Genomic DNA, 107,171 nt, shown 5'->3' with positions numbered 1-107,171 from the left:
ACCACAAATAACCATATTTTGCCAAAACCCTCCACGCCAATGGAGGTTATTTGGTGTGCACTGAAATTATAACAACTATTCTTCTGCAGACCAAGCCTCTAAAGCTTGACAAACATTAGCTGGTTTTTTTATTTGCGGACGTTACGCTAATCGCGGACATCAAAAGGAGAGTGGCACGCTACGTGAAGAGCTTCTCCATCATATTACCCCACTCGGATGGGAACACATCAATTTCTTGGGCGAAAACAAGTTTAACCTAAATCAGCCAGGAACCCTTCAGTCATTACGGCCACTTCGTAAGTAAAACAGAAAGCCGGTATTCCTTAGCGTAGGAAAAACCGGCTTTTTCACGGTAAAAAATGTCTTGGCGTGGGTTTTACGTCATTTCGTTGGCGGGACCCCAGCAATAAAAAAGAACGCGGAAGTCCGCGTTCGGAAACGAGAGGGAACCCGTCTTCGCAGTGGGTTCCTTTTTGTTAATTGGGAGAAATACTAGCTGCCTTGCGTATTTTGCGAGGAGAAGTACTGGAGGATCCCTTTGTACAAGCCCTCTGCAGCCAGGTCCTGCTGCTTCTCGGAGCGCACACGAATTTCCTCGTTGTAGTTGGAGAGGAAGCCGATTTCCGCCAGGATCGCTGTCACTGGATTCTCCCGTAGGACGAAATAGTCGCCAAAACGGGACTGCAGGTCTTTGTAGCTGGTTGCCTTGACAAGCTCATTTTGCACGAGGGAAGCCAGCTTGCTGGAGTTGCCCTGGTTGTAGAAGAAGACGATCGAGCCGTTTGTAGCTGTATTCGGATGTGTATTGTGATGGATGCTGACGAAAATATCAGCGTGATTTGTGATCGCCACATCGACTCGCTGCTGCAAGGTCAGCTTGCGATCATCGGGGCGAGTCATGATGACTGTGGCACCGGCTGCCTCGAGCTTGTTGCGCAGCAAAAGGGCCACCTGCAGATTCACTGTTTTCTCCAAAGTCGAAAAGCTAGCACCTGTAGCACCGTTGTCATTGCCGCCGTGTCCGGCATCTACGACGATCACTTTTCCAACCAGTTCGTTGGATTTGATCACGGCAGGTGCACCGCTAGCGGATACGAGCCATCCGGCGATGTAGCCAGTCGAGCCGTTGCTGAGCGTGACCTGGAACCAGTCCCCCGCTTTGTTGATGATCGCGTATTTCTCCCCCGTTTGTACATGGGAAATGACCTCGTGCTCGGTGCCGGGACCGGAGCGTACATTGGTATCCGGGTTAATAATAGTGACATAGGGACCACTCGGCGTCGGAGCTGCTGGCTGGGAAACAGTCACCAGCCAGCCTGCGACCCATCCTGTCTTTCCGTCTGGTGCTTGGACGCGATACCATTCACCTTGCTTTTCCAAAACGGTCAAAGTGCTGCCTATTGCGAGCGTGCCCTGAATAGCGCTTGTCGTGTTTGCCTGGCTGCGCAGGTTTAGCCCGTCTGTATTGACTTTGACAGTCTGCTTGGCAGGTGATGTAGGCTGGGTTACGGGTGGAGTGGCCCCTTCTGTGTTTCCTGCTCCTGCTCCACTGCCTGTGCCCGTATTTGGCAGAGAGGGCAGTGAGTTTTCGTCAGTGGAGATCCAGGCATTCACACCGTCATACGGGAATTGAATCCAGCCGTTCTGCTGCGCAAGCACGGTGATGCTTTCACCGGCATGCAGCTGGCCGATCGCAGGTGTGCTGGCATCAGGAGTCGCGTAGACGTACGGAGCGAATTCGAGAGTCAGGCTTGCTCCCTGCACCGCGCCAGGCTTTGCTGGCGGTGTAGTTCCCGTATTGGCCGCAGGCAAAGATTCAGGAGAAGGCTTCGTGGTGGTTTGTCCGCCACCGTTGATTTCCTTGACCAGCCAGGAAGCGACCCAGCCTTTGGTTTGACCGGAGAGTTGAATCTGAATCCAGTCGCCATTTTTTTGAACGATGCTATAACGTGTCCCCGGATTGATCGTCTGAATGACAGAATAGGTCTGTCCAGGGCCAGAGCGGACATTTAGCTTGTCTGTCGTACTTTCAATTTGTGCGACGGAGGCAGGGGTCTGCTGCTGGGTAACGAGGTAATTTGCGACCCATCCGCTTTGGCCGTTCGGCAGCTTTACTTGAATCCAGTCATTTTTGGTAGAGAGAACGGGTAACACGGTTTTCACAGGCAAAGTAGTGATGATAGAATCCTGGAGGCTTGGACCTGAACGGACATTGAGCTTGTCCACAGAGACCTGAACAGAACCGGCGGCCCAAGCTGTTGTGACGGGGAGGGAAACGGCACATAGAAAAGTCAGGAGCGACCTCAGGAATTTTTGACGAAACACTTTTTTGACATCCTTTCTAGCTGAATTACGATTGTCAACCCCATATTTCTGGTATCTTTTTGGCAAAGGTATCTATTTCGCCTTATATCGCCTTTTTTCCTGCAACTTCCGACAAACTTCCTCATGTCAATCCCGGGTTGATTTTCCTAAAGATCGGCAATACTTAGGGGGAGTGACGACTGCATCGTGTATCAGGAGGAATGGAAGACAGTGAGACAGTCAGAAAAGGAAACCTTTACACAAGATTTGAACCGCAAGCTTTTTTCAGCTGATTTTCACGATTTTTTGGAAAAAGAATCGACGATAAACGATGTGGAAATGTCCAGAGAGTTTCAAGCGAGTGTGAGAGACCTGCAGCATTTGCGCAGAAAAAGGAAATAAAGGCCGAGATTGCTTGCAGGTGGTGCCACTTGGATGGTTGACCGTCTTCCTTTCGGTCAGCTAAGATGAGGAGTGGCATACTGAAAAGCAGGTGAACCTATGATTCAGATTACATGCGTAGGTCACGCGTTCGAGCGTGAGCTCTCGCTGATTCTCGCTTTGTTTTACGAAGATCCGCAGCTCTCTTTTGTCAGTGAATGGACAGATGAGTCTGCCCTAAAGCTAAAGCTTGCGTTGACTGTGAAAGAAGACGGCGTGGTGGCTTGTGGCGAGCTGTTTGATGGTGCTCGGCGAATCGAGCATCAGGTCAATCGAAGCTATGTGTCTCTTGAAGAAAAGGCGATGCGCAAGACAGCGAAGCAGGCACTTTGCTACGCGTTGCTGTTGATGCTGGAAGAATACACAGGAATGGAACAAGGCTGGGGCATTTTGACAGGCATCCGTCCGACCAAGCTGCTGCATCAGATGAACGTGGCAGGGATAGGTCGGGAGGAAGCGCATAAGCGTCTGCAGGAGGATGTGATCCTGCGCCCGTACAAGCTGTCGCTGCTACAGGACATCGTGGACAGACAACTGCAGGTGGTCCCTGACCTCTATCAGATCGATCAGGAGCTGTCCGTCTACATTGGCATTCCTTTTTGTCCGACGAAATGTGCGTACTGTACGTTTCCTGCCTACGCCATTCGCAGCCATACCGCATCGGTGAATCCGTTTCTCGAAGGGCTTCACTATGAGATGGAACAGCTCGGAAAATGGCTCACGCAAAACGATCAACGGATTACCTCGATCTACTTCGGCGGCGGGACTCCAACGAGCCTTACGGCAGATGACATGGATCAGCTCTTTGACACGATGTATCGCTCGTTCCCGCATATGGATGGTGTCAGAGAACTGACGGTAGAAGCGGGGAGACCAGATACGATTACGAGGGAGAAGCTGGACGTGATGAAGCGGTGGGAGGTAGACCGCATCAGTATCAATCCGCAGTCCTTCACTCAGGAAACGCTGAACGCCATCGGGCGGCATCATACGGTGGAAGAGACCATCGAAAAGTATCACCTCGCTATGGAGATGGGGCTTACGAACATCAACATGGACCTGATTATCGGGCTGCCGAACGAAGGGGTAGCAGAGCTGGCACACAGCCTGCAAGAGGTTGAAAAGCTGATGCCTGCATCGCTTACGGTCCATACCTTGTCTTTTAAACGAGCTTCCGAAATGACGCAAAATAAGGAACGCTATAAAGTTGCCAACCGGGACGAGATTAGCAAAATGATGGAAATGGCGTCAGAATGGACTGCGGCGAACGGCTATGATCCATACTACCTGTATCGCCAGAAAAACATTTTGGGCAATCTGGAGAATGTCGGGTATTCCAAACCAGGTCAGGAAAGCATATATAACATCATGATCATGGAAGAGGTGCAGACCATTCTCGGACTCGGATGTGGAGCGGTGTCCAAACTGATGGCTCCAGGGAGCGGCAAGCTCACGCGTTGGCCGAACCCGAAGGATCCGAAAACGTACAATGACACGTACCGCACGCTCGTAGAAAACAAGCTGCGAGATCTGGACGACATTTATTCCGGCAATCCAGTATCTGTAAAACGGTGAATCGTTAATAAAAAAAGTTTTACAAAGCGCCTGTTGACGCGTGTTGGCAGGTTTGCTATGATTCACAATAAGCTTTTGAAACAAGACAACGATCTAATGACGGGAACAAGTATCCAAGAGACGGATATCCAGAGAGAAAGCACCGTGGCTGAGAGTGCTTTTGTATAACGACTTGGAAAATGACATCCCTGAAGACCGCAGTGAACGGTTGAAGCAGCAGCTTCCTCAGTAACTGGCAGGCGTATGCCGACGTTACCGGCTCATGAAGTGGAGTGACTTTTCGTTTGAAGAGAGTCGCTCAAACAGGGTGGCACCACGGGAGTAAAACCAGTCTCTCGTCCCTGACTTGTAGTTTGCGCTACAGGTCGAGGACGAGGGGCTTTTTTATTTTCTTAATTCTTATTGGGGGTTCATTCGAATGACGCGTATTCAAATTCCTCGCGGTACGCAGGACATCATGCCCGGTACCGTAGAGCTGTGGCACTACGTGGAGGCAAAAGCCCGCGACTTGTGCCGTCGTTCCAACTATCAGGAGATCCGCACACCGCTGTTTGAAAGCACAGAGCTTTTCCAGCGCGGAGTGGGTGAGACGACTGACATCGTGGAAAAAGAAATGTACAGCGTGGCAAATCCACGCAGTACGGATGCGCTGACGCTCCGTCCAGAAGGAACAGCTGGCGTCGTCCGCTCCTATGTCGAAAACAAACTGTACGGTGTGCCGAATCAGCCTACCAAGCTGTACTACCTCGGGCCGATGTTCCGTCACGAGCGTCCGCAAGCAGGTCGCTACCGTCAGTTCGTACAGTTTGGGGCAGAGGCGATCGGCTCCAGCGATCCGGCGATTGACGCTGAGGTGATTGGACTTGCGATCCGCTTGTATCAGGAGCTGGGCCTGACTGGGCTTAGCGTAGAGCTGAACAGCGTAGGAACGCTGGAAGACCGCGCTCGTCACCGCGAGCATCTGCTGGCACATCTGAATGGCGTGCGCACAGAGCTTTGCGAAGACTGCCAATCCCGGATCGACCGCAATCCACTGCGCGTTCTCGATTGCAAAAACGAGAAGTGCAAATCGCTGACGAAAGATGCTCCGTCGATTCTCGATTACCTGAGCGAGGAGTCTGCCGCGCATTTTGAAGCCGTGAAAGGCTACCTGACAGCGCTGGATATTCCGTATCACGTGAACCCACGTCTGGTGCGCGGATTGGACTACTACACGCTGACCGCTTTTGAAATCAAAATGGCGGAAATCGGTGCGGTAGAAACCCTCTGCGGTGGGGGACGCTACAACGGACTGGTGGCAGAGCTGGGTGGAGATGACATGCCGGGAATCGGCTTTGCACTCAGTATCGAGCGCTTGCTCCTGGCACTGGAAAAGCAAGGCGTGCAGCTGCCGATCACAGGGGGCATCGATTGCTTCGTCGTCGTCCAGTCTCCTGAGGCAAAAACGCAGGGCTTTGTCCTCGTCGACCAGCTGCGACAAGCAGGAATCGCAGCAGAGCTCGATTACCTGGATCGCAAAATGAAAGCACAGCTGAAGCAAGCCGATCGCTTAGCCGCACGTTTTACGGCGATCATCGGCGAGTCAGAGCTGGCAAACGGCACAGTAGTGCTCAAAGAGATGGCAACGGGTGAACAGCAGGAAGTCAAGCGGGAAGAGCTCGTTTCCGTGCTGAACGCTACATTACACCATACAAACTAGAAATTGAGTGGGGGATTACCAACATGTCATGGCAATATCGCACCGTACATTGCGGAGAAGTAACGAAAGAACACGTAGGACAGGAAATTGTCCTGAATGGCTGGGTACAAAAACGCCGCGACCTCGGCGGAGTTATTTTCATCGACTTCCGTGACCGTACAGGGATCGTGCAAATCGTATTCAACCCTGAGCATCACAAAGGCGCGTGGGAGCTGGCCGACAAGGTCCGCAGCGAATACGTGCTGGTCGTAAAAGGAACCGTCGTGAACCGTGCACCGGAAGCGATCAACCCGAAACTGCAAACAGGTGAAATCGAAGTCCACATCTCTGACATCCAAATCTTGAACGAAGCGAAAACGCCTCCGTTCCAAATCGAGGATGAGATCGATGTAGATGAGCAGGTTCGCTTGAAATACCGTTATCTGGACCTTCGTCGTCCTGAAATGCAGCGCTCCCTGATCCTGCGCAGCAAAGCGGCGAAAGCATTCCGCGACTACCTCGACAACAACGGCTTCGTAGAGGTAGAGACACCGATGCTGACCAAGAGCACGCCAGAAGGTGCTCGCGACTACCTGGTGCCATCCCGTGTTCATCCAGGCGAGTTCTACGCACTGCCACAATCTCCACAGCTGTTCAAGCAGCTGTTAATGGTATCCGGTCTGGAGCGTTACTATCAGATCGTTCGTTGCTTCCGTGACGAAGACCTGCGCGCTGACCGTCAGCCTGAATTTACCCAAGTGGACATCGAGACCTCTTTCCTTTCTATGGAAGAGATTCTGCCAATGATGGAAAAGATGGTTGCTCACGTATTCAAGGCTACACTTGGCGTAGACGTCCCGACTCCGTTCCCGCGTCTGACTTATGCAGAAGCGATGGGACGCTATGGCTCCGACAAACCAGACGTTCGTTTTGGCATGGAGCTGACGGATGTATCTGACCTCGTAGCATCCAGCGACTTTAAAGTATTTGCTAGTGTCGTAGCAGGCGGCGGTCAAGTAAAAGCGATCAACGCAAAAGGCTGCGGTCACTATTCCCGCAAAGAAGCAGACGACCTGCAAAAATTCGCGAACCGCTACGGTGCAAAAGGCTTGGCTTACATCGGCTTCCAAGGCGGCGAAGTAAAAGGCCCAATCGCGAAGTTCTTTAAAGAAGAAGAGATCGCGGAGCTGAAAAAACGCCTGTCTGCAGAAGATGGCGACTTGCTCCTGTTCGTAGCAGACAAACCAAAAGTGGTTGCAGATGCGCTGGGCGCCCTGCGCTCCAAGCTGGGTGCAGAACTTGGCCTCATCGACCACAGCAAATTTGCTTTCCTGTGGGTCGTAGACTTCCCGCTGGTTGAATGGGATGAAGAAGCAAAACGCTACGTGGCGCTGCACCATCCGTTCACACGTCCGAAAGACGAAGACCTGCACTTGTTCGACACAGATCCAGGCCAAATCCGTGCACAGGCATACGACATGGTACTCAACGGCTATGAGCTTGGCGGCGGTTCCATGCGGATCTTCAAGCGCGATGTCCAAGAGAAAATGTTCAAAGCGCTCGGCTTTACGCAAGAAGAAGCTCGTGAGCAATTTGGCTTCCTGCTCGATGCTTTCGATTACGGCACACCACCACATGGCGGTATCGCCCTCGGTCTGGACCGCTTGATCATGCTGCTGGCTGGACGTACGAACCTGCGTGAAGTGATCGCGTTCCCGAAAACAGCGAGTGCAACCGACCTGATGGTAAACGCACCAGATGTCGTAGCGCCAAGACAGCTGTCCGATCTGCATATTGCAACAACGGTAGAAGAAAAGGTAGAAGCGTAACCGACTTGCACAACCGCATGACGATTTGATACAGTGGTAATACTAAAAAGAAGCCCTGCGATGTACGTGAAATCCGATAGTTTTGAGCCACAAAGTTTGTTTAGGGAGTTTTTCGTCCGCAACTGTAAAGGCATGCCTCCATCGAGTGGACGTCTGTAATGGTTGGGCAAGACACCCACCTGCGATGAGCAGGTTCAAAACTAAGGAGCTACACGGCATAATGGGGCTCCTTTTTTCGCTGGAATCCTACTTTTCCGATGGATTATAATTTCGCGGATGAAATGAAAGGTGACAAGAAGATGCTCCATCAATTTTCTCGTTGTGAATTGGCCTTCGGTCCCGAAGGTTTGGAAAAAATGAAAAATAGCCGCGTTGCGGTATTAGGTATAGGCGGAGTGGGATCATTCACGGTTGAGGCATTGGCCCGCACAGGCGTAGGCAAGCTTGTGATGGTTGACAAGGATGTCGTGGATATTACGAACATCAACCGTCAGATTCATGCTACACTAAATACCGTCGGGCAAAAAAAGGCGGAGCTGATGAAGGAACGGATCGCTGCGATTAATCCGGAGTGCGAGGTCGTTACCCTGAACATGTTCTTTACAGCGGAGACCGCCGATGAATTTTTCGCGCATGAAGTGGATTATATCGTAGATGCCATGGATACCATGTCCGCGAAGCTGTATTTGATCAAGGAAGCGAAACGACGCAACATTCCTATTATCTCCAGCATGGGAGCGGCGAACAAAATGGATCCAACCCGTTTCGAGGTAGCCGATATCTCTCAAACGAGCTACGATCCGATCGCCAAGGTGATTCGTCGTGAGCTGCGCAAGGCTGGGATCTACAAAGGGGTAAAAGTGGTCTATTCCCGTGAGATTCCGGTGACCGTCCGCTCAGATGTGCGTGAACAAATCGTTTCCAATCCGGATTCACCCATTAGCAAAGTGCGGCAGCCTCCAGCAAGCAACGCCTTTGTCCCTTCCGTAGCTGGATTGATTCTGGCAAGTGTCGTTGTGCGTGATCTGTTGGACTGGCAGCCGATAAAAGGATAGTGACCTATGGATGATCTTTTCACGTTTGCCTACGACCAGCAGGGTGGAGGCAAACAAAAGCCATTGGCTGCCCGCATGCGTCCCCAATCGATACAAGAGGTCATCGGGCAGTCCCACATTCTCGCCCCAGGCAAGCTATTGCGACGTGCTATCGAAGCTGACCAAGTATCCTCGCTGATCTTTTACGGACCGCCTGGAACGGGGAAAACCACTTTAGCCAAAGTCATTGCGAGGTCGACGCGGTCCCATTTTTCAGAATTGAATGCGGTCACTGCTGGCGTCGCGGACATCCGGAAAGTGGTGGAAGCAGCCAAGGAGAGGCTTGTCATGGACAATCAGCGAACCACGTTGTTTGTCGACGAGATCCATCGCTTCAACAAATCCCAGCAGGATGCGCTTCTGCCTTATGTAGAAGAAGGGACGATTATTTTGATTGGAGCGACCACGGAGAATCCTTTTTTTGAGGTGAATCCGGCCTTGCTGTCCCGCTCGCAGATTTTTTCACTACAGTCGTTGAATCACGAAGAATTGGGTCAAGTGATGGAGAGAGCGTTAACAGATGAAGTAAATGGGCTGGGAGAGCTTCGGGTCTCTCTGACACCAGAAGCTTCTGAGCATTTGATCCATTATGCAGAAGGCGATGCCAGGAGATTGTTGAATGCCTTGGAGCTGGCTGTTACCACGACGCCTGCAGATGCGGACGGGCGTGTGACGATTACCCTGGATGTCGCGGTAGAGTCTATTCAGCGAAGAGCTGTCCGTTATGACAAGAGCGGAGACAACCACTACGATACGATCTCCGCTTTCATCAAATCCATCCGCGGCTCTGATCCGGATGCAGCCTTGTATTGGCTTGCACGAATGATCGATGCGGGAGAGGATCCGCGCTTTATTTCCCGCAGGCTTGTCATTTCTGCTTCGGAGGACATTGGCAATGCCGATCCGCAAGCCATCGCAGTCGCTACCGCCTGTTTTCAAGCCGTGGAACTGGTCGGCATGCCGGAGGGACGGATCCCACTGGCGCAAGCGACGACCTACCTGGCTACAGCTCCGAAAAGCAATGCCGCATACAATGGAATCAATGCAGCCTTGGGCCGGATCAGAAACGATGGTCACAAGGCAGTCCCGATCCATTTGCGCGACGCGGCCTACAAGGGTGCTGCCAAGCTGGGGCATGGAAAGGGCTACAAGTACCCGCATGATTACCCTTATGGGTATGTTCCGCAGCAGTATTTGCCAGATGGTGTGAACTATTCGTTTTACCAGCCCAAAGACCATGGCTACGAAAGGCATATCAAGCGATTTCAGGAAGAGCGAAAAAAACTGGATGACCGGGGATTGCCACAAAAAAACTCCCCCGAATAGAGGGAGAGCTTTTCGTCAGGTACGGACATCTCCGCCTGGCTTATTTGGCAGATCGCCATTTTCATTCGGCTGCTTGCTCTGTTCGGTGGCACCGTAGCGGGCTTTGTGAGCGATGGTTCCCGCCGGCTGATCGTACAAGGTATTGGACGGGTGGTTCTTTCCCCGTTCTGAACGCTTATTTGTCGCCATGTGACTTCACCCCCATGGATGCTAGTTTGTCCCGACACGCCCAAGTCATGTAGGGGCTGGTGGGGGGAAAAGATTTGTATAGAGGAGAGATTGTTACGTGAAGATTTCTACGAAAGGGCGTTATGGGCTCACGATTATGATGGAGCTGGCCAACCGTAACGGTGAAGGGCCGACTTCGTTGCGCAGCATCGCCCAGCGTCATGATTTGTCTGAGCATTATTTGGAGCAATTGATCGCGCCACTGCGCAATGCTGGATTGGTAAAAAGTATTCGCGGTGCCTACGGTGGATATGTTCTAGCCAAACAGCCGGAAGAAATTTCAGCTGGCGATATTATCCGTGTGCTGGAAGGTCCGATTAGCCCTGTAGAGTTCGCGGAAGAGGAAGATCCAGCAAAACGCTACCTGTGGCTGCGCATTCGCGACAGCATTTCCGCTGTACTCGATTCGACTTCCTTGCAAGACCTGATTACGTTTGAGGATGACGGTCGTTCGGACAGCTACATGTTTTACATTTGACCTATTGTCAAATGATTAATGAGCAGAAGGTGACACCCGTGTCTGACATGATGTACTTTGATCACGCCGCCACTACCCCGGTGCATCCTCGGGTATTGGAGGCGATGACCCCATACTTGACGCAAGTGTTTGGCAATCCGTCCAGCGTACATGGCTTTGGTCGAGAGGCACGCAAAGCTTTGGAGCAGGCGAGAGATCAGATTGCTGCTTTCATGGATGCCGATCCCCAGTCGCTCATCTTTACTGGCAGCGGGACAGAAGCAGATAACCTGGCGATTATCGGAGGAGCGATGGCACAGCGGGAACGCGGACGTCATATCATCACCTCCCAAATTGAGCATCACGCCGTTTTGCATGCGTGCGAATACTTGGAGCAGGAAGGCTTTGAGGTGACGTATCTCCCGGTGGATGAGACAGGTTCCGTTCGATTGGCTGATCTGAAGGAGGCTGTTCGCCCGGATACTGTGCTCGTATCCATCATGTACGGCAACAACGAGGTAGGCACGATTCAACCGATTGCGGAGATTGGTACGTTTTTGCGTGAAAAAGGCATTCTTTTTCATACCGATGCTGTACAAGCCTTTGGCGTACTGCCTATTCGCGTGCGGCAGCTCCCTGTGGATATGCTCTCTGTGTCTGCCCATAAGATCAATGGACCCAAGGGAGTAGGCGCGCTGTATCTGGCGAAAAAAGTTCCGATCGAACCGATCCTGCATGGTGGCTCCCAAGAGCGGAAACGCCGAGCGGGGACAGAAAACCTCGCAGGAATCGTCGGATTTGCAGAAGCCACAAAGGTGACCGAAGAGGAAATGGACGGCCGCGTCTCCAAATACAAGCGAATGAAAGAAGAAATGCAGACGGTTTGGAAGGAAGCGGGGATTGCTTACCAGGTCAATGGTCACCCCGAAATGGTCATGCCGCATGTTTTCAATGTCAGCTTTGTTGGTGTACACACAGAGACGATGCTGATGAACTTGGATCTGGTCCATATCGCTGCATCGAGTGGATCTGCGTGTACGTCGGGCTCGCTTGAATTGTCCCATGTTTTGAAAGCCATGCATCTGGAGGACAGCGTCTCGCACTCTGCCATTCGCTTTAGTTTTGGCATCACGAATACCGTGGACGAAGCACGCCGTGCAGCAGAGGCTGTGGCCAAAATCGTCCAGCGACTGGTCAAGCGCGCATAAAAGAATGGATTGGTATAGAGAAAGAGGATGGAAACCGTTTGGGAGGAAGCTGCCCGAGCGGTTTTTTTGCATGCATCTGGTAGGTGAAGAACCATGCCATTCTGTAAACAAAAACATACTCTAAAGAAAATGACAGAGAGCAGGGGGAGGATATGCACATACGAGATGCAGCCTCAGCGAGACGGAAGCTACTTGTGCCATCGGGCTGTCCCGATATTTTTCCAGGCAGTGTCAATCAAGGACAATTCCTGCAAACCGAAGTGTACTATTACTGCGCTTTGGCCAGTGGCAGTACCCGTTATTTTACGGACCACGACCGTCTGATTGAATACCAGTCTTCACTCATTCTCGATCCGCAGCAAGTGTCCTATATGAATCTTTTTGTCAACGGCATGCTCCAGCCTCCCATTGTGTACGAAGTGAGGAGGGGACTTTTGCTTCTCAAGACAACGGATGTACCACAGCCCGGAGTCATAATTATGCTGCAATTTGTAAAGATTCTGTTGCCTAATCCGTGAGCGATCAACACCGGTTCATTTTGTGCTGTAAAAATAGGAGCTGCATCAGAGGCACTTGTCCACACACTTTTCGCAAGACCTCATACAATACAGTATGGATGAGAGAAAGGAGGAGAGTTTCACATGGCACTTGAAATCATGAAAATTGTCGTAGGGGCTAGCACTGTCACTGATGTAGTACCAACGGCAACTCGTCTGTTTTATCAGGTCCCCGCTTTGACTACCGGTCCGACCACGTTGAGCATCGACGCAGCTGATTTTCTCCAGGACGATGGAAACGCGGCAACCACTCTGCCTACCTTGGATGCGAACAACAGCTACTACAACGTGTTCATCAATGGTGTTTTGCAAATGAGCGGGCTTTCCGTGTATACACCAGGGGCAACAGGAGTAGGGAGTCTCGCCATTACCGTACCCACAGGGGAAAGCATTTCTGAGGATACAGTCGTGGTGCTGGAAATTGTCAGCTACGCTCCGACTTCGACTACGACGATTACTGGTTAAAGAACGAGCAAAAACCGTTTGGGAAAACGATCCCGAACGGTTTTTTTTTTGTAGAAAATTCTCTTGACGATCGAAGCTACGCCTTTTTGCGCCATGCGTACAGGAATGTCAACAAAGGCGAGAGCCACAGGTACATGACGTACGGCAGGTATTCCAGAGTAGAGACGTGCAGGGTCGTGCTAAAAAAGGCACCGCTGACGCCCCAAGGGATGAGCGGATTGACGAGCGTGCCGCAGTCCTCCAGCGTACGGGACAGTCTCCTGCCTTCCATCTTCCGAGCCACGAATGCTTCTCGAAACATTTGCCCAGGCAGCAGGATAGATAGATATTGTTCCCCTGTCAGCACATTAACGAGGATGGAGGAAGAGCCAGCCAGGCCAACCAATTCCGCGTCTTTTCGTATACGCTTGATCAGGCCGCTAAATAGAGCATGGAAAACGCCGCTGCTCTGCAGGATGCCACCGAGAGACAGCGCAATCAGAATGAGGGCAACGGACCAGGTCATCGACAAAAGGCCGCCCCGGTTCACGATAGCTGTCACCGCTTCGTTAGGAATGTCGAGGGTAAAGCCGTTTTGCATGACGTTCATCCAGGTCACGGGTGAATAGACGCCTTGCATCCACGCTGCCGTAGCAATACCGCTGACAATCCCGAAAACGAGTGTAGGGAGAATCGGCTTGCGCAGGGCGGAGCAGACGAGCACGACGAGAGCCGGAAAAAAGGTTCCGAGCCCCAAAGCAAAGTGCTGCTCCAGAGCGATTCGGATCTGGGAAATGGCATTCAGATCAACTTCAACCGTTCGCCCCTGCAGGCCGAAAAACAACGCGGTCAGGACGAGAGCGGGGATCGACGTGTTCATCATGAATTTAATATGAGAGGCCAGGCTGACGTCTGCCATGGCTGCCGCGAAGTTGGTCGTATCAGAGAGCGGAGACATTTTGTCCCCGAAACAAGCCCCGCAAATGATCGCACCGGCAGTTAGCAGCGGGTCCAAGCCGAGGGCTGTTGAGACACCCATCAAAGCCACCCCGATGGTACTGAGCGTCGTAAAAGAGCTTCCCGTCACACTGGATACGATAATCGTCAAAAACAGGGTACTGATCGTAAAGTATTCGGGAGAGATCACGGAAATTCCGAGATCCAGGATGGTTGGGACGGTTCCGCTCATCATCCAGACACCGATCAGGATGCCAATCAGGCAGAGGATGAGCATGGGAGCGATGGCAGACTGGATGCCTTTGATCAGTCCATCCTCCATTTGCTTCCAAGAGACTCCAAAAAAACGCAGCAGGGTAGCAGCAACGATCGTTGCCCCCAGGAGCGGCATATGGGGCTCTACTTTGCCAAAGAACAGGGCCGGAAAGAGAATCCCAAATATAGCAAGCAGCACCCAAAGGCTTTGGGCAAAAGATACAGATTTGTTGTTCATGCTGAAAACTCCTCGTAGATGGTAGGTTCACTTTTCCGCTTCTTTGCTTTTGTGCTTTTGTGCGTTTAAGTGAACTAGAGGTACTTTATCCCGATTTGCTAGATTCGTCAACGAATTCCGCTGTATTCGTAATCGTAAAAAAATACGGAGTAATGAGCCATTTTGACTGTGGTGATCCTCTGGAAAGTGGTACACTTATGCTTGGCAGGCTATGACAATAGAACTACTGCTCCAGTAACAAAAAGGAGAGGGAATTATGTTTGTGAAAGGCATTTCGGTTCGTTTTAAGCTTGTAATCACTATCCTGGTTCTCACGATGGTTCCTTTAATGACAGTTGGTTATGTTCAATTTGAAAACGCTCGCAAAGCGGTTTATGAGCTTACGGTGACGGATTTGCAATACATAACGGAAATGAAGGCAAGGGAGCTTGCGCCATACACGCAAAGTACGGAACTTTTTGAAGGAAACAAACAGAAAATTAGTGAAATTATCGGTGAGGTGTCTGAGAAATACTACAAGCCAAATGGGATGAACGGCTATGCTTATCTGATCGATGCAGCAGGAACAGCCATTTTTCACCCGGATCCAGCTGTGCAAGGCACATCGCTTGCTCAGGAAGGTTTTACGCAAGAAATTTTGCAGAAAAAGCAAGGGTGGCTGGAATACGAATTTCAGGGCGCAACCAAATTGACGGTCTTTCAAACGTTGCCGAACGGTTGGGTTTTGGTTATTGGCAGCTTCCAGGACGATCTTTTAAAAACGATTGAAGGCAGTCGTCTTCTCATGTTTTTGCTAAGTCTGGCCAGTGCATCTCTTGCCTTGGTAGTAGGGATCTTTATCGTCAATAAACTGGTTCGCCCGCTTAAAGAGCTTGTGGCTGCCATGAAGGAAGCGGAAGCGGGAAATCTGACAGGCGTTGTCCAGGTACGTTCTCGGGACGAGATTGGGGCGTTGTCCTCCATGTACAATGAAATGATGGGGGGATTCCGTACCATGCTGCGGGAGGTACAGCTCGTCTCCCAGCAGGTTGCCTCCGCGTCCGAAGAATTGACGGCAAGCGCTTCGGAGAGTGCACGCGCCTCGGAGCAAATCTCAGCGGCTTCTTCGGAAATGGCGAACGGATCTGAACAGCAGAAGCAGACGGTTTTTGAAACGACACATTTTCTCCATCGCATCGGAAGTGACATTTCGCAGATCGCAGAGTCGACGAACCACGTGAATACGGATGCGAACCAAGCCTTTCATCTGGCCAAAGATGGAGAAAGCAAGCTGACTTCTCTGGCGCAGGAAATGGATCAGATTACGAATCGTGTTCGTCAGACGGAGCAGGTTGTGCGAGAGCTGGGTGTCCAATCAGAAAAAATCATGGGCATCATTACAATCATTCGCCAAATCTCCGATCAGACCAATCTGCTCGCGCTCAACGCAGCGATTGAAGCAGCACGCGCAGGTGAGCAGGGACGCAGCTTTGCTGTGGTTGCCCAAGAGGTGCGAAAGCTGGCAGAGCAGTCGGGGCAAGCGGCAGAGGAAATTGCTGGCCTCATCCATACGACGCACCAGGAGATTCAGGAGGCGGTAGAGGCGATGGGTTCGACCACGGAAGCTGTCCAGGAAGGCAGGGGCGGGGTTTCATCCGCGAGCGAAAGCTTCCAGCAAATCTTGATCGCCGTTCAGGATGTAAGCCATCAGGTCAATCGAATGAACGCAGCGGCTCAAGCCATCCATCGCGATACCGAAAAGCTGGTAGGAAACTCGGATCGCATCGTGAGGCTCGCTGAAACGGCTGCCCATGACACCCAAGAGGTAGCAGCTGCGTCCGAAGAGCAGACTGCGACAACGGAAGAGATGTCTGCTGCTGCGGAAAACTTGGCGCAAATGGCAGAGCGGTTGTCAGAACAGATAAAACGATTTACAATTTAACAAGCGTTTACTGGTAGAATCCACTTTGGTTGAAAGTGGATTTTTTCCTTCCCAACGGGTATTGAGACGAAAAAGAACTGGGCAAGGAGGAAGCAAGATGGACGAGCAGCAATCAATTTCCTTGTTTGCTGAAAACTACATTCGGGGATTTGTCACCCAAGAAATTTTTTACAATGAGGAAACATGGTACGGTGTTATCCGTCTAAAGATAGAAGAGACAACGGAATCCATCAAGGATTCGGAAGTCATCATCGTAGGGAATTTTCCAAAACCACATCCGGATGAGCTCTATACATTTTACGGGGACTGGAAAACACATGCGCGCTTTGGACAGCAGTACGTGGCCAGACGGTACGAGCGGGAGGCACCCAAAACAATTGCAGGGGTCGAACGCTATTTGGCGAGCGGGCTTTTTCAGGGCATCGGAAAAAAGATGGCGCAGCGCATCGTTGAGCAGCTCGGCGTGGACGCTTTGACCATCATCGCGGACTACCCGGAGAGGCTGGCAGAAGTGCAGGGGATCTCCGAAGCGCGGGCCAAGATCATCTATGAATCGGTGATTGAGCATCGTTCGCTGGAGAGTGCGATGGTGTTCCTCTACGACTTTGGTATCGGTGTCAACATGGCACTGCGTATTTACCAGACCTACAAGCTGGAAACGATGACGGTGCTGAAGGAAGAGCCGTATCGTCTGATTGAGGATGTCCAAGGCATCGGGTTTAAACGGGCGGATGATATCGCGCGCTCAACGGGGATTGCCGCTTCTTCAGAAGAGCGGGTAAAAGCAGCAGCCTTGTTTACGCTGCAGGAGGCGTCCTATTCGGAAGGACACGTGTATCTGCCTGTGGACGAGCTTTGCGAAAAAACGATGAGGCTTTTGGACGAGTGTGGCGGGCATGCATTTGCGGCGGACGACATTACACAGGCTGTCGAAGCGCTGTTTATTGCCACAAAGATTGCCTGGGAAGACGATCGGGTTTATTTGCCCTCCCTGTTTTTCGCAGAGCTTGGACTGGCAAAGAGACTGCGGCATTTTTCCGAGCGTGATCAATTTGCCTCCTTTCCTACCTCTGAGTTCTACAGAGCCATTGGAGCGGTGGAGGATGAGCTGGCCATTACGTATGCACAGACGCAGCGTGACGCGATCCAGCAGGCGATTACATCTGGTCTGATGCTGTTGACTGGGGGACCTGGTACGGGAAAAACGACCGTGATCAGAGGGATCTGTCGCGTGTTTTCTCAGCTGCATGGCTTGTCGCTGGACCTCAAAAAGTATGGGGAAGACAATCCGTTTCCGATCGTGCTCGTGGCCCCTACTGGCCGTGCAGCCAAAAGGATGACGGAGACGACTGGACTTCCTGCGATGACGATCCACCGACTGCTCGGCTATAAAGGCGAAAGCTTTGAGCATGACGCGGAGCATCCGATTCAGGGACGCCTGTTGATTATTGATGAAATGTCCATGGTGGATATCTGGCTGGCAAACCAGCTTTTCCGGGCGATTCCGGATGATATGCAAATTATCATGGTGGGTGACCCTGATCAGCTGCCGTCAGTCGGGCCAGGAAACGTGCTGCAGGACATGATCCGCTCGGGTTTGCTGCCGCTGGTTCAACTGACCGAAATCTACCGTCAGGCGGAAGAGTCCACGATTATCCGGCTTGCGCATGATGTGCGAAAAGGAAATGTACCGGCGGATTTGCTGCACACGACACCGGATCGGCGATTTTTCACAAGTTCGCCACAAGATGTGCCGGAAGCAGTGAAACAAATTTGCTCGGGGGCCGTAAAGAAAGGGTATACGGCAAAAGATGTACAAGTCTTGGCCCCTATTTATAAAGGAAGTGCCGGTGTTAACAAGTTGAATGAAGAGTTGCAGGAGCTGTTTAATCCGAAGACAGCCCAAAAGCGGCAAGTGACGTTTGGAGAAACGGCTTTCCGCACGGGTGACAAAGTCCTGCAACTGGTGAACAATGCCGAAGAACAGGTGTTCAACGGTGACATGGGTGAGATTGTTGCGATTTTTTTCCCGAACGAAAACGCAGAGAACGAAGAGATGCTGGTCGTATCCTTTGACGGCCGGGAAGTAACATACAAGCGCTCCGCGTATCATCAGCTGACGCTGGCGTACTGTTGCTCCGTTCATAAGTCACAAGGGAGCGAATTTCCGATCGTAGTCATGCCGTTCGTAAAAAGCTATTACCGAATGCTTCGGCGCAAGCTTGTCTATACAGGGATTACCCGAAGCAAATCCTTCCTCATCATGTGCGGCGAGCCGGATGCATTCCGCGCGGCAGTGGAAACAGATGAAGAGGGCGTACGGTACAGCTATCTCGAGGAACGGCTTCGGCAAGGGTAGGTTTGGAACCTTTTGCGTCGAATGACCCCCGTCCAATCGCCAGATACTAAAAGGGCGGAAGGGGGAAATCCCACATGCGCAAGGCATTGGATGTAGTCGGCTTGCCCGTCGTTTGCCTGCAAACAGGAGAGACGATCGGTACCGTCCGTGACATTCTTTGTGACTCCAGCTGGTATGTACGTGGAGTCTTGCTGAGCGAACAGGGTTGGTTCCATCCAGGTACCTACATTCCTACCGAACGTATACACGCGGTAGGGGAGTCCTGCCTTACCGTATCGGGTAAAGACGCGATTACGCCCTTGCCACATCTCGCCGGTCTGGAACCTGTCGGCTTCGTGACGGGAAAGACGAAACTAAAAGGAAAAGCGGTTATTACCGCTTCCGGTGAACTCCTGGGCAGATTGGAAGACGTTTACTTTTCTGCGAACTGGGAGAAACTAGTAGGGTACGAACTGTCTAATGGCTGGTTTGCGGACATAACCGAAGGCCGAAAACGCCTCTATGCGCCGCCAACCGTTATCGTCGGGGAGGAAAACCTGATCGTGCCGGACTAATGGTTCGTAGCCAGGCGTGAAAGGGAGGAAAGCGTAATGCGTGTCATTTGCCCGAACTGCAGTTCCAAAGATGTAGGAAAAATTGGTACCAATCAGTACTACTGCTGGAATTGCTTTATAGAGATGAGCGTGACAAACGAGCAGATCGCCTCTGTCTACCAGGTGGAGGAAGATGGGTCGTTGCACTCGCTCAATGATCTGTTTATCGAGGATCAAACGGTTAGCGCTCAACTGAATATGTAAGTTCACTGAGCGACTAAAACAACTGGAGGTGGCACGCTTGGTAGTAAGAAGCCTGTTGCGCGTCCTTGCCACAAGCGGTATCGTGGCAATCATTGGCTATTTGATGGCTCCGCGCCGACGCAGTCGATTCGCATTCAAATGGAACCGAATGCCTTTCTCCATGCGCGACATGCAGCGTATGATGAAAACAGGGCGCAAACTGATGCGTGCCGTTGCCAGGTAACCTAGATGAAACGATCCAAAAGCTGACGCCTGTCATTTCGGGTGTCAGTTTTTTTGTCTTGTTTTATCGCAGAAAAAAGACACCTCAGGCAGCCGCACCGACTATCCTGTAAGATGGCCGCTGCTCTGCGAGAGGTGTCTTTGGTTATTTATGAATTTGGTGCAGCTGGGTTTGGCCTGCTTACGATTGTTCTGCCAATCGCTTTTGCTTCTGGCTTTTCATGCGACCCGTCAGCAGTACGCCAACTACGATGGCTACGATGAATACCCATTTCACCCAAGGATAAGCGGCGAAGAAGGGGGCCAGGAATTTTTCCGAGGTAACCATGCTCGCTGCCGTATAAGCCAATACCGCAGAACCGATGTAAATGACGATCGGGTATTTCTCCATGAACTTCAGAATCATGGTACTTCCCCACACCATGATTGGAACGCTGATGACCAAACCGATGATCACCATCAGGAAGTCGCCATGGGCAGCACCTGCAACTGCGATCACGTTATCCAGACCCATCACCGTATCTGCGACGATAATCGTCCAGATCGCTGCTCCCAAACTGCCGCTTGCTTTCATGTTTTCATGACTGTCATCCTGTACGAGCAGCTTCAGCGAGATCCATACGAGGATCAATCCGCCGACGAGCATCAGACCAGGAATTTTCAGCAACCAGACGACTGCCATAGTCGCCAATGCACGAATGACAATAGCACCGACCGTTCCCCAAATAATTGCTTTTTTCTGCTGATGTGCGGGGAGATTTCGAGCAGCCATCCCGATGACAATCGCGTTGTCGCCCGCTAATACCAAGTCGATGACGACAATGGCAAGCAGCGCCGACCAAAACTCAGGGGTAAACAATAGATCCATTTCTCTTCCTCCTCGTCCTTGGAAAGTAAAAATCCTCCGGCCGTTTTCTTGATACCTCCTATAGTTTGCTGCAGAGGGGGAAAAAGAAAACGACCTTTCCCTGGACAGGCAAAGGTCGTGAAACAAACAGAAAAAGACCTTTACCTGTTAGGCAAAGGTCTTGCTTACAACATAAGGAACATGTTGCCAACATAGCCGGGGATTTCTCCCGTAATGACGACTATGTTGCGAAAAAGCTACTCCCCTTTGGAGATATCCACTTGTAATATCATACTACTTCGATGATTCCGATGTGTCAATAGGGTACATGATTTTTGTGCGGCTGAGCCATTCTATTAGATACGGAAAGGAAGGGAGGTCTGTCAGCATGGATGAACTCCGGCGCAGTCGCCTGTTCGCCGCCGCCATTTGGCTCATCGCCCTGTTGATCATCGCCAACTTGTTGTGGCTGCTGCGACCTGTCTTGTCACAGCTGTTTCATTTATTGGAGGAAGTCCTGGTCCCCGTGCTGGTCGGCCTGATTATCGCGTACTTGCTCCATCCCATTGTGCAGCTGCTGGAGAGGCGCAGAGTTCCGAGGCTCATGGCTGTATTGCTTATCTACGGTTCCTTTGTGCTCGTGATTGCCATCGCCGTCGTCAATGCCATTCCGATTTTTACGAAGCAGCTGGTGGAGCTGTCCGATGATCTGCCGAGGCTATCTGAATGGTACTACAAATGGATGAGCGAATGGGAAGCACATAAATATTTCTTACCCGACAGCATCTCGCACGGGGTGGATCGTGTCATTCTGCAGTCGCATGAGAATATGTCGCGTTCCGTCACGCAGCTGGTAAACAACGCCCGCAACTCAATCGGAAAGGTGCTTGCGTATGCCGTTGTTCCGTTTATCGCCTTTTATTTGCTGAAGGATATGAAGCAGCTGCACGAAGCGGGAATGTCAGTCGTGCCTCGGGCGTACCGCAAGCAGGTTCTCGCGGTATTGCGCGACATCAACGAATCACTGGGAAACTACATACACGGACAAATGACGGTCGCAATTATCGTTGGCGTCTTTGCTTACTTGGGATACTGGCTGGTCGGAATGCCTTATCCGTTTGTCCTCGCAGCTTTTGTCTGCTTGACGAACATCATTCCGTACATCGGGCCTTTGATCGGCGCAGCGCCTGCAGTCGTGGTTGCCTTGACCATTTCAACCAAGATGCTCTTGCTTGTGCTTTTGATCAATATTGTGATTCAGGTCGTGGAGGGGAATATCTTGTCGCCCAATATCGTAGGGCGTTCCCTACACCTGCATCCGCTGCTCATTATCATGGCGCTCCTGGCAGGGGAGGCCATTGGCGGTGTCATTGGCTTGATCGTGGCTGTACCTGTGCTGGCCGTTTGCAAAGTGATTATCAGTCGAGTGGCTTTGATGTTGCATGAAAGTTGACAGTGATCGCCAAAAAAATTTATAATACGAACAAAGCAATACTGCATTGATCAATGAGGGAACGAGTACGTTGCAGCCCTTCTACAGAGAGGACGCTCCACGGTTGAGAGAGCGCCCAGAAGAAGTGTGACAGAAGGCTACTCCTAAGACCGGGCAAAAACCGGCGGCTTGGCACCGTTAAAAGCCGGAAAGCGACAGGCATTTTGGCTCTTTTTTTTGAGCAGAGTGTATGCCTGTAAGCAGGGTGGTACCGCGAGAAAAACAGTTCTCGTCCCTGAGGGGATGGGGGCTTTTTTTATTTTTTCTTTAGAGGAGAATGTAAATGAAGAAACTGACAGGCAATCAAATTCGCCGGATGTTCCTGGACTTCTTTGTGGAAAAAGGACACCGTATTGAACCGAGCGCTCCCTTGGTTCCGATCGACGACCCTTCCTTGCTGTGGATCAACAGCGGTGTGGCGACTCTCAAAAAATATTTTGACGGCCGCATCATCCCGGACAACCCACGCATCACCAACTCGCAAAAATCCATTCGTACCAACGACATCGAAAACGTTGGACGCACGGCTCGTCACCATACGTTTTTCGAGATGCTGGGGAACTTCTCCATCGGCGACTACTTCAAAGAAGAAGCAATCGAGTGGGCATGGGAATTCTTGACCAGTCCAAAATGGATCGGCTTTGATCCAGAGCTGCTTTCCGTTACCATTCACCCAGAGGACGAGGAAGCGTTTGAATACTGGAACAAAAAAATCGGCGTACCGGAAGAGCGAATCGTTCGTCTGGAAGGCAACTTCTGGGATATCGGCGAAGGCCCAAGCGGTCCGAATACGGAAATTTTCTACGATCGTGGTGAGGCGTTCGGAAATGATCCAAGTGATCCTGAACTCTACCCAGGCGGTGAAAACGAACGCTATCTGGAAGTTTGGAACCTGGTGTTCTCCCAGTTCAACCACAATCCAGACGGCACGTATACGCCACTGCCGAAGAAAAACATCGATACCGGTATGGGTCTTGAGCGCATGGCTTCCATCATTCAAGGGGTGGACAACAACTTTGAGACAGACCTGTTGTTCCCGCTGATCGAGGAAACCAGCAAGATCTCCGGTGTGGCATACAAGACAAGCCCTGAAATGGACGTTGCCCTGAAAGTTGTCGCTGACCACGCTCGTACGGTTGTGTTTGCGATCGGTGACGGTGCACTTCCTTCCAACGAAGGTCGTGGCTATGTGATCCGCCGCCTGCTTCGCCGTGCCGTTCGCATGGGGAAAAAGCTGGGCGTGGAAAAACCGTTCCTGTACAGCTTGACCGCAACAGTAGGTACTATGATGGGCGAATTCTACCCAGAAGTGGTGCAAAAACGCGAATTCATTGAAAAAGTCATTCGTGCCGAGGAAGAGCGTTTCCACGAGACGTTGAACGATGGACTGGCGATTCTCTCCGACATGGTGAAGAACGCGAAAGCAGCAGGCAAAACGCAGCTTTCCGGCCAAGATGTGTTCAAAATGTACGATACGTATGGATTCCCTGTGGATCTGACAGAGGACTTTGCGGATGAGCAAGGGCTGACCGTTGACCGCGATGGGTTCGATCAAGCGATGGAAGAACAGCGTGAACGCGCTCGTGCGGCTCGTCAGGATGTAGACAGCATGCAGATCCAAGGCGGTCCTTTGTCCGAGCTGACGGTTACGAGCCAATTTGTTGGTTATACTGAATTGGTAGCGACAGGTAAAGTAGAAGCGATTATTTTCGAAAACCAACTGACAGAGGAAGCGGAGGAAGGCCAGACCGTTCAAGTCGTTCTGAGCCAGACACCGTTCTATGCGGAGAGCGGCGGACAGATCAACGATGAAGGCTATCTGATCTCCGATTCCGTAAAAGCACGTGTAACCGACGTACAAAAAGGTCCTAAAGGCCAAAACGTACACTCTGTTACGGTGGAAGCGGGCACACTGCGCAAAGGCGACGAAGTGCGCGCAGAGGTGAATCGCGAGGCACGTCTGGCGATCACCAAGAACCACACGGCTACACACCTGTTGCACCAGGCTTTGAAAGATGTACTGGGCACGCATGTGAACCAGGCTGGTTCTTTGGTTGCTCCTGAAAGACTGCGCTTTGACTTCACACATATCAGCGCTATCACAGCAGAAGAGCTGGAGCGCATTGAAGCGATCGTCAACGAAAAAGTGTGGGAAAATCTCGCTGTCGAGATTTCCAACAAAGCGCTTGCAGAAGCAAAAGCAATGGGTGCTATGGCTTTGTTTGGCGAAAAATACGGTGACATCGTACGCGTGGTAAAAGTGGGCGACTACAGCCTGGAGCTGTGCGGTGGCTGCCACGTAAGCAATACGGCAGAGATCGGACTGTTCAAGCTCGTGAGCGAAAGCGGCATCGGTGCAGGCACTCGTCGTATCGAAGCGGTAACCGGTCGCGGTGCTTACCAGTTCCTGAACCAGCAGTTTACTACGCTGAAGGAAGTGGCACATGCTCTGAAAGCTCCAGTTATTGCAGAAGCTCCTGCACGTGTAGAAGGGCTGCAGCAGCAGCTGAAAGAGGCACAGCGTGAGAACGAATCGCTGCGCGCGAAGCTGGGTAACATCGAGGCGGCTTCCCTGACCGATCAGCTTACGCAAGTGGATGGCATGAACGTGCTGGCTGCACGCGTCTCGGCAGTCGATATGGACAACCTGCGCGGCATGGTGGACGAGCTGAAAAACAAGCTGGGCTCCGCTGTGATCGTTCTCGGTGCAGTAGACGGTGACAAGGTGAACCTCGTAGCAGGGGTCACCAAGGATCTGATGGATCAAGGCATTCATGCCGGTAAGATCATCAAGGAAGTCGCGACTCGTTGCGGCGGTGGCGGCGGTGGCCGTCCTGACATGGCACAGGCAGGCGGGAAAGATCCATCCAAGCTTCAGGAAGCACTGGATGCAGTAGCTGAGTTCGTGAAAACGCAAGCAGTGGCGAAATAACACAGCCAAAGTGTAAAATTTGCGCGATCTACAAGGAGTAGAGTCGAGCAAGGTCGAATACAATGGGTAGCAAGAAGCCAGTAAGGTACAAGTCTCAAAGGAAATCGAGGTGTTGATTGTGAGTTCGTTGGATAATACCATGAAGTTCACGGTGCCAAAGGAAGCAAATGCGGCGGAAGTGCAAGAGACATTGACAGAGGTGTACAAAGCCCTTCAGGAAAAGGGATACAACCCGATCACCCAGATCGTCGGTTACTTGCTCTCTGGCGATCCGGCGTTTATCCCACGCCACAACAACGCGCGCAGCCTGATTGGCAAATTGGAACGGGACAAAATCATAGAAGAGTTGGTGACCGTTTACTTGTCAGAGCGCAAGTAAGCCTGCTTATATGACACGATTATTGGGTTTAGATGTTGGCGACAAAACGATTGGAGTAGCAGTCAGTGATGAGCTTGGTTGGACGGCCCAAGGGGTAGAGACGATCAAACGGCAATCCAAAGAAAAGGATTTTGCCCGCTTGCAGGCGCTGATTGCCCAGTATCAGGTTGGCGCCATCGTGGTTGGCTTGCCAAAGAATATGAACGGCACGATCGGTCCCCGTGCGGAAATGTGTCAGTCATTCGGCAAGCTGCTGCAGGAGAAGACTTCTCTTCCTGTCCACATGTGGGATGAAAGGTTGACGACCATGGCAGCGGAGCGTATGCTTATCTCTGCCGATGTCAGTCGCCAAAAGCGAAAGACGGTAATAGACAAAATGGCGGCCACATTGATCCTACAAGGATATTTGGACGCAAAATCGAGGTGACCACAATGACTGAAGAGATGAACGAAGAGTTTGAAGTGGGCGATGTGATTGCCCTGACAGAAGAAGGTACCGAGGAGCCTCGTGACTTTAGGATCATGTACATCTTTGACATCGAAGATCGCAGCTATTTGGTGCTTGTACCCGTCGATCAAGAAGAGGAAGAGGAATACGAGGTTCACTTCCTGCGCTATGACGGTACAGACATGCTGCAGCCGATCGAAGACGACGAAGAGTGGGAACAAGTCGAAGCTACCTTCGAAACGCTGATTGCGGATCTCGAGAAAGACGGTATTTAAGAAAAAACGAAGGAGGACCCAGATGAGGGTCCTCTTTTTTCTACAAAAATCGCGCTTTTTTCCTGAAATATCCTATATCGTGACAAGGTAGACACCCCTCCTGTATAATGATGAGGATCGAGAGAGAAGACCCTAAAGGGAGGATTTCGAATTTGAAACCCATGTCAGTGAAGCCTGATCGCCAGGCGGATCGACCAGTTGTCATGCGACGCAGACGAGGCGGAGGTCTCTTTCGCTGGATTGTCGCTCTCTTTTTGCTGATGGTAGTGGCTGTCGGGGGAGGCAGTCTGTACATCTATCAGCAGCTGCAGCCGGTCGAAGGTGAACAAACCGCCAAAAACGTTACAATCCCCTCAGGTTCTTCCGTCCGGGACATTGGACGGTTGTTAGAGGAAGCGGGATTGATCCGAAATGCAGATATGTTCAGCTACTATGTAAAGTATAAAGGGGTGGCTCCCGATCTAAAAGCGGGAGAATACCAGTTTACCACGGGGCAGACCATCGATGCCTTGCTCCTGGATATGACGGAAGGAAAAACCGTCGTGAGTGCCAAACGCTTTACGATTCCGGAAGGCTGGAATGTGGAGCAAATCGCTGAGCATTTGGACAAGGAAGGCATCGTCGAAAAAGCAGCCTTCTTGCAGGAGGTAGACAAGGGAGAGTTCCCGGATTATCCGTTTGTCGCGCAAATTCCTGCCAGCAAGGAACGCAAGCATCGTCTGGAAGGATACTTATTTCCGGAAACGTATGAGATAAAGAAGGATGCAACAGCCCACGAGGTCGTATCCAAAATGCTGGCGCAGTTCGAGAAAGAGTGGAGGCCGGAGTGGACGACTGAGCTGCAGCAACGTAAACTGACGGTGGATCAAGCTGTGAATCTCGCGTCTATTGTCGAGCGGGAAGTGACCGTGGATAAAGAAAGACCGCTCGTTGCCGGTGTGTATTACAACCGAATCCGCGACAAATGGCCGCTGCAGGCAGATGCCACTGTGCAGTTTGTTTTGGGCAAGCAGAGGGATCGTCTGACCTTCGAGGATTTAAAGGTAAAGAGCCCGTACAATACGTATACCAACCCGGGACTGCCGCCAGGACCGATTGCCAATCCAGGGAGAGCTTCACTAGAGGCTGTCGTGAAGCCAGCCAAGCATGAGTACTTCTTCTACGTGACGAAAAAAGACGGTACATCCGAACACTATTTCTCTCGAACGCTGGAAGAGCACAATGCGAATAACGCCAAAAGCAGGGGAAACTAAAAAAGTTTCCTCTGCTTTTTTGCTGGTTCGGGTGACGGACCTCGGTATAGATTTTCTATGGAGGTATGCTATAATAATTCGGTTGCATGATAGAGGAGTGAAAAGATGATTACCCATCCAGCGATAGATGACTATATTGCAGGCTTGGTTCCTGAGCGCTCGGAATTGCTTGCGCGCTTGGAAAAGGAAGCGGCTGCTGAAAATATTCCCATCGTCCAGCTGCCTGCGGCTCAGGTCATGAGGATGCTGCTTTTGCTGCACCGACCTCAGTCTATCCTCGAGGTAGGAACGGCGATCGGCTATTCTACCATTTGGCTGGCTGAAGCAGCACCTGAAGCTCGTATCGTTACTCTGGATATTGATGAGGAGCGGTTGACTCGAGCTCGTGCGAATGTGGCGGAAGCGGGCGTTCAGGAGCGGGTTGAAATCCTGCTGCGCGATGCTACGCTCGGATTGCCGGACTCCTACCAATTTGACTGCTTGTTTATTGATGCTGCCAAGGGTCAATATCGGGCATTTCTCGATCTGTACCTTCCTTTCCTGCGTGAGGGAGGTCTGGTGATCAGTGATAATGTTTTGTTTCGCGGGCTGGTTGCTACACCGGAAGAGGCTACGAAACGTCAGCGTCCGATGATCGATAAGCTGCAGGCATTTAACAAGCATTTAGTGGAACATCCGGAGTTGGAGACCACTTTTATACCCGTAGGCGACGGTCTTGCTGTCAGTCTAAAAAAGAAAAAGTAATCACGAGCAAACAATCCGAGGTCGATAGTGCCTGGATGCCAAATAGGAAGGGGATATGAGGCATGCGCAACCCCGTATTGATTGGGGTAGCTGGAGGCAGTGGCTCTGGAAAGACGACCGTCGCCAGAGAATTGTTTCGCCAGTTTCAAAACGACAGTGTGACGATGATCGAGCAGGATTCTTATTACAAGAACCAAGATCATTTGAAAATGGAAGAACGTCAATTGACCAACTACGATCATCCTTTTGCATTTGACAATGACCTGATGCTTTCCCATCTGCAGGATTTGCTGAAAGGCAAGGCCATCGAAAAACCAATCTACGATTTTAAAGAGCATACGAGAAAAAAAGAAACGCTCCTGATTGAACCGAAGGATGTCATTATCCTGGAAGGGATGCTGATCCTAGAGGACGAGAGAATCCGCGGTCTGATGGATATCAAAGTGTTCGTGGATACGGATGCGGATGTTCGGATTGTCAGAAGAATGCTTCGCGATATCGAGGAGCGGGGACGCTCGATGGAGTCGGTAGTCAATCAGTACCTGAATGTCGTCCGTCCGATGCACCTTCAGTTCATTGAACCGACGAAGCGTTACGCTGACGTGATTATTCCCGAAGGCGGCTATAACCGCGTCGCACTGGATCTTTTGTCTACGAAAATCAGCAACATTCTGCTGGAAAAACAGCAGTTGGCCAATACCTAAAGCGATTCCACCAAACACGCTGCCTTTGTCAGCGTGTTTTTTCGTGCTTCTCGTTTCCGGCACTCTCTTTCGGGCAATACTGGCTAAAAAAGCCAGGGAGGGAAGATTCGTGCAACTGGAGCGGCGGCTGAAACGCAGGCACTTTCTGGTCTTGATGGGTATGACGCTCGTATGGATGGGTTTGATCACGAGACTGTGGTGGATTCAGATAGGGGCTCCTCACCGCTTTACCAAGCGCAACATCGATCTGGTCAAGAACGCGGTTAAACAGCGGCAGCAAAGCATTGTCCTTCATAGCGGACGCGGTGATATACGAGATCGGAACGGCTATGCCTTTACAGGGGAAGAGCATCGGGCTTTGATCCTTTTTCCGCTCGCACGTGGCACTTTAGCTGGAACAGATGGTTTATCCCGTCTGTCCGCGATTGTTTCCCAACCGGTAGAGCGGCTTGCAGAAGTCATGGAGAAAGCGAAAGCTCCATTATTACTGCGCAAGGAAGATGGGAAACTGATCGTTCTCAGCGAGAGGCAGGCTGAGCAGATCAATGCGCTCGACATTCCGGGAGTTGTAGCGCTGGCAGTCACGGAAAGATACAGGCCTGATGAGGTAGCCAAGCATGTCATCGGCTTTATTAATCAAAATCCCAACCTGGTCGAGTCACTGTATCCAGAAGAATGGGCAAGCGGAAAAATGAATGCGGACAGCACGATCGGAGCTTCTGGCTTGGAGCGCAGCTTTGACCGGTTTTTGCAAGGGGTCGAGCCCTCCATTTTATCGTATTACGTAGACGGACAGGGGAAGCCGCTGCGCGGGCTTGACATCCGCTATTCAAAGCAGGAAAACGAATACTACCCGCTCGCACTGACGACGACTCTCGATGTGCATATCCAGCGGAGCATGGAGCAAATTGCGGATGAAGTGGGCTTGAAGCAAGGGAGCATTGTCGTGCTGGATGCCCAGACTGGAGATATCCGTTCGATGGTCAGCCGCCCTACATTCGATCAGACGAAGGTCGATGTGCGTGGGGATGACTGGAAAAACAGAGCGGTGAAGCAGCTTCCGCCAGGCTCCATTTTTAAAACAGTGGTAGCGGCGGCCGCCTTGGCAGAAGGGCTCGTGTCACCAACGGAGCGTTTCACTTGCACGGGAGAATATGGCAAGTATCATTTTTCTTGCTGGAAAAAGGAAGGGCATGGAAGCGTGACAATGGATGAGGCCTACGCCCAGTCGTGCAACATCGCATTTGCTCAGATCGCCAATCGGGTGGGGGGAGAAAAGCTGGAGGAGTATGCAAAGCGCCTAGGCTTGTCCGAGCAGGTCGGTCATGCGACAGCTCACTTGTTCAAGCTCGATGGTTTTCGCCAAATCGAAGGCGAGGACCGTGGCGCAATATTCGCCCAAGGGGTTTCCCGCCGAGACGAAGGAGTCCTGATACAGACAGCGATCGGTCAGCGGGATGTCCGGGTAACCCCCCTGCAGGCTGCAAATATGGTCGTATCGATCTTGCGCGGCGGTCAGCCAGCACAAGTACGTGTGGTCAATGAAATTGCGTACAGAAACGGACAAACCTTTCACCGTTTCCCTATGCAGGTACTTCCGGTTCAAGGCATTGACTACGTCACGGCGAGCAAGCTGCGCAAAATGATGCGAAAGGTAGTAACGGAAGGGACGGGGCAGCTGCTGGGAAGCGCGCCATGGGAGGTGGCTGGCAAGACTGGGACGGCACAGACAGGTGGAGCAAACCAGTCGCAAAATCACCTCTGGTTTATCGGCTATGCACCATATGATGAACCGCAATACGCACTCTGCGTGGTAGCGGAAAATCAGCCAAGCTGGGGAGGAAATCAGGCTACGGAACTGTTCCGCCGGGCTATTGATGCACTTTCCGGTCAAACAGCTCAATCTTCCCAACCTCGCGCAGGGAATTCCCAAGAATAAAGCCTCTTGCCTGGACTTGATTATGTCTACCCAGACCAACGATCAGCATCAGCGGAGAGGGAGACGTGTAAATGGACTGCGTGGCTTTTTCCCAGATGGTCTTTTTGTCTCCCTTGCTGGGCGATAGCCTTTTAATGGTATGACTGTGCCAATCCCCGAGATACTCCCACTTCCGGCTCTTGCTCAGGTTGCGAACGAGTTTGCGTAAATGAGCGTCGTCGAAATAGACGGAATGGGGGCTCTGTATGGCTTTTGGCCCAGGCTCACTTGCATAAGTCACGACCCAACGATCATCACCCATCGGATATCCCATCATTACCCCTCCGGTCTCGAGCGAGGGGTCTTTTCTTACGGCGGTCTCGATCTGTTTCCAAGCTTTCGGAGTGATGTACAGAATCGTCATCTGACGGATGTCCCTCCTAAGAAATCACCTGTTGCTACTCACTCATCATATGTAATGAACGGGCAGAGTGTCCCGAATGAGAATGAAGTTTAGGAATGTTTTAAAAAATAGATTGTAACCAACATCCTTGACTTCTATAATTTAGAAAAAGAGAGTGAAAGGTTGATCCTATGTCTTTTGCACCAGTAGACAATTCACTAGAGGGAAGAGTCTTAGCAGCTGATTTGTTCACGGAAAATGGAATCCTGCTGCTACCCGAAGCAACGGTTATTACCGCAGCTCATGTGCAGCTGCTTCAAAAGCAACGCATCAATGAAGTAGAAGTGCTGCAGGAGCTAGCTGAGGGAGTGGAGGCGAATATCCGGACACAGCTCATGGAGCTGGATGCAGATGAAAAGACGGTCGCCGCGTACATCGAGGCTTTGGACAAGACAAAGTCGCTGTTTGACCAAGCGAGTAAAAGCGAGACGCCAGAGCTTGCGCAGTTCGCGGAAATCTTCGGCCAGGTAGCCGAGCAATCCATGAAGCAGCTGGGATTATTTCGTTCGCTGTACGTATTGGAGGGAGCGGATAGCTATACCTACCGTCACTCTTTAAATGTCGGAATTCTCTGTTCGTTGATTGCGCGGCTGATCAAATGGGACGGGGAACGTGTCGCGTTTATGGGAACAGCAGGCTTTCTGCATGATTTGGGTAAGATGAAGGTCCCTACAGAGGTTCTGCTCAAGCCTGGAAAGCTGACCGAAGAGGAGTTTGCTGAAGTCAAGAAGCATACGCTGTACGGCTATCAAATGATCAAGGAAATGGAAGGCTCCTCTGAAATGCTGGCGCTCTGCGCACTGCTCCACCATGAGCGTTTGGATGGCACTGGGTATCCCAAGCAGCTCAAAGGCGATGAAATCCCAGTGGAGTGCCAAGTGCTGGCGATCGCCGACATGTTTGATGCGATCTGTTCGGATCGGGTATACAAGGAACGGACCTCCCCTTTTGAGGCTGCCCAGCTTCTTTGGAAGGAAGCATGCAACGGAAAGCTGAACATTGAGATTGTCTCCCAATTTGTGCGCTACATCGCCCTGCTCTATGTTGGTGCAAGAGCTCGCTTGAACAGTGGCGAGGAAGTCGAGGTCATTTTGATTCATCAGGATGAGCCGATGCGACCGCTTGTCAGGAGACAGGACGAGTTTATCGATTTGCGCCATGACAGGAAGCTGACGATTGAAAAAATGATTGGATAGTTTACATAGCGATAAGGGCCGCTCTTTTATGGGAGCGGTTTCATTTTTGCTGTTCTGTGAACGTTTCCTTGGTTGGCTCGACCCCTCAGACGGATTGTGACACAATAAAGAAGTGCACGATATGGGGTAGATGCATGGAGGGAAGGAGAACAACAAAATGATACGTCAAGCCACACCTGAGGATGCTGTTTTTGCGTCGCCGCTCATCTACGAGGCTATTGGTGATATAGCCCACTCACTTACAGGAGCGACTGATCCGCAGGAGGCCATTCGCGTAATGAGCGTTTTCTTCGCGCAACCGAATAACCGCTTAAGCTACCAAAATGCGCTCATCGCTGTGGATGAAGACAAAGGCGAACCGATTGGACTGGCTCTGTTTTACCACGGCAGCCAAACGAAGCAGCTGGATCAGCCATTTGTCGCGTATGTCGAGCAAGTGACAGGTACAGCGCCGGTCATTGTCAAAGAAGCACGAGACGATGAGTTTTATCTGGATACAGTTGTCGTCAAAGCGGAGTACAGAGGAAAGGGAATCGGGAAATCCCTGCTGAAGGCTTTCGAACAGGAGGGCAAGCATTGCGGGCATGACAAAATTTCCCTGTTGGTGGACCAGGAGAATCCGAGTGCCCGTAGGCTGTATGAAGCTATCGGCTATCACCAGGACGGAACGATTGTAGTCAGTGGACATTTATTCAGCCATATGGTCAAAAACTTGACTGTATGGGTATAGGGGAGAACCGTTTCCTTCCGTGCAAGAGCTGCTCGCGGGAAACGGTTTTTTCGTGTAGGGAGGCTATTTTCGTTACTGCCTTTTGGAACGAAGCTCTTGTTCCAGTGCTTCCACCCGTTTTTCAAGTGCCTCGATCGCATGTTGTCTTGCTTTGGATGGATTGGTGACTTTGAAGATACTTACGATTGCGAGGATGAGGGGAAGGAGAAAAAAGATGAGTTGAAAAATCAGTGTCCCCCATTCAATGGAGACGGCGCCGAAGTCTAGCACGGATATCCTCCTTTTCGATGATTTCCATTATTTTACCAAATGAACAGATACAAAAGAAGACCCCGGCTGCCGAGGCGCCTGAGGTCCTATCACTTGAAAGAGGTAGTAAGACTATTCCGCTACTTTTAAGGCAAGCTCCAAGGCTTTGTTGCTGCCCATCGCTTTTGCCTGATTGACAATCTCAGCAGTGATGACCGTACCTTCCTCAGCAAACAGCTCGCCGGAAGGATCGTACAGATTCGCGGACAAGGTTTTGCCGATCAGCTCTTCAAGGTCAAGCCCATCCGAAGAGGAGGAGGGTGCCGGTTCTGGCGAAGAGACAGGAACATCTAGAGCTTCAGCTGGTTGCTCGTCTGCTTTTCCTGAGCGGAAAGCTTCGTCGGAAACGAGAGGATTCTCTCCTTCATCAGAAATGACGGTGATTTCCTTCCCGAAAGTGATGACGGCAGTCTCCGGTAGAACAGAAATTGCGTCAGGGGTGTCCAGGACACAGCCTAAAATTTTCCCCGTTTCTGGATCGAAATAATATTCGGTAATTTGTCCGAAGTGCTGGCCTTTTCGCGAAATGATTCGAGAACCTTTAATTTGGATATTTTTACTCAGCAGCTCGTTGGCAATGGGGATATCGGCGAGATCGATCACGGCGTTCTCCGATTCGATTGTGACGGCATAATCACCCAGTCCTTCAACCAGCTTGAAGGGAATAGCCTTGATTCCAAAATCCCACTGATCATTTTGGACGACCATAAATTCGATGCTGCGCATGTCTGGATTGATGACGAAATTTTTTACTTTGCCGATTTCTTTCCCTGCCAAAATGCTAATGATCGGTTTTCCCAAAACTTCTTTGCTTTGTTTCATGACGTTGCTCCTTTAATGAAATGGGATGGCTGGGGTGTTCTCGCACTTGCTCGGAAACAACGAGCGATAGTGCATGAGCACTTTCTGGTGAATCGCAGGCGGGACGGACGACCAAGAAAGATTCCGTTTATTTTCGAGCTGCAATTGGTGGATCAGTGCTTCTAGATAGGCGATCTGTGCGGAAAATTCATCGCGCTTCTTTGCAGACAACGAAGGGTATTCCCGCAAGGTCTTTTCCATGACCGAGATGCTTTCTTGGTAAAGGCCCATCTCATTGAGCACCTGAACCAATTGCCGGCTCAGTATGTAGGCTGCCGTCGGGGGAGCGGCAAATGACAAGGCTTCCCGAAGAGACTGGTAGGCACGCAGAAAATCCCCCCGCTGCAGGGCCTTCTCTGCATTTTCGGAGAGTGTCTGAATACGTTCGCGATCGACGGGCACGACCGAAATGTTGCCAGGGGAAGGACTAGAGAGAGGAATTGCTTTCTCAGTTGGCACCCCCGTGCTTTCAAGCTTCGCGGAGTCGTTGCTTGCTTCGAAGGATTCCAGCTCTTCCGAGGAAGATTCAGGCTCGGCGATGGTCTCGCTTGGAGTCTTTGGGGAAGTCTCTACCGAATCATCGATGACAGTTGCCGTTTCGGGAACGGTCTTTACTTCTGCAGCTGCGACTGCTGCAGCATCGGAAACTATGTTCATTTCGGCTTCTGTGTGGTCACCCATGCCCCTTTCAGCAACAAGCTCAACTTCGGCCGTATCGCTGGACATCGCTTCTTGCTCCGTGATTTCGACAGGGATACCTGGAGCGTCTATTTCAGATACAACAGCTGCCTCAGTGGCCAGTTCTTGCTCAAGATTCAACTCTTCCTGAACATCCAGCTCTACCTCACCCACAAGCACTTCCGTAGCCTCCAATACCTTTTCCGCTACAGTCTCAACTGCCACGGGACTCTCCCAAGGCTTTGGCATCGGCTCTTTTTCCCCATTTTCCACTTCGATTTCTTCAATCGGTGGCAAGGCTTGATAGATTTCCAACAATTCAGGCTCCGGGTTAAATGGAAGCGGAGCTGAAACCGTGATCAGCTCAGGAGGGATGGCATCAATAGATCCCAGCGAGAGGGCCTGTTCAGACTTTAGAGCGAGCTCAAAATGCTCCTCAATTTGCCGATCCTCGCGTCTATGCAGGTAGATGACAGTGACTGCGACTCCCAAAAAAATAAACAACGCCAAACTGACGGTCCATCCAATCCCGATGCTGGAGGCACTGGAGTATCCGACCAGGCCAGCGCTGGCAAAAGCCAGGACCAGTATGAACAGGCTGCGCAGTTTGTGAAACAGCTTACGGGTATAAAAAAAGATCAGGACAAGCACAAGGGCTGTTAGGCCGATTATTTCTGTAGCAATCATAGGAATCACCCTGCACAAGTTTGATGGGGGAGTTAGTCTGACTAACAAAAGCGGCTAAGCTGTTGGATTCTATAGGCGTCCCATCCTCTCGTCATTGGTAAGATTTCGGTAAAACTCGTATAGATATTATCGGCATTCGGTGGGGGAGGCATTATGGAAAAAAGGCGCGAAAACGCGATAATACCGCGCTTTTACGATAAATGGGTAATTGGGAGGGGGAGGTTTGCGACTATTTTCCTAAAGGAGTGTGGATCGTAAAATTGCACGCATGAGTAAGGGGACGGCCAGAAAAGTGGTTTACGGATGGGGAGTTTTCCGACGTTTTTTTTCGTACTTGCACTTATGGGCAACTGCCCACATAAGCATAGGAGTAAGCTATCCCAGACGTGGAGGTGGCAGCCATGTCCAGCATTATTGCAGCACTTTCGTTGGTCTTCAAAGAGCTTTTGATGTTTGTGGCGTACGTCAAAAACAATGCTTTCCCGCAACCGCTCCCTGACACAGAGGAAGAAAAGTACTTGCGTTTGATGGCAAAAGGCGACCCCTATGCGCGCAACAAGCTGATCGAGCATAATCTGCGGCTAGTCGCCCACATCGTGAAGAAATTTGAAAACACCGGTGAAGACAGCGAAGATCTCATCTCCATCGGGACGATCGGTTTAATCAAGGCAATCGAGAGCTATCAAGTGGAAAAAGGCACCAAGCTGGCTACCTATGCAGCGCGTTGTATTGAAAATGAAATCCTCATGCATCTTCGCAGTCTGAAAAAAACCAAGAAAGACGTTTCCTTGCACGACCCGATTGGGACAGATAAAGAGGGGAACGAAATCACCCTCATCGACGTCCTCGGCACAGAAACCGACGAAGTAGTGGATGCGGTGCAGCTGAAGCTGGAGTCCAACAAGATTTATCAGCACATCCACATACTCGACGATCGGGAAAAAGAAGTGATCATCGGGCGTTTCGGATTGGATCAGGACAAAGAGAAGACCCAGAGAGAAATCGCTCGCGAATTGGGCATTTCCCGCTCCTACGTGTCCCGCATTGAGAAGCGTGCTTTGATGAAGCTGTTTAACGAATTTTACCGTACGAAGCAGACGCAGAATCGGTAAGGGAATGAAAAAATCCGGACGTATCGCAGCAGCCTGCAAGATCGGCATGAGAGAGATGCCCATCTTGCGGGTTTTTTGTTGTTTAAGGACAGATGTCCTTTTTCCTCGCTTGCATTTGTCTTTTAATAAAGAAAGACGCAAGAGGAGGGAATCCAAAAGATGAAAGGGAGCATGTTTGCGATTGTTGGCGGGGCTTTTCTGACCTTGCAGGGCGTAGCAAATACCCGGATCAGCGAGAGCATCGGTACGTGGCAGACGGCCATCTTGACGCAGTTTACCGGGTTTTTGGCAGCTTTCGTGATCCTGCTGTTTATACGCGATACCAGGCGGGGTGGTTTTCGGGCAGTAAAGCCACTGTACTTGGCAGGGGGAGCCTTCGCGGCCATAATAATATCCAGCAACATCACGGCAATTCAACAGATAGGGGTAACGCTCACGGTCGCTATCTTGATGATCGCGCAGCTGTGCTTGACCTTTTTGATCGACAGCAACGGCTGGTTCGGTGTAACTCGGCAAAAAATGAAGCTGCCTCAGTTCCTTGGAATTGCCATGATGATCGCAGGTGTGGTGATACTGAAGCTATAGGTAGGTAAGAGGGGGGAGCCGCCATTGAGAGAATGGCAGGATCATGAGCTGGTCGAGCAGTTTTTGCGGGCGCATCACATCGATACAGTCTGGAATGAGCAAATCAAGCCGCACATTTCCTTGTATGACTTTGAACTGGGGGAGTTGATCTGCTCCCAAGGAGAATCCGCAGCTATGCTGTATGTGTTGATCAGGGGGAAGGTAAAAGTCTACACCACCTCTGTAGAGGGCAAAACTTTGATCCTCTCGTTTAAAACACCGCTGGAGTTAATCGGGGATATCGAATACGTGAGGGGGACGGATATTGTCAATACAGTGGAGGCAGTATCTCCAGTGTTGATGCTAGGTGTGCCTTATCGGTATTTGAAAAAGTACGGAAAGAGCGATCCTGCTCTCCTGCAGTTTTTGTTGGAGCACATCACGATGAAGTTTTATGCAAAATCGCATTCCTTAAGCTTTAATTTGCTGTATCCAGTGGAAGTGAGAATGGCTAGCTACCTGCTTTCCGTTTCCTTTGACGAGGCGGACACGATGTTGGAGAAAAAGCTGAGCACGGCTGATTTGCTGGATGCGGCAAGCCTATTGGGAACGAGCTATCGGCATTTCAATCGAGTGCTGCAGCAGTTTTGTGCAAGTGGACTCGTTGAGCGGAAAAAGGGCTTCCTGCTTGTGAAGGATCCTGAGGGCTTGCGGGAGTTAGCCGGACAAAATATTTACGAATAGAGGGAAGGTCATGCTAGTAGGGATGGCGTTGGCACTGCTTGCGGGCTCACTTATCAGTCTGCAAAACATTTTCAACAGCAAAGTGAATGAACGTGTGGGCTCGTGGGCGACGACTACTTTCGTTTTAGGAATGGGATTTCTAGCATCTCTTTTGATGGGACTGCTCACACAGGGGAGTCATTTGCTCGAGGCAGGACAGATGCAGCCGTGGTTTTGGTTCAGCGGCTTGATTGGAGTGGGGGTCGTTACCAGTCTGGTCCAGGCGATGAAACGCCTCAGGCCGACATTTGCGATCTCCATCGTTCTGACTTCACAGCTCGGATTTGCTCTGTGGTGGGACTCGATGGGGTGGATGGGGCTGGACAAGATTCCCTTTACCGTTCACCATTTGTTCGGAGTCCTCATGATTATTGGGGGAATGCTTGTTTTCAAATGGAGCGGACAGTCGCGTAAGGGCATGAGTCAAGGTGAAAAAACCAATCGGAACACCGCATGAGTGTCTCGATTGGTTTTTTGCATGCTAGACGGTAGTGTTTTCAACGATCTCTTGCAGTCGCTCTCGAATATTGCCCGTACAGACGCCGCCGTGGTAGACGATAACGGACTCGATCTCCAAATCGATTAGCTTGGCGATCGATTGCAGCGCCAGAGCTTTGTCTTGCGTAAAAGCAGGGTTGAAGGACAGGAGCACACCGTCTTCTGCCGTCAGCGCATCTCCTGAGATCAGTGTCTTGCTGGGAATATGATAGAGCGAAATGTGATCGGGAGTATGGCCAGGCGTATGAATGACCTGAATACCGCCGCAATAAGGCAAAACGTCACCATCCTGAAGCACCTGATCGACTTTGACAGGGGGAGCTAAAACCCCACTTTTAATCAAAGGGATTTCTCCCGCGATAAAGGGAACGGCGATTTCATGGGCACATACCTGAATGGAGCCTTCGAAGGCATCGACGATTTCAGGCAGGCTGCCGATATGGTCTCGGTCCTGATGGGTGATGATGACTTTTTTAAGATTTTGAAAAGGGATTGCTTCCTGTTCGAAAACATCTTGAATCACGTCTAGCTGTCCTGGAATTCCCGTATCAACCAGAATGACCTCGTGCTCGTCCCACAATAACGCAGTATGGACGACAAACTGTCCGCCCTCCACGTTCATCGCCAATTTGATCGCTTTGATTCCTTCCCGTACATGCATGTCAGCCACCTCCACCATCTTGTAAAAATTACGTCCATGTTATTCTGCAAAGGCGGCTGGGAATCCTTTTCTACAAGTGTTTTTCCAAGCAGGGGAAAGAATACACTTACAGTAAAAATTTTCAAAGAAAAATATTGCCCAAAATTTAATTTCGTGTTAATATGAAAAATTTGCTCTCGAAGTGTGCTATAATAAAGGGGTTGGAATTAAAGGAGGTGGACGTATGTTTCAAGTTGGAGACAAGATTTTTTATCCAATGCATGGTGCTGGAATCATCGAGGCATTAGAGGAAAAAGAATTTCTCGGTGAAAAGCACCTCTATTTCGTCTTGCACATGTTGTTGAAGGAACTCGACATCATGGTTCCTGTTGAAAGAATGTCCGCCCTGGGAATTCGTAGTATCGTAGACGGACAGACGCTGGAGAAAGCATTTTGTGTCTTCCATGAGGGAGAACCAAACCTGAGTGTGAATGCTGGACAGCGCTATAAGTTGAATACCGAAAAGCTGAAAAGCGGCGACATTTTTGAATGTGCCGAAGTGATTCGGGATTTGCTTATGATCAGCAGAAACAAGGTTCTTGGCACGAGTGACAAAATGATGCTCGACAATGCCATGATGAACTGGGTCAGTGAGATTGCCCTCGTTCGTGACTTGAAGAGTGACGAAGCGACCGAGCTGTTAAAGCGAATGGTTTCAGAGGAAGCTGTAAAAGTCGCTCCTTAACGGATACCTTCCCAAAGTACTCAATCTTATTTCATACGAAGATGAGGATGTGATTGCTTGATGCGATCGCATCCTTTTTTGTGTGCGCTAGCTTTCCGACTCTTCCAGCTTCTTTATTTGATCAAGCACCTTCCACGGATATTCCTCCCGCGTCTATGGATGCATCCTTGTCAGAAGTGGCGCAAAACTGCTGCATTTCCTAGATGGTCATCCCGCTCTCCCGATAGTCTTTCATGATTTGAAACCATGCGATGTCAGACTCCGAGTAGAGACGATACCCATTCTCGTCCCTTTGAACCCCTCTGATGAATCCGATTTGCTCATCATACCGCAATGTATGGACGCTCAGGCCTGTCTGCAGTTGCTAGAAAAACCGCTCATCCTGGTATGAGATGGCTGTTTCAAGGCTTTAATCAAAGGGTTGGACGGACAACATGGCACGAGCCTTTTGCGGGTCATTTTCCAAGGCTTTTCGGTATTCCAACATGAAGGTAAGAGTAGCAAGCATTTGATCGTATTCGTCCTTCTTGCGCTCAATTTCCATGATCTTCTGAGAAATCCATTCGATTACCTGTTGATTGGTGCGCGTATTTGTATCGTGATCCTGCAGGACCTCCTTCAGTTCAACCAGCGAACAGCCTATGCTTTGAAACTTTTTGATGAGCTTCAAACGTTCGACAGCCTTATCGGAATAATTGCGGTAATTATTTTTCTCTCTCTGGACATGGCGACTATCCAATAAACCTTCCTTTTCGTAATAGCGAATGGTATGGACGGATAGCCCCATTTTGTCGGCTAGCTCTTGAATGAGCATGATCACTCCTCCTGAAAATCGCTTGCTCTAGAGTTCACTCTATAGTTTACACTAATCCTGTTCCATGAATCAAAGCCTATAAGGAGATGTTGATTATGCGAGTTTTCGTAACAGGAGCAACAGGATACATCGGTTCTGCCGTTGTCCGCGAGCTCATGCAATACGGCCATCAAGTAGTTGGCCTCACGCGTTCAGACGAGGGTGCGGCAATCTTGAAGGCAGCTGGAGCGGAGGCGCACATCGGCACCCTGGAAGATCTCGCCAGTCTTCAAAGCGGAGCCGCTTCTGCAGATGGTGTTATTCACTTGGCGTTTCGTCACGATTTCGCTGATTTCGCTGGTTCGCTCGCCACCGATCTTCGTGCGGTTGAAGCGATGGGAGCAGTGCTAAAGGGCTCGGAAAAGCCCTTCGTTATTACGGCTCACGCAAATGGGGATGCATCGGAGGATGCGGCGATGGCTTTTGCTGAACAGGGAGTGCGAACATCCATCGTGTCACTTGCTCCGTCCGTGCATGGAGAGAAGGACAAGGGATTTGTGCCAAGACTGATCCACATTGCACGCGAGAAGGGTTTCTCCGCCTTCATTGGTGATGGCTCCAACCGCTGGACCGCTGTACATCGCCTCGATGCGGCTTCCCTTTTCCGTTTGGCACTTGAATCCGCCCCGGCAGGTTCACGGCTGGATGGAGTAGACGACGAAGGAGTGCCATTTCGCGACATCGCCGGCATCATTGGCAAGCACTTGAATGTACCGGTCGTTAGCATTTCGCAGGAAGAGACTCAGGCGCACTTTGGCTTTCTCGGATTTCTGGCTGGCCTTGACATCCCTAGGACGAGCGCCGCGACGCAGGAATTGTTGGGATGGAAGCCTGTACAGCCCGCTTTGATACCGGATCTCGAGCAGGGGCACTATTTTACAACGGCGTTTTCGGGTTGATCGCAAGCTTCAGTAGACGTATATCTGTCATTGATTGTGCAAAAGGCTGGACTGAGTCAATCCGTTCAGCCTTGTTTATGGCTCTTCTATGCTGAGCAAACCTGTGACTGCAGCATCCTTTTCTCTTTATAATAAAAGGGAGCAAGAAAACGCATGGAATGAGGGAGAAGCGATGAAGCAAGGGAAAACGAACGCGATGCGTCTACTGGACAAAGAAAAAATCGAGTACGAAATGCTCACGTATACAGCAGATGACGGAAAGATTGATGGCGTGTCCGTCGCGCAAAAGATTGGGCGGGAAAAGGGCATCGTTTACAAGACGCTGATTTCGCAGGGGGCGAGTAAGGCTTACTACGTCTTCGTGATTCCTGTCGAGGACGAGCTCGATCTGAAAAAAGCGGCAAAAGCTGTAGGAGAGAAGAAGATCGAAATGATACCGGTCAAAGACATAACCGCGGTGTCCGGATACATTCGTGGTGGCTGCTCTCCTGTCGGTATGAAAAAAGCTTACCCGACAGTGATAGACGAGAGCGCACAGGCTCTAGAGGACATCATAGTCAGTGGCGGAAAAATTGGCGTGCAAATCGAGCTGACTGTTGCGGATTTGGCAAAGGCAACGAAGGCTTCCTTTGCTGACGTTGCTATTTCCTGATGATTCGTCTGGGCTCACACAGAGTAGACGCAATGGAAACGTTCCACTCCAGGGTATTTTTCACCGAGACTTTTGATCAGAAAACCGTACTTCCGGTAAAAGCCCACAGCCTCCTGATCGGTTTCTGCCGCAATCACCTTCCTTTTGTATTTTTGGAGCAGAAGGTCGATTAATTGGCTGCCGTAGCCATGCTCTCGGTTGGCTGCCCGCACTGCTATGTGTTGAAAGAACAGAAAAGGGAACGTACAATGTTACGCTCCCTTTTCGTTTAGATATATCTTCGGCCAATGACTTGAATGGCCCGTCTCCACATTTGCTGCAGCCGCCGCAGTGCGCTTAACGTCAAGTGACGATCTGGTTTTTTCAAATAGGTTCGCAGCGGCAGGACACGAAAACGAACTCTTCCCCCGGAGAAATATCGCTGCGAATACGTCGGGACAACAGATATATTGGTGATGGAGGTAACATTCTGCTCGTTTTTTTCAACGGTAAAGCGCAGGATGGCACCACATTGGGATTGGTCAAAGGAAAGCATGCGTTCCGAGGTAAAGTTCCCCAATGAGTAGGCTACCAGCGTTCGCTTTTTCCTGCCATCCGCTGTAGGGATCATGGGGGTCACCACGGGTTGAAGAACATGGGGATGTGCCCCGAGAATCACATCTGCGCCGCGTTCCAACAGGCTTTGAGCGAGCAGCCGCTGCTTTTGGGTAGGGATGAAGCGAAATTCAATTCCAAAATGCAGGCAGAGGATCAAGAGATCGACTTGGGGGCGAAGTCGGGAAATGTCCTGTTCGATTTTGTTTTGATCCAACAGATTGACAAGCCATGGCGTGTTTGGTGGAACATGCTGTTTATTCGTTCCGTACGTATAGGCGAGAATTCCGATCCGAATGCCATTCACTTCACGGATGAAATAGGTGGAGGCTTCCTTTTCGCTGCGGTACGTTCCCGTATGAGCGATCCCACGCTGGTCCAATGTGTCAAGCGTGCGCAGCAGACCTTCGGGACCCCCGTCCAAGCAATGGTTGTTGACCGTTGTTAAAACATCAAAACCTACTTGCTTCAGGTCCCTTGCCAGCTCGTCTGGGCAGTTGAAGCGGGGATATCCTGCCCGGGCAGATCCGATTTGATAAGGCTGTGTTTTGCCGGAGAAAGTCGTCTCCAGATTGCCGATCGTGAAATCAGCTCCCTGAAGGATGGGGGCGACAGGTGCGAACATATCTGCAAAGGAGTACTGGTCTGTCCCCTTTATCTGGGCAGACTCAATCTGTTCGCGCCACATCAGGATATCGCCTACTGCGGCGATCGTAGCTTTGCGATTCATAGGCATCACCTCTCCTCTATCACTACTTTATTCGGGAAGCTGGCCGCTTGTTTTGGATGATAGCGGAGCGTTTTCATAGATAAAGGTCTAAACAGGCTGTCTTCCTTGTACATACAATATCGTTGATGGCGAAGACAGAGGTGAGGGGGAGTTCCATTGAGAGGTACCGGCAAAGGGAAAGTCAAGGGCAAAGCGAAAGCACCACCTGCGAAAACACTCATTCTCCAAAAGCCTGTGATCGCGGTGACCGGTAGTGCCGGAAAGACGACGACGAAAGAAATGATTGCAGACATCTTGAGCAGAAGATGGAACATCTATAAATCCATGTACAACAGAAACTTTTTAGGCAATACACGGGCACATGTCAAACGGATCAAAAGTGAGCACAGGGCGGCTGTTCTCGAATTCGGGATGACAAATAGTGGACATATCAAAAAGCACTGCCAAATGATTCAGCCATCGATGAGCGTGATTACCAATATTGGCACGGCACATATCGGGAATTTCGGCGGTCTGATCAATGGGGTCGCTATGGCAAAGTCAGAACTGATCCGCCACATGAAGCCCACGGGAACCGTCTTTCTCAATATGGACTGTGAGTATTCTCGGAAGCTGACGGAGAAGCCGTATGTCGGAGCGTTTACGGGGACATTTGTTACCGTCGGCATAGAGAGTGAGGCCGATTATCGAGCAGAAGATATAGTTGTGGACGAGAAGGGAATCCACTTTACTTGTGTGTTTGGCGGGGAGCGGGAAGCGTTTTACTTGCCCATGCTTGGAGAGCACAATATTTACAACGCCTTGTTTGCTATTGCGGTAAGCCGTGCTCTCGGATTTCCGATCGGGGTGATTCGGGATGGCTTGCGAGCGTTTCAGGCGCAGCGAAAACGTCTGACACGCTACCGACTTGCGAATAACGTACAAGTACTGGACGACACTTACAGCTCCAACCCGGATGCGGCCAAGGCAGCGATTGATGTTCTCTGCCAAGTAGGGGGTGGAACGAAAGTAGCGGTATTGGCGAGCATGCTGGAGATGGGCAATTACGAGGTTGTCGGACATGAGGACGTCGGTCGTTATTTAAGCGAGAAGGACGTCGATTATTTATATACGATCGGAAAAAGTGCACGCCATATTGCAAGAGCCGCCATTCGTTCTGGTTTTCCTTCGAATCGGGTGATTCATTGCCAGACCAAGGCGAGACTTCACCGTTTGCTAGCGAAAAGAATCGGGCCGGATACCTCTTTTCTCGTGAAAGGCTCCCATCGACTAAAAATGGGTGAAACGGTCCTTTTTCTGTGCAAGGAAACGGTCAGACAATATCAGCAGCAGAAGTAAAGAGATTCTGGGGAAAAGCGCTTGCCACATAGGTGGACGAGGGCTTTTTTCCATCTGTCTATGAAAACAGAAATAACCACTTTCCGCCTAGTGCTTTGGACATCCGTCTATGTAATCAAATCCTGTATTGGTAATATTTACAGCCTATTAGGGGTCCTCTTTTTCCAGTAAACTGGTTCCGTACCCAATCCGTTGGGATCGACACAGCCAGGAGGAGAATGAATGACGAAACGAGATTGGTTGCAAAGATCGACTGTCGCCGTCATGCTGAGTACATCCTTGCTCATGTTCGCTGAGGGCGGACATGCTGCAGCAGCGCAGACTGTGGATTCTCAATCTTCTGCCAAAGCAGCAGAAGTAGTGAAGATCGCAAAGACACTGATAGGAAAAGATTACAAATACGGTGCAGAGGGGCCGAGTTCGTTTGGATCGGCTGGCTTGGCGACGTACATATTTAAGCAGGCAGGCATTCAAGTGGATGACACCATCGCCGAGCTGTACAAAGCGCTTGACAAGGTATCGTCTGCTAAGGAAGGCGATTTGGTGTTCTTTTCGTCGAATGGAAGTGGAGCTCCCAGCTTTATGGGGATCTACATTGGAGACGATCAGTATATTTATTCCTCCCAAGGGGAAGACGCTGTGGTGCTGAAAACCTTCAGTGATTATTCCAAAAAGCTGGTAGGGATTCGTCGGGTGCTCCCAGAGGATACGGGAACTACCAATCCGGGAGAGGGAGAGTCGTCATCTGCGATCGCGGACAAGGTCATTGCTGCGGGGAAAAAGTATTTGGGAACCCCCTATGAATACGGCTCAACACGTTCCAATAAAAAGACCATGGATTGCTCGGAATTCACGAAATGGGCGTATCTGGATGGAGCAAACATCGACATGGGCAACGGCGGGGCTCGCTCGCAAGCAAACTATGTCAAAAGTCATGGTTCCTATACAACCGACATCAGCAAGCTGAAAAAAGGAGACCTGGTCTTCTTCATGAGCTACAAAGGCTATAAACAGTCTGATTACAAAAATATTGATGTCCCCAAACAAAGCATTACTCACGTAGGAATTTACATGGGGGATGACAAGCTGCTACATACTTTCTCAAAAGAGTCCGGTGGAGTGAAAATCACGGATTTCAAAGGAACTCATTGGGAATACCGCTTTATCATGGGTGGACGCCCCTACTAAATACCATCAGTCTTCTGCCATCTACAACCATCGAACATGAAAAGGGCAACGCATCTAGCGTTGTCCTTTTTGCATGCGGCCTGCCTGCAAGGATACGTGACAATGGCATAGCAGACAGGAGCGGAAAAATAGGTGAATGCCCCGCGGCAAACGCACATGCCATCTCCGCATCTGCTGCATTTCCTATAGGGAGACTTGTAGGAGGTGAAACGCCATGTCACATCGTTATCCGCCACCACCGCCTGGTGGCTATCCACCGCCGCCACCGCCCCCAGGGGGAGGTTACCCACAACCACCGGGAGGGTTTCCACCGCCACCACCAGGACCACCGCCGGGCAGGACGCCGAGTTCGCCAGGAGCGCGTGGATACGGAGGAACACGCCGAATTGACGCAGGGAGTTTCTATCCTTGTTTGTACCGATACTCCTATGTATGGCTGAAGAATGGGAATTCGTTCTGGTTTTATCCTGTTTACATCAGTCGCTCTTCTGTTTCAGGTTATCGTTGGAGACGAGATCGCTGGGACTATTACGGTACGGAACTCGACCGGATTGCTTACTTTACGTGCTAAACGAACAAAGGCGCATTTCCCCTCTCCTGCTGGGAATGCGCCTGGTTCACGTTTTTCAACAACAGAGCTACTGCACGGTAAGCGGAAAGCTCCTGTGATCGTGTACCTCGCCCTTTTCTACATGGACGTTTACGGTGTAGCTGCCAGCTGAAGGAAGCGTGGCGGTGGCACTGTATTGGCCAGGAGCTGTTTCTTCTGCCTCTACATACATGTGCTTCTCGTCATTTCCCTGCCAAATCTCGTACTTGACCTTGGCTTCTGCAATAGCCTGATTGTCTTTCATCAAGTGAACCATGAAGGAAGCAGGCTGACCGGCCTTGATTGGCTCTTCTGGCATAAAGTGAAAGTCAACACCGCTCGAATGATGGTCGTTTTGGCTGGGGGCGGAGGGATTTCCATGTTCGTGGGCTGGCGAAGAGCCAGTGCTTGCGTCCTTCACTGTAAAGGCGACTTTCTGCATATTGTGAAAATCACGAGCAGTTACATGGTAATAAACAAAATAAGAGCCAGGTTCATCAATCGTCTGCTGTGCGGTATATACGCCATCTGCTTGAAGGGCAGCAGGAATGGTAACATGCTGTTCCTGTCCGTCCTTCCACCACTCAAATTTCACTTCCTTCGCGTCATTGACAGCTTCCCCTTTTTGGGTCACTTTGACTGAAAAAGTGATGGCTTCGCCTTTTGCGGGATCAGTGGGTTGAATGGAAAAAGCGGCCTCGATCGGGTCAGAGGAGGGAAGAGACGTCTCCTGTTGATTTTGACCACAGGCAGAGAGGCAGAATGCAAATACGCAAAGCAGGGAGAAAAAATACCGTTTCATGATTACAATCCTTCCTTGTTCTTGGATACGAGCTCTTGATAAATAAGATCGGTGTTAAAATCGTCGCCCATCCCGAAAGTACGGATGACTTCGTTGTTGGCGTTGACTAAATAGGTGCTGGTCGTATGGGAGATGAAACCATCGGCTGACTTCCTGGCGACAAACCCTAGCGAGCGGGTCACTGACTGAATCGTGCTTTCGTCTCCCCGCAGAATCGTCCAGCCTTGTGTTTGGATCTGCAATTGATCAGCGTATCTTTGCAGCACATCCGCCGTATCGTTTTGCGGGTCGATGGTAATGGTCAAAAACTCAACGTTTTTCCCCATGACTCCTGCATCCGTCAAGCGTTTTTGCAGCTGGACCATTTTAAAGGTCGTGGTCGGACAAACATCCGGGCACCGCGTATAAATCAGCTCGACCAAGCGGGTTTTTCCAGGGCTGGCTGAAAGCGGGTAAGGCTTGCCATCCAAAGTCTCTAAGGTCAAAGAGGGCAGGGCAGCTTTGGCTTGCTGCGAGTCTCCCCAAAACCAGGAGGAGACAAGGGCCACAAGTACGAGTACCGGCAAAAGCAGCAGCACCCGCTTGAGGCGAATGGCATTCACAGTTGCTTCAGGCATGTCCAGCCTCGCCTCCTTTCCAAATTTAATGAGGAAGCAGCTGATCATCTGGCTGGTCTCTTTCCTTCCGATACCAGGCCGTGAATAGGTAAGCGAGGACGGAGCCGTAGGTCAGCTCTTGCATCAGCTTCATGATGATCCCGCCCAATCGTTGATCATCGAGAGCTTCCAGGGAGACGGCAAGCATGGACTTGTCGATGGGAGCGGAAAAGAAAGGTGCGCACAGCATCGTAGGTCCGTTCACGTATGTCTCGTACAGCGGAGCAGCCGAGAAAATAATCAAAGCGCACGCCGGAGTGATCAGCACGCCGTTTGCAAAGATATACGCCAGCTTTTGCAGCTCCGATAAGCGGTGAATCTGTGGAAGCGGTGCAATGACAGGCGTCCACATCAGGAGCGAAGTGAGCAGCAAAAGCAGGTGGATCAGATTGTGCATCGCCAAGCTATTCATCGCCATGTCCAGAATAACAGGCATGTGATAAAAGGAAAACAGGGCATTAAATAGAAGAATGGCAGGAATGGGATGGCTAAACAATCGGATCAGTGCTCTCGACCATTTTCGTTCCAGCAGGGGTGAAAGCAGCCAGCCAGGTGTACCTGCGAGGAGCAGCAAAGGCATCACCAAATAGAGCAAGGACTGCTGCAGCATGTGCGCACTGAACAGGAAATGCCCAGCGACATTTAATGGACTTCCCATCCCGAAATAGAAAAGCAAGAGCCCTAGGGCAAACATCCATTTTTGACGGAGCAGCACCGGAGTGGAGTGGGCAAAGGTATGACGAAGCGGGCCGATCAAGGAAAAATAGGCAATGCCAATCAGAAGGGTCAGGAATATCAATTCAGGATTCCATGTCGCTCGAAAACCAAACGTCGATGTGAAATAGGTGAGTATCATGATCAAACCTCCGTTATCCCAGGAACTTCCCCATCCATCATTATAGGCAAAGGAAGGAGAAAGCCTTATGACTCATTCGGGCTATTTTTCCAGATATAACCGGAGTGTTCACATAAATGTCACCTTCCATACAAAGACCAGCCTCCCAAAGAAGAAGGGAGGCTGGAGATGGAATTATGATTTTTTCTGTTCTTCTAACCATTGCTTCCATTCGTTCGCTTCGTGACCACCAACGAGGCGTGCCACTTCTTGTCCGCCTTTGTAGTGAACAAGGGTAGGGGTGAATTCAATTTGGAAGTCATCCCAGCTGTTGGTGAATTCGAGCAGGTTATGCTTCTTCATGTCGATCTGCATCTCTTTGACGATTGGCACGAGAACAGGTGTAGTAGCTTGGCAGTGCTCGCACAGCGGGCTGTAGTAGTAAACGAACAAATCTTCTTTGTTGGTCAGGCGCGTCTTTAGTTCATCGGGCATGATCAGGTTGTCGTACAGCGGATCATTCAGCTGAGCGAGAGTAGCTGGATTGAGATTGGCTTTGCCATACGGGTTTCCAGCAGCCTGCTGTCGATTGGAGATGTCCGAGTAGACGATCGCTCCGATGAGCAGGGCAGCTACCAGGATCGAGAAAAAAATGATTTTTTTCATGGATTATTGCTCCTTTCCACTTTTCAGGACGATAAATTGCAGCACGCTGATCAGGGTAAACGCGATCAGGGCCAAAAACGGAATCGTGATAAAGCCAAACCAGTTGATGTAGTCGGTATTGCAGGGCACGATGCCGCATGCGTTGCCGAGCTCATGCAGAGCAGGCACCTTTTGGATCAAATAATGATAGAGCGAGATCAGCCCTCCGATGACAGAGAGGATCAGCGCATACAAAGACATGTTGTAATCCTTGCGAGCCGAAGCGACTCCTAGCAAAATAACGAGCGGGTACATGAGAATCCGTTGGTACCAGCACAGGTTGCATGGTATGTATTTCATGACTTCTGAAAAAAAGAGACTGCCTGCCGTAGCAATCAGGGAGATTCCCCAGGAAGCAAACATGGCCTGTTCCATGGCTTGTTGACGCCTCATAAAAACACCTCGTCCTCATATTAGCACAGTAAGCTAGGGTTGTAGATTGGTAAAAACGGTGAGACAAGACAGGGCTTGTCTGACATCGAATTGTCCGATTCCACTACCCATTGTAGTGTAAAAGCGGACAAGAAACAATACGGCAGTTTGGACAAACTGCTGTTTTATGCGTTGACCTGGACGATCGGATAAGGATGGACGTCTTGGATAGGAACGAAAATCGACTCCAGGGAAGGCCACTGTACCAGCAAGATTCCTCTGCGAAAGGCAGCGCCGCCGTCGATCCCGACGATGTTGTCGCGTCGCCAAGGACCTCTGCCTCGATAGCCTGGCAGCTTAGGGACGGGAGTATGACCGAATACGACGGGCATCTCGCCATCATAGCCTACAAAAAAGGGCTCGCGAATCCACAATAAGTCTTCGGGGTCTTGCTGGGAAAGAGGGATTCCCGGACGGATGCCGGCATGGACCAAAAGGACAGCCGGGGCACCGGTCTGTGCATCTGCAGGGAGCTGGATATAAAGGGGGAGGGCTTGGAGGGTAGGCAGGAGAAAGGGGTACTGCGTAAGAATGATTTGACGCGCCTGCTCCTGAGCTTCCGAAGAAGGCAGTCCGCCATTGGCAAACGCCCGACGCAAAGGATGATTCCCGAGCAAAGAGCGTACGGTCGCGTCCCCTCCATTAAATCGCAGGTAGTTCTCATCATTTCCTCTGCGGTCCAGCCAGTCTTCAAACATTTGTTCATGGTTGCCTTTGATGAGAAACACCTGCTGGGGATATTGCTGGCGCAGCTCAAACAGCGAGAGCAGGACGTCCTTTGACTGCGGGCCGCGGTCGATCATATCGCCAATGACGTACAATTTATCTCCCTTACCAGGTGAAAAGGAAGCATCCTGAAGCGCTTTTTGAAACGCCTGGTACTGTCCGTGAATATCGGAAACGAAATAGGTCGCCATGGACGAGCCAACCTCCTTTGTGTACAAATGGCTTCATACTCTACTACAATATGAGAAAGAGCGAGATTGGTGAAGGATGGGATAACATGAAGAGGGGAGATCTGCTGATCCAAAACGTGCCGATTGGCAGCGTTTTGCAGCGAACCGAAAAATATTTGAACGCGTGAGACTTCCCCCTTGTTTTTTGAAGAGGAGTTGACTAAAATATTTTTTGTAATCGTCGTGCTAGCGTAGCACAGGGGTAGTGCAGCTGATTCGTAATCAGCAGGTCGGGGGTTCAAATCCCTTCGCTAGCACCTGAGAAAGAAAAAAACCAGGGAGATTTTTCCCTGGTTTTTTTCTTGATTGACCGATTTATTTCCACGAATCGACTTCACCTGTAAGGGCATTTACGTAGCGGTCAGCTGCCGAAAAGGAAGGGACGTAAGCCAAAACAGGCGAGTCCTTTTCCGGGTCCAGATCGCTTGGATATACATAAGCCAGCTCTGCTGACAGAGCTTTCACCCAGTTCTGCTTGGCTTCCTCTAATGAAAGGACGCCTGGTGTCGCAGCAAAAGAGGGGGCGTAGGTTCGGGCGGTTGCGGAAGTCAGGACATTTCCATGCAAGTCCATTGTGATGACGGCGAGTGGTTTGGTAGACCGCACCCCATTTGTACTTGCGTAAAGCTCCATTCGAGCTTTGGTCGGATTCGTGGCGTTCTCGGACGATTGGGGATACGCGCGCAGTATGTAATCCCCCGATGCAAGTGGTATGTATCGTTTCATAAATGCCAGGGCTTGCCCTCGTGCCTCCGACAGATCGACGAGGGCGGCGCTGGCATCGTCTGCACGATTCGAGTTGAGTTGAATGGAAAGCAGTTCGCTCGTTTGTTCATTGACCCGCATCTCCAGGGTCTGCTTATCATTTTCCACGGTGTAAATGGAAATCGGCAGTTCATTTGGGTGACTCTCCCTGCTGGCAGAAGACGAAAGCTGATCCGACTTCAGACCAAAAAAGGTGGTCGCGACCTCCTTCGCTGCGGCAGGCGTCGTGATGGACTGTTTGGTCGACTGCTGTTCTATGGGGATGTGAGTGTCGGTGAAGTCCGCCGATGCTTCAAGGGCTTTTCCGGTTTTGGCATCAATGGCGCTGTAGGGTAGGGCCGTGTACGCATAGCGCCCGTGCTCGTCGTCATAAGTCAATTCCAGCTGGAGCTGGCTGGCCCATCGAGGTATGGCTTGCTCCCAGGAAAGAATGCCGGCTTTCGAGGGGAGATTGTTTTCCTTAAAGTCGGCGTCCCGAAGCTGATAAGAGGATACGTGACCGCTGGAATCCACGAAGACTTCACCGACCGATTTCTGTACAGGAATTCCATTGACGACTGGATATACGGGGAAGATCGCCAGCTTGGAGCTGCTCCACAACGTACCGCGCTCTGCCGAGGCGAATTTCTCACCGAGCACCAGCTCTACAAAGTCTGCGGCAGTACTTCGGGCAGCTTCCAAATTGGGGGGCTGATCCTTTGGAGATTTGGACCAAGCTGCAGTCAGCTGTGTCAGACTATCATCCTTGTCTGAAAAAGCGAGGGAAATAGTTGTAGGTACGGATGACAGACTGGAGTCCACCTCTTTGTTTTGCAAAGTGACATGGGTTTTCTGAGCGGAAATCGAATACGCTGTCAGTCTGAAGTATTCGATCGTTTGCTCTACCGTGCGCTTGACACGTGGCGAAGCGCTCTTCAAGGCATCTGTGTTCTCTTCCAGCGCTAGTGCTGCAGCTTTTGAAAGGGGGATTACGGGGAGGGTAGCCAAGAGGCTTGAACAGAGGGCGACCCCGAGCAAAGTGTGCAAATGCTTCACAACGATCTCTCCTTCATACAAGTAGATGGGTAATGCAGCTTAATACCGAAATATCCTAATTTTACCATAAGAATATTTAAAAACCATTTGTTTCCAATTGCTCCGCTTCACGAAATGTTTTCTCCGCCCTAGAGCTTCCTAGAAAAACATGTTACCATCGGAGAAAAGCATTCATTTGCATTTCAAGGCAAATAGAAAAGTACAGGTGACTACCATGCAAATCGTAACGGTTGAAAATCTCTCCAAAGGCTACGGAGAGAAAGTTCTTTTTGACAACATATCTTTTCATATCGGCGAACAGCAGCGAATCGGCTTGATCGGTGTAAATGGGACAGGGAAATCCACCCTCTTGAAAATTATCGCGGGTATGGATACGGCAGACAGCGGAAAGATCGTGCACGCCAACCGGTTTCATGTAGAGTATTTGCCGCAGAACCCGAGCTTTGATGAAGATTCTTCTATATTGGATCAGGTGTTTTATGGCGAATCAGCGCTGATCCAGCTGCTGCGGGAGTACGAAGGCGCTCTGGCTGACCTGCAGCTCTCGCCAAACGATGAGAAAAAGCAGTCGCGTGTCTTGGCTCTGCAGACCAAAATGGACGCCGCGGATGCCTGGGAGAGCAATACACAGGCGAAGACGATCCTGACCCAGCTGGGCTTGCACGATTTCACGCAAAAGGTGAGCGAGCTTTCTGGCGGTCAGCGGAAACGGGTTGCCATGGCACGGGCTCTGATTCAGCCAGCGGACCTGCTCATTTTGGATGAGCCGACCAACCATATTGACAATGAAACCGTAGAGTGGCTGGAAGAGTACTTGTCCCGCTATAAGGGAGCATTGCTGCTCGTCACGCATGATCGCTACTTTCTGGACCGTGTGACGAACCGGACCTTCGAGCTGGATCGCGGGAAGCTTTTCAGCTACGAGGGCAATTACGCGACCTTCTTGGAAAAAAAGGCGGAGCGAGAGGATAATGAAGCTGCAGCAGAGAGCAAGCGGCAAAATTTGCTGAGACGCGAGCTTGCTTGGCTGCGCCGGGGAGCCAAAGCGCGAACCACCAAGCAAAAAGCGCGTGTACAACGAGCGGAGGAGCTGCGTGATCGCGTCGTCGAGGGACCAGGTGCCAAGATGGATATGGCGCTGGGAGCAAGTCGTCTCGGCAAAAAGGTCATTGAGCTGGAGCAAATCAGCAAGTCTTTCGGGGATCGCCAGCTGATCAAAGACTTCAGCTACATCGTGCTTCCAGGCGACCGTGTAGGGATCATTGGCCCAAATGGAAGCGGAAAATCGACGCTGCTCAACATGCTGGCAGGAAGAATTCAGCCTGATGCAGGGACGATCGATATTGGCCAAACGGTAAAGATTGCTTACTACACGCAGGACAGCGTCGAAATGAACGAAAAACTGCGCGTGATCGAATACGTAAAGGAAGCGGCGGAAGTCATTCAGACGAGTGACGGGGAATCGATCACGGCCTCGCAAATGCTGGAGCGTTTCCTGTTTTCTCCGCATATGCAGTACACGCCGATTTCCCGCCTGTCTGGTGGAGAACGCCGGCGTCTGTATTTGCTCCGCACGTTGATGGGGGAGCCGAATGTCCTTTTCCTGGATGAGCCGACGAACGACCTGGATATTCAGACGCTGAGCATCTTGGAAGATTATCTGGAGCAGTTTCCGGGTGCAGTGATCACCGTTTCCCATGACCGTTACTTTTTGGATCGGACGGTTGACCATCTGTTCGCTTTTGAGGGGCAAGGCCGTATCCGGGATTTTACGGGGAATTACTCCGAGTACCTGGAGGAGCGGCGTGCACAGAAAGCGGTCGCAGCGCCTACGGCTGCCGTTTCCAGTGAAAAAAGCGAGAACAGCAATGCCAACCGGGGAAACAACCGGACCAAGAAGCTCTCTTATAAGGATCAAAAAGAGTGGGATGAAATCGAAGGCAAAATCGCAGCGCTGGAAGAGCGCAGCGTAGTGCTGAAGAAAGAGATTGCTGCATCCGGCAGCGACTACGGAAAAATCGAGAGGCTGTACGCCGAGGAACAACAGGTAGCATCTGACCTGGAAGCGGCGATTGAACGCTGGGCAGAGCTCTCCGCCATGGTGGAAGAGCTGGAGCAGGGAAAATAAGAATTCTTGTTGCTAGTGCCAATCTCTGTGTATGTAGCCAGTAATTGTGGCTGTGAAACGACAGTGGGCTTCTGTAGACTGTAATAGATTACTTAGTAGAGGAGTCGCTGTCGTTGCCTGCCTACAAGTTAGACCCAGAATGGGTAATGTCTTATCTAACCATGCAAGAAGAGAAGCTCGCCCTGGAGCTTCAACCAGACCAAAAAGATGTAGTGATGAACAAAATACGAGAATTGACATTGTCTATCATGTACAAGCAAGCCAGAAGATACCTGGTGTATTTTGAGTCTAGTGAACAGGATGAAGAAGACAAAAACGCAAGACTCATGTGAAAAAGACCCGCCTCAAAGCAAGCAGAGGCGGGTCTTTGCTGTTTGTAAAAAAAGAAAAAGAGCGTACTACGTGGCCCTGATTCTTACAGGAGTGCCAATGGGGACGAGGCTTGCCAGCGTATTCACATCTTTGTTGTACATCCGGATACAGCCGTGAGAGACGTATTTGCCGATGGAGGAAGGGTCATTGGTACCGTGAATGCCGTAGTGGGGCTGGCTCAAACCAAGCCAATACGTGCCGAAAACGCTCAAAGGTCCGCCGGGGTAGGAATCCGGATAAGGGACTTTATTGATGATGGTGAAATCTCCTTTTGGAGTGGAAGTCGCAATTTTCCCCAATGCAACCGGAAAGGAGCGGACCCGTGTGGAGGCATCATACAAATCCAGGCGCAGCTTGGCGATGGAGATGCGGATGCTGTAATCAGGCATGATCTCACCTCCTGGCAAAATAGATCAGCGCGCACGAAAATCCAGGGAAAAGGGGTCGGGGTAACGCAAACCATCCCGGTAAAATAAGGTGCGCACCCAAGCGTACATGCGCAGAGGGATAGACGGAAAGACGATGGCCAGCTGTCCCTTTTCCAGAATGGGCAAATCCATCGGGGACTGAATCTCGTACGGAACGCCTTCTTGATCCAATAACAGCTTGTATTTGTGAGCTTCACTCCAGCTGACCGGGTAGTAAAAGGATCTTTCCATTTCATCCAACACCTTTCCATGGTTCACTACTACCCATTGTATGCGAACCCATTGAGATAAAAAAAGAAAACACAGCCTATTGAAGGAAAAATAGGCTGTGCAAAGTGTAGCCAGGCTGGTCCAGGTAAAGAGCGAGCTATGGCAAGTCGATTAGCATGAAATAGGCATCCTGGTTCGCGCGGATGTCTAGGCTGGTCGTTTTCGTAATGCGTGCGGCATCCCGTGTTTGAAGAGAGGTATCTTCATTTAACAGCACTTCTCCCTCCATGACGAAAAGATAGATGCGTCTTCCAGGTTTTTGCTCGAAATGAATCGATTGTCCAGCCGCTAGACGCGAGAGGTAGAGTGTCAGGTCTTGATGGATCTTGGCTGTTTCCTCGCCACCGTTGGCTGATACGACTGGGAGCAGCTGATTCACCAGTTTGGCTTGATCATAGGCTTTTTGCTCGTAAGATGGAGTGAGGCCGTATTGTGCCGGCTCAAACCAGATCTGAAGAAACTTGACTTCCTCGGTCGCCGAGGGATTCATCTCGGAGTGAACGACCCCAGTGCCTGCACTCATCCGCTGTACTTCTCCCGGTCGAACGACCTCCTGACGTCCTGTGCTGTCGCGGTGACCGAGCTGTCCTTGCAAAACGATCGAGACGATCTCCATTTCACGGTGAGGGTGTGAGCCAAATCCGGTTTGCGGTGCGACGGTATCGTCATTGAAGACGCGCAATGGTCCAAATCCCATATTGTCCGGATCATAGTAATCGGCAAAGGAAAAACTGAAATTGCTTTTTAACCAGCCGTGATCTGCTGTGTAGCGTGATGCGGCTTTATGTATGTCAATCATGAGAAGCCTCCTCGTCATTCTAGGTTCTGTCCGTTATCGTAACGCTAACCCGTACTTTTGTGAATGATTTTCGCCCGATTTCATTGTAAAGTGGAAGCAGGTGGCAATTAGGAGGGACTCTCGTGTGACGCAGACTCATTTGCACTTCAACATGCATATAGGCAGAAAGAAACCGGAAAGCGTGATCAATCGGGAAACTGCTTGTCCATTTTGCGACACCAATAGCCTGACGAATATCCTTGAGCAGCGTGGGTCCATGATCTGGCTCATGAACAAGTTCCCTGTTTTACAGGATACCTATCAGACGGTTCTGATCGAGTCAGATGATTGTGAAGGGGATTGGTCGACTTATTCAAAAGCACATGTGCATGAGCTGCTCGCGTTTGGCGTAGAGAAGTGGCAGGAGCTTTCGAATAGCGGATCTTTTCAATCTGTGCTCTTCTTCAAGAACCACGGTCCGTACTCAGGGGGCAGCATTCGCCATCCACATATGCAAATTGTTGGCTTGAACCACTACGATTATCGCAGCCAAGTAAAGGAAATGGACTTTGAGGGAATCACCATTGACAGCGGGCGAGGCGTGGAGTGCAATCTGTCTACCCATCCGCGCGCAGGCTTTTTTGAATACAACGTGATCCTTACCGACTGGGATCGGCTCGACAGGATGGCTGAGTACTTACAGATTCTGGCGCACTGGATTTTGAACCACGTCAATCGCCGTTGCCTCAGCTATAACTTTTTCTTTTATCGCTGGGGAGACAAGCTGATCGCAAAAGCCGTGCCACGCTTTGTTACCTCTCCGCTCTACATCGGCTATTCCATTCCGCAGGTGGCTAATAATTTGGATGACATGGTTACCGAAATGAAGCATCTTTACTTTTAGGGGGCATGGAGAGTATGGGGTATCAAGTTCGTGGAACCACGCAAATGACAGCAGAAGAGCTGTCCGCAGTAAAGCAGCTGGTGAAAGTATGCAATGAGTATGACGGAATTGACCTTAAAATAAATCCAGACATGCTCACTCGACGTTCGGGTACTCATACGGAAGATTTTTTGTGCTACGAAGACGATCAACTGGTAGGTTTCTTGGGGATGTACGTATTTCATGGAGCAGAGGCGGAAGTAAGCGGCATGGTGCATCCGCAGAATCGCAGAAAAGGAATTTTCCGGGCGATGCAGGCTCAGGCGGCAGAAGAATGTCAACAGAGAAAGATTCCTGAGCAGCTGTTTATCGTTCAAAGAGAGTCTTTGTCGGGAAAAGCCTGCATGGAGCAATGGGGAGCGCAGTATAAATTTTCGGAGTACTGGATGGACCTGCAGGGGGAAAAGAAGAACGTCCCCGTGAGCGCTATCCAGATGCGTGCTGCAGAAAAGGCCGATCTGGAAACGTTGATCTGGCTGAATGTCCACGGCTTTCAGATGGAGGAAGAGCAGGCGAGAGAAATGAGCAAGCGCATCGAAGGCGAGCCGAACAGCAAAACGTATCTCATCCTTGTGGAGGATAAACCCGTCGGCAAGATCAGCGCGATGATCAGTGAGGGAAAAGGCTTTATTTTCGGCTTCTGTGTACACCCCGATCATCAGGGAAAAGGGTATGGACGTCAGGCGTTGGCGAAAACGATCGAGCTGATTCGTGAGCAAGGCTACGAGGAAATGTCACTGGAGGTCGCCTGCGAGAACAGCCATGCACTCGGTCTTTACGAATCGTGCGGATTTGTCGTCAAATCGGCGAACGATTACTACAAGCTGGTACTTTAATTGCACAGCTGCACCCCACGATTGGAAATGTGGTTTGGTTCCGTGCTACGATAGAGAAGATTGAGGGAAGAGTGCGGAAAAGGAGTGACGAGTGATGAAACTGTTGTCCATCGAACCGACGCCGAGTCCAAACGTAATGAAGCTGAACGTAGACGAGCGTTTGCCGGATGGTGTCCAACATGTCTATACAAAAGAGCATGTCGCCAAGTACCCGGAGTTGATGGGGAAGCTGCTGGCGATTGAAGGAGTTACCTCTATTTTTCACACCGCCGATTTTTTGGCGCTGGAAAGAAAGTCAAACGCGGATTGGCAGCGCATCTTGACCCAGTCCCGAGAGATTCTTCAGGCAGGGGAAGGAACAGCGGTTCCGGTATTGGCAGCAACGGATGGAGCCGCTTTTGGGGAGGCCCAAGTCTTTATCCAGATGTTCCGGGAAGTGCCCATGCAGGTAAAAGTCACGATGGGGACAGAACAGATCCGTGCGGCATTGCCGGAGAGGTTTGGACAAGCAGCGATGCGAGCTGGCTCGGCCTCGCCAAACCTGATCATGGAGCGCAAATGGGTGGAGCACGGTGTCCGTTATGGCGATCTGCGCGAGATCGGAGAAGAAGTCGCACAAGAGATCGTGGCTTCGTATCCGGAAGAGCGTGTGGAGGAGCTAGTGGAGCGTGCCTTGCAGCTCGGGGAAGGGGAAGCACCAGCCCCCGTCATCCGTGAAAAGAAAGTCGTTACCCTGCAAATGCTGGATGATCCCGATTGGCAAAACCGGTACGCGGCATTGGATCGCATGGAGCCAACGGAAGAGGATTTGCCAGTGCTGGAGAAAGCTCTGAAGGACACGAAGCCTTCGATCCGCAGGCTTGCGGTCGTCTATCTCGGGATGGTTGGGGGAGATGCTGTCTTCCCGTTGCTGTTCCAAGCTTTAAAGGATGATTCGGTATCCGTCAGAAGAACGGCTGGAGATACCTTGTCTGATCTGGGGGATCCACGGGCGACCGGACCGATGTGTGAAGCATTGCAGGACCGCAACAAGCTCGTCCGCTGGCGTGCAGCGCGTTTCCTGTACGAAGTGGGAGACGAGTCAGCGCTTCCAGCATTGCGAGCGGCGCAAAACGATCCGGAGTTTGAAGTCAGCCTGCAAGTGCAAATGGCTGTGGAGCGGATCGAAAGCGGGGAAGCTGCCAGCGGTACGGTCTGGCAGCAAATGACACGCAGAAACGAACAAAGCGAATAAGAGCGTGACTCTCATAAATAGAAAACAGGGGTGCACTTGCCCCTGTTTTTTCTTTGTACAGTAAAAATGAATCAGTTTTTAGCCGTTTTCTAACGTGCAGCTTCGCTTTCGGTCAATTTACCTGCAAAATGCCTCCGTAACAAGCATGGTCATGACCGCAAGCAGCCGCCCATGCCTGATTTCCATAGTCAAAATGCCACCACTCATCCGAATAGTTCGTAAATCCGGCTTGAATCATGATGTGATACAGAAGTCGGCGGTTGCGCTGGATTTGCCTCTCCCGGTCGTCACGGGGCAGATGGATTTCGAAAAAACGTGTATTGGCCCGATCCGTAAAGTCATCAAAGGCAGTACCCATGTCCAGCCAGCCGTTGGGACCTGCTATCGTCAGGTCAACAGCACCACCAGTCAGATGACGGGGAGGACGCTCAGGATTGTGGGAGGGCCGGGCTACGAACCGGTGGAGCTCCTCGTAAAAAGCTTCTCCTTCCGTCCAGCCTTGTGCGAGGAGCTGGCTTTTTAGGCGATCATACAGGGATTGCTGCACTTCTAGCGGGCGCCACCCATCCAATACCACGAGATGATGGTCGGCTGGGAGCAAACCCGCGGCTTGGACGAGACGGTCAGCAACGGAGCGCCGAACGAAGCAATCGGATCGCGCGCCAGCCAACCCCTCGTGATAGTAAGCAGGATATACCGCTATTACGGGGGCATACTGCAACAGAGGGACGACGGGTTCGTTGGTTTCCAGGATCTTTGGCAAGCTTGCTGAAGCGGCGCTTGATTCCGATTCTGGGATGGGAGTGGTAAACTTCATTGGTCGAAAACACCCTTCTGCAGGATTTTTTTCATTATAGCACGAGAAGCATAAGGAAATTATTGGTATCAATCAGTATAAAAATAGACACAGTTCAATAATGGTTGACTACTTGTGATCTATCCCTTATTCTAGGAGAGGGTTTTCGATCATTTTATCAACATTGCTAGTGCGTAGGGGAGATTGTGTATGACAACCAATCACTATGACGTAGTTATTGTAGGTGGAGGACTCGCTGGTTTATCCAGTGCCGCCTATCTTTCGTCGAAAGGCAAAAAAGTAGCAGTTTTGGAGCGCGGACAACTAGGCGGTCGTGCCGTTACGCTGAAGATCAAAGGTTTTAACTTTAACTTTGGTGCACACGCTATTTACGCTCGTGATAGCTCCGTTTTGAAAACGTTTGAAAAAGAGCTGGATCTTCACATTGACTGGCAAGACTTTAATCCAACAAAAGCGAAGTACGATATCGGGAACGATCTGACAGCTGTTCCAGCGAATGTACAGGGCTTGTTCCAAACCAAGCTGCTCAAAGGCTTGGACAAAGTATTGTTTACGTTTGAAATCTTGAAAACGATGCTGAAGATGGAAACGGGACATCCGCATATGTCTATCCAAAAATGGATGGAGAAGAAAAACGTCAATGAAGAAGTAAAGGAAATGATGCTGACACTCGCTTCCTCCAACTTCTTTACACGTGAACCGGAAAAAATCCCGTCTGACGTATTCTTTTCCTATTACAGCAGACTGTTCACGACCAATAAGCCAGTAGCGTATATTGGCGGAGGCTGGCAGGCGCTGATTAACGAATTCGTTCGTGTCATCGAGGCGAATAACGGCGTCATCCTGACGAAGACAAAAGTAGAAAGTTTCCACGTAGAAGAAGATCGCGTCGTGGGAGTGGTAACACCGGAGGGCGAGTTTACGGCAGACGAATTTATCAGCTGTATCCCGCCGAAAGAAATGGTGAAGGTATTTGCGGAAACGCGGTTGGAGCATGCCATTGCCCAGCACGCAGAATACGAGCCTACCGTTGTTATTGTGTACGACATCGGCTTGAAAGAGCGAATCGATGTTCCGTATTCCTATATTTACGACAAGCAGAACAACATCTTTATCACGGATATTTCCTACTACGATCAGACCTGTGTGCCAGAAGGCGGTCAGCTGCTTCAGGCGACAGCGTACATGCGCCAGTCTGATGTAGGGAACAAGGAATTGGCAGAGCAACGCAAGCTGGAAATCGAAGCGCTGTACGACAAGCACTTTGCCGGCTGGCGTGAGCAGCTGGTCGTTCCTCGCGTCTCCACACGTGCCATCGTACAGGAGATCAAATGGACCATGAACCAGAAGCCAATGCCAATCTTCATGCCTGACTACCGCAACCTGTTCTTTGCAGGTGACTGGTGCGAAGGCCAAGGACAACTGTCCGAGCTTTCTTTCTCCAGTGCCATGAACGTTGCGAAGTTGATTTTGGAAAAATAATTCATCTGTTAACGGGTGCTTTTCTCAGCAGTTGCTTGAGCGAAGCACCCGTTTTTCCCTTGCAAAAAAGCCCCGCAAGACACGCTTGCGGGGGAAGGATAAAACTAGGCCCTCTGGTACAGATTGTAGACGAGGCGGCCAATTTCGGCGATCGTTTGGGCGGCTGGGTTTTGCTCCAGACCTTTGTTCAGAGCGCAGATGGTCACAGCATGCGAGCCGACGAACAGCACACCGGTATCATGCGTGATGTGTGTAACGGAGCCTGTCTTGTTGGCGAGCTCCCATTTGGGAAGCATGCCGATCACGTCTCCATCTGGATCAGGGAAGTGGAACGGAATGCGGTCTCGATGCTGCTGCTGCTTTAAGATCGCCATCATTTTCAGACAGCTGTCATAGGAAATGACTTTTCCGGTAGCCAGATAGCGGAAATGAGAGCCCATGTCTGCAGCCGTCAGCTCGTTGTAGCCTTCCAGCTCGGCAGGCACGACCATCAGCTTGTTGTAGAACTGACTGTTTGTCATGCCGGTTTTTTGCATCGCTGCTCGAATGCTCTCGGTCCCGACCAAGTCGATCAAAATATTGGTCGCCGTGTTGTCGCTTTGGATGATCATAAGCGTGACGATGTCCTGCACGGTCAGCTCAGTGCCGGGGGTCATGTGCTGAAGCACCCCAGCGCCGCCTACCAAATCTTCTTGGCGGAGCTTGATTTTTTGTTCCAATGCGATGTTGCCAGCGTAGGCTTCCGCAAAGACTGCCGTCATGATTGGTACTTTGATCACGCTAGCCGCATAGAAACGTTTATGCTCATTGAACGCCAGCGTTTCACCTGTTTGCAGGTCTTCCAGGTAGATACCCCACTCGCCGCCAGCATTTTCAACCAATTGAGCGATTTGGGTGGATAAACTCGAGAGCATTTTTCTTCATCCCCTTTTTATGTAGACAAAATTTTCTCAAGATAATATTATTTATACATGCTCCTAACAATCAAGAAGAATTATTCCAGAGACGGGGGTTTTTTAATGAAACGGTTTAAGAAACTATCATTTTGTGCAGTGCTGCTCGCGAGCTTGGCGTTCGCCGGCTGTGGCACTCCACAAGGGAGCACGTCGGGAGAGAAGGCACCTTCAGCTTCAGCAGGTGAATCTTCAACCCCGCAAAGCATGCAGGTGAACCTGAGCACAGGGGAGCCAAACACGATCGACCCTGGACTGGCAGAAGATATCCCTTCGATGTCTGTTGCCCGTGCAGCATTTGATGGCCTGCTTCGGCTGAATGAAAAGGGCGAGCTGAAAGAGGCGGTCGCGGAGAAGTACGAAGTATCACCAGATGGACTGACCTATACCTTCCATCTGCGCGATGCGAAGTGGTCCAACGGCGATGCAGTTACTGCGCATGATTTCGAATATGCGTGGAAGCGCGTATTGAATCCGGAAACAGCATCTTCCTACGCGTATCAGATGTACTACCTGAAAAACGGCGAAGCTTTCAATGCGAAGAAAGCGAAAGCAGAGGATGTTGGCGTAAAAGCAACCGATGACAAAACGCTTGTCGTCAACCTGGAAAATCCGGCACCGTTTTTCCCTGAGCTGGTTGCATCTGTGACGTACTTCCCTGTAAACCAAAAAGCAGTGGAAGCAAACGAGGATTGGGCTTCCAAGCCGGAAACCTACGTAGGGAACGGACCCTTTGTGCTGAAGAAATGGGAGCACAAGTCGGGTATCGAATTCGAAAAGAACGATACTTACTGGGATAAAGACCACGTAAAGCTGTCCAAGCTCAACATCAACATGATCGAAGACGCCAATACGGAGCTTTCGATGTTTGAAAATGGTGATTTGGACTGGGCGGGCTCCCCTTTGGGTGACTTGCCGCTCGACGCACTTGAGTCCTTGAAAGATTCCGGCAAAATGCAATCGCAAGCAACAGCAGGAACCTACTGGTACATTTTCAACACCACGCAAAAGCCTTTTGACAACAAAAAGATTCGCCAGGCATTTGCTACCGCTGTAAACCGCAAAGAAATTACAGAGAGCGTCGTTCCATTCAAGAGTACAGCAGCGCTCGGAATTTTGCCTCCTACCATGACGCTCAACCCTGACGGCTACATCAAAGACGGTGATGTGGAGACAGCGAAGAAGCTGCTGGCCGAAGGGATGAAGGAAGCGGGAATCACCAAGCTGCCTGAGCTCACCATTTCCTACAATACGACGGAAGCCAATCAACGGATCGCGACTGTCATCCAGGATCAATGGAGAAAAGCATTTGGCATCGAAGTGAAGCTGGTGAATAAAGAAAATAAAGTACATCGCGAGCAAATGAAGGAAGGGAACTTCCAAATCGGCCGCGGCAGCTGGATCGGCGACTTCAACGATCCGATCAACTTCCTGGAAGTGTTCAAAGGCGGTTTGAACACCTCGAAATGGGAGAACAAAGAGTTCCTCGACCTGCTGGCTCAATCAGCCAAAGAAGGCGACGTAGAAAAACGCAAAGAAATCCTGAAAAAAGCGGATGCCATCGTGATGGATGAAATGCCAGCACTGCCGATCTACTACTACACTTACGCATGGGTGAAACAAGACTCTGTAAAAGACGTAGTTGTAGACGCACTGGGCTTCATCGACTTCAAATACGCATCCAATGAAAAGAAATAAATAGAGAACAGGGAGTGACGTGTGTGCGTCCGATAATTGGTGTGGCGTGTACGAAAATGTATTTCCCGAATAACAATCTCGACCAGTTCTTTTATGTAGGCTCCGGCTATGTGGAGGGGATTGCCCGCAGTGGCGGAACTCCGTTGATCCTGCCTCTCCTGACAAATGCAGATGCGCCATTTCGCGCGATGCTGGAGTCGCTCGACGGCCTGATCCTTACAGGCGGAGACGATCCTGCTCCTCATTTGTACGGAGAGGAGCCGCTGCAAGGACTGGGACATATTGAATACGAACGGGATTTGGCAGAGCTTGAAGTCATCAAGCTGGCTCTGGAAATGAAAAAGCCAATCCTCGGAATCTGCCGGGGAATGCAAATTCTGAATGTGGCGTGCGGCGGTACCCTCATTCAGGACATTCCAAGCCAGGTGCCGGGAGCATTCCAACACGCACAAAAAGGTTCACGCCAATACGGCGCACACAAAGTCACTCTACAGCCAGGATTTGTAGCAGATGCGATTGGCAAGACGGAAATCCTGGTCAACACCTCGCATCATCAGGCGGTAAAAGACGTCGCTCCGGGCTTTGCCATGACAGGGGCAGCAGCTGACGGTGTAATCGAGGCGATCGAGAGTCTCGACGGGCTGCATGTCGGGCTGCAATGGCATCCAGAGCGGATGTGGGGCCACGACAGCGACATGCAAAAGATAGCAGAGGCGTTTGTCGCCAAAGTCAAACAAGCGAAGCTGCAAACCAGATAAGGTCAGGCAGAATTTCGCCAGAGAAAAGGAACAGCAAGCCGCTCTACGGACGGGGGTCAGTCCCCTACAACATGTGGAGCGGTTTTTCTTTGTACAGTAAGAATTTATAAGATTCCAAGCCAGGATAAGTGCAACTAAGGCTCCACCGCAAAGCTTGGCGGAGCCAAGTTTTCTAATTTGGCTGGAAATGTATACGAGAGACAGGCCCTCATGTGAGGGGAAGCAAACTATATACGAGGTGAGGGAAATGCTGCCAATAGGAACAAAAGCACCGCTATTTCGGGCGGACAGCACCAAAGGCCTGATCGATTTGCAAGAATACATGGGGAAAAAGAATATCGTCCTGATCTTCTATCCAGGAGATGATACGCCAGTATGCACGAAGCAGCTGTGTGCGGTTCAAGACCATTATGCGGCCTTTGAGCACGCAGATACCGTTGTCTTCGGCGTCAATCCTGCCGATCGGGCAAAAAAAGAGGCGTTTGCAGGTAAATTTGGTTACCGCTTCCCACTGATTGTGGATGCTGACCAATCGATCCGCCAGTCCTATGGCGTAGGCAAGATATTGGGGCTGTTTTTCCAGCAGCGGATCGTCTATATCATCGGGAAGTCTGGCAACATCGTCTACGCTAAAAAGGGCAACCCCCCTGTTTCAGAGCTGCTGCAGGCTCTAGAAGCACAAAGCTAGCCTTGCCTAAAAAAAAGAGAAAGGAGTTCATCCTATGTCTGTTTCCGAAAAGATAACAGGAGTCCTTCTTCTAGGAATCCTTGCATGCTTATTTGTGATTGCGCAAAAGCCGTCGCCTTCGTTTTACAGTCCGCCAGCTTCGATTTCATTTCCAAAAGTGCCTGATTCCTCGAATGCTTCTGTCGTTCAGCTGGACAAGAATAAAATCGCGGTAGTCGACACACGAAATGATTCACCGACCTTTGGGAAAATCCTCGTTCTTGCCTTTGATCCGACGACCAACAAATTCACGCAGGTGGCTGATCATACTTTCAGCTTCGACATCGTATTCAGGTAGGCTTCCCTGCCGAGTAGGTGTCCGTACCTTGCGCAATGCTTGAAAAAAGGGGATAATAAAACGAAATGAGAATGTATGTTTGGTGGTTATCCCCTTATGAAAAAAATCTTGCACATGGATATAGATGCTTTCTTTGCCAGCGTCGAGCAGCTGGATCGTCCTGAGCTGCGTGGAAAGCCCGTTATCGTCGGCGGGACTGGGAATCGAGGTGTCGTGTCTACATGCAGCTATGAGGCGCGCAAATACGGTGTCCGGTCTGCCATGCCGATCGCAATGGCACGTAAAAAATGTCCCCAAGGCATCTATCTGCCTGTCCGATACTGGCGCTATGTAGAAAAATCAGCAGAGGTACGGGAGATTTTTTCAGCCTATACCGATCGCTATCAGACGGTAGGGCTGGATGAGGCTTATTTAGACGTGAGCGATTACGAGGATGCTGTTCCCGTCGCGCGGGAAATCAAGCGGCGTGTGAGAAAAGAGACGGGGCTTACCTGCAGTATCGGACTGTCGTACAATATGTCACTGGCCAAAATAGCAAGTGATTTGAAAAAGCCGGATGCATTCGTCATTATCCGTCCTGAGCAGGCGTTGGAAGTCCTGAGGCCCTTGCCGATTGGCACCCTGAACGGAGTCGGGAGAAAGTCGCAGGAGGTTCTCGCCAAAAAAGGCATCAAGACGGTAGAGGACTTTTGGGCACTTTCCTTGGAGGAGGTGGTCCAGCTCTTTGGCAAGATGGGACGCTCGCTCTATCATCGGGCGAGAGGCGAGGACAACCGGGAAATCGTCACAGAGCGTACGCCGAAATCCTCGAGCCGCGAAACCACACTGCCCTTCGATTTGTTCGACAGAGAATCCATCGCACCGATCGCCATGTCTTTGCTGCGAGAAGTCGAAGAGGACATTCGCGAGGAAGGCGTCCATCCTCAGACCATCACGCTGAAAATCAAATACGCGGACTTCACACAGCGAACCAAGCAGCATAAAGCGGTACCGGATGCCAATTGGCAGGAGCTTTTGGATGACTTGCTGGATGCCTTTGATTACACGCCGGGAGTTCGGCTGGTCGGAGTGGGCTTCTCGAATTTTACAGAGCCGCAGCAGGAGCGCTACGAGCAGCTATCGATGTTTTCCTGGAAACAGGGGAGATAGGAGGGGGAGTTGGTGGAAGGAAGCAATCCGTATCATTGCTGTGCGACCTGCCAGCATTTTCGCGTGGAAAAGACGACGGGGAACGTTTCCTATCGCTGCTCTCGGCTGACGTACGAGACAAGACCGGAGTATCAATTTCAATGCTGGTCTCCAAAAGAAAGCGTCAAGCGTCTAATGGACGCAAGACGTGAGAAAAGGGAAGAGTAGCTATGGTGAGGGCGTTACGTTATCACAATTCAAACGAAAAGCTATGCTTGCTGCTAGAATGACCGCTTTGCACAACGCGCGCACTACTACCTTAAGGAGGCGAACCAGCTTGAAAATCATCGTTACCAGTTTATTCGTACAAGATCAGGGCAGGGCTCTGGAGTTTTATTCAGAAAAGCTGGGGTTCATAAAAAAGGAGGATGTCCCTGTAGGAGAATTTAGGTGGATTACGCTTGTTTCTCCCGATGATCAAGGCGGTACCGAGCTTCTTCTCGAGCCGAACAACCATCCGGCCGCAAAGGAGTATCAGCAAAGGATATTTGCGGAGGGCATTCCAGCTACCATGTTTGGCGTTGCCGATATTCAAGACGAGTATAGACGTTTAAAGGAAAAAGGCGTCATGTTTACGATGGAGCCGACAAAAATGGGCGATATCACGATAGCTGTTTTCGACGATACTTGCGGCAACCTGATTCAGATCGTGGAGAAATAGCATCATGGCAGCTCCGTCCGATTGATGGGACCGAAAACCCCCGCTTCGCTAGGGCGACGGGGGTTTTGCTGTTGAACCATTACATTTTTATGTCGTGGCTGCCGGCGCGGACAGCTGTGCCTTGCTTGAGTCTGAGGAAGACGTACAACAGAATCCCCAAGCCCAGTATGGAACCAGCAACGACAAACAGGACAGTGGAAACGGGAAGAATGTCGGTTAAAATCCCTCCAGCCAGCGGCCCTGCGACCATTCCGACCGCATGGAACATATTGAACAGGGAGTAGGCAATACCATAGGCGCCGCTTCCCGAGCGGTCGATAATCTCTCCAAGCGTAGCGAGGGTAGGAGACAGGGTAAATCCCACTCCTGCGCCGACGAGCGCCATCGCCAGAGATGCCTGCCAAAGTGTATTCGCCAAAGCAAGAGCGGGTATGAATACAGCCAGGACGCAAATGCCAATGAACATGAGTAAAAACGGGTTGAAACGGCTGGACAATGCACCTGCCACAGGAGCTAAGAGCCCGTAGGCCAATGTCATGATGGCAAATAGCAAACCGATCATAGCGGGTGTGACGCTCAGCTTTTCTGTCAAAAAGTTTGGAAGCGTTGGCTCCAGCAGGCAAAGGGCGATTTCAGCAAGCAGAACGATACCGGCAATAAAGGCGACCTGCGGATGACGTAAAAATTTGCTGACGCGAAGCTGCTCGGACTGGCTGCGTGCAGGGGCTTCCTGCAGGAATAAGGAAACGAGCAGGATATTGAGCACCGTAAAGCCCGCCGCAGCCAAAAAGGGTGTGCGGTGACCGCTAACTTCAAACAGCCATCCGCCCAGCGGTGCACCGAGCAGCGTGCCTGATGAAATCGCAGTCAGCGCAATGCCCATGACGGCACCACGCGACTTAGGAGGAAACAGATCAGCCAACAGGGCTAGAGCAGTCGGCCAAGTAGCTGCTGCTGCCAGCCCTTGGATAAAACGAGCTGTGATGAGCAGCGGGAGCGAATCGGCAAATGCAAACAGAACCGTAGAGAAGGCAAGCCCGGCCAGCAGCATGATCCGTCGGCCAATGCGATCAGATATCGGCCCAAAAATAGGGGTAGCGACGAGCATGGCGATCGCATAACTGCTAAAGAGGATTCCCATCATTGTCGAGGAAGGCTTCAGCGTTTCCGTGAAATAAGGCACGATCGGAATGAGCAAGCTGTAGAGCAGCATGTCGATGAAAAGGATCAGCACGACAAAAAGCAGGCCGATTCCTTGAGTTTTTGTCATTTTCGGAAGGAGTGTCATCGTCATTCACCTCTGTATGATTCAAGTTAACCGAGAAAACTAAAATCGTTTAAATCGTTTTCGCGTAAAAAAGGGGAATAAAAGACTTATCTTTTATCCACCGGAACGAGGCCGAATAACAACACATCGGCAATCGCAGCGAGTGACTCCTGCGTAGTAATATTGTTTTTCGTGTAAAAGCGCTGATCGAGGGCGGAGTTGCATGCATCGATGATGATCTTCATCATGAGTGTGACATTGCGGTCGATGATCAGACCTTCCCGAATCCCCTGCTCAATGAGCTGGCGAAGCATCGCCCAGTCACTGGAAAGAGAAGCATCTACGATCGCCCACTGCTCAGGATAGTAGCGTTTCATCTGCTCGAGTATGCGCAGGTCGTAAAAGTCGTTATGGGTAGGCACGACCATGATGACCGCGCGGATTTTTTCGAGGAGCGTAAGGTTGCTGTCCTCTACGATTTGTCTCGTCTTTTCATCGAACTCCTGTGCAGTTTGTTCGATGATCGTCTCGAGGATCTCCACCTTGGAGGAAAAGTGCTCATAGAGTGTACGCTTGCTGATCCCAAGTCTGCGAGCTAAGTCATCCATCGAAAACTTCATGCCTTTTTCCCAAATTTCTTCGATGAAGCCGCGCATGATTCTGTCTCGGATAAAGCATCGCCTCCTTGTATGTATTTGCAGAGAAAACTAAATAAACGATTTTAGTTTTCTTTGATCAAGGCAATTCTACATGGTTTTCCTTTTGGATGCAAGCCGGCGCTAGCTTTTTCTTTTGCAACAGAGTGTCCGATTATGGTATAGTAGGTGCCGAAATCGCGGTTGATTGCTTCACATCATTTGGAGGTGCCCCGTGTTTTTACAAAAGCTGGTGCCCAATCAGTACGTGGATTCGATCCACCACATTGATATAGATCAATTGAAACGAAATAACGTCCGCGCAGTGATTACGGATTTGGACAATACGCTGGTGGAATGGGACAGGCCAGAGGCGACTCCTGAGGTTGTCAATTGGCTGAAGCGCTTGCATGATGCAGGCATTCAGGTGACGGTCGTCTCCAATAACGGACTCTCGCGTGTTGAGCGTTTCTGTAAGCCACTGAATATCGGATTTATTTGCGCGGCTCGCAAGCCCACGAATCGTGCTTTTTTACAGGCAGTGCGGCAGATGAACGTGACCATTGCCGAGACAGTCGTTATCGGCGATCAATTGTTTACGGATGTGTTGGGAGGAAATCGTCTCGGGTTTCATACGATCTTGGTCGTACCGGTAGCTCAGACGGATGGTTTTTGGACGCGTTTTAATCGTCAAATGGAACGTGTTGCCTTGATTTGGATGGAACGGAAAGGAATGGTTTCGTGGAGGAGAAAAGCATGATGGATCATGAAGCTGCTGCCTGTGCTGGTTGTGGTATCCTGATTCAGTCGGAAGATGCGAAACAGCCCGGTTATGCGCCACCGTCTGCCCTAGGCAGAAAAGTCGTGATTTGCCAGCGCTGCTATCGGATCAAGCATTATAATGAAGTAGCCCCTGTAAGCATGGGGGATGATGATTTCCTGCGGATTTTGGATGGCATTGGCGCTACTCAATCCCTTGTTGTCATGGTCGTGGACATCTTTGATTTCCAAGGCTCTTGGCTGAAGGGGTTGCCGCGTTTTGTGGGTAAAAATCCGATTCTGCTCGTAGGGAACAAGGTCGACTTGCTCCCGCGCAACATCAATCTGAATCGCGTGCGAAACTGGATGCAGCACGAGGCGAAAGAGCGCGGTCTGCGTCCGGAAGACGTAGTTCTGATCAGTGCCGAAAAAGGTCTGCATATCGACGAGCTGCTCGCACGGATCGGAGAGCTGCGAAAAGGCCGCGATGTTTATATCGTCGGCGTGACGAACGTGGGCAAATCCACGATGATCAACCGTATCTTGCATGACTACGGGGCAGCCGAGCTGGAGATCACCACCTCGCCGTTTCCGGGAACGACGCTGGACAAGATTGAGATTCCACTGGAGGATGGTCGCTCCATCTTTGATACGCCAGGGATCATCAACCGCGATCAGATCGGACACATGATTCCGCCAGCAGACTTGCGGAAAATTACACCGAGAAGCCGGATCAACTCCAAGGTGTACCAGCTGGATGACGGACAGTCGCTATTCTTGGGCGGACTTGCCCGCATCGACTTTGTCCACGGCCCTCGTCAGCCTTTTGTCATTTATGTGGACAACGATCTGTACATCCATCGCACCAAGCTGGAGAAGGCGGATGAAGTCCTGGAAAAGCATCATGGCAGCTTGCTTGTTCCACCGACTGGGGAAGAGGCAGCAAAAGCCTTACCGCCGTTTGTGAAGCATACATTTAAAATTAAGCCAACTGGAATCACGACAGACGTTGTCATTTCCGGATTAGGCTGGGTAAGCCTCCAGGGCAAGCATGATGCGAGTATTGTCGTTCATGCGCCGAAAGGGGTTAGTGTGGGGATCAGAAAAGGGCTAATCTAGCTCCTCCGAAGAGAATAGGGCCGCCCTTGTTTCTTGGTTGTTTGTAAAGAGAGCCTATAGGGGGTAGGAGAGCAAAATGATTACGAGTAAAACACAGCTGGTTGGTTTGTTCGGCCACCCGGTTTCCCATTCACAGTCGCCTATGATGCAGAATGCCGCCTTTTCAGAAACGGGCTTGGGCTATGCCTATGCTGCCTTTGATGTAGAGCCTGACAACCTGGAGGATGCCGTGGCAGGGATTCGCGCTCTGGGTCTGAAAGGAATCAATGTGACGATTCCGCACAAGGTCGCCATCATGCCGATGCTCGATGAGATTGACCCCTTGGCCAAGCGGATCGGTGCGGTAAATACGGTCGTGATTGAAGAGGGTCGCCTGATCGGCTACAACACAGATGGTATGGGCTATGTCCGTTCCCTCGTAGAGGAGACAGGGATTGAGCTTGAGCAGCAGATCGTGACGATGGTTGGCGCAGGCGGCGCGGCGCGTGCAGTAGCTTTTACCCTTGCCGAAAAAGGCGTGAAGGAAATTCGCATCATCAACCGTTCACGCGAAAGAGCCACCCTTCTTGCCGAATCCTTAAAGCCGATAGTGTCGACCCGCATCGTGGAGCAGGGAGAAGGGAAAGAGGCGATCGCGGATGCGTCCTTGTTGATTAATACGACTTCGATCGGCATGCTGCCGAATGTGAATGAAATGCCTGTTCCGAAAGAGTGGCTGCACGATCAGCTGACGGTCAGTGACCTGATCTACAATCCACTGGAAACCCGTTTGCTTGCAGAAGCAAAGGCGATTGGAGCACGTGTTCACTCAGGCGTTGGCATGTTCGTTAACCAAGGAGCATTGGCCTTTGAGCTGTGGACCGGGAAAAAGGCTCCGACAGAAGCCATGCGCCAGATCGTCCTTTCGCAATTGACAAAAACAGCACAATAACGATAATGATACGTTCATACGTAGAAGGAGGCATGCCGATGTTGACCGGCAAGCAAAAACGTTTTTTACGCGCAGAAGCGCACCACCTGACCCCGATTTTCCAAGTGGGAAAAGGTGGCGTAAATGAAAATATGATCACGCAGATCAAAGAGGCGCTGGAAGTGCGTGAATTGATCAAAGTAGCGATCCTGCAAAACAACAATGACGACAAGCATGAAGTCGCAGAAGATTTGGCGGCAGGTGCAGGAGCGGAATTGGTTCAGCTGATCGGGCATACCGTTGTACTGTACAAAGAGTCTCGGGAAAACAAAACGATCAAGCTGCCGTAGCGAACATCATGGATGAACGCATAAAGCATGTCGGAATTTTAGGTGGGACGTTCGATCCGATTCATTGCGGCCATTTGCTTGCTGCAGAGCAGGCGAGGGAGCAAGCGGGTCTGGATGAGGTGTGGTTCATGCCCACACATATCCCGCCGCATAAAACACGTGACGGGCTGACGGACGCTGCTACAAGGCTTGAGATGGTGGAGCTTGCGGTAGCGGATCACGAATCGTTTCGGGTGACGGATGTGGAGCTCAGACGTGAGGGACCCTCTTACACCTACGACACGATCGTTCAGCTGGTCGAGCAGTACCCAGATTGCCGTTTTTCCTTTATCATTGGGGGTGATATGGTCGAGATCCTGCCGAAATGGTACCGTTTTGAGGAGCTGAGCCGCATGATTCGATTCATCGGTTTGGCGAGACCTGGCGCGGATATCGATCGTGTGCCGAATGACACCGTAACCTTTGTTGAAATGCCGGTTTGGGATATCTCATCCACGCTGATCCGGATGAAAGCAGCGGAAGGCCAAAGCATTCGTTATTTGGTTCCTCGTTCAGTCGAGCGTTATATAAAGGAGAACGGATTCTATGCGTGAGTGGAGCAATCGGGAGGAGCTGCTCGCACAGGTGCGGGCCCAAATGCATGATAAAAGGTATGCCCACACACTGGGCGTAGCGGAGTCCGCAAGGCAGCTGGCGATCCGCTATGGGGCCGATCCTGACAAAGCACAGCTTGCCGGATACTTGCATGATTACTGCAAATGCTGGCCAGTCGACAAGATGTTTGAGATTCTGGTTCGCCATGATATGCCAACAGAGCTGTTGGAAGGCGAGAAAGAGCTGTGGCATGCTTTTGCCGGAGCGATTGTCATCCAGTCAGACCTCGGTATTACGGATCCGGAAATATTGCAGGCTGTCCGCTATCACACAACGGGGCGTGTCGGCATGACCCTGTTAGAAAAAGTGGTATGTGTGGCAGACTATATAGAACCGAACCGCAACTTCCCTGGTGTCGAAGAGATCCGCGCCTTGGCGCAGGAGGATTTGGATGCAGCGCTTGCCCTTGCTCTCGGAGGCACGATGCAGTTTTTGATAGAAAAGAAAAAGACGGTATTTCCGTTGACATTATTGGCTTATAACGATTTGATATCCTTAAAAAGGGAGAATAGGAGGGTTTAATGGTTAAAACAGTAGAAGATTTGGCCCGTTTGGTTGTGAAGGCAGCAGAGGACAAGAAAGCAGAAAATCTGATGGTGCTGGACATCCGCAATCTGTCTGTGATCTCCGATTACTTTATGATTTGCCACGGGAACAACGAGCGTCAGGTGCAAGCGATTGTAAAAGAGATCCGTGATCAGGCCCACAAAAACGGAACGAACATCCGCGGAATTGAAGGTGCTGAGGAAGGTCGCTGGGTTCTCGTCGATCTGGGGGATGTGGTGATCCACGTGTTCCACCGTGAGGATCGCGAGTTTTATAACCTGGAGCGTCTGTGGAAGGATGCAGAGGTCGTATCCTTCTCAGAACAAGGGTAATAGCTATGGCGTACGCGCATATGGCAGCTGTGTATGACAAGCTGATGGCGGATTCGCCTTATGATCAGTGGCTGGACTGGGTGGAGAGCAACTGGGAAAAAGGGGATAAGCCTAAGCAGGTGATTGATTTGGGCTGCGGGACCGGCACGATCGCCATCCCGCTCGCAAAGCGCGGCTATCGGGTGACCGGTGTCGACCTGTCTGCCGAAATGCTGGCGGTCGCCTATGATAAAATGCGCCAGGCGCAAGCTGACGTTAACTGGGTCGAGCAAGATATGCGTGAGCTGGAACTGCCTGTGGCAGATGCTGTCATCTCCTTGTGTGATTCGCTTAGCTATCTGACAGAGGAAGAAGATGTACAGGAGACGTTTCGCAGGGTGTACGCCCATCTCGTCGAGGGAGGCAGCTTCTTGTTTGACGTACACAGTCCGTACAAGATGCTGCACATTTTCGGAGACGAGACGTTCACGTACATGGACGATGAAGTTTCGTACATTTGGCAATGTTTTTGCGATCCGCTCCGCCTTGAAGTCGAGCATCAGCTGACCTTTTTCATCCGCCAGGAAAACGGCTTGTATGAGCGAATGGAAGAGGAGCATTTTCAAAGGGCATACCAGCCGATTCAACTGATTCGCTGGCTGAAGGATGCAGGCTTTGAAGACATCGTGCTGTCGGCAGATTACTCCAACCAACCGCCGCATGAAAAGAGCGATCGCCTATTTTTTGCAGCACGAAAGCCGAAACGTTGACACGGCAGGTTCACATTTACTATAATCGTGTTATAACTGCAAAATTCGACGCGTTGAAAGAGGAATAGTAGGTAATCACTCCGAGGTTAAGAGAGTTGACGGCTGGTGCAAGTCAACCCGGAGTAAGCTGAACTCACCTCCCAGCACTTGCCCCCAAGACCGGGTACAGCTCGGTTGAGTAAGGGTGGGCGAATCCTCCACGTTACGGATGGAATCAAGTGGGTGAATGCAGGACATTTGCCAATCTGGGTGGTACCGCGGGAGTAAACACAACCTCTCGTCCCTTTTCGTCAATCGATAGGGACGTGGGGTTTTTTTATTTTTTACCATTAAGGATGGGAGTGCTTTACCATGGTTTTTAGTCATCACAACGTAGAAAAAAAGTGGCAGCAATATTGGGAGCAAAACAAGACCTTCAAGACCTCTGAGGACGCTGGCAAAAAGAAATTTTATGCACTCGATATGTTCCCGTATCCGTCTGGTGCTGGCCTGCACGTAGGGCATCCAGAGGGCTACACGGCGACGGATATCTTGTCCCGCATGAAGCGCATGCAAGGCTACAACGTACTTCATCCAATGGGCTGGGATGCGTTTGGTTTGCCAGCGGAGCAGTACGCACTGGATACGGGGAATGACCCTGCAGAATTTACGGAGAAAAACATCCAGACCTTCCGCCGTCAAATCAAATCTCTGGGCTTCTCCTACGACTGGGATCGGGAAGTCAACACCACTGATCCACACTACTACAAATGGACCCAATGGATCTTCACGAAGCTGTATGAGCACGGTTTGGCTTACATCGACGAAGTAGCTGTAAACTGGTGCCCTGCACTGGGTACGGTACTGGCGAATGAAGAAGTCATCGACGGAAAAAGTGAACGCGGTGGTCACCCGGTAGAACGCCGTCCGATGAAGCAGTGGGTTCTGCGAATTACAGCGTATGCGGAGCGTCTGCTGTCTGATCTGGAAGAGCTGGATTGGCCAGAGAGCATCAAGGAAATGCAGCGCAACTGGATCGGCCGTTCCGAGGGTGCGGAAGTCACTTTTGGCATCGAAGGGCATGATGAGACCTTGACCGTCTTCACGACGCGTCCTGACACCTTGTATGGGGCGACCTATGCGGTCCTGGCGCCAGAGCACAAGCTGGTGGACCTGATTACCACAGACGAACAGAAAGAAGCGGTAGCGGCTTACCTGGAACAGGCGAAGCACAAGAGCGATCTGGAGCGTACAGATTTGGCAAAAGAAAAAACCGGGGTCTTTACCGGTGCGTATGCCATTAACCCGGTGAACGGCGAGCGTCTGCCGATCTGGATTGCCGATTACGTATTGATCAGCTATGGTACCGGTTCGATCATGGCGGTTCCTGCACATGACGAGCGTGACTACGAGTTCGCGAAAACGTTTGACCTGCCTATCAAGCAAGTCATCGCGGGCGGAGATATTTCGAAAGAAGCGTACGCAGGGGACGGAGCCCATATCAACTCCGAATTCCTGGATGGCTTGAACAAAGAGCAGGCCATTGCCAAAATGATCGAATGGCTCGTTGAAAACGGCAAAGGAAATCGCAAGGTGACCTACCGTCTGCGTGACTGGTTGTTCAGCCGCCAACGCTACTGGGGTGAACCGATCCCAATCATTCATCTGGAAGATGGCACGATGAAGGTCGTTCCAGAAGAAGAGCTGCCTGTCATTCTGCCGAAGACAAAAGAAATCAAGCCTTCGGGTACAGGCGAATCGCCACTCGCCAATATTACCGACTGGATCAACATCGTAGATCCTGTGACGGGTCAAAAAGCTCGCCGCGAGACCAACACGATGCCACAATGGGCGGGTAGCTGCTGGTACTTCCTGCGCTTTATCGATCCGCACAATGACAAAGCGCTGGCAGATCCGGAAAAACTGAAAGAGTGGCTGCCGATTGACATTTACATCGGTGGTGCCGAACACGCGGTATTGCACTTGCTGTACTCCCGTTTCTGGCACAAATTCCTGTACGACATCGGAGTCGTACCGACCAAAGAACCGTTCCAAAAGCTGTTCAACCAAGGGATGATTCTGGGCGAGAACAATGAAAAAATGAGCAAATCCAAAGGCAACGTGGTGAATCCGGACGATATCATCAACAGCCATGGTGCTGATACCCTGCGCATGTACGAAATGTTCATGGGACCTCTGGATGCGTCCATCGCCTGGTCGACAAAAGGACTGGACGGCGCTCGTCGCTTCCTGGACCGCGTCTATCGCCTGTTTGTGAACGACAACGGACAGCTGAACGAGAAGATCGTAGATACCTCCAAAGTGGCGGGTATGGAGCGCACGTACCATCAAACAGTGAAGAAAGTAACGGAAGACTACGAAGGTCTGCGTTTCAACACAGGTATTTCCCAACTGATGGTATTTGTAAACGAAGCGTACAAACAAGAGGTATTGCCGAAGAAGTACATGGAAGACTTCGTGAAAATGCTGTCCCCAATCGCTCCGCACATTGCGGAAGAGCTGTGGGAAAAGCTGGGACATACAGAAACAATCGCCTACGAAGCTTGGCCGACGTACGACGAATCCAAGCTGGTAGAAGATGAGGTAGAAATCGTTCTGCAGGTAAATGGCAAGAACAAAGAAAAACTGCTCATCGCCTCCGATGCGACAAAAGAACAAATGGAAGAGCTTGCGATGGCGAATGAAGTCATCAAGGAATTGATCGAAGGAAAAACAATCGTCAAGATGATTGCGGTTCCTGGCAAACTGGTAAACATCGTCGTTCGCTAATAAACGCAAAAGGAGTGGAGACTGTGCAAGACAGGTTTCCGCTCCTTTTTTTGTCCTTCAGTGCGAATGTATCAGATTCTTAGCCAGTATCAGTGCAACTAAGGCTCCGCCACAAAGCCTGGTGGAGCCAAGCTTTCTAATTACCGCTGGTGATTTGTTAGCCGTTGTTCTACCAGCTCTTGATCTTCTGCGAATTTCGCATGCGTGCGGCGATACACCTCTGTAAACAGACCAGGGATCCCTTCCTTCAAGGGAATCAAACCTTCGCCAGTAATGCCGCCTGGTACGCAAACTCGCTGCTGCAGAGAAGGCAGGGTGAAAATATCTTCTTTTAAAAGATCGGCCATGCCAATGAACATCTGCGTGGTCAAATAAGTGGCAGCGTCCTCTGAGATGCCTGTTTCGGTTACGGCCTCCTGGACCATTTGCTGGAGGATGTAGCTCAAGAAAGCGGGGCCACAGCTGGTGATGTCGGAGGTGACACGCAAAAAGGCTTCAGAGACCATCGTCGGGTGGCTAATGGACGAGAAGAGTTTGAGAATGTACTGCTTTTGCGCCTCGTCAATCCGCGAGCCGAACTCGCAGAGGCTGATACCACTCCGGGCAGCGTTTGTAATACTCGGGACCACTCTCGCAACGGCGCAAGGTACTCGCTCCTCAAGCAAAGACAGCTTGATCGGGCTGGTAATCGTGATCAAGAGATGCTCAGGGGTCAAGACAGGGGTAATTTGCTCCAGCAAAACCTTATACTCCAAAGGTTTAACGCACAGAAGCAATACCTTGGCGGCTTCAGCCAGCTCAGCATTACTCGGTGCGACGACCAATCCGGGGTACAGTTCGGCTAACCGCTCCGCTTTGGCGGGGGTGCGATTGCCAATCATGATCTGACCGGGGGACAGGGCTTTGGATGACAGCAAAGCCTCAATCAAGATCGTGCCCATGCTGCCTGTACCGATGAACCCGATCCTATCCATCTCCATACCTCCCTCCGTTATTCTTTCCCCATTCTATGTGCGCCAAAGAGCCATCATGACCAAGAATCCAAAAGGACTACTGGATCCGTATACGCGGCGCGATTCTCTCATACAGCTTATCACCGATCCCTTCGATGCTCTTCAGCTCCTCAAGTGCCCGAAAGCTTCCCTTTTCCTCACGGTACTGCAAAATCGCTTTGGCACGAGCTTCGCCAATCCCGGGCAAGGTCATCAGCTCCTCGGCAGTAGCCGAATTGAGAGAAACCGTTTGATCAGAGGAAGAGGCATTGGACGTATTTTTCCCATTGGCGGCGTATGCAGGTGCAGACAGATTTACAGGCGCTGCTGCAGGAGAGCTCTCCTTTACAGGTATGACGATCGCGGTACCATCTGCCAGAGGAGCCGCCAGGTTGATCTGTGCAAGATCGGCAGTGGGATTGGCTCCCCCTGCCTTGGCGATCGCATCAGCTACACGCATGCCAGCATCCAGAGGGTAGAGGCCGGGCTGCTTGACATCACCTTTCACATCGACATAAAGGGGAGCGGGTGCAGAAGGTGTTTTTTCTAAGGCTGGCTTGCCGGCTACAGCGCTCTCTTTTGCCTGTTCGTCAGCAGGTAAAACGTCATCTGAAGCGTAAGCGGGAGGGACGAGGGGCAGCGCGGCGTCCGTACCCTCATGTCCTGCCACACGAGTCTGATAAAGCCAAAAACTGCTCGTTACAAACAAAAGCGCGATAGCTGTCAAAAGAATTTTCCGATATCGGTCCCACCATTCAAGGAACACAAAAAAACCTCCCTTACTTGGTCGATTCTGGAAGTAGAGGACACTGCTTCTACTCCTGATGCTACGAAAAGTAAGGGAGGGTGTGCAAATCTATTTGCCTGCTCTATCCGATATGCTGGAGTGAGCTTTTTTTGCGTCGAATATCGACATTCGGGCTGACATAAGGATCGAAGTTGTACTTTTGCTCAATGAAGATCTGATGCCACAGCATGAAGACGAGGATCGTCCAGATTTTGCGGCTGTAGTCGGCATTGCCTTCGCGATGCTCATCCAGCATGTACAGGACGTAAGCTTTGTTGATCAAATCGTCCACTTTGGATTCGAAAATGATTTCCTTCGCCCATTTGTAGAATTCATTTTTCAGCCAGTGACGAGTCGGAACCGGGAAGCCCAGTTTCTTTCTCATCTTGATTTCCGGCGGCAGGAAGTCTTTCATCGCCTCGCGCAGGACATGCTTGGTCGTACCGTTGGCGATTTTGTACTTCGTCGGGATGGTCGCAGCGAATTCAAAGACTTTCAGGTCAATGAACGGCACGCGAAGCTCCAGAGAGTTGGCCATCGTCATTTTGTCTGCCTTCATCAAAATGTTTCCGCGAAGCCAGGTGTGAATATCGAGGTATTGCATCTTCGTCACATCGTCGTACTGAGATGCGCGCTTGTAGATTTCCTCGGTAATGGTAAAAGGAGAGACATACGAGCTGGAGCGTGCGATATCTTCCATCACGACGCGTTTTTTCATTTCTTCACTGAAGATCAGAGCGTTTCCGAAGAAGCGTTCTTCCACGGTTTTGGAGCCCCGGATCAGGAAGTTCTTTCCTTTGACTTGATCTGGCAGACGCTCAGCCATGTAACCGATCGATTGACGCATCCAGCCAGGCATTCCGGAAAACATTTTCAGCGAGTTTGGCTCGCGATAAATGTTGTAGCCACCGAAAAATTCATCGGCGCCTTCCCCTGAGAGAACGACGGTCACGTGTTCACTTGCCATTTGAGCGACAAAATAGAGGAGAATCGCAGACGGATCCGCTACCGGTTCATCCTGGTGCCAAATCAGGCGAGGCAGCTCGTTCATGTACTGCTTGGCGCCCACGACCAGTTCATGGTGCTCGGAACCTAAAAATTGCGCTGTACGTCTAGCGAAGTCCAGCTCGCTGTAGCCAGGGATGTCAGAACCGACAGAAAAGGTTTTGACAGGCTCGAACGTGCGAAGCATTCCGACAATACTGGTAGAATCGACACCGCTAGAGAGGAAAGCTCCGCGCGATACCTCGCTGATCCGGTGTTTATCGACCGATTCCAGCAGTACGCTGCGCGTGCCCTCTACATAATAAGAGAAAGGCTTGCTTTCGTCCGGATTGAACTCGACATCCCAGTAACGGGAAAGCTTGATTTGATCGTTTTCGATGAGAAAAGAGTGAGCCGGAGGGATGCGGTAAATACCTCTGTACATCGTCTCAGGATCTGGTACGTATTGGAAAGTCAGATAGTGATAAAAAGCCGTATGGTTCACTTCGCGAGTCAAGCCAGGCATCTCCAGCAAGCTCTTGATTTCGCTGGCGACTCCGATAGAATCGGCCGTTTCCACGTAGTAGAGCGGCTTGATTCCAAAGTGATCGCGGGCACCAAACATTCGTTTTTTGCGAGAGTCATAGATTGTAAAGCCAAACATGCCCCGCAAGTGCTTCGGCGCATCTGTCCCTACTTCCTCGTAAAGGTGCAGGATGGTTTCGATATCAGAATCGGTATGAAAAACGTGTCCGATGTCTTTTAGCCATTGTTGCAATTCCTTGTAATTGTATACTTCCCCATTCCCAATGATCCAGATGTCCCGTGTTTCGTTGAACAGCGGTTGATGTCCGCCTTCCACATCAATGATGCTTAAACGACGAAAGCCCAGGGCGACGTTATCCTCCAAATGAAAACCATCGTCGTCTGGACCACGGTGCAGGATGACACCGGTCATTGCGCTGATCGCTTCTTGCACGACAGGTGTTTGCCGTTTGTTGTAGAGTGATACGATTCCACACATATGAAATGACTCTTCCTCTCACTGGATTGCTCCTGCTAACTCTATCATGGATCGACAGTCAGCGCAATCACTCCGAATGCCTACGAGCTTGCTCTCAAACGTGATGTATAGCCTTTTCCTCCCTATTTTTGTCCCTTGTGAGAAGGATATACTCGCGGATACGAAAGAATGGTTCGACAAAGGAAGGGAGGAGGGGGCATGACGATATATAGAGCTAGTCTCTCGATGATTGTGGGACTGCTGCTGTCGGCTTATCTGCACCCCGCATGGATCCTTGCTGCTCTTGGGATGGCTGCCGGCTTTGCTGTCCTTGCGTTTCGCACGAGCTTGCGAAAGCACCTCGTCTTCTGCACCCTTTCGGCGGTCGTGGCAGGCAGCTATTTTCTCGTCTACGACGCTTTTCATGCTTCCGAGCTGAAAGGGTACGGGCAAGAAGAGAGCAGCATCTGGGTACGCGGCTCGATTGATTCGGCCGTTCAACGGGATGGAGATGTTGCCAGGCTCTATGTGGAGGCAAGCGATTGGTCCCATGACATGAAACAGTGGGTTTCTCTGCGCCACTCGGAACGGATTGCGGTACGCGTCCGTCTAAGTAAGGAGGAGCAAGCGGTGCAGGCAGACACCTGGAAGAGAGGGAGCACAATCACGGCAAACCTTCAGCTCTCTTTACCCGCTTCGGCTCGTAATCCGTATGCTTTTGATTATGCCCAGTACCTGCGCTGGCAGGGGATACATGTGACGGGGGAAGCCTCGTACTCCGAGATCAAAGTCGGAGGGGAGCGAGGGCTATGGGGGTATTTTCAACAATGGCAAAAGGATGCTGCGGAAAGGGTAGAGCGGCTGTTTGAAGATCCCGAGGTCGCGGGGTATATGAAATCGCTGCTGCTAGGGGTAGGCGATGAGGTAGATCTCGAAACGGCAAATATGTACGCCGATTTAGGCCTGAGCCATGTGCTGGCCATATCCGGGCTCCATGTCACGCTTGTCAGCAACATGTTCATGTGGTGTCTGGAGCGCTTCGGAATGAGACGGAGAAGTGCACTGGTCACAACGGCTTGTTTGCTTGCCGGCTACGTTCTTTTGGTCGGTGCGAGCGCCTCTGCCGTCCGTTCTGGATTAATGGGCGGAGTAGGGCTAGCCTCGCAGGTGGCAGGCAAAAAAGTGAATGGAAAGGATGTATGGGCCGGTGTACTCATCGTTATGCTGCTGACCAATCCCTATCAGCTATGGCATATTGGCTTTCAGCTTTCCTTTGCCGTTACGCTTGGGCTCATTCTTCTGGTTCCGTTTAGTCAGGATGTGCTTGTTCGGATTCCTCTTTGGATTCGCACGCTGTTCGCTGTCACCCTTGCAGCACAGGTTGTGTCGTTTCCCTTTCTCATCTATCATTTTCATCAATTTTCCATGGCGTCTTGGCTGGTGAATTTAGTCGTGACCCCGATTTTGTCCTTGGTCGTGCTCCCGCTTGGATACATCGCTCTCGCAGCCGGGATGATTCATCCCGCTCTGGCAAGCTGGCCCGTGCTTCTATCCACTGAGCTGCTGCACTGGCTTCACGAGCCTTTATTCGTCATGCAAAAGTGGAGGATTCCCTTTTCCCATTGGCCGCATCCAAGCTGGTGGTGGCTCGTCTTGTACACCGGGTTCCTGACCGTATTGCCCACTTTATGGAAATTGGGTTATCATCGGCAAAGAGATGTCATCGTCTGTATAACCCTATTTATTGGGCTATTTGTACTGGCTAGACAACCTTTTTCGGCAGGGGACGAAGTGAGGATTACGTTTTTGGACGTAGGCCAGGGGGATTCCATCGTTGTCGAAATCAGTGATCAGAAGGTATACTTAATTGATGCAGGTGGGACACTCGGTCTTCCTGTGCGTGAATCCTGGAGGGAAAAGCGCGATCCTTATGAGGTGGGAAAAGACGTACTTCTCCCCTTTTTGCGAGCGCGCGGGATAGAGAAGATTGATCGTGTAGTCATGACGCATGGGGATATGGACCATATCGGAGGAATGGCAGCGATTGTTCCCCGTTTTTCCATAGGCTCTGCGCTTGTGAATGGAATCACACCTGAAGGAAAACAGAGAGAAATCCTTCAGCAGCTACAACGAGAGGGAGTACCGATCTTGACGGGAAGCTCCGGGCAGACGTGGTCAGATCTTCCGGGAGTGGAATGGACATGGCTTTGGCCGGGACAAACATCAGAAGCTTCTGGCAATGATGCATCCGTCGTACTGCGACTTACTGCTTATGGAAAATCGGTGTTGTTCACCGGCGACATCGAGCGTGAAGGGGAGAGGGCAGTAGTCCAGTTGGGAATGCCGGAAGTGGATGTATTAAAGGTAGCTCATCACGGGAGCAACTCGTCGAGTACAGAAGAACTGCTGGCGTCATTGCGCCCAAAGGCGGTGGTCATTTCCGTCGGGGCAAACAATCGCTATGGTCATCCGTCGCCAGAAGTATTGCAACGGTTCGAAAAAATGGGATCACAGGTTTTCCGAACGGACATGAATGGGGCTGTTACGCTGATTCTGACACCGGATGGCATGTCCTGGAAGACCCAAGGATCAAATACATAATATGGTTGCAACCTTTTCTTTAAACGTACCGTCTGTAGGGGGGAGAGGAGAATATGCAGGAAGCAGAGCTGATCAGGAAGGCGCAATCCGGGGATCACGATGCGTTAGTCGATCTGCTCCGATCCATTGAGACCTCCGTTTACCGCAGCGCTTACTATATTCTTGGGAATGAGCAGGACGCACTCGATGCAGCCCAGGAAGTGCTTATTCGCATTTATCGAAAATTAGATACCTATCAGGAAAAGGCCAAATTTTCCACATGGGTGCAACGAATTGTCAGTAATGTCTGCATGGACAAATTTCGAGCGAAGAAGGAAACGGTCTCAATTGAGGAGCATGAGCTGATTATCCCTGATCGTAACAACGTAGAGGATGAAATTCTTCTCACTGGATTGTCAAATGACATTCAGGAAGCCATCGGGAAGCTGCCCAGACAGTACCGGATGGTCGTAGTACTCCGCTATCTCGAGGATCTGTCCTATCAGGAGATTGCGGAAGCATTGGATTTGCCGCTTAACACGGTAAAGTCGTATTTGTTCCGGGCTAGGCAACAATTGCAGGAACTCCTGTACGACTACCAGAAAGGGGGGATCGGTTGATGACCAACGAGGAAATTTGGGAATGGATGCAACGGGACCTGGATGGAGATCTTTCTCCGACGGAACAGGACGCGCTGTTCAATCTCATTCGCAAAGATTCTGATCTGCAACTGAAATACAACCGTCTGAAAACTGTTTCGCAGCAGCTTGAACAGCTGCCCCCTGTCGTACCTTCGTTCAGCATCGTGGATTCGATTCTGCCTCGGCTAGAGTCAGCTGCTGCCGTTCCTGCAGCTTCATCTACGCTGAATGAAGAAGTCCTGCCCACTCTGGAAGTAAAGCGCAAGCAATCTTCGCCGTCGGTATCGAAAAAGTGGAAGAAGGCAAATGTTTGGTTGGCCAGCATTGGCAGTACCGCAGTGGCTGCCTGCCTCTTGATTGGAATCATGTTTACTGGCAGTGATGGAAAGAAGATCGAGGCCGACCCGTACCAGCAAGGATCGGAAGCGGTCACGCCGGCACCGAAAAAAGCTCCGATTTTGGGGCCGCCTGTGCAGTCTCCACCTCCAAGCACTAATCCCCCTACATCCAATTCTCAGGAGGAGGATAAAAAGGCGACACAAAACTCTGGAACTACGAAAAATACGCCTGCGAAGAATACTTCTTCCAAGTCGCACCAGAACAATTCCAACAAGAAACCCGTTTCGAATCCGGCACAAACGAAACCAGTCGTTCCGCCAAAGCCTGTTGTCAGAGATCCAAAGCCACCAGCATTCCCGTATGGTGTAGGAGAAGAATCGGACAAAGACTCACGCGACAGAGACAGTGACTCCGAGGACAGGGAAAAAGTGAAGAGTAAGGACAAAGAAAAAGACAAAGACAAAGACCGAAAAAAAGACAAAGAGAACGATGATGACTGATGTGAAAAAAACGTTTGGCAAACGTGGATTTCACATCTGGACCGGCACCGAACAGGGGAGTCTTGCGTATCCTACATTATCAAGCACCCCCTGCTTACCGTTTGGGGAGGAGGAATCCCGGGGCTTTTCCCTAGACGTTTACATAGAGGTGCCAACAGATGGAAAAACCGCTACCCAACATGGAGAGCGGTTTTTTTCTTTCTATGTAAGGAAGCGGGGCAAAAGATCATCGAGGATGCTTCGCTGCCTCCATTCGATCCGTTTTATGCTATAATAGCGCAGGACAGAACATAGAAGGGAAGGGAAGATCCATGCCATTGCTATCGGCCATTCGGGAAATACGCCAAAGACAGTACGCGCCCGTCTACGTTCTCCACGGTCCGGAATCCTTTCTGGCAGAAGAGTTTCTGTCTTTAGCTCGACGGGAAATGATCGATCCTGATTTCAGTGATCTCAATATAAGCGTGTACGACTGCACGGAAACAAGCCTGAGTGATATTCTGCAGGATGCGGAGACACTGCCGTTCATGGGGGAGCATCGGCTCGTGATTGCGCGGCAAGCGTACTTTTTAACGGGGAGCAAGCCTCCCTCGAAGGTAGAAAGTGATCCTGATGCCTTGCTTGGGTACATGCAAAATCCTCCTGCCTACACGTCGTTGATCTTACAGACAGAAGCGGAAAAGCTGGACGAACGAAAGAAACTGGTCAAAACCTTGCAGCAAAAGGCAAAAGTAATTCCTTTCATGCATTTGAAGGATGGAGATCTCTACGCTTGGATTGAACGGCAGGCAGATAAATACCGGGCGACTATACAGCGTCCACAGTCGATGAAGCTTGTAGAGCGTGTCGGCAGCGATCTGCGCCTTTTGGACAAGGAGATTGAAAAGCTGGCGATTTTTGTGGGGGAAGGCGGAACCATTACTGACCAAATTATCGAGGATCTCGCTGCTCGTACGCTCGAGCAGGACGTATTTGCCCTGATTGAACAGGTAGCGTCGGGAAGGCTGGACAGGGCGTTGCGGATGCTTTATGACAGCATGAAAACCGGTGAGGAGCCAATCAAGCTGCTTTCCCTTTTGGCGAGGCAATTTCGCATGCTCCTGCAAGTAAGGCAGCTTGCCCCGCGAGGCTATTCGCAGCAGCAGATGGCCGGGATGATCAAAATGCATCCCTACGCCGTCAAAAAGGCAATGGAGCAGGCGCGTCATTTTTCTGAGGATTCCTTGAAAAAATTGCTGCTGATCTTGGCCGAGGACGATTTTCGAATGAAATCCGGTCAGGTGGACAAGCGTTTGGCCCTAGAGCTGTTTATTACGCGTGCTTATGAAGAACGGAGCAGAACGAGCAGATAAAAAGAAAAAACCCGTGAACACTAGGTTCGCGGGCTTTTTTCTGTTCCATGGTCTCTTACGCTACAGGAGCGCTCAGAACGTTAAGCTTTTTCATCAAACGAGACTTTTGACGGTTTGCTGCGTTTTTATGAATGAGACCTTTCGAAGCGGCCTTGTCCAGCTTTTTCACAGCCACCAGAAGAGTGGATTTCGCCAATGCTACATCGGAAGCGGCGACAGCTTTCTCAAAGTTCTTCAGGGAAGTGCGCAGATCAGACTTTTGAGAAGCACGGTGTGCGCGGCGCTTTTCAATGGTTTTGGTGCGCTTAATCGCGGATTTAATGTTTGGCATGTGTGTCACCTCCTTAGACGACCATAGACATACAGTCATACAACAAAGTAATTCTAGCATGCACGGAATCCATTTGCAAGAAAGGATTCGGAATAAAAATGAAGGATTCAAGCAACCTAGTAGCAGGAACAAAATGGAGAAGGGAGCGATTAACGATGGAACACAATATTGATCTGTCTGGCTACTCGATTCGCACCGATCTGGCAGTAGAAGCACACGAGCTGGCGCAGCAGCAAAATGAGAGCAATATCCCCGGGATTTGGCTGCAGGCAGACGATGAAGAACCGAATATAAAAGTCACCAGACTTCACGTAGAAAATGAAGAGGCAGGCCGAGCGATTGGGAAACTGCCGGGGCGTTACCTCACGATCGAAGTACCCAAGCTCCGTGACAATGATACTTCTATAGAAGAGCAGGTAACGAGACGATTTGCTCTGGAATTCGCCAGCTTCTTGATGAAGCTCGGCATTACGGAAGAGAAAAAGGCACTTGTCGTCGGTCTGGGCAACTGGAACGTAACGCCAGATGCGCTCGGCCCGATGGTGGTGGAAAACCTGCTGGTGACCCGGCACCTGTACCAGCTGGCTCCGGATACGGTTGGAGACGGCTATCGGGAAGTGAGTGCGCTGTCTCCGGGAGTTCTCGGCATTACGGGTATTGAAACAAGCGAGATCGTCTTTGGTGTAGTGGAAAAGAGCAAGCCGGACTTTGTCATTTGCATCGATGCTTTGGCTTCGCGCGCTTTGCATCGGGTGAATACCACCATCCAGATTTCGGATACGGGCATCCATCCAGGCTCGGGTGTCGGCAATAAGCGTAAAGCCATTGACCAGAATACGCTCGGGATCCCGGTTATCGCGATCGGTGTGCCGACCGTTGTCTTTGCCTCTACCATCGTGAACGACGCCATTACGTATCTGCTCGGTCACTTTGGTCAGTCGATGGCGGAGAGCAAGCGTGCCTTCAACAAGCTTTCCATGAGTACGCTGCCGGAGCGCAAAGAGCCGTACACCGAAGATGATTTGCCTGATCTGGAATCGCGCAAAACGTTCATGGGTCTGGTAGGGTCTCTTCCCGAGGAGGAAAAGCGTCAGCTGATTCACGAGGTGCTGCGTCCGTTGGGTCAGGATTTAGTGGTAACACCAAAAGAGGTGGACGATTTTATCGAAGGAATATCCAATGTCATCGCGACTGGCCTCAACCGTGCCTTGCACAGAGCGGTAGATGAAGAAAACAGCGCGTCCTACACGCACTAGACTAGCGATCCAGTAGAGAGTCTGCCACGATTTAAGAGAAATGCTAGGGAAAGGGTTCTATCGTCTCTATGAGGCTCATAGGCTAAAGCATAGACAAGCGGGAAGCGAAAGAGAGAAGCCCGCGACAATGCTACAGCATGAGGAGTGAGACAGATGGCATCCTTTATCCAACGCCAATTCGTTGTTCTGTCGTTTATAACAGCCTTTCTATTTGTCATGACCGGTGTGCTTTCCCTCGGAGGCAACAAGCTGATGATCGCCTCCTCTACTGTCCAGCAGGCGGCTACACACATCTCCAGTCTAGCAATCCTAGGGTGGATGGGGCAGGAGATCCCGGTGCTAAGCGAAATCGTGCAGACCGGTTCTGACCGACGAACCAACAGTGTGTCCGGCTTTTTATTCCAGCTCGCGACTAGCATTCAGCCCGGCGATTTGCGCAGCCTGCTTGGCAGAGAGCTTCCTGGCATGGTAACCACGGACGACGCCAGATTCGTTGTAGCCGGAAAAGGGGCGAGTCTCTCTGATTTTTACATTGAATATCCTCCGCACCCCAAGCAAGTGATTGACGCTTCTGACGCCATTCCTCTGTCGCCCAAGCCCGCTGAGAATGAAACAGACAAGACAGCCGAACCGCCAAAGCCCATTGCGAAGCCGAATACGGACGGCAAGAAAGTCGTTTATGTCTACAACACGCACAATCGAGAGTCTTGGTACAGTGAGACGAAGCCAGTCGGATCCTCTGTGGATCACCCGACGAGAAATATTTCGATGGTAGGCAAGCATTTGTCTGAGGCTTTAAACGAGAGAGGCATTGGGGCGGATGTAAGCACAGACGACATTTATCAGGAGCTCCTGAATCAAAAAAAGGATTACGCCCTGTCATACGCGCAGTCTCTGCAAGTCGTGAAGGCCGCTGCCGAGAACAACCGCGAGCTGCATTACTTCTTTGATCTGCATCGCGATACTGCCCCAAGGGATCGAACGACCGTCACGATAAAGGGAAAAACCTACGCGCGCGTCCTGTTTGTCATCGGAAAAAGAAACAAAAGCTTCGAGAAAAATGAAGCGTTTGCTACCGAATTGCACAAGCTGATGGAAGAGATGTATCCCGAATTATCTAGAGGTGTGATGGAAAAAGGAGCAAAGACAGATCATGGGGAGTATAATCAGTCCATTTCACCGGGAAGCCTGTTAATGGAAATAGGTGGCACGGAAAACACCCTGCAGGAGAGCTACAACACGGCGGAAGCGCTGGCAGATGTGTTTGCCGCTTACTACCTCAAGGCGGAAAAAGTGGACAAACCGGCTTCGGATGAGCCGGCAAAGAGGTGACGAGCGTGAACGTGACAGTAAAGTTGACGGGGCTGTTACTGATCCTGTTAATCGGAGTCGTATTAGGCTTGCAAACGGCAGAGCGCGGCATATCAAAAGTGAGCGGAACAGTGGAACAGGAGCAGCAAACCTTTTACATCAAAAAAATGGATCAAGGCAAGATGGAAATCGCTGTGATGGGCAAGCAGGTGCAGACGGAGAATCCGGAAAAAGTGGTCAACTACATGAGCAATATGGGAATGACTCTCGGTTCGACAATAAAGAGCGGAGCGCAAACTTTTGTCGATTGGGTGGGGGGACTCTTTGCACCGTAACGATTGTTTATGGACAAAAAAACCATAGGCAGAAAGAATGAGAGACGAAAGGCCCGAGCCATTGGGCCTTTTTTGTTTTCCCAAATGGCTATGAAAAAAGTGACAAAAGCCATGAACCATAGACGGGGCTTGGGATCAGAAGCTGTGAGGCAAATATTTTAACATTCTATTTCGATTTAAAACAATATTTTATATAGTCAGCGAAAATATAATTATTTGAATTTATTGTGTTGCCAAAAAATTGTACTAATGGCATAATATCTATTGATAGAAGTATTTCTATTGAATATATCGGTAAGAGAGGTGCGCCCCGTGTCACACCCTGTCCTTCAAATCGAAAATTTGCAGACGCACTTTTTTACAGATCGCGGCCAGATTCCTGCCGTAGACGGAGTCACCATTACCGTAAACAAAGGTGAAGTTGTCGGTATCGTAGGTGAATCCGGCTGTGGAAAAAGTGTAACCTCCCTTTCCGTAATGAAGCTGGTTCCGAACCCTCCAGGGAAAATTGTCGGCGGTTCGATCCGCTTTAAAGGAGAAGACCTGGTAGCGGCAGATGAAAAGAGGATGCGTGAAATACGCGGAAATGAAATTGCTATGATCTTTCAGGAACCGATGACATCGCTCAATCCCGTGTTTACGATTGGCGACCAGATCGGGGAAGCTGTTCGTTTACATACGAAGGCGAGTAAAAAGGAATCCAAGCAGCGTGCAATCGAAATGCTGAAAAAAGTAGGCATTCCAAGAGCGGAAGCGATCGTAGATGAGTATCCGCACCAGCTGTCTGGAGGGATGCGGCAGCGCGTCATGATTGCGATGGCGATGGCCTGTGATCCCGAGCTGTTAATTGCAGACGAGCCGACGACGGCGTTAGATGTTACGATCCAGGCGCAGATTCTGGACTTGATGCGCCAGTGCAACCGAGAGTCGGATACGGCTATTTTGCTCATTACACACGATCTGGGTGTCGTAGCGGAAATGTGTCATCGAGTCGTAGTCATGTATGCCGGAAATGTGATTGAAGAAGGAGACGTGCGGACGATCCTGAAAAATCCGCAGCATCCATACACGGTTGGTCTGCTGCAATCATTGCCCAAGCTGGACGAATCCCAAGAACGTTTATATTCCATTCCAGGGAACGTGCCTATCCCGGGATCACTCACGGTTGGGTGCCGTTTTGCCCCGCGCTGTGACAAGGTGACAGATCGCTGTCGTCAAGAGATGCCCGAGCTAAAAGCAGTAGGCGAAAATCATCGCTCACGCTGCTGGATAGCCGAATAACCCGAAAGGAGCATGCAGGTGACTGAAGAACTGCTCGTCGTTAAAAACTTGAAAAAATACTATCCGATCACAGGCGGTGTCCTCGGAGGGGAAATCGGAGTCGTAAAAGCCGTAGACGATGTCTCGTTTACTGTAAAACGTGGAGAAACATTGGGATTGGTTGGAGAAAGTGGATGCGGCAAATCGACGACAGGACGTTCGCTGCTTCGCTTGATCGAGCCGACAGCAGGAGAGGTTTATTTCGATGGTGTCAATGTATCCGCTCTCTCGATAGAAGAAATGCGCAAGATGCGCAGAGACATGCAGATCGTCTTTCAAGATCCATTTGCTTCTCTAAACCCACGTCACAATATTGAGAAGATTCTGGAAGAGCCATTGATAGTTCATGGCATGGGTTCATCTGCTGAGCGCAAAAAACGCGTGCAGGAGATGCTGGAGGTCGTGGGACTGAGCAGCTATCACGCCAGGCGCTATCCACACCAATTTAGTGGCGGTCAGCGTCAACGGATCGGGATCGCACGCGCGTTGATGCTCAATCCCAAGCTGATCGTAGCGGACGAGCCTGTATCAGCGCTGGATGTATCGATCCAATCACAAGTGCTGAATCTGATGCAGGACCTGCAGCGCGATCTCGGCTTGACCTATTTGTTTATTGCTCACGACCTGAGTGTGGTCCGCCATATCAGTGACCGGGTAGGGGTCATGTACCTCGGTCGAATCGTCGAGCTGACGAGCAGTACACAGCTGTACAGCAATCCCCTGCATCCGTATACCAAAGCCTTGCTTTCGGCAGTGCCCACGCCTGACCCAGACGCTGCACGCGAACGAGTCATACTCCAGGGCGATGTGCCAAGCCCAGCGAATCCGCCAAGCGGCTGTACGTTCCATACGCGTTGCCCTCATGTGACAGATGAATGCCGCACGACTCGACCGCACTTCCAGGATGTGGGAGACGGACATTTTGTGGCATGCCATCTATACAAGTCTTAGTTGGGGAAGGATCCTCATCAAAGGGGGGATGCGAAGCAAAGCCATGCCAATCGATTTTCTACCAACCGTAAAATCTGAAATTTTAGAAGAGGGGGATTATTCATGAAGAAGAGAGTGCTCTCGACTGCCATGACCGGCATGCTTGCATTTGCTATGCTGCTTGCGGGTTGCAGCGGAACTCAAACGGCACAAAAACCGGCAGAGCAGCCAAAGACAGAAGCGCCGGCAACAACACCTGCTGCTGAACCTGCGAAAAGCAGCGGACCGAAACAGCTGATCGTAGGCCGCGGTGGCGATACGGTAGGATTGGACCCCATCGCACAAACCGACGGGGAGTCTTTCAAAGTAACAGAAAACGTATTTGACACACTGGTAGGTTACGAGGAAGAGAGCACAGCTGTCGTTCCTTCTCTGGCGGAGAAATGGGAAATCTCTCCAGATGGTTTGACCTACACCTTCCATCTGCGCTCCGGTGTAAAATTCCACGACGGCACTGATTTCAATGCGGAAGCCGTGAAATGGAACTTCGAGCGCTGGATGGACAAGAGCCATCCACAGCACAACAAAGAAGGCTTTGAATATTACAACGACATGTTCGGTGGTTACAAAGGGGATGAGACCCATGTAATCAAGTCCGTGGAAGCCGTTGACCCACAAACGGTGAAGTTCACACTGAACCGTCCTTTGGCACCATTCATTCAAAACTTGGGCATGTCCTGCTTTGCGATCGCTTCCCCGAAAGCGGTACAAGAGATGGGACCTGAGAAGTTCAACGAAAATCCAGTAGGTACCGGCCCGTTCGTTTTCAAAGAGTGGAAGCGCAACGACACGATCACACTGGAAAAGAACCCGAATTACTGGAACGCAGGCTTCCCGAAATTGGACAAGCTCGTATTCAAAGTCATTCCTGAGAACACAGCTCGTCTGACTGCCTTGACATCCGGCGAGATCGACATGATGGACGGCCTGAACCCAGATGACGCTCAAGCTGTGAAAGACAATGCGGAGCTGCAACTGATTCTTCGCCCTTCCATGAACATCGGTTTCGTAGGGTTCAACGTGGAGAAAAAACCACTGGATAACCCAAAAGTCCGTGAAGCTATTGCCTATGCTATCAACAAACCAGCTATCATCGAAGCATTCTTTGCGGGATTGGGAGAACCAGCTACAAACCCAATGCCACCTTCCATTTGGGGACACAATGGCAACATCAAAGACCGCGAGTTCAATTTGGACAAAGCAAAACAATTGCTGACCGAAGCGGGCTTCCCGAACGGCTTCAAAATCAAGTTCTGGGCTATGCCTGTAGCTCGTCCGTACATGCCTGATGGTGTGAAAATCGCAGAAGCAATCCAGCAAGACCTGAAAAAAATCGGCGTAGAAGCAGAAATCGTAACGATGGAATGGGCAACGTACCTGGAAAAAACAAAAGTGGGCGAACAAGAAATGTTCATGCTCGGTTGGACTGGCGACAACGGAGACCCAGACAACTTCCTGGCTACCTTGCTTGACAAGAACAACATTGGCGGTAACAACCGTACACGTTGGGCAAATGAAGACGCGCACAAATTGCTGATGCAAGCGCAATCTGCTACGACGAAGGAAGAGCGCGAAAAGCTGTACATGCAAGTGCAAGAGATCATCTTCAAGGATGTGCCAATGGTACCACTGGCTCACTCCACTCCTGCCCTGGCAGCAAAAGCAAACATCATCAACTACAAGCCACATCCAAAAGGATCCGAGAGCTTGGAGAAGGTTGATTTCAAAGAGTAAGCTCATGCTGTGATTCATGAATAGGCGGAAGGGTAAGAGGAGTTATCCCTCTTCTTGCCCTTTCCTTATTTTTCTGCACTTATCCTTTTCTATTAAGGAAAGCGAGGAGATGGCATTGCTATCCTACAGCATCCGAAGAATTCTCATGCTCATCCCCGTTCTACTGGGCATGTCGATCGTCGTTTTTTCTATTATCCGTGCCATCCCAGGTGATCCGGCTCTCACTATTTTGGGGGAGAAAGCAAGTCCAAAAGCGATCGAAGATTTACGAGAAGTACTTGGCTTGAACAATCCTTGGTACATTCAGTACTTTGATTATCTCAAACAGATTTTGACGGGTGATCTCGGAGTTTCCTTGCACTCCGGCGCGAGTATTACGCAAGAAATCATGCCTTATTTAGCAGCAACAACCGAATTGACCATCGTCAGTATGCTGTTCGCTGTAATTATCGGTGTGAATGCAGGTATTTTATCTGCGTGGAAGCAAAACTCCTGGTTTGACTACTGTGCGATGTTGATCGCCTTGATTGGTGTCTCCATGCCAATTTTCTGGTTGGGTTTGATGGAGCAGTGGTTCTTTGCACAAGAGCTGAAGTGGCTGCCATCCGTTGGTCGTGACAATTCGCGTAATCCCGTGGAGGCCATTACGCAGTTCTATATACTGGATACGATTCTAGCTGGACAATGGGATCAGCTGTGGGAAGTAATCAAGCATCTTATTTTGCCGGGAGTGGCTCTCGGAACGATTCCGATGGCGATTATCGCACGCATCACACGCTCCAGTATGCTGGAGGTCATGCGTGCGGACTACGTGAGAACGGCGCGAGCAAAAGGACTGGCTCAATTTTGGGTTGTCTACAAGCACGCTCTGAAAAACGCGATGATTCCGGTGCTGACCGTAATCGGCTTGCAAACGGGCTTGCTGCTGGGGGGAGCTGTATTGACCGAGACGATTTTCGGATGGCCTGGGGTAGGGCGATACATTTTTACCGCCATTGGGAACCGCGATTATCCGGTCATCCAGTCAGGGATTTTGGTGATCGCTACAATCTTCGTGCTGATCAACTTGCTGGTCGACCTCCTGTACGCCTATATCGATCCACGTATTAAATATCGCTAAGGAGGCAGGAGATATGGCAGATACACAAGTGCAAACAGTGCCTTTGCAAGTAAAGGACGAACAAATTATCTCACCATGGCGAGAAGCATGGAGAGCCTTGCGTAAAAACAAGCTGGCGATGGCAGGTCTCGGTATCATCCTCTTCTTCGTCGTAGTGGCGGTCTTTGCGCCAATCATCGCGCCGTATCCGTACGACGAAGGTGAGCTTGTCATGAAAAACAAGCCACCATCCGAAGAGCATTGGTTTGGAACGGATTATAACGGTCGGGATGTATTCAGCCGCGTCGTTTACGGTGCTCGCATTTCGTTGTGGGTAGGTACGTTCTCCGTTATCGGTTCGGTAGTAGCGGGGACGGTGCTCGGACTTCTGGCAGGTTATTATGGGAAATGGATCGATACGCTTATTTCTCGTATTTTTGACATCATGCTGGCATTCCCTAGCATTCTGCTGGCGATTGCGATCGTAGCGATTTTGGGTCCATCCCTGCAAAACGCGTTGCTCGCCATCGCGATTATCAACATTCCGACGTTTGGGCGTCTCGTACGCTCGCGGGTTCTGAGCTTGAAAGAAGAAGAGTTTGTGATGGCGGCTCGTGCCATTGGGATGAAGGATTCGCGCATTTTGATGCAGCATATTTTGCCGAACAGCCTGGCTCCCATCATCGTAACGGGCACGATGGGCATTGCGACAGCGATTATTGAGGCGGCAGCCTTGGGTTTCCTCGGTTTGGGTGCGCAGCCGCCCGAGCCGGAGTGGGGAAAAATGCTTTCCGATTCGCGGCAATACATTCAAAAGGCACCTTGGACGGTTATCTTCCCGGGATTGTCAATCATGCTGACGGTATTGGGCTTTAACCTCATTGGAGACGGTTTGCGCGATGCGCTTGACCCTCGTATGAAAAACTAAACAGGTGTGCTCGTGTGGGAGGGAGGTTTTTACCCTCCCTTTTCTACGTGGAGAACTTTCGGCACAGACGATTCAATTCGGGTGCGGCCTTGGTAACCACTTGATGGGCGACTCCCGGGATCATGACCATTTTGGAATTCGGTATGCCTTCATTCAGCAGCTGCCCATAGGGGTGAATGCTTCGATCTTCTGCCCCATACACGAGAAGGGTGGGCAAACCAATCTGGGGAAGTCTTTGGGTACAGTGGTAGGAATGACCTGCCTTGTAGAGGTGACGCAAGGTGGTGGAGTCGGTGAGAGAGGCGTGCTTGATCCATCGCTCTTGCAGCTGTGGGTCATCGATATGAGATGACGTAATGCTTTTTGCCAAGAGGGGGACTCCGTGAATGCCTGCCATGGCTTGCGCAAGGTAAAAACGACTGTGCAAATAAAGATCATTTACTTCAGAAAAGGCGCTGACCAAGATCAGTCCACTCACCTGCTCGGGAAAGCAAAGCGCGTATTCAAGAGCGATGGAGGCTCCCTGTGAGTAGCCGAGCAAGTAAGGCTTCTCCAACCCCAGCGTTTGCATGAGCTCATGCAGGCACACGGCGAGATCATGAATAGAGAACGGTTCAGGGAGCGGGCTGCTATGTCCATGACCAGGTAAATCGGGTACGAGTAGCTGGAACGTATCGGTGAGAGGGTGCTGAGAGACAAAATTGATGGAGCCAATGCAGGGAGCGTGAATACAAAGGAGGGGACTGCCTTGTCCGACAACGGTGCATGCCAGGGTTCCGTTTGGTAGAGTGATTGTGTGTTCCATAGCAATATTCACCTCAGCTATAGCTTGGTTTTGAAAAGGTTTTTTTCTCGGATAAGCTTCTTTTTTACAGAGGGAAATGGTATTCTCGCAATAGAATAAATGGAGAAAGCTAGGTGACGAAAATGTTCCAAGAACGCATCCAAAAGCTGCACGATTTTCTTAGCAAACAAGAACTTGACGCGGTGTTGATCACCTCTCCCAAACATGTTTATTATTTGACAGGTTTTTTCACCGATCCCCATGAACGTTTTCTGGGCCTGATTATTCCGGCGGAGGGAGAACCATCTCTGATCGTGCCTGCGCTGGATCGTGAAGCCGCAGCATCCGCTTCGAGCGTACAAAATATTTTCACCCACACAGATATTCAAAATCCATATGAAGTCTTAAAGCAAACGCTTCCTGCTGGCTTGAAGCAGCTGGGGATTGAGAAAAGCCATATGACAGTCGAGCGCTATGAGGCAATTGGCGAAGTAGTTGGCGCTTCCCGTTACGTCGATGTCGAAGAGCCTCTGCGTGAAATGCGTCTGATCAAATCCGCTGACGAGGTGGAGCGTATGAAGCATGCGATCCAGCTGGTGGAGGACTCCTTGCGCGAGACCTTGAAAAAAGCAAAGCCCGGCGTAACGGAAACAGAGCTGGTGGCTGAGCTGGAGTTTCAAATGAAGCGCTTGGGTGCTGACGGCCCGTCCTTTACCTCAATGGTATTGGCTGGAGAAAAGTCTGCGCTGCCGCATGGAAAACCAGGCTCTCGTCAAGTGCAAGAAGGCGAAGTACTCTTGTTTGATATCGGTGTGGAAGCAAACGGCTATGTCTCCGATATCACGCGCACTTTTGCGGTCGGAGAAATCAGTGAGCAATTGCGCGAAATTTACGAAACCGTTCTGGCTGCGAATGAAGCAGCGATCGCACAGGTTCGTCCCGGCGTGACCTTTGCTCATCTCGACCAAACGGCACGCGATGTGATCGCAGCGAAAGGCTACGGCGAATACTTCATGCATCGTTTGGGCCATGGACTCGGCATGGACGTACATGAGTATCCATCTGTACACGGACAAAATCAGGAGACGCTGCGCCCAGGTATGGTGTTTACTATCGAACCGGGAATTTACGTTCCAGGCGTAGGCGGCGTGCGGATTGAAGACAACGTTCTCGTAACGGAGACAGGCGTAGAAGTCATGACGCAATTCCCGAAACAACTGACTGTCATTGGATAAGAGCAAGCCATAATTGAATAGGTGTTTGATGGTGCCAGCTGGACAAGAGGACAAGTCCAGCCAGCTTAATAGGGAAGTCCGGTGAAATGCCGGCGCGGTCCCGCCACTGTAAGGAGGAGTCCTCTGCGATGAACCACTGTTCCGCTGTTTGTAGGGAATGGGAAGGACGTAGAGGACGATGATTCCAAGCCAGGAGACCTGCCATGAAACCATGCACAATCGACCCACGCGGATGGGATGATGTGGAAGTACAGCAGCATGTGTAAAGGCGGAATCCCGTTTATTTGCCATACTCTGTCCACATTGGAAAGCATCTCCCGTTTGCGCGTGGGAGATGCTTTTTTTATTTCCGCGCAAGCTCCGCTGAAGGCTTCACGAAGCCAAGCTTTCAAATCTGGAGAGGAGGTGAGGCGAGACACCCTTCGCTGGCGAAATGATGAGGATGAAACCAAACCGATAACCGGGGGACGAAAAAAGGAGAGAAGAAAAAGATGAAGGCACCTGAAAAGAAATGGCATCGACTGTGGAAGGGGAGCTGGTCAGCGCTGGTTCTGGCGCTTATGCTGATCGCAACGGCATGCGGCTCGCCGGCAACTAATGGGCAGGGGGAGCAGTCCCAAGAGACTCCAACTCCTGCTACCCAGCAACAAGCACAACCGGAAGCAGACAAGCCGGTCACTCTGCAAAACAACGGCATGGAAATGACCTATCCGGAAGCACCAAAGAGAGCGATCACATTGAATCAGCATGTAACGGAGGTCATGCTAGCTTTGGGCTTGGGAGACAAAATGGTTGGGACAGCGTATCTGGATGATCAAATTTTGCCTGAATTGAAAGAGGCGTATGACAAAGTTCCTGTGCTGTCTAATAAGTATCCAAGTAAGGAAGTGTTGATGGCCGCTGAGCCTGATTTCGTGTATGCAGGCTGGAAAAGCGGTTTTGGTGACAAAGGCGTAGGATCCATGGAGGAATTGGAGAAAGCAGGGATCAAGTCGTACTTGCATGAATCGTCTAACAAGGCAGCGCCGACGGTAGAAGATGTATTTACCGATATTCAAAACATCGGACGCATTTTCCGGGTGGAGGATCGGGCGAATGAACTAGTGAGCAACATGAAAACAGAAATGGAACAAACGACGAGCAAGCTGGGCAAGGTAGATAAACCGTTACAGGTATTCGTTTATGACAGTGGGGAAGAACAGGCCTTTACAGCGGCAAACAACTATATGACTGCCTTGATTAACATGGCGGGAGGCAAAAATATTTTTGACGACATTCAAAAAGGCTGGGCTGATGTGAGCTGGGAAGAGGTCGTGAGCCGCAATCCAGACGTGATCATCATCGTTGATTACGGAGACAAGAGCCTGGAGCAAAAACGAGAGCTGCTCCTGAGCAAAAAAGAGCTGGCAAGCGTGTCAGCTATTCAAAACAATCGATTGATTGTTTTGCCGTTATCGGCTGCAAGCGAAGGGGTTCGTGGGCCGATTGCCTTGAAGATTTTGGCGGAAGGACTCTATCCGGAGAAATTCAAGCAATGAGACCGAGCATTCGCAATGTGACGAAGGGGAACAGACGAGGGCATCTTGCAGGAGGGGGAGTCAGAATTGCGTAGGACAAGCCTGACTGTACTTATCCTTTCTCTCATGATCGTGCTGCTTGTATCGATTACGCTCGCCATTACACTGGGGTCTGTAGACATTCATCCTAGGACAGTCTGGGGAATTGCACTGAACCATGTCCCCTTCCTTGGGGGATGTGTGACAGAAGATTGGACCCGCGCGCAGCACTCGATCATTTGGGACATCCGTTTTCCCCGTGTTCTATTGGCTGCGGTCGTTGGCGCAGGGCTGTCTGTGGTCGGGGTAGCCATTCAGTCGTTGGTTCGAAATTCCTTGGCTGATCCTTACATACTAGGTGTTTCTTCAGGAGCCTCGGTGGGTGCGACACTCGTCATCCTGTTTGGCGCCTTTAGCATGTACGGCCAGTACGCCTTGTCGGTAGGCGCATTTCTCGGCTCGCTGCTATCCATCGTGCTGATTTTCTCGCTTTCTCGGATAGGTGGACAAAATTCAACGGTCCGCCTGCTCATGGCAGGGATTGCGATTTCGGCGATTTTATCGGGTGTTACGAGCTTGATCATCTTTTCGGCCCCGAATGAGCACGGCATACGGTCTGTCCTTTTTTGGCTGAGTGGCAGTTTGGCTGGGGCCAAATGGGAGTACTTGACGATTCCCAGCCTTGTCGTCCTGGTGTGTCTCGCAGTCTTGCTGGCGCAATACCGCTCTCTTAATTCCATGTTGATGGGCGAAGAGTCGGCGAGCACTCTCGGTGTGAATACGGTGCAATTTCGCAAGCTGCTTTTGGTTATTACGGCGCTATTGACGGGTGTCATCGTTGCCATCAGCGGGTCTATCGGATTTGTTGGTCTGATGATGCCACACATCGTCCGAGTCATTGTCGGATCCGATCATCGACGTGTCTTGCCCGTCAGCGCACTCTTGGGAGCTATCTTTCTGATTTGGGCGGATGCCTTGGCGAGGCTTTCCTTCGCTCCAGAAGAATTGCCCATTGGCATTATTACGGCACTTTGTGGCGGGCCATTTTTTATCTGGTTGATGCTTCGCAGCTCGTATTCATTTGGAGGTGGTGGACGATGAAGCTTGTTGCAAGTGACATCACCGTCTCCCTGACCAACAAGCGAATCATTCATGAGATTGGCATGGAGGTAAAAGACGGGGAGTTCGTGGGGCTAATCGGACCAAATGGCAGCGGCAAATCCACGCTTCTCAAGAGCATCTATCGTGTCATGAAGCCGACTGCGGGCTGGATCGGGCTGGACGGGGACGATATATACAAGCTGTCTCCAAAGGAAATGGCCCGGCGTATGTCAGTTGTTCGGCAGGAATCTTCGGTTGAATTCGATTTTTCTGTGCAGGAAATCGTGATGATGGGACGTTCGCCGCACAAAAACATGTTTCAGCTGGATTCGGTAGAGGACAAAGAGATCAGTGACGAGGCGTTGGCACGCGTCGGCATGAGCGATTATGCCGCGCGCAGCTTTTTCTCGCTGTCTGGAGGGGAAAAGCAGCGTGTCTTGATTGCCAGAGCATTGGCCCAACAAGCTGATTTTCTGGTTTTGGACGAGCCCACGAATCATTTGGATGTGCGTTATCAGCTGCAGGTCATGGATATCGTCCGGCAGCTGGGGATTACCGTTCTGTCTGCTCTGCACGACTTGAACATAGCGGCTATGTATTGTGATCGGTTGTATGTCTTAAAAGAAGGCGAACTCGTTGCATCGGGTTCGCCAGATGAGATTTTGACGTCCGGTTTGATTCGAGAGGTTTTTGGTGTGGAGACGGACGTATCCGTGCATCCCATTACGGGAAAGAAGCAGATTTACTTTTTCTCGACAGCCTTTCAGGCAAAACGTGATCGACAGGAGGGGGTTCGGGCGCAATGAGTGTCTACAGCTGTACGGTGTGTAAATTTCGTTATGATGAATGGCTGGGGGATACGAAAAATGGTGTGCCTCCGGGTGTCCCGTTCTTTAAGCTTGCGGGATCGGTTTGCACGACTTGCGGAATGCAAGGGGAAGGACGGCATGTAGTCGTACCGGAAACCAAGTATGCGGGGCTGGAAGCCACTTATTACGACCAGTTTGCAGGGAAAGCAGGGATTGTCTTTTATCGGGACTGGCTGCTGCAAGAGCCAGCTCCCGTCTCGGTACTGGAGCTGGGAGTGGGGACAGGGAGAATTGCCACAGAGCTTGCTGAGCATGGGATGTCTGTATGCGGCGTGGACTGGAGCTGCGAGATGCTGGAGATTGCCGAGCGCAAGAAAAAGCGGGTGCGGAAAGAAAACAGGGAGCGGCTGGAGCTGGTGGAGCAAGATATGTGGGAGCTCGACCTGCATCGAGAATTCACGCATGTTCTCATGCCAGAAGGAATCTTCCAGCAAGCGGCCGATCGCATGGAGCAGAGAAAGCTGCTTCGCATCATCACGCAGCATTTGACGACAGCTGGAGTCGTCGCTATCGACCTTGTCTTGCCGCCAATGCGAGAGTCTTGGCGGGTCGAACAGAAAAAGTTCGTGTTTCCAGATCGCATGGTCTATCAGCGCATAGAAGGCGAAACCTCCTTCGTTAGACAAAAGTTCCGCTGCACCGTTACCTACGAGACTTTTTTGGACCAATACGAACAGCCGAGGTATCGAGTGGACCGTGAATATGCCTTGCTTTTGCCAAATGAGCTGGAGCTGCTGTTAGAGTCCGAGGGCTTCCAGGTGATCGAGGCATTTGAAAATTTCGGGAAGACCACGTATGACACAGGGGAGAAAGATTATGACCGGGACCGGTGGCAGCACGGGGGTTATCCTTTCGTCCGATCGACAGAGGCCCACGCTAGTGGGACTCGCTGGACCGCAATCGCCAAAAAAATATCCGGAATCGTGTAACAAAACGTCAGCAGCTGCATCTAACCAGTAACGAATTCATGCAGAGGAGGCGCGCACGTGGAGAAATTGCAGCCCACGGAGGATGCCGCATTTGAACAAATCATGCGGGAATACGGGACGCGCGTGCTTAGGCTGGTGACGTTTCTGGTAAAAGAGCGGAATGCCGCGGAAGATATCACGCAGGATGTGTTTGTGAAAGTATACAGAAACCTGCCGCGATTTCGTGGACAAAGCACCATGCAAACGTGGATATACCGGATCGCGGTCAATGAATGCAAAGGCTACTTGCGCTCATGGGCCTTTCGAAAAATATGGCCGCGCTCCTGGATCAAAGCGGGGAGCGATGCTTCTACCGAACATGTCGTGATGGAGCAATATGAGCGGGATGAACTGGTGGAGCAGGTGCAAAGCCTTCCTCCCATGTACCGGCAAGTGATTGTCCTTCATTACTATGCAGACTTGTCCATAGCAGAGGTGGCAAACGTCCTGTCTGTGTCGGAGGGGTCCGTACGTACGCGTTTGCACCGAGCCAGGCAGCAGCTGAAAAAGAGGATGGGAGAGGGGCGTGAGTGGGAATGGACGAGAACCAGTGGATCGAACAATTGAAAGAGAAGGCGGACGGCAAGGTGTTCCGCGATGTCCATTTCACGGCTTCCATGAAAGAAGGGGTCCGTCAGCGCATCCGCCAGCGACACTCGAAAAGGATAGTTTGGTGGTCGCGGGTTGCTTTCCCTGTCCTGACTGTATGGCTGCTGTTTCTGGCATGGCAGGTAGGGCCTTTGTCTCTCTTCTCTGGAGAGAGACATGCGTCAAAACCTACTGGGCCAGCCACGTCGGTACCAGAGCTTTTACCAGGCGGCTCCCTGGATGTTCCTCTTCTGTGGAAGGCATCCCCTCAAACAGAAACGACCGCGAATGGTCAGCCCTTCTCCTATCTCGGTGACAAGCCGGTGAGAGTGATTACGGATCCGTCCGGGTTTTATGAAGATCAGCAGCAACGGGTATTTTGGCTGCTGGATGCTGGGCAAATGAAAAAGGTAGAGCTGGTTGCCTACAACAGTGAGGGAAGACGTGTAGAGCTGGGGGCGTATTCGGTTAGTGGCCCCTTGTTTGATGCGCAGCACCATGTGCCCACTGGGGTCACGCTGCCCGATCCGGGGATATGGAAGCTGCAGGTAAATGCAGACGGGAAGTATCTCGGTCACGTGTTTGTAGAGGTGAAGGCGGGGATTTCACCTGCCAATCGGGAGTTGGTCGAGCCGATTATCCGTGAATATTTGGAGAGGGAAAGCTCCGAACTGGGCGATTTGGGGAAAGAACGAGAAGTAACGATGGAACTTTTGGGAGTAGAAGCGCCGGATGCTGCCAGCCGCAGCGTTTATGCGTGGGTAAAAGTAGTGAGCAAGGACCCGCTCAAATCGTCAGGGGTCAGTGCGCCTATGGCCTTCCAAATTGCCTACAACGGAAGTGAGTACAAAGTGACCGGCTTTCAAATGCCAGAGGACGGGAACCGCTATCAAAGCAGTCTGCAACGAATCTTTCCCCAAAAGGTACTGGACCGAATACAAACCCGCCCATAATAGGGATGAGGAAAACGGACCGATTTTGTTTTCGGTCTGTTTTTATGTCCTACAGTAAGAATTTATAAGATTCTTAGCCAGTATAAGTTATCATGAACGAGGACAGCCCCTATTCGTAACTTCGTAGGTCACTCTGGCTACACTAAATAGCATCTACACCAAGTACACAGAGCGCTACATTACGAAAGGAGCTGCTATTATGAAGGATTTCACAAAATATGTTGGTTTAGACGTTTCTAAAGATAAAATTGCGGTTGCGATTGCTGAAGAAGGTCGAGAAGCCCCTCGATATTGGGGAGTGATCGCTCATACCCCGGAAGCGATTCGAAAACTCATGAAACAGTTAGGAGATTTTCATTCTCTTTATGTGTGCTATGAAGCAGGTGCTACAGGTTATGAACTGTATCGACTTTTTCTCAGTCTCGGAATCGAGTGTATGGTTGTTGCCCCTTCTCTGATTCCGCAAAGACCGGGAGATCGTGTAAAAACGGATCGGCGTGATGCGCTCCGTTTAGCTCAGTTGCTTCGGGCTGGTGAATTAGTTTCGGTTTATGTGCCGACGGAAGAAGATGAGGCGCTTCGTGATTTAGTTCGTGCTCGTGAAGACGCAAAAGAAGATCAATTACGTGCCAGACATCGTTTAACGAAATTTCTCCTTCGTCACGATTTACGGCCTCCTGTGGGTGTCAGAAAATGGACGATTAGATACAGAGAATGGCTTAATCGTTTAACTTTTTCACAAAACAGCTTAAAAACAGTGTTTCGGGAGTATTTGCATCATCTAGATGAGATTGAACAACGTATGAAACGTATTGAAGAAGAAATTCACGTTCAAGCGACAGAAAGTGTTCATGCTCCCATGATTCAAGCCCTCCAGTCGTTACGTGGTGTTGCGGAAATAACAGCAACCAGCTTAGTAGCAGAAATCGGTTCGTTCTCCCGATTTCCCCATCCTCGCCAGCTGATGTCTTATGCGGGTTTGGTTCCTTCCGAATCTTCGAGTGGAGATATACGTCGTCAAGGAGCCATTACAAAAGCAGGAAATGCTCATCTTCGTCGTGTTCTGGTGGAGGCTGCTTGGAGTTATCGTTATCAACCTGCACTGAAAGGAGATCTTCGAAAAAGACAGGAAAACCAGTCAAAAGAAGTTCAGGCAATTGCTTGGAAAGCACAGAATCGCTTGCATAAAAAATATTGTCGTCTACTGGCAAAAGGAAAGCCTGGTGGAAAAGTAGTAACAGCTGTTGCCCGAGAATTGTTGGGGTTTATTTGGGCGATTACTCAACAAATGGAACAAGCCGTTTAAACAAACGAAGAAATCGAAAAACAAGCAGTGAAGATAGGGCTCGAAGGCAAAAGGAAAAAACCGGAGGGGAGAACCCACGAGTTGCTCATGCACACTTGTTTAAACAAACAACTACGTGCGTCATAAGTTTGTGGAAGCTCCCCCAAACGGAGAGATAAAATGTGAGAACCCACGGATATCAGAATGCTCACCGTCGAAAAGTTTTTGCCTTCGTGCCGTGTTTTCAGTGAACTTCTTGTTGCTTGACATGGAGCCTCTGCGGGCGTGATCGATGCGTAAAACGCGGTGGTTGTCTTTACGCTGACCGCAAATAACCAGCCTATCACGCCCGCTTCTCCCTATAAAGCAGCAAGAAAGAGAACAAGAAAAAGAAAAAATGGGGCCGTCTGTTGTCTATTGACAGTCCTCGTTCATATCAGTGCAACTAAGGCTCCACCGCAAAGCTTGGCGGAGCCAAGTTTTCTAATTTTTGCTACCCTTTGAAATCAATG

At 50.7% G+C, this 107,171-nt stretch carries 110 protein-coding genes, 1 tRNA gene, 1 other RNA gene, 1 riboswitch and 2 other annotated features; of the genes, 80 read left to right on the top strand and 32 right to left on the bottom strand.

Annotated features, from left to right (window positions below):
• Positions 1-492 precede the first annotated feature (492 nt).
• Entirely contained in the window at positions 493-2,325 is a 1,833-nt protein-coding gene (locus EDM59_RS22100) for an N-acetylmuramoyl-L-alanine amidase family protein (RefSeq protein ID WP_122925595.1), read from the bottom strand.
• Between the two features lie 210 nt (positions 2,326-2,535).
• Here EDM59_RS22100 and EDM59_RS31185 point away from each other — a divergent pair, with 210 nt between their 5' ends.
• The 7 genes from EDM59_RS31185 to EDM59_RS22070 all read left to right on the top strand — a co-directional run bounded on the left by EDM59_RS31185 (position 2,536) and on the right by EDM59_RS22070 (position 10,247).
• Positions 2,536-2,706: a hypothetical protein gene (locus EDM59_RS31185; protein WP_170184421.1), complete on the top strand. Its 171-nt coding sequence runs from the start codon at positions 2,536-2,538 to the stop codon at positions 2,704-2,706.
• Between the two features lie 99 nt (positions 2,707-2,805).
• Positions 2,806-4,320 carry a coproporphyrinogen III oxidase gene (locus EDM59_RS22095; protein ID WP_122925594.1) on the top strand — a complete coding sequence of 505 codons (1,515 nt, stop codon included), beginning with the start codon at positions 2,806-2,808 and terminating at the stop codon, positions 4,318-4,320.
• Between the two features lie 87 nt (positions 4,321-4,407).
• Positions 4,408-4,666 (top strand) — a binding site (T-box leader).
• A gap of 72 nt (positions 4,667-4,738) precedes the next feature.
• Positions 4,739-6,019 (top strand): histidine--tRNA ligase, encoded by a 1,281-nt coding sequence (gene hisS, locus EDM59_RS22090; protein ID WP_122925593.1) that lies wholly within the window; start codon positions 4,739-4,741, stop codon positions 6,017-6,019.
• A 23-nt stretch (positions 6,020-6,042) separates the two neighbouring features.
• Entirely contained in the window at positions 6,043-7,827 is a 1,785-nt protein-coding gene (aspS, locus tag EDM59_RS22085; protein WP_122925592.1) for an aspartate--tRNA ligase, read from the top strand.
• 49 nt (positions 7,828-7,876) lie between these two features.
• Positions 7,877-8,058: non-coding RNA, 6S RNA (ssrS, locus tag EDM59_RS22080), on the top strand.
• 68 nt (positions 8,059-8,126) lie between these two features.
• Positions 8,127-8,882: a tRNA threonylcarbamoyladenosine dehydratase gene (locus tag EDM59_RS22075; RefSeq protein ID WP_122925601.1), complete on the top strand. Its 756-nt coding sequence runs from the start codon at positions 8,127-8,129 to the stop codon at positions 8,880-8,882.
• 6 nt (positions 8,883-8,888) lie between these two features.
• Complete coding sequence (locus tag EDM59_RS22070) at positions 8,889-10,247, top strand: AAA family ATPase (protein ID WP_122925591.1); 1,359 nt, start codon at positions 8,889-8,891, stop codon at positions 10,245-10,247.
• A 15-nt stretch (positions 10,248-10,262) separates the two neighbouring features.
• Here the strand turns inward: EDM59_RS22070 and EDM59_RS31180 are convergent, their stop codons facing one another.
• On the bottom strand, positions 10,263-10,436 hold the full coding sequence (locus EDM59_RS31180; protein ID WP_183193000.1) for a hypothetical protein: 174 nt from the start codon (positions 10,434-10,436) through the stop codon (positions 10,263-10,265).
• A gap of 97 nt (positions 10,437-10,533) precedes the next feature.
• Between EDM59_RS31180 and cymR the strand changes: the two genes are divergently transcribed.
• The 4 genes from cymR to EDM59_RS22050 all read left to right on the top strand — a co-directional run bounded on the left by cymR (position 10,534) and on the right by EDM59_RS22050 (position 13,162).
• Positions 10,534-10,953 carry a cysteine metabolism transcriptional regulator CymR gene (gene cymR / locus EDM59_RS22065; protein WP_092269424.1) on the top strand — a complete coding sequence of 140 codons (420 nt, stop codon included), beginning with the start codon at positions 10,534-10,536 and terminating at the stop codon, positions 10,951-10,953.
• 38 nt (positions 10,954-10,991) lie between these two features.
• Positions 10,992-12,140, top strand: coding sequence for a cysteine desulfurase family protein (locus EDM59_RS22060; RefSeq protein ID WP_122925590.1), 1,149 nt, complete (start codon positions 10,992-10,994; stop codon positions 12,138-12,140).
• Between the two features lie 152 nt (positions 12,141-12,292).
• The gene (locus EDM59_RS22055; RefSeq protein ID WP_092269418.1) at positions 12,293-12,658 is read left to right on the top strand and encodes a DUF4183 domain-containing protein; all 366 of its coding nucleotides are present in this window, start codon (positions 12,293-12,295) and stop codon (positions 12,656-12,658) included.
• A 123-nt stretch (positions 12,659-12,781) separates the two neighbouring features.
• The gene (locus tag EDM59_RS22050) at positions 12,782-13,162 is read left to right on the top strand and encodes a DUF4183 domain-containing protein (protein WP_092269415.1); all 381 of its coding nucleotides are present in this window, start codon (positions 12,782-12,784) and stop codon (positions 13,160-13,162) included.
• Between the two features lie 76 nt (positions 13,163-13,238).
• On the opposite strand, the gene nhaC is transcribed toward EDM59_RS22050, so the two are convergent.
• A complete protein-coding gene (nhaC, locus tag EDM59_RS22045; protein WP_122925589.1) occupies positions 13,239-14,591 on the bottom strand; it encodes a Na+/H+ antiporter NhaC in 1,353 nt (450 codons plus the stop codon).
• A gap of 256 nt (positions 14,592-14,847) precedes the next feature.
• Between nhaC and EDM59_RS22040 the strand changes: the two genes are divergently transcribed.
• The 5 genes from EDM59_RS22040 to EDM59_RS22020 all read left to right on the top strand — a co-directional run bounded on the left by EDM59_RS22040 (position 14,848) and on the right by EDM59_RS22020 (position 19,891).
• Positions 14,848-16,512, top strand: coding sequence for a methyl-accepting chemotaxis protein (locus EDM59_RS22040; protein WP_122925588.1), 1,665 nt, complete (start codon positions 14,848-14,850; stop codon positions 16,510-16,512).
• Positions 16,513-16,609: 97 nt separating this feature from the next.
• Positions 16,610-18,871 (top strand): SF1B family DNA helicase RecD2, encoded by a 2,262-nt coding sequence (gene recD2 / locus EDM59_RS22035; protein WP_122925587.1) that lies wholly within the window; start codon positions 16,610-16,612, stop codon positions 18,869-18,871.
• 74 nt (positions 18,872-18,945) lie between these two features.
• Positions 18,946-19,425, top strand: coding sequence for a PRC-barrel domain-containing protein (locus EDM59_RS22030; RefSeq protein ID WP_122925586.1), 480 nt, complete (start codon positions 18,946-18,948; stop codon positions 19,423-19,425).
• Positions 19,426-19,461: 36 nt separating this feature from the next.
• Positions 19,462-19,668 (top strand): hypothetical protein, encoded by a 207-nt coding sequence (locus EDM59_RS22025; protein ID WP_049737968.1) that lies wholly within the window; start codon positions 19,462-19,464, stop codon positions 19,666-19,668.
• A 28-nt stretch (positions 19,669-19,696) separates the two neighbouring features.
• Positions 19,697-19,891, top strand: coding sequence for a hypothetical protein (locus tag EDM59_RS22020; protein WP_246011181.1), 195 nt, complete (start codon positions 19,697-19,699; stop codon positions 19,889-19,891).
• A 180-nt stretch (positions 19,892-20,071) separates the two neighbouring features.
• Here the strand turns inward: EDM59_RS22020 and EDM59_RS22015 are convergent, their stop codons facing one another.
• Entirely contained in the window at positions 20,072-20,758 is a 687-nt protein-coding gene (locus EDM59_RS22015) for a TerC family protein (protein WP_092269400.1), read from the bottom strand.
• Between the two features lie 367 nt (positions 20,759-21,125).
• On the opposite strand from EDM59_RS22015, the gene EDM59_RS22010 reads away from it, so the two are divergent.
• From EDM59_RS22010 to EDM59_RS21970, 9 genes are all read left to right on the top strand, one after another.
• Positions 21,126-22,190 (top strand): AI-2E family transporter, encoded by a 1,065-nt coding sequence (locus EDM59_RS22010; RefSeq protein ID WP_122925585.1) that lies wholly within the window; start codon positions 21,126-21,128, stop codon positions 22,188-22,190.
• A gap of 322 nt (positions 22,191-22,512) precedes the next feature.
• Positions 22,513-25,161 carry an alanine--tRNA ligase gene (gene alaS / locus EDM59_RS22005; RefSeq protein WP_122925584.1) on the top strand — a complete coding sequence of 883 codons (2,649 nt, stop codon included), beginning with the start codon at positions 22,513-22,515 and terminating at the stop codon, positions 25,159-25,161.
• Between the two features lie 118 nt (positions 25,162-25,279).
• The gene (locus EDM59_RS22000; RefSeq protein WP_092269719.1) at positions 25,280-25,540 is read left to right on the top strand and encodes an IreB family regulatory phosphoprotein; all 261 of its coding nucleotides are present in this window, start codon (positions 25,280-25,282) and stop codon (positions 25,538-25,540) included.
• A 10-nt stretch (positions 25,541-25,550) separates the two neighbouring features.
• Entirely contained in the window at positions 25,551-25,967 is a 417-nt protein-coding gene (ruvX, locus tag EDM59_RS21995; protein WP_122925583.1) for a Holliday junction resolvase RuvX, read from the top strand.
• A gap of 5 nt (positions 25,968-25,972) precedes the next feature.
• On the top strand, positions 25,973-26,263 hold the full coding sequence (locus EDM59_RS21990) for a DUF1292 domain-containing protein (RefSeq protein ID WP_092269388.1): 291 nt from the start codon (positions 25,973-25,975) through the stop codon (positions 26,261-26,263).
• Between the two features lie 152 nt (positions 26,264-26,415).
• Positions 26,416-27,516: an endolytic transglycosylase MltG gene (mltG, locus tag EDM59_RS21985; RefSeq protein WP_246011179.1), complete on the top strand. Its 1,101-nt coding sequence runs from the start codon at positions 26,416-26,418 to the stop codon at positions 27,514-27,516.
• Positions 27,517-27,621: 105 nt separating this feature from the next.
• Positions 27,622-28,260 carry an O-methyltransferase gene (locus EDM59_RS21980; RefSeq protein ID WP_122925582.1) on the top strand — a complete coding sequence of 213 codons (639 nt, stop codon included), beginning with the start codon at positions 27,622-27,624 and terminating at the stop codon, positions 28,258-28,260.
• 62 nt (positions 28,261-28,322) lie between these two features.
• Positions 28,323-28,964, top strand: a complete 642-nt coding sequence (gene udk, locus EDM59_RS21975; RefSeq protein WP_092269381.1) for a uridine kinase — start codon at positions 28,323-28,325, stop codon at positions 28,962-28,964.
• A 109-nt stretch (positions 28,965-29,073) separates the two neighbouring features.
• Complete coding sequence (locus tag EDM59_RS21970; RefSeq protein ID WP_122925581.1) at positions 29,074-30,903, top strand: peptidoglycan D,D-transpeptidase FtsI family protein; 1,830 nt, start codon at positions 29,074-29,076, stop codon at positions 30,901-30,903.
• On the opposite strand, the gene EDM59_RS21965 is transcribed toward EDM59_RS21970, so the two are convergent.
• Positions 30,836-31,306: a Mov34/MPN/PAD-1 family protein gene (locus EDM59_RS21965; RefSeq protein ID WP_092269375.1), complete on the bottom strand. Its 471-nt coding sequence runs from the start codon at positions 31,304-31,306 to the stop codon at positions 30,836-30,838. The genes EDM59_RS21970 and EDM59_RS21965 overlap by 68 nt on opposite strands.
• Positions 31,307-31,476: 170 nt before the next feature.
• Between EDM59_RS21965 and EDM59_RS21960 the strand changes: the two genes are divergently transcribed.
• Together EDM59_RS21960 and EDM59_RS21955 are read left to right on the top strand one after the other, a co-directional pair.
• Positions 31,477-32,541, top strand: coding sequence for an HD-GYP domain-containing protein (locus EDM59_RS21960; protein ID WP_122925580.1), 1,065 nt, complete (start codon positions 31,477-31,479; stop codon positions 32,539-32,541).
• 157 nt (positions 32,542-32,698) lie between these two features.
• Positions 32,699-33,271, top strand: coding sequence for a GNAT family N-acetyltransferase (locus EDM59_RS21955; RefSeq protein WP_122925579.1), 573 nt, complete (start codon positions 32,699-32,701; stop codon positions 33,269-33,271).
• A gap of 72 nt (positions 33,272-33,343) precedes the next feature.
• On the opposite strand, the gene EDM59_RS21950 is transcribed toward EDM59_RS21955, so the two are convergent.
• The 3 genes from EDM59_RS21950 to EDM59_RS21940 all read right to left on the bottom strand — a co-directional run bounded on the left by EDM59_RS21950 (position 33,344) and on the right by EDM59_RS21940 (position 35,806).
• Positions 33,344-33,541, bottom strand: coding sequence for a hypothetical protein (locus EDM59_RS21950; RefSeq protein ID WP_122925578.1), 198 nt, complete (start codon positions 33,539-33,541; stop codon positions 33,344-33,346).
• Between the two features lie 111 nt (positions 33,542-33,652).
• Positions 33,653-34,402, bottom strand: coding sequence for a PRC-barrel domain-containing protein (locus EDM59_RS21945; protein ID WP_122925577.1), 750 nt, complete (start codon positions 34,400-34,402; stop codon positions 33,653-33,655).
• 12 nt (positions 34,403-34,414) lie between these two features.
• A complete protein-coding gene (locus EDM59_RS21940; RefSeq protein WP_122925576.1) occupies positions 34,415-35,806 on the bottom strand; it encodes a cytochrome b family protein in 1,392 nt (463 codons plus the stop codon).
• Positions 35,807-36,207: 401 nt separating this feature from the next.
• Here EDM59_RS21940 and sigK point away from each other — a divergent pair, with 401 nt between their 5' ends.
• The 4 genes from sigK to EDM59_RS21920 all read left to right on the top strand — a co-directional run bounded on the left by sigK (position 36,208) and on the right by EDM59_RS21920 (position 38,722).
• The gene (sigK, locus tag EDM59_RS21935; RefSeq protein WP_055743179.1) at positions 36,208-36,918 is read left to right on the top strand and encodes an RNA polymerase sporulation sigma factor SigK; all 711 of its coding nucleotides are present in this window, start codon (positions 36,208-36,210) and stop codon (positions 36,916-36,918) included.
• Between the two features lie 159 nt (positions 36,919-37,077).
• On the top strand, positions 37,078-37,503 hold the full coding sequence (locus EDM59_RS21930) for a DMT family transporter (protein WP_122925575.1): 426 nt from the start codon (positions 37,078-37,080) through the stop codon (positions 37,501-37,503).
• Positions 37,504-37,527: 24 nt separating this feature from the next.
• Positions 37,528-38,226 (top strand): Crp/Fnr family transcriptional regulator, encoded by a 699-nt coding sequence (locus tag EDM59_RS21925; protein ID WP_122925574.1) that lies wholly within the window; start codon positions 37,528-37,530, stop codon positions 38,224-38,226.
• A gap of 10 nt (positions 38,227-38,236) precedes the next feature.
• A complete protein-coding gene (locus EDM59_RS21920) occupies positions 38,237-38,722 on the top strand; it encodes a DMT family transporter (RefSeq protein ID WP_122925573.1) in 486 nt (161 codons plus the stop codon).
• 24 nt (positions 38,723-38,746) lie between these two features.
• Here EDM59_RS21920 and EDM59_RS21915 read toward each other — a convergent pair whose 3' ends face one another.
• Positions 38,747-39,424 carry an MBL fold metallo-hydrolase gene (locus tag EDM59_RS21915; protein ID WP_122925572.1) on the bottom strand — a complete coding sequence of 226 codons (678 nt, stop codon included), beginning with the start codon at positions 39,422-39,424 and terminating at the stop codon, positions 38,747-38,749.
• Positions 39,425-39,647: 223 nt separating this feature from the next.
• Between EDM59_RS21915 and EDM59_RS21910 the strand changes: the two genes are divergently transcribed.
• Positions 39,648-40,148, top strand: coding sequence for a CarD family transcriptional regulator (locus EDM59_RS21910; RefSeq protein WP_122925571.1), 501 nt, complete (start codon positions 39,648-39,650; stop codon positions 40,146-40,148).
• A gap of 199 nt (positions 40,149-40,347) precedes the next feature.
• Here the strand turns inward: EDM59_RS21910 and EDM59_RS21905 are convergent, their stop codons facing one another.
• Together EDM59_RS21905 and EDM59_RS21900 are read right to left on the bottom strand one after the other, a co-directional pair.
• A complete protein-coding gene (locus tag EDM59_RS21905; RefSeq protein WP_246011177.1) occupies positions 40,348-40,482 on the bottom strand; it encodes a MerR family transcriptional regulator in 135 nt (44 codons plus the stop codon).
• Positions 40,483-40,557: 75 nt separating this feature from the next.
• Entirely contained in the window at positions 40,558-40,962 is a 405-nt protein-coding gene (locus EDM59_RS21900; RefSeq protein ID WP_122925569.1) for a MerR family transcriptional regulator, read from the bottom strand.
• 95 nt (positions 40,963-41,057) lie between these two features.
• On the opposite strand from EDM59_RS21900, the gene EDM59_RS21895 reads away from it, so the two are divergent.
• Positions 41,058-41,900 (top strand): SDR family oxidoreductase, encoded by an 843-nt coding sequence (locus EDM59_RS21895; RefSeq protein ID WP_122925568.1) that lies wholly within the window; start codon positions 41,058-41,060, stop codon positions 41,898-41,900.
• Positions 41,901-42,072: 172 nt separating this feature from the next.
• Positions 42,073-42,552, top strand: a complete 480-nt coding sequence (ybaK, locus tag EDM59_RS21890) for a Cys-tRNA(Pro) deacylase (RefSeq protein ID WP_122925567.1) — start codon at positions 42,073-42,075, stop codon at positions 42,550-42,552.
• Positions 42,553-42,566: 14 nt separating this feature from the next.
• On the opposite strand, the gene EDM59_RS21885 is transcribed toward ybaK, so the two are convergent.
• Together EDM59_RS21885 and EDM59_RS21880 are read right to left on the bottom strand one after the other, a co-directional pair.
• Positions 42,567-42,770, bottom strand: coding sequence for a GNAT family N-acetyltransferase (locus EDM59_RS21885; protein WP_342769228.1), 204 nt, complete (start codon positions 42,768-42,770; stop codon positions 42,567-42,569).
• A gap of 50 nt (positions 42,771-42,820) precedes the next feature.
• A complete protein-coding gene (locus EDM59_RS21880) occupies positions 42,821-43,876 on the bottom strand; it encodes a CapA family protein (protein ID WP_122925565.1) in 1,056 nt (351 codons plus the stop codon).
• Between the two features lie 279 nt (positions 43,877-44,155).
• Here EDM59_RS21880 and EDM59_RS21875 point away from each other — a divergent pair, with 279 nt between their 5' ends.
• The 3 genes from EDM59_RS21875 to EDM59_RS21865 all read left to right on the top strand — a co-directional run bounded on the left by EDM59_RS21875 (position 44,156) and on the right by EDM59_RS21865 (position 46,973).
• Entirely contained in the window at positions 44,156-45,214 is a 1,059-nt protein-coding gene (locus tag EDM59_RS21875) for a UDP-N-acetylmuramoyl-tripeptide--D-alanyl-D-alanine ligase (protein WP_425456017.1), read from the top strand.
• Positions 45,215-45,436: 222 nt separating this feature from the next.
• The gene (locus tag EDM59_RS21870; RefSeq protein ID WP_122925563.1) at positions 45,437-46,402 is read left to right on the top strand and encodes a C40 family peptidase; all 966 of its coding nucleotides are present in this window, start codon (positions 45,437-45,439) and stop codon (positions 46,400-46,402) included.
• Between the two features lie 214 nt (positions 46,403-46,616).
• Positions 46,617-46,973, top strand: coding sequence for a transporter (locus EDM59_RS21865; protein WP_122925562.1), 357 nt, complete (start codon positions 46,617-46,619; stop codon positions 46,971-46,973).
• 67 nt (positions 46,974-47,040) lie between these two features.
• Here the strand turns inward: EDM59_RS21865 and EDM59_RS21860 are convergent, their stop codons facing one another.
• The 6 genes from EDM59_RS21860 to EDM59_RS21835 all read right to left on the bottom strand — a co-directional run bounded on the left by EDM59_RS21860 (position 47,041) and on the right by EDM59_RS21835 (position 51,338).
• Positions 47,041-47,793 carry a FixH family protein gene (locus EDM59_RS21860; protein ID WP_122925561.1) on the bottom strand — a complete coding sequence of 251 codons (753 nt, stop codon included), beginning with the start codon at positions 47,791-47,793 and terminating at the stop codon, positions 47,041-47,043.
• A 2-nt stretch (positions 47,794-47,795) separates the two neighbouring features.
• A complete protein-coding gene (locus EDM59_RS21855; protein WP_122925599.1) occupies positions 47,796-48,410 on the bottom strand; it encodes an SCO family protein in 615 nt (204 codons plus the stop codon).
• Positions 48,411-48,435: 25 nt separating this feature from the next.
• The gene (gene ctaG / locus EDM59_RS21850) at positions 48,436-49,305 is read right to left on the bottom strand and encodes a cytochrome c oxidase assembly factor CtaG (RefSeq protein ID WP_122925560.1); all 870 of its coding nucleotides are present in this window, start codon (positions 49,303-49,305) and stop codon (positions 48,436-48,438) included.
• Positions 49,306-49,479: 174 nt separating this feature from the next.
• Complete coding sequence (locus EDM59_RS21845) at positions 49,480-49,950, bottom strand: thioredoxin family protein (protein ID WP_092269218.1); 471 nt, start codon at positions 49,948-49,950, stop codon at positions 49,480-49,482.
• 3 nt (positions 49,951-49,953) lie between these two features.
• A complete protein-coding gene (locus tag EDM59_RS21840) occupies positions 49,954-50,382 on the bottom strand; it encodes a disulfide oxidoreductase (RefSeq protein WP_122925559.1) in 429 nt (142 codons plus the stop codon).
• A gap of 164 nt (positions 50,383-50,546) precedes the next feature.
• On the bottom strand, positions 50,547-51,338 hold the full coding sequence (locus EDM59_RS21835; RefSeq protein ID WP_122925558.1) for a metallophosphoesterase family protein: 792 nt from the start codon (positions 51,336-51,338) through the stop codon (positions 50,547-50,549).
• Positions 51,339-51,562: 224 nt separating this feature from the next.
• Between EDM59_RS21835 and EDM59_RS21830 the strand changes: the two genes are divergently transcribed.
• Positions 51,563-51,634, top strand: a tRNA-Thr gene (locus EDM59_RS21830).
• A gap of 58 nt (positions 51,635-51,692) precedes the next feature.
• On the opposite strand, the gene EDM59_RS21825 is transcribed toward EDM59_RS21830, so the two are convergent.
• Positions 51,693-53,177 (bottom strand): hypothetical protein, encoded by a 1,485-nt coding sequence (locus EDM59_RS21825; protein ID WP_122925557.1) that lies wholly within the window; start codon positions 53,175-53,177, stop codon positions 51,693-51,695.
• A gap of 214 nt (positions 53,178-53,391) precedes the next feature.
• On the opposite strand from EDM59_RS21825, the gene EDM59_RS21820 reads away from it, so the two are divergent.
• On the top strand, positions 53,392-55,305 hold the full coding sequence (locus EDM59_RS21820) for an ABC-F family ATP-binding cassette domain-containing protein (RefSeq protein ID WP_122925556.1): 1,914 nt from the start codon (positions 53,392-53,394) through the stop codon (positions 55,303-55,305).
• A 113-nt stretch (positions 55,306-55,418) separates the two neighbouring features.
• A complete protein-coding gene (locus tag EDM59_RS21815; protein WP_122925555.1) occupies positions 55,419-55,637 on the top strand; it encodes a hypothetical protein in 219 nt (72 codons plus the stop codon).
• 66 nt (positions 55,638-55,703) lie between these two features.
• Here EDM59_RS21815 and EDM59_RS21810 read toward each other — a convergent pair whose 3' ends face one another.
• From EDM59_RS21810 to EDM59_RS21800, 3 genes are all read right to left on the bottom strand, one after another.
• Positions 55,704-56,066, bottom strand: a complete 363-nt coding sequence (locus EDM59_RS21810; protein ID WP_122925554.1) for a L,D-transpeptidase — start codon at positions 56,064-56,066, stop codon at positions 55,704-55,706.
• A 24-nt stretch (positions 56,067-56,090) separates the two neighbouring features.
• Positions 56,091-56,336 (bottom strand): hypothetical protein, encoded by a 246-nt coding sequence (locus EDM59_RS21805; RefSeq protein WP_122925553.1) that lies wholly within the window; start codon positions 56,334-56,336, stop codon positions 56,091-56,093.
• Positions 56,337-56,472: 136 nt separating this feature from the next.
• Positions 56,473-57,174 carry a pirin family protein gene (locus tag EDM59_RS21800; protein WP_122925552.1) on the bottom strand — a complete coding sequence of 234 codons (702 nt, stop codon included), beginning with the start codon at positions 57,172-57,174 and terminating at the stop codon, positions 56,473-56,475.
• A gap of 124 nt (positions 57,175-57,298) precedes the next feature.
• Between EDM59_RS21800 and EDM59_RS21795 the strand changes: the two genes are divergently transcribed.
• The 3 genes from EDM59_RS21795 to EDM59_RS21785 all read left to right on the top strand — a co-directional run bounded on the left by EDM59_RS21795 (position 57,299) and on the right by EDM59_RS21785 (position 60,166).
• Entirely contained in the window at positions 57,299-58,057 is a 759-nt protein-coding gene (locus EDM59_RS21795) for a DUF4931 domain-containing protein (RefSeq protein WP_122925551.1), read from the top strand.
• Positions 58,058-58,071: 14 nt separating this feature from the next.
• On the top strand, positions 58,072-58,932 hold the full coding sequence (locus EDM59_RS21790; RefSeq protein WP_122925550.1) for a GNAT family N-acetyltransferase: 861 nt from the start codon (positions 58,072-58,074) through the stop codon (positions 58,930-58,932).
• 94 nt (positions 58,933-59,026) lie between these two features.
• The gene (locus tag EDM59_RS21785) at positions 59,027-60,166 is read left to right on the top strand and encodes a virulence factor (protein ID WP_122925549.1); all 1,140 of its coding nucleotides are present in this window, start codon (positions 59,027-59,029) and stop codon (positions 60,164-60,166) included.
• Between the two features lie 112 nt (positions 60,167-60,278).
• Here EDM59_RS21785 and EDM59_RS21780 read toward each other — a convergent pair whose 3' ends face one another.
• Positions 60,279-60,983: a M15 family metallopeptidase gene (locus tag EDM59_RS21780; RefSeq protein ID WP_122925548.1), complete on the bottom strand. Its 705-nt coding sequence runs from the start codon at positions 60,981-60,983 to the stop codon at positions 60,279-60,281.
• A 189-nt stretch (positions 60,984-61,172) separates the two neighbouring features.
• Here EDM59_RS21780 and EDM59_RS21775 point away from each other — a divergent pair, with 189 nt between their 5' ends.
• Complete coding sequence (locus tag EDM59_RS21775) at positions 61,173-62,465, top strand: phytoene desaturase family protein (protein WP_092269179.1); 1,293 nt, start codon at positions 61,173-61,175, stop codon at positions 62,463-62,465.
• Positions 62,466-62,569: 104 nt separating this feature from the next.
• On the opposite strand, the gene EDM59_RS21770 is transcribed toward EDM59_RS21775, so the two are convergent.
• Positions 62,570-63,379 carry a serine hydrolase gene (locus EDM59_RS21770; protein WP_122925547.1) on the bottom strand — a complete coding sequence of 270 codons (810 nt, stop codon included), beginning with the start codon at positions 63,377-63,379 and terminating at the stop codon, positions 62,570-62,572.
• Positions 63,380-63,484: 105 nt separating this feature from the next.
• Here EDM59_RS21770 and EDM59_RS21765 point away from each other — a divergent pair, with 105 nt between their 5' ends.
• The 7 genes from EDM59_RS21765 (at position 63,485) to EDM59_RS21735 (ending at position 68,748) form a co-directional block, all read left to right on the top strand.
• A complete protein-coding gene (locus EDM59_RS21765; RefSeq protein ID WP_122925546.1) occupies positions 63,485-65,116 on the top strand; it encodes a peptide ABC transporter substrate-binding protein in 1,632 nt (543 codons plus the stop codon).
• Between the two features lie 23 nt (positions 65,117-65,139).
• The gene (locus EDM59_RS21760; protein ID WP_122925545.1) at positions 65,140-65,874 is read left to right on the top strand and encodes a gamma-glutamyl-gamma-aminobutyrate hydrolase family protein; all 735 of its coding nucleotides are present in this window, start codon (positions 65,140-65,142) and stop codon (positions 65,872-65,874) included.
• Positions 65,875-66,121: 247 nt separating this feature from the next.
• Positions 66,122-66,562, top strand: coding sequence for a peroxiredoxin (locus tag EDM59_RS21755; RefSeq protein WP_122925544.1), 441 nt, complete (start codon positions 66,122-66,124; stop codon positions 66,560-66,562).
• A gap of 34 nt (positions 66,563-66,596) precedes the next feature.
• Entirely contained in the window at positions 66,597-66,899 is a 303-nt protein-coding gene (locus tag EDM59_RS21750; protein ID WP_122925543.1) for a hypothetical protein, read from the top strand.
• Between the two features lie 96 nt (positions 66,900-66,995).
• The gene (locus EDM59_RS21745; protein ID WP_122925542.1) at positions 66,996-68,048 is read left to right on the top strand and encodes a DNA polymerase IV; all 1,053 of its coding nucleotides are present in this window, start codon (positions 66,996-66,998) and stop codon (positions 68,046-68,048) included.
• A gap of 12 nt (positions 68,049-68,060) precedes the next feature.
• Complete coding sequence (locus EDM59_RS21740; RefSeq protein WP_122925541.1) at positions 68,061-68,255, top strand: hypothetical protein; 195 nt, start codon at positions 68,061-68,063, stop codon at positions 68,253-68,255.
• Between the two features lie 109 nt (positions 68,256-68,364).
• Positions 68,365-68,748 (top strand): VOC family protein, encoded by a 384-nt coding sequence (locus tag EDM59_RS21735; protein WP_122925540.1) that lies wholly within the window; start codon positions 68,365-68,367, stop codon positions 68,746-68,748.
• A 79-nt stretch (positions 68,749-68,827) separates the two neighbouring features.
• On the opposite strand, the gene EDM59_RS21730 is transcribed toward EDM59_RS21735, so the two are convergent.
• Entirely contained in the window at positions 68,828-70,036 is a 1,209-nt protein-coding gene (locus EDM59_RS21730; protein ID WP_122925539.1) for an MFS transporter, read from the bottom strand.
• Between the two features lie 86 nt (positions 70,037-70,122).
• Entirely contained in the window at positions 70,123-70,671 is a 549-nt protein-coding gene (locus EDM59_RS21725; RefSeq protein ID WP_246011174.1) for a TetR/AcrR family transcriptional regulator, read from the bottom strand.
• A gap of 214 nt (positions 70,672-70,885) precedes the next feature.
• Between EDM59_RS21725 and EDM59_RS21720 the strand changes: the two genes are divergently transcribed.
• The 9 genes from EDM59_RS21720 to leuS all read left to right on the top strand — a co-directional run bounded on the left by EDM59_RS21720 (position 70,886) and on the right by leuS (position 78,838).
• Entirely contained in the window at positions 70,886-71,410 is a 525-nt protein-coding gene (locus EDM59_RS21720) for a YqeG family HAD IIIA-type phosphatase (protein ID WP_092269143.1), read from the top strand.
• Entirely contained in the window at positions 71,410-72,528 is a 1,119-nt protein-coding gene (gene yqeH / locus EDM59_RS21715) for a ribosome biogenesis GTPase YqeH (RefSeq protein ID WP_183193001.1), read from the top strand. The genes EDM59_RS21720 and yqeH overlap by 1 nt, the downstream gene beginning before the upstream one ends.
• Positions 72,529-72,604: 76 nt before the next feature.
• Positions 72,605-73,459 (top strand): shikimate dehydrogenase, encoded by an 855-nt coding sequence (locus tag EDM59_RS21710; RefSeq protein ID WP_122925536.1) that lies wholly within the window; start codon positions 72,605-72,607, stop codon positions 73,457-73,459.
• Between the two features lie 38 nt (positions 73,460-73,497).
• A complete protein-coding gene (gene yhbY / locus EDM59_RS21705; RefSeq protein WP_055743216.1) occupies positions 73,498-73,788 on the top strand; it encodes a ribosome assembly RNA-binding protein YhbY in 291 nt (96 codons plus the stop codon).
• Positions 73,789-73,796: 8 nt separating this feature from the next.
• Positions 73,797-74,381 carry a nicotinate-nucleotide adenylyltransferase gene (locus EDM59_RS21700; protein ID WP_092269131.1) on the top strand — a complete coding sequence of 195 codons (585 nt, stop codon included), beginning with the start codon at positions 73,797-73,799 and terminating at the stop codon, positions 74,379-74,381.
• A complete protein-coding gene (gene yqeK / locus EDM59_RS21695) occupies positions 74,374-74,964 on the top strand; it encodes a bis(5'-nucleosyl)-tetraphosphatase (symmetrical) YqeK (protein ID WP_122925535.1) in 591 nt (196 codons plus the stop codon). Before EDM59_RS21700 ends, yqeK begins: the two co-directional genes overlap by 8 nt.
• Positions 74,964-75,320: a ribosome silencing factor gene (gene rsfS / locus EDM59_RS21690; RefSeq protein WP_092269125.1), complete on the top strand. Its 357-nt coding sequence runs from the start codon at positions 74,964-74,966 to the stop codon at positions 75,318-75,320. The genes yqeK and rsfS overlap by 1 nt, the downstream gene beginning before the upstream one ends.
• A gap of 5 nt (positions 75,321-75,325) precedes the next feature.
• Positions 75,326-76,069: a class I SAM-dependent DNA methyltransferase gene (locus EDM59_RS21685; protein WP_122925534.1), complete on the top strand. Its 744-nt coding sequence runs from the start codon at positions 75,326-75,328 to the stop codon at positions 76,067-76,069.
• A 44-nt stretch (positions 76,070-76,113) separates the two neighbouring features.
• Positions 76,114-76,357, top strand: a binding site (T-box leader).
• Between the two features lie 63 nt (positions 76,358-76,420).
• Positions 76,421-78,838, top strand: coding sequence for a leucine--tRNA ligase (leuS, locus tag EDM59_RS21680; RefSeq protein ID WP_122925533.1), 2,418 nt, complete (start codon positions 76,421-76,423; stop codon positions 78,836-78,838).
• Positions 78,839-78,978: 140 nt separating this feature from the next.
• On the opposite strand, the gene comER is transcribed toward leuS, so the two are convergent.
• The 3 genes from comER to asnB form a co-directional block, all read right to left on the bottom strand.
• The gene (comER, locus tag EDM59_RS21675; RefSeq protein ID WP_122925532.1) at positions 78,979-79,812 is read right to left on the bottom strand and encodes a late competence protein ComER; all 834 of its coding nucleotides are present in this window, start codon (positions 79,810-79,812) and stop codon (positions 78,979-78,981) included.
• A 76-nt stretch (positions 79,813-79,888) separates the two neighbouring features.
• Positions 79,889-80,596 carry a helix-hairpin-helix domain-containing protein gene (locus tag EDM59_RS21670; RefSeq protein ID WP_122925531.1) on the bottom strand — a complete coding sequence of 236 codons (708 nt, stop codon included), beginning with the start codon at positions 80,594-80,596 and terminating at the stop codon, positions 79,889-79,891.
• Between the two features lie 103 nt (positions 80,597-80,699).
• Complete coding sequence (gene asnB / locus EDM59_RS21665; RefSeq protein ID WP_122925530.1) at positions 80,700-82,625, bottom strand: asparagine synthase (glutamine-hydrolyzing); 1,926 nt, start codon at positions 82,623-82,625, stop codon at positions 80,700-80,702.
• A 198-nt stretch (positions 82,626-82,823) separates the two neighbouring features.
• Between asnB and EDM59_RS21660 the strand changes: the two genes are divergently transcribed.
• The 4 genes from EDM59_RS21660 (at position 82,824) to holA (ending at position 88,016) form a co-directional block, all read left to right on the top strand.
• Positions 82,824-85,205 carry a DNA internalization-related competence protein ComEC/Rec2 gene (locus EDM59_RS21660; protein ID WP_122925529.1) on the top strand — a complete coding sequence of 794 codons (2,382 nt, stop codon included), beginning with the start codon at positions 82,824-82,826 and terminating at the stop codon, positions 85,203-85,205.
• 53 nt (positions 85,206-85,258) lie between these two features.
• On the top strand, positions 85,259-85,804 hold the full coding sequence (locus EDM59_RS21655) for an RNA polymerase sigma factor (protein WP_122925528.1): 546 nt from the start codon (positions 85,259-85,261) through the stop codon (positions 85,802-85,804).
• Positions 85,804-86,664 carry a hypothetical protein gene (locus EDM59_RS21650; protein ID WP_122925527.1) on the top strand — a complete coding sequence of 287 codons (861 nt, stop codon included), beginning with the start codon at positions 85,804-85,806 and terminating at the stop codon, positions 86,662-86,664. The genes EDM59_RS21655 and EDM59_RS21650 overlap by 1 nt, the downstream gene beginning before the upstream one ends.
• A 311-nt stretch (positions 86,665-86,975) precedes the next feature.
• On the top strand, positions 86,976-88,016 hold the full coding sequence (gene holA, locus EDM59_RS21645) for a DNA polymerase III subunit delta (RefSeq protein ID WP_122925526.1): 1,041 nt from the start codon (positions 86,976-86,978) through the stop codon (positions 88,014-88,016).
• 55 nt (positions 88,017-88,071) lie between these two features.
• Here the strand turns inward: holA and rpsT are convergent, their stop codons facing one another.
• A complete protein-coding gene (gene rpsT / locus EDM59_RS21640) occupies positions 88,072-88,347 on the bottom strand; it encodes a 30S ribosomal protein S20 (RefSeq protein WP_023554815.1) in 276 nt (91 codons plus the stop codon).
• Between the two features lie 155 nt (positions 88,348-88,502).
• Between rpsT and gpr the strand changes: the two genes are divergently transcribed.
• The 8 genes from gpr to EDM59_RS21600 all read left to right on the top strand — a co-directional run bounded on the left by gpr (position 88,503) and on the right by EDM59_RS21600 (position 97,320).
• On the top strand, positions 88,503-89,603 hold the full coding sequence (gene gpr / locus EDM59_RS21635; RefSeq protein WP_092269094.1) for a GPR endopeptidase: 1,101 nt from the start codon (positions 88,503-88,505) through the stop codon (positions 89,601-89,603).
• 153 nt (positions 89,604-89,756) lie between these two features.
• Positions 89,757-90,935, top strand: a complete 1,179-nt coding sequence (spoIIP, locus tag EDM59_RS21630) for a stage II sporulation protein P (RefSeq protein ID WP_122925525.1) — start codon at positions 89,757-89,759, stop codon at positions 90,933-90,935.
• A gap of 5 nt (positions 90,936-90,940) precedes the next feature.
• Positions 90,941-91,249: a DUF3679 domain-containing protein gene (locus EDM59_RS21625; protein WP_122925524.1), complete on the top strand. Its 309-nt coding sequence runs from the start codon at positions 90,941-90,943 to the stop codon at positions 91,247-91,249.
• A gap of 312 nt (positions 91,250-91,561) precedes the next feature.
• On the top strand, positions 91,562-92,530 hold the full coding sequence (locus tag EDM59_RS21620; protein WP_122925523.1) for an ABC transporter ATP-binding protein: 969 nt from the start codon (positions 91,562-91,564) through the stop codon (positions 92,528-92,530).
• Positions 92,531-92,548: 18 nt separating this feature from the next.
• Complete coding sequence (locus EDM59_RS21615; protein ID WP_122925522.1) at positions 92,549-93,520, top strand: ABC transporter ATP-binding protein; 972 nt, start codon at positions 92,549-92,551, stop codon at positions 93,518-93,520.
• A gap of 102 nt (positions 93,521-93,622) precedes the next feature.
• On the top strand, positions 93,623-95,293 hold the full coding sequence (locus EDM59_RS21610) for an ABC transporter substrate-binding protein (protein WP_122925521.1): 1,671 nt from the start codon (positions 93,623-93,625) through the stop codon (positions 95,291-95,293).
• A 109-nt stretch (positions 95,294-95,402) separates the two neighbouring features.
• Entirely contained in the window at positions 95,403-96,413 is a 1,011-nt protein-coding gene (locus EDM59_RS21605; protein WP_092269077.1) for an ABC transporter permease, read from the top strand.
• Positions 96,414-96,426: 13 nt separating this feature from the next.
• A complete protein-coding gene (locus EDM59_RS21600; RefSeq protein ID WP_092269074.1) occupies positions 96,427-97,320 on the top strand; it encodes an ABC transporter permease in 894 nt (297 codons plus the stop codon).
• Between the two features lie 43 nt (positions 97,321-97,363).
• On the opposite strand, the gene EDM59_RS21595 is transcribed toward EDM59_RS21600, so the two are convergent.
• Complete coding sequence (locus EDM59_RS21595) at positions 97,364-98,125, bottom strand: alpha/beta fold hydrolase (protein ID WP_122925520.1); 762 nt, start codon at positions 98,123-98,125, stop codon at positions 97,364-97,366.
• A gap of 122 nt (positions 98,126-98,247) precedes the next feature.
• Between EDM59_RS21595 and EDM59_RS21590 the strand changes: the two genes are divergently transcribed.
• The 8 genes from EDM59_RS21590 (at position 98,248) to EDM59_RS21550 (ending at position 106,680) form a co-directional block, all read left to right on the top strand.
• Entirely contained in the window at positions 98,248-99,339 is a 1,092-nt protein-coding gene (locus EDM59_RS21590; RefSeq protein ID WP_122925598.1) for a M24 family metallopeptidase, read from the top strand.
• A gap of 12 nt (positions 99,340-99,351) precedes the next feature.
• Positions 99,352-99,559: riboswitch (cobalamin riboswitch) on the top strand.
• Positions 99,560-99,830: 271 nt separating this feature from the next.
• Positions 99,831-100,877, top strand: a complete 1,047-nt coding sequence (locus EDM59_RS21580; RefSeq protein ID WP_122925518.1) for an ABC transporter substrate-binding protein — start codon at positions 99,831-99,833, stop codon at positions 100,875-100,877.
• Between the two features lie 105 nt (positions 100,878-100,982).
• Complete coding sequence (locus EDM59_RS21575) at positions 100,983-101,996, top strand: FecCD family ABC transporter permease (RefSeq protein WP_122925597.1); 1,014 nt, start codon at positions 100,983-100,985, stop codon at positions 101,994-101,996.
• Positions 101,993-102,802, top strand: a complete 810-nt coding sequence (locus tag EDM59_RS21570) for a heme ABC transporter ATP-binding protein (protein ID WP_122925517.1) — start codon at positions 101,993-101,995, stop codon at positions 102,800-102,802. Before EDM59_RS21575 ends, EDM59_RS21570 begins: the two co-directional genes overlap by 4 nt.
• Entirely contained in the window at positions 102,799-103,794 is a 996-nt protein-coding gene (locus tag EDM59_RS21565; RefSeq protein ID WP_122925516.1) for a methyltransferase domain-containing protein, read from the top strand. Before EDM59_RS21570 ends, EDM59_RS21565 begins: the two co-directional genes overlap by 4 nt.
• Before the next feature lie 57 nt (positions 103,795-103,851).
• Positions 103,852-104,400 (top strand): sigma-70 family RNA polymerase sigma factor, encoded by a 549-nt coding sequence (locus EDM59_RS21560; RefSeq protein ID WP_122925515.1) that lies wholly within the window; start codon positions 103,852-103,854, stop codon positions 104,398-104,400.
• Positions 104,370-105,374: a hypothetical protein gene (locus tag EDM59_RS21555; protein ID WP_122925596.1), complete on the top strand. Its 1,005-nt coding sequence runs from the start codon at positions 104,370-104,372 to the stop codon at positions 105,372-105,374. The genes EDM59_RS21560 and EDM59_RS21555 overlap by 31 nt, the downstream gene beginning before the upstream one ends.
• A gap of 199 nt (positions 105,375-105,573) precedes the next feature.
• The gene (locus tag EDM59_RS21550) at positions 105,574-106,680 is read left to right on the top strand and encodes an IS110 family RNA-guided transposase (protein ID WP_122925514.1); all 1,107 of its coding nucleotides are present in this window, start codon (positions 105,574-105,576) and stop codon (positions 106,678-106,680) included.
• Positions 106,681-107,171 lie beyond the last annotated feature (491 nt).

The sequence above is a fragment of the Brevibacillus nitrificans genome (assembly GCF_003710965.1).
GTDB classification, from domain to species: Bacteria; Bacillota; Bacilli; order Brevibacillales; family Brevibacillaceae; genus Brevibacillus; species Brevibacillus centrosporus.
The sequence above is the reverse complement of the archived record's forward strand: the minus strand, read 5'-3'. Positions and strand labels throughout refer to the sequence as shown.

Excerpts from the sequence above, each read along its gene's own strand:
- EDM59_RS22095 (WP_122925594.1), top strand. The coding sequence starts at position 2,806 with ATGATTCAGATTACATGCGTAGGTCACGCGTTCGAGCGTGAGCTCTCG.
- hisS (WP_122925593.1), top strand. The coding sequence starts at position 4,739 with ATGACGCGTATTCAAATTCCTCGCGGTACGCAGGACATCATGCCCGGT.
- aspS (WP_122925592.1), top strand. The coding sequence starts at position 6,043 with ATGTCATGGCAATATCGCACCGTACATTGCGGAGAAGTAACGAAAGAA.
- EDM59_RS22075 (WP_122925601.1), top strand. The coding sequence starts at position 8,127 with ATGCTCCATCAATTTTCTCGTTGTGAATTGGCCTTCGGTCCCGAAGGT.
- EDM59_RS22070 (WP_122925591.1), top strand. The coding sequence starts at position 8,889 with ATGGATGATCTTTTCACGTTTGCCTACGACCAGCAGGGTGGAGGCAAA.
- EDM59_RS31180 (WP_183193000.1), bottom strand. The coding sequence starts at position 10,436 with ATGGCGACAAATAAGCGTTCAGAACGGGGAAAGAACCACCCGTCCAAT.
- EDM59_RS22055 (WP_092269418.1), top strand. The coding sequence starts at position 12,293 with ATGCACATACGAGATGCAGCCTCAGCGAGACGGAAGCTACTTGTGCCA.
- EDM59_RS22050 (WP_092269415.1), top strand. The coding sequence starts at position 12,782 with ATGGCACTTGAAATCATGAAAATTGTCGTAGGGGCTAGCACTGTCACT.
- nhaC (WP_122925589.1), bottom strand. The coding sequence starts at position 14,591 with ATGAACAACAAATCTGTATCTTTTGCCCAAAGCCTTTGGGTGCTGCTT.
- EDM59_RS22040 (WP_122925588.1), top strand. The coding sequence starts at position 14,848 with ATGTTTGTGAAAGGCATTTCGGTTCGTTTTAAGCTTGTAATCACTATC.
- recD2 (WP_122925587.1), top strand. The coding sequence starts at position 16,610 with ATGGACGAGCAGCAATCAATTTCCTTGTTTGCTGAAAACTACATTCGG.
- EDM59_RS22030 (WP_122925586.1), top strand. The coding sequence starts at position 18,946 with ATGCGCAAGGCATTGGATGTAGTCGGCTTGCCCGTCGTTTGCCTGCAA.
- EDM59_RS22025 (WP_049737968.1), top strand. The coding sequence starts at position 19,462 with ATGCGTGTCATTTGCCCGAACTGCAGTTCCAAAGATGTAGGAAAAATT.
- EDM59_RS22015 (WP_092269400.1), bottom strand. The coding sequence starts at position 20,758 with ATGGATCTATTGTTTACCCCTGAGTTTTGGTCGGCGCTGCTTGCCATT.
- EDM59_RS22010 (WP_122925585.1), top strand. The coding sequence starts at position 21,126 with ATGGATGAACTCCGGCGCAGTCGCCTGTTCGCCGCCGCCATTTGGCTC.
- alaS (WP_122925584.1), top strand. The coding sequence starts at position 22,513 with ATGAAGAAACTGACAGGCAATCAAATTCGCCGGATGTTCCTGGACTTC.
- ruvX (WP_122925583.1), top strand. The coding sequence starts at position 25,551 with ATGACACGATTATTGGGTTTAGATGTTGGCGACAAAACGATTGGAGTA.
- EDM59_RS21990 (WP_092269388.1), top strand. The coding sequence starts at position 25,973 with ATGACTGAAGAGATGAACGAAGAGTTTGAAGTGGGCGATGTGATTGCC.
- EDM59_RS21980 (WP_122925582.1), top strand. The coding sequence starts at position 27,622 with ATGATTACCCATCCAGCGATAGATGACTATATTGCAGGCTTGGTTCCT.
- udk (WP_092269381.1), top strand. The coding sequence starts at position 28,323 with ATGCGCAACCCCGTATTGATTGGGGTAGCTGGAGGCAGTGGCTCTGGA.
- EDM59_RS21965 (WP_092269375.1), bottom strand. The coding sequence starts at position 31,306 with ATGACGATTCTGTACATCACTCCGAAAGCTTGGAAACAGATCGAGACC.
- EDM59_RS21960 (WP_122925580.1), top strand. The coding sequence starts at position 31,477 with ATGTCTTTTGCACCAGTAGACAATTCACTAGAGGGAAGAGTCTTAGCA.
- EDM59_RS21955 (WP_122925579.1), top strand. The coding sequence starts at position 32,699 with ATGATACGTCAAGCCACACCTGAGGATGCTGTTTTTGCGTCGCCGCTC.
- EDM59_RS21945 (WP_122925577.1), bottom strand. The coding sequence starts at position 34,402 with ATGAAACAAAGCAAAGAAGTTTTGGGAAAACCGATCATTAGCATTTTG.
- EDM59_RS21940 (WP_122925576.1), bottom strand. The coding sequence starts at position 35,806 with ATGATTGCTACAGAAATAATCGGCCTAACAGCCCTTGTGCTTGTCCTG.
- sigK (WP_055743179.1), top strand. The coding sequence starts at position 36,208 with ATGTCCAGCATTATTGCAGCACTTTCGTTGGTCTTCAAAGAGCTTTTG.
- EDM59_RS21930 (WP_122925575.1), top strand. The coding sequence starts at position 37,078 with ATGAAAGGGAGCATGTTTGCGATTGTTGGCGGGGCTTTTCTGACCTTG.
- EDM59_RS21920 (WP_122925573.1), top strand. The coding sequence starts at position 38,237 with ATGCTAGTAGGGATGGCGTTGGCACTGCTTGCGGGCTCACTTATCAGT.
- EDM59_RS21915 (WP_122925572.1), bottom strand. The coding sequence starts at position 39,424 with ATGCATGTACGGGAAGGAATCAAAGCGATCAAATTGGCGATGAACGTG.
- EDM59_RS21910 (WP_122925571.1), top strand. The coding sequence starts at position 39,648 with ATGTTTCAAGTTGGAGACAAGATTTTTTATCCAATGCATGGTGCTGGA.
- EDM59_RS21900 (WP_122925569.1), bottom strand. The coding sequence starts at position 40,962 with ATGCTCATTCAAGAGCTAGCCGACAAAATGGGGCTATCCGTCCATACC.
- EDM59_RS21895 (WP_122925568.1), top strand. The coding sequence starts at position 41,058 with ATGCGAGTTTTCGTAACAGGAGCAACAGGATACATCGGTTCTGCCGTT.
- ybaK (WP_122925567.1), top strand. The coding sequence starts at position 42,073 with ATGAAGCAAGGGAAAACGAACGCGATGCGTCTACTGGACAAAGAAAAA.
- EDM59_RS21880 (WP_122925565.1), bottom strand. The coding sequence starts at position 43,876 with ATGAATCGCAAAGCTACGATCGCCGCAGTAGGCGATATCCTGATGTGG.
- EDM59_RS21875 (WP_425456017.1), top strand. The coding sequence starts at position 44,156 with ATGATTGCAGACATCTTGAGCAGAAGATGGAACATCTATAAATCCATG.
- EDM59_RS21870 (WP_122925563.1), top strand. The coding sequence starts at position 45,437 with ATGACGAAACGAGATTGGTTGCAAAGATCGACTGTCGCCGTCATGCTG.
- EDM59_RS21865 (WP_122925562.1), top strand. The coding sequence starts at position 46,617 with ATGTCACATCGTTATCCGCCACCACCGCCTGGTGGCTATCCACCGCCG.
- EDM59_RS21860 (WP_122925561.1), bottom strand. The coding sequence starts at position 47,793 with ATGAAACGGTATTTTTTCTCCCTGCTTTGCGTATTTGCATTCTGCCTC.
- EDM59_RS21855 (WP_122925599.1), bottom strand. The coding sequence starts at position 48,410 with ATGCCTGAAGCAACTGTGAATGCCATTCGCCTCAAGCGGGTGCTGCTG.
- ctaG (WP_122925560.1), bottom strand. The coding sequence starts at position 49,305 with ATGATACTCACCTATTTCACATCGACGTTTGGTTTTCGAGCGACATGG.
- EDM59_RS21845 (WP_092269218.1), bottom strand. The coding sequence starts at position 49,950 with ATGAAAAAAATCATTTTTTTCTCGATCCTGGTAGCTGCCCTGCTCATC.
- EDM59_RS21840 (WP_122925559.1), bottom strand. The coding sequence starts at position 50,382 with ATGAGGCGTCAACAAGCCATGGAACAGGCCATGTTTGCTTCCTGGGGA.
- EDM59_RS21835 (WP_122925558.1), bottom strand. The coding sequence starts at position 51,338 with ATGGCGACCTATTTCGTTTCCGATATTCACGGACAGTACCAGGCGTTT.
- EDM59_RS21820 (WP_122925556.1), top strand. The coding sequence starts at position 53,392 with ATGCAAATCGTAACGGTTGAAAATCTCTCCAAAGGCTACGGAGAGAAA.
- EDM59_RS21810 (WP_122925554.1), bottom strand. The coding sequence starts at position 56,066 with ATGCCTGATTACAGCATCCGCATCTCCATCGCCAAGCTGCGCCTGGAT.
- EDM59_RS21805 (WP_122925553.1), bottom strand. The coding sequence starts at position 56,336 with ATGGAAAGATCCTTTTACTACCCGGTCAGCTGGAGTGAAGCTCACAAA.
- EDM59_RS21800 (WP_122925552.1), bottom strand. The coding sequence starts at position 57,174 with ATGATTGACATACATAAAGCCGCATCACGCTACACAGCAGATCACGGC.
- EDM59_RS21790 (WP_122925550.1), top strand. The coding sequence starts at position 58,072 with ATGGGGTATCAAGTTCGTGGAACCACGCAAATGACAGCAGAAGAGCTG.
- EDM59_RS21785 (WP_122925549.1), top strand. The coding sequence starts at position 59,027 with ATGAAACTGTTGTCCATCGAACCGACGCCGAGTCCAAACGTAATGAAG.
- EDM59_RS21780 (WP_122925548.1), bottom strand. The coding sequence starts at position 60,983 with ATGAAGTTTACCACTCCCATCCCAGAATCGGAATCAAGCGCCGCTTCA.
- EDM59_RS21775 (WP_092269179.1), top strand. The coding sequence starts at position 61,173 with ATGACAACCAATCACTATGACGTAGTTATTGTAGGTGGAGGACTCGCT.
- EDM59_RS21770 (WP_122925547.1), bottom strand. The coding sequence starts at position 63,379 with ATGCTCTCGAGTTTATCCACCCAAATCGCTCAATTGGTTGAAAATGCT.
- EDM59_RS21765 (WP_122925546.1), top strand. The coding sequence starts at position 63,485 with ATGAAACGGTTTAAGAAACTATCATTTTGTGCAGTGCTGCTCGCGAGC.
- EDM59_RS21755 (WP_122925544.1), top strand. The coding sequence starts at position 66,122 with ATGCTGCCAATAGGAACAAAAGCACCGCTATTTCGGGCGGACAGCACC.
- EDM59_RS21750 (WP_122925543.1), top strand. The coding sequence starts at position 66,597 with ATGTCTGTTTCCGAAAAGATAACAGGAGTCCTTCTTCTAGGAATCCTT.
- EDM59_RS21745 (WP_122925542.1), top strand. The coding sequence starts at position 66,996 with ATGAAAAAAATCTTGCACATGGATATAGATGCTTTCTTTGCCAGCGTC.
- EDM59_RS21730 (WP_122925539.1), bottom strand. The coding sequence starts at position 70,036 with ATGACACTCCTTCCGAAAATGACAAAAACTCAAGGAATCGGCCTGCTT.
- EDM59_RS21725 (WP_246011174.1), bottom strand. The coding sequence starts at position 70,671 with ATGCGCGGCTTCATCGAAGAAATTTGGGAAAAAGGCATGAAGTTTTCG.
- yqeH (WP_183193001.1), top strand. The coding sequence starts at position 71,410 with ATGGATCATGAAGCTGCTGCCTGTGCTGGTTGTGGTATCCTGATTCAG.
- EDM59_RS21710 (WP_122925536.1), top strand. The coding sequence starts at position 72,605 with ATGATTACGAGTAAAACACAGCTGGTTGGTTTGTTCGGCCACCCGGTT.
- yhbY (WP_055743216.1), top strand. The coding sequence starts at position 73,498 with ATGTTGACCGGCAAGCAAAAACGTTTTTTACGCGCAGAAGCGCACCAC.
- EDM59_RS21700 (WP_092269131.1), top strand. The coding sequence starts at position 73,797 with ATGGATGAACGCATAAAGCATGTCGGAATTTTAGGTGGGACGTTCGAT.
- yqeK (WP_122925535.1), top strand. The coding sequence starts at position 74,374 with ATGCGTGAGTGGAGCAATCGGGAGGAGCTGCTCGCACAGGTGCGGGCC.
- rsfS (WP_092269125.1), top strand. The coding sequence starts at position 74,964 with ATGGTTAAAACAGTAGAAGATTTGGCCCGTTTGGTTGTGAAGGCAGCA.
- EDM59_RS21685 (WP_122925534.1), top strand. The coding sequence starts at position 75,326 with ATGGCGTACGCGCATATGGCAGCTGTGTATGACAAGCTGATGGCGGAT.
- leuS (WP_122925533.1), top strand. The coding sequence starts at position 76,421 with ATGGTTTTTAGTCATCACAACGTAGAAAAAAAGTGGCAGCAATATTGG.
- comER (WP_122925532.1), bottom strand. The coding sequence starts at position 79,812 with ATGGATAGGATCGGGTTCATCGGTACAGGCAGCATGGGCACGATCTTG.
- asnB (WP_122925530.1), bottom strand. The coding sequence starts at position 82,625 with ATGTGTGGAATCGTATCACTCTACAACAAACGGCAAACACCTGTCGTG.
- EDM59_RS21660 (WP_122925529.1), top strand. The coding sequence starts at position 82,824 with ATGACGATATATAGAGCTAGTCTCTCGATGATTGTGGGACTGCTGCTG.
- EDM59_RS21655 (WP_122925528.1), top strand. The coding sequence starts at position 85,259 with ATGCAGGAAGCAGAGCTGATCAGGAAGGCGCAATCCGGGGATCACGAT.
- EDM59_RS21650 (WP_122925527.1), top strand. The coding sequence starts at position 85,804 with ATGACCAACGAGGAAATTTGGGAATGGATGCAACGGGACCTGGATGGA.
- holA (WP_122925526.1), top strand. The coding sequence starts at position 86,976 with ATGCCATTGCTATCGGCCATTCGGGAAATACGCCAAAGACAGTACGCG.
- rpsT (WP_023554815.1), bottom strand. The coding sequence starts at position 88,347 with ATGCCAAACATTAAATCCGCGATTAAGCGCACCAAAACCATTGAAAAG.
- gpr (WP_092269094.1), top strand. The coding sequence starts at position 88,503 with ATGGAACACAATATTGATCTGTCTGGCTACTCGATTCGCACCGATCTG.
- spoIIP (WP_122925525.1), top strand. The coding sequence starts at position 89,757 with ATGGCATCCTTTATCCAACGCCAATTCGTTGTTCTGTCGTTTATAACA.
- EDM59_RS21610 (WP_122925521.1), top strand. The coding sequence starts at position 93,623 with ATGAAGAAGAGAGTGCTCTCGACTGCCATGACCGGCATGCTTGCATTT.
- EDM59_RS21605 (WP_092269077.1), top strand. The coding sequence starts at position 95,403 with ATGGCATTGCTATCCTACAGCATCCGAAGAATTCTCATGCTCATCCCC.
- EDM59_RS21600 (WP_092269074.1), top strand. The coding sequence starts at position 96,427 with ATGGCAGATACACAAGTGCAAACAGTGCCTTTGCAAGTAAAGGACGAA.
- EDM59_RS21595 (WP_122925520.1), bottom strand. The coding sequence starts at position 98,125 with ATGGAACACACAATCACTCTACCAAACGGAACCCTGGCATGCACCGTT.
- EDM59_RS21590 (WP_122925598.1), top strand. The coding sequence starts at position 98,248 with ATGTTCCAAGAACGCATCCAAAAGCTGCACGATTTTCTTAGCAAACAA.
- EDM59_RS21580 (WP_122925518.1), top strand. The coding sequence starts at position 99,831 with ATGAAGGCACCTGAAAAGAAATGGCATCGACTGTGGAAGGGGAGCTGG.
- EDM59_RS21575 (WP_122925597.1), top strand. The coding sequence starts at position 100,983 with ATGATCGTGCTGCTTGTATCGATTACGCTCGCCATTACACTGGGGTCT.
- EDM59_RS21570 (WP_122925517.1), top strand. The coding sequence starts at position 101,993 with ATGAAGCTTGTTGCAAGTGACATCACCGTCTCCCTGACCAACAAGCGA.
- EDM59_RS21565 (WP_122925516.1), top strand. The coding sequence starts at position 102,799 with ATGAGTGTCTACAGCTGTACGGTGTGTAAATTTCGTTATGATGAATGG.
- EDM59_RS21555 (WP_122925596.1), top strand. The coding sequence starts at position 104,370 with ATGGACGAGAACCAGTGGATCGAACAATTGAAAGAGAAGGCGGACGGC.
- EDM59_RS21550 (WP_122925514.1), top strand. The coding sequence starts at position 105,574 with ATGAAGGATTTCACAAAATATGTTGGTTTAGACGTTTCTAAAGATAAA.